The 87,073-nt window shown below is 64.7% G+C and carries 82 protein-coding genes (1 of these 82 only partly in view); 37 read left to right on the plus strand and 45 right to left on the minus strand.

Going from position 1 to position 87,073, the window contains the following annotated elements:
* The 7 genes from XI04_RS32585 to XI04_RS32615 all read right to left on the minus strand — a co-directional run.
* Nucleotides 1-144, minus strand: partial view of an SDR family NAD(P)-dependent oxidoreductase gene (locus XI04_RS32585; RefSeq protein WP_212429191.1) — the start only. The gene continues 615 nt to the left of window position 1, outside the view; the window shows 144 of its 759 coding nt (coding positions 1-144); it begins with the start codon at nt 142-144; its stop codon lies off the left edge, out of view.
* On the minus strand, nt 141-1,313 hold the full coding sequence (locus tag XI04_RS32590) for an ABC transporter substrate-binding protein (RefSeq protein ID WP_271623886.1): 1,173 nt from the start codon (nt 1,311-1,313) through the stop codon (nt 141-143). Before XI04_RS32590 ends, XI04_RS32585 begins: the two co-directional genes overlap by 4 nt.
* A 150-nt stretch (nt 1,314-1,463) precedes the next feature.
* Nucleotides 1,464-2,270 (minus strand): acetoacetate decarboxylase family protein, encoded by an 807-nt coding sequence (locus XI04_RS32595; RefSeq protein WP_197742267.1) that lies wholly within the window; start codon nt 2,268-2,270, stop codon nt 1,464-1,466.
* A gap of 163 nt (nt 2,271-2,433) precedes the next feature.
* A complete protein-coding gene (locus XI04_RS32600; RefSeq protein ID WP_028140120.1) occupies nt 2,434-2,733 on the minus strand; it encodes a winged helix-turn-helix domain-containing protein in 300 nt (99 codons plus the stop codon).
* Nucleotides 2,734-2,735: 2 nt separating this feature from the next.
* Nucleotides 2,736-3,326 carry a hypothetical protein gene (locus tag XI04_RS32605; RefSeq protein ID WP_212429189.1) on the minus strand — a complete coding sequence of 197 codons (591 nt, stop codon included), beginning with the start codon at nt 3,324-3,326 and terminating at the stop codon, nt 2,736-2,738.
* 65 nt (nt 3,327-3,391) lie between these two features.
* Entirely contained in the window at nt 3,392-3,946 is a 555-nt protein-coding gene (locus tag XI04_RS32610) for a hypothetical protein (protein ID WP_095424795.1), read from the minus strand.
* Complete coding sequence (locus tag XI04_RS32615; RefSeq protein ID WP_212429188.1) at nt 3,943-5,049, minus strand: alpha/beta hydrolase; 1,107 nt, start codon at nt 5,047-5,049, stop codon at nt 3,943-3,945. Before XI04_RS32615 ends, XI04_RS32610 begins: the two co-directional genes overlap by 4 nt.
* Before the next feature lie 137 nt (nt 5,050-5,186).
* Here XI04_RS32615 and xseA point away from each other — a divergent pair, with 137 nt between their 5' ends.
* A complete protein-coding gene (xseA, locus tag XI04_RS32620) occupies nt 5,187-6,809 on the plus strand; it encodes an exodeoxyribonuclease VII large subunit (RefSeq protein ID WP_028140116.1) in 1,623 nt (540 codons plus the stop codon).
* Between the two features lie 246 nt (nt 6,810-7,055).
* On the opposite strand, the gene XI04_RS32625 is transcribed toward xseA, so the two are convergent.
* Nucleotides 7,056-7,199, minus strand: coding sequence for a hypothetical protein (locus XI04_RS32625; protein WP_162832261.1), 144 nt, complete (start codon nt 7,197-7,199; stop codon nt 7,056-7,058).
* 212 nt (nt 7,200-7,411) lie between these two features.
* Entirely contained in the window at nt 7,412-8,236 is an 825-nt protein-coding gene (locus XI04_RS32630) for a dienelactone hydrolase family protein (RefSeq protein ID WP_271623884.1), read from the minus strand.
* Between the two features lie 190 nt (nt 8,237-8,426).
* Between XI04_RS32630 and XI04_RS32635 the strand changes: the two genes are divergently transcribed.
* Nucleotides 8,427-8,654: a DUF2093 domain-containing protein gene (locus XI04_RS32635; RefSeq protein ID WP_018321926.1), complete on the plus strand. Its 228-nt coding sequence runs from the start codon at nt 8,427-8,429 to the stop codon at nt 8,652-8,654.
* 130 nt (nt 8,655-8,784) lie between these two features.
* Here XI04_RS32635 and XI04_RS32640 read toward each other — a convergent pair whose 3' ends face one another.
* A complete protein-coding gene (locus XI04_RS32640) occupies nt 8,785-9,099 on the minus strand; it encodes a hypothetical protein (protein WP_271610000.1) in 315 nt (104 codons plus the stop codon).
* Between the two features lie 507 nt (nt 9,100-9,606).
* Here XI04_RS32640 and XI04_RS32645 point away from each other — a divergent pair.
* Complete coding sequence (locus XI04_RS32645; RefSeq protein ID WP_162832262.1) at nt 9,607-9,804, plus strand: hypothetical protein; 198 nt, start codon at nt 9,607-9,609, stop codon at nt 9,802-9,804.
* 362 nt (nt 9,805-10,166) lie between these two features.
* On the opposite strand, the gene XI04_RS32650 is transcribed toward XI04_RS32645, so the two are convergent.
* From XI04_RS32650 to XI04_RS32680, 7 genes are all read right to left on the minus strand, one after another.
* Nucleotides 10,167-10,502 (minus strand): GYD domain-containing protein, encoded by a 336-nt coding sequence (locus XI04_RS32650; RefSeq protein ID WP_018321923.1) that lies wholly within the window; start codon nt 10,500-10,502, stop codon nt 10,167-10,169.
* Nucleotides 10,503-10,815: 313 nt separating this feature from the next.
* A complete protein-coding gene (gene lpxK, locus XI04_RS32655) occupies nt 10,816-11,832 on the minus strand; it encodes a tetraacyldisaccharide 4'-kinase (protein ID WP_028140112.1) in 1,017 nt (338 codons plus the stop codon).
* The gene (locus tag XI04_RS32660; protein ID WP_271609999.1) at nt 11,825-13,171 is read right to left on the minus strand and encodes a 3-deoxy-D-manno-octulosonic acid transferase; all 1,347 of its coding nucleotides are present in this window, start codon (nt 13,169-13,171) and stop codon (nt 11,825-11,827) included. Before XI04_RS32660 ends, lpxK begins: the two co-directional genes overlap by 8 nt.
* Nucleotides 13,134-13,853: a lysophospholipid acyltransferase family protein gene (locus XI04_RS32665; protein ID WP_028140110.1), complete on the minus strand. Its 720-nt coding sequence runs from the start codon at nt 13,851-13,853 to the stop codon at nt 13,134-13,136. The genes XI04_RS32660 and XI04_RS32665 overlap by 38 nt, the downstream gene beginning before the upstream one ends.
* Nucleotides 13,850-14,092, minus strand: coding sequence for a DUF4170 domain-containing protein (locus tag XI04_RS32670; RefSeq protein WP_028134338.1), 243 nt, complete (start codon nt 14,090-14,092; stop codon nt 13,850-13,852). Before XI04_RS32670 ends, XI04_RS32665 begins: the two co-directional genes overlap by 4 nt.
* Nucleotides 14,093-14,155: 63 nt before the next feature.
* On the minus strand, nt 14,156-14,902 hold the full coding sequence (locus XI04_RS32675; protein ID WP_370126368.1) for a 3'(2'),5'-bisphosphate nucleotidase CysQ: 747 nt from the start codon (nt 14,900-14,902) through the stop codon (nt 14,156-14,158).
* A 58-nt stretch (nt 14,903-14,960) separates the two neighbouring features.
* On the minus strand, nt 14,961-16,379 hold the full coding sequence (locus tag XI04_RS32680; RefSeq protein ID WP_038947503.1) for a TldD/PmbA family protein: 1,419 nt from the start codon (nt 16,377-16,379) through the stop codon (nt 14,961-14,963).
* A 266-nt stretch (nt 16,380-16,645) separates the two neighbouring features.
* Between XI04_RS32680 and XI04_RS32685 the strand changes: the two genes are divergently transcribed.
* The gene (locus XI04_RS32685; protein ID WP_038947504.1) at nt 16,646-17,164 is read left to right on the plus strand and encodes a DUF6101 family protein; all 519 of its coding nucleotides are present in this window, start codon (nt 16,646-16,648) and stop codon (nt 17,162-17,164) included.
* A 110-nt stretch (nt 17,165-17,274) separates the two neighbouring features.
* Here the strand turns inward: XI04_RS32685 and ubiA are convergent, their stop codons facing one another.
* Both ubiA and XI04_RS32695 read right to left on the minus strand, forming a co-directional pair.
* Nucleotides 17,275-18,231, minus strand: a complete 957-nt coding sequence (ubiA, locus tag XI04_RS32690; RefSeq protein WP_271609998.1) for a 4-hydroxybenzoate octaprenyltransferase — start codon at nt 18,229-18,231, stop codon at nt 17,275-17,277.
* Between the two features lie 141 nt (nt 18,232-18,372).
* A complete protein-coding gene (locus XI04_RS32695; protein ID WP_028140105.1) occupies nt 18,373-19,035 on the minus strand; it encodes a hypothetical protein in 663 nt (220 codons plus the stop codon).
* A 210-nt stretch (nt 19,036-19,245) separates the two neighbouring features.
* On the opposite strand from XI04_RS32695, the gene XI04_RS32700 reads away from it, so the two are divergent.
* The 6 genes from XI04_RS32700 (at nt 19,246) to XI04_RS32725 (ending at nt 25,206) form a co-directional block, all read left to right on the plus strand.
* A complete protein-coding gene (locus tag XI04_RS32700; RefSeq protein ID WP_038971162.1) occupies nt 19,246-19,998 on the plus strand; it encodes a 16S rRNA (uracil(1498)-N(3))-methyltransferase in 753 nt (250 codons plus the stop codon).
* Between the two features lie 132 nt (nt 19,999-20,130).
* On the plus strand, nt 20,131-21,282 hold the full coding sequence (locus XI04_RS32705; RefSeq protein WP_028140103.1) for an ATP phosphoribosyltransferase regulatory subunit: 1,152 nt from the start codon (nt 20,131-20,133) through the stop codon (nt 21,280-21,282).
* A gap of 3 nt (nt 21,283-21,285) precedes the next feature.
* Nucleotides 21,286-22,263 (plus strand): ATP phosphoribosyltransferase, encoded by a 978-nt coding sequence (gene hisG, locus XI04_RS32710; RefSeq protein WP_028140102.1) that lies wholly within the window; start codon nt 21,286-21,288, stop codon nt 22,261-22,263.
* Nucleotides 22,264-22,361: 98 nt separating this feature from the next.
* Entirely contained in the window at nt 22,362-23,414 is a 1,053-nt protein-coding gene (locus tag XI04_RS32715; protein ID WP_028140101.1) for a glycosyltransferase family 2 protein, read from the plus strand.
* Nucleotides 23,411-24,256: a ChbG/HpnK family deacetylase gene (locus XI04_RS32720; RefSeq protein WP_028140100.1), complete on the plus strand. Its 846-nt coding sequence runs from the start codon at nt 23,411-23,413 to the stop codon at nt 24,254-24,256. Before XI04_RS32715 ends, XI04_RS32720 begins: the two co-directional genes overlap by 4 nt.
* Nucleotides 24,257-24,381: 125 nt before the next feature.
* Complete coding sequence (locus XI04_RS32725; protein ID WP_038971167.1) at nt 24,382-25,206, plus strand: DUF2076 domain-containing protein; 825 nt, start codon at nt 24,382-24,384, stop codon at nt 25,204-25,206.
* 747 nt (nt 25,207-25,953) lie between these two features.
* Here the strand turns inward: XI04_RS32725 and XI04_RS32730 are convergent.
* Nucleotides 25,954-26,766, minus strand: coding sequence for a L,D-transpeptidase (locus XI04_RS32730; protein WP_028140098.1), 813 nt, complete (start codon nt 26,764-26,766; stop codon nt 25,954-25,956).
* 315 nt (nt 26,767-27,081) lie between these two features.
* Here XI04_RS32730 and XI04_RS32735 point away from each other — a divergent pair, with 315 nt between their 5' ends.
* Nucleotides 27,082-27,867, plus strand: a complete 786-nt coding sequence (locus XI04_RS32735; RefSeq protein WP_028140097.1) for a protein phosphatase CheZ — start codon at nt 27,082-27,084, stop codon at nt 27,865-27,867.
* 207 nt (nt 27,868-28,074) lie between these two features.
* Here XI04_RS32735 and XI04_RS32740 read toward each other — a convergent pair whose 3' ends face one another.
* Nucleotides 28,075-28,596, minus strand: a complete 522-nt coding sequence (locus XI04_RS32740; protein WP_028140096.1) for a hypothetical protein — start codon at nt 28,594-28,596, stop codon at nt 28,075-28,077.
* A 317-nt stretch (nt 28,597-28,913) separates the two neighbouring features.
* Between XI04_RS32740 and XI04_RS32745 the strand changes: the two genes are divergently transcribed.
* From XI04_RS32745 to XI04_RS32755, 3 genes are all read left to right on the plus strand, one after another.
* On the plus strand, nt 28,914-29,210 hold the full coding sequence (locus XI04_RS32745) for a co-chaperone GroES (protein ID WP_018321905.1): 297 nt from the start codon (nt 28,914-28,916) through the stop codon (nt 29,208-29,210).
* A gap of 147 nt (nt 29,211-29,357) precedes the next feature.
* On the plus strand, nt 29,358-30,989 hold the full coding sequence (gene groL / locus XI04_RS32750) for a chaperonin GroEL (protein ID WP_038974643.1): 1,632 nt from the start codon (nt 29,358-29,360) through the stop codon (nt 30,987-30,989).
* A 199-nt stretch (nt 30,990-31,188) separates the two neighbouring features.
* Complete coding sequence (locus XI04_RS32755) at nt 31,189-32,397, plus strand: hypothetical protein (RefSeq protein ID WP_271609997.1); 1,209 nt, start codon at nt 31,189-31,191, stop codon at nt 32,395-32,397.
* Between the two features lie 186 nt (nt 32,398-32,583).
* Here the strand turns inward: XI04_RS32755 and XI04_RS32760 are convergent, their stop codons facing one another.
* Both XI04_RS32760 and XI04_RS32765 read right to left on the minus strand, forming a co-directional pair.
* Nucleotides 32,584-32,982 carry an META domain-containing protein gene (locus XI04_RS32760; RefSeq protein WP_028140091.1) on the minus strand — a complete coding sequence of 133 codons (399 nt, stop codon included), beginning with the start codon at nt 32,980-32,982 and terminating at the stop codon, nt 32,584-32,586.
* A gap of 159 nt (nt 32,983-33,141) precedes the next feature.
* Nucleotides 33,142-34,806, minus strand: a complete 1,665-nt coding sequence (locus XI04_RS32765) for an L-lactate permease (RefSeq protein WP_028140090.1) — start codon at nt 34,804-34,806, stop codon at nt 33,142-33,144.
* A gap of 315 nt (nt 34,807-35,121) precedes the next feature.
* Here XI04_RS32765 and XI04_RS32770 point away from each other — a divergent pair, with 315 nt between their 5' ends.
* The gene (locus XI04_RS32770) at nt 35,122-36,882 is read left to right on the plus strand and encodes an ABC transporter ATP-binding protein/permease (RefSeq protein WP_095424786.1); all 1,761 of its coding nucleotides are present in this window, start codon (nt 35,122-35,124) and stop codon (nt 36,880-36,882) included.
* Between the two features lie 106 nt (nt 36,883-36,988).
* Here XI04_RS32770 and XI04_RS32775 read toward each other — a convergent pair whose 3' ends face one another.
* The 5 genes from XI04_RS32775 to XI04_RS32795 all read right to left on the minus strand — a co-directional run bounded on the left by XI04_RS32775 (nt 36,989) and on the right by XI04_RS32795 (nt 42,993).
* Nucleotides 36,989-38,005, minus strand: coding sequence for a TorF family putative porin (locus XI04_RS32775; protein WP_038947510.1), 1,017 nt, complete (start codon nt 38,003-38,005; stop codon nt 36,989-36,991).
* Between the two features lie 394 nt (nt 38,006-38,399).
* Nucleotides 38,400-38,786 (minus strand): hypothetical protein, encoded by a 387-nt coding sequence (locus XI04_RS32780; RefSeq protein ID WP_028140087.1) that lies wholly within the window; start codon nt 38,784-38,786, stop codon nt 38,400-38,402.
* Between the two features lie 84 nt (nt 38,787-38,870).
* The gene (gene glcF, locus XI04_RS32785; protein WP_038947512.1) at nt 38,871-40,193 is read right to left on the minus strand and encodes a glycolate oxidase subunit GlcF; all 1,323 of its coding nucleotides are present in this window, start codon (nt 40,191-40,193) and stop codon (nt 38,871-38,873) included.
* Nucleotides 40,190-41,428 carry an FAD-binding protein gene (locus tag XI04_RS32790; RefSeq protein ID WP_271609996.1) on the minus strand — a complete coding sequence of 413 codons (1,239 nt, stop codon included), beginning with the start codon at nt 41,426-41,428 and terminating at the stop codon, nt 40,190-40,192. Before XI04_RS32790 ends, glcF begins: the two co-directional genes overlap by 4 nt.
* A gap of 71 nt (nt 41,429-41,499) precedes the next feature.
* On the minus strand, nt 41,500-42,993 hold the full coding sequence (locus tag XI04_RS32795; protein WP_271609995.1) for an FAD-linked oxidase C-terminal domain-containing protein: 1,494 nt from the start codon (nt 42,991-42,993) through the stop codon (nt 41,500-41,502).
* Nucleotides 42,994-43,273: 280 nt separating this feature from the next.
* Between XI04_RS32795 and cycA the strand changes: the two genes are divergently transcribed.
* Nucleotides 43,274-43,669, plus strand: coding sequence for a cytochrome c-550 CycA (cycA, locus tag XI04_RS32800; protein WP_028140083.1), 396 nt, complete (start codon nt 43,274-43,276; stop codon nt 43,667-43,669).
* 41 nt (nt 43,670-43,710) lie between these two features.
* Here the strand turns inward: cycA and XI04_RS32805 are convergent, their stop codons facing one another.
* From XI04_RS32805 to XI04_RS32815, 3 genes are all read right to left on the minus strand, one after another.
* On the minus strand, nt 43,711-43,956 hold the full coding sequence (locus XI04_RS32805) for a hypothetical protein (RefSeq protein ID WP_271623885.1): 246 nt from the start codon (nt 43,954-43,956) through the stop codon (nt 43,711-43,713).
* 50 nt (nt 43,957-44,006) lie between these two features.
* On the minus strand, nt 44,007-44,216 hold the full coding sequence (locus XI04_RS32810; RefSeq protein WP_212429181.1) for a hypothetical protein: 210 nt from the start codon (nt 44,214-44,216) through the stop codon (nt 44,007-44,009).
* Between the two features lie 556 nt (nt 44,217-44,772).
* Entirely contained in the window at nt 44,773-45,729 is a 957-nt protein-coding gene (locus XI04_RS32815; protein WP_038947515.1) for an alpha/beta fold hydrolase, read from the minus strand.
* 343 nt (nt 45,730-46,072) lie between these two features.
* On the opposite strand from XI04_RS32815, the gene XI04_RS32820 reads away from it, so the two are divergent.
* Complete coding sequence (locus tag XI04_RS32820; protein ID WP_152103589.1) at nt 46,073-46,255, plus strand: hypothetical protein; 183 nt, start codon at nt 46,073-46,075, stop codon at nt 46,253-46,255.
* A gap of 112 nt (nt 46,256-46,367) precedes the next feature.
* On the opposite strand, the gene XI04_RS32825 is transcribed toward XI04_RS32820, so the two are convergent.
* From XI04_RS32825 to ykgO, 3 genes are all read right to left on the minus strand, one after another.
* Entirely contained in the window at nt 46,368-46,628 is a 261-nt protein-coding gene (locus XI04_RS32825; RefSeq protein ID WP_028140081.1) for a hypothetical protein, read from the minus strand.
* Between the two features lie 169 nt (nt 46,629-46,797).
* Entirely contained in the window at nt 46,798-47,430 is a 633-nt protein-coding gene (locus XI04_RS32830) for a tetratricopeptide repeat protein (protein WP_038947517.1), read from the minus strand.
* 107 nt (nt 47,431-47,537) lie between these two features.
* A complete protein-coding gene (ykgO, locus tag XI04_RS32835) occupies nt 47,538-47,663 on the minus strand; it encodes a type B 50S ribosomal protein L36 (RefSeq protein ID WP_006611362.1) in 126 nt (41 codons plus the stop codon).
* Nucleotides 47,664-47,986: 323 nt separating this feature from the next.
* Here ykgO and XI04_RS32840 point away from each other — a divergent pair, with 323 nt between their 5' ends.
* The gene (locus tag XI04_RS32840; RefSeq protein ID WP_018321552.1) at nt 47,987-48,871 is read left to right on the plus strand and encodes a 4-hydroxyphenyl-beta-ketoacyl-CoA hydrolase; all 885 of its coding nucleotides are present in this window, start codon (nt 47,987-47,989) and stop codon (nt 48,869-48,871) included.
* A gap of 63 nt (nt 48,872-48,934) precedes the next feature.
* On the opposite strand, the gene XI04_RS32845 is transcribed toward XI04_RS32840, so the two are convergent.
* Nucleotides 48,935-49,669, minus strand: a complete 735-nt coding sequence (locus tag XI04_RS32845; protein WP_028140078.1) for an SDR family NAD(P)-dependent oxidoreductase — start codon at nt 49,667-49,669, stop codon at nt 48,935-48,937.
* 149 nt (nt 49,670-49,818) lie between these two features.
* Here XI04_RS32845 and XI04_RS32850 point away from each other — a divergent pair, with 149 nt between their 5' ends.
* Nucleotides 49,819-50,190 carry a winged helix-turn-helix transcriptional regulator gene (locus XI04_RS32850; protein WP_028140077.1) on the plus strand — a complete coding sequence of 124 codons (372 nt, stop codon included), beginning with the start codon at nt 49,819-49,821 and terminating at the stop codon, nt 50,188-50,190.
* A gap of 464 nt (nt 50,191-50,654) precedes the next feature.
* Here the strand turns inward: XI04_RS32850 and XI04_RS32855 are convergent, their stop codons facing one another.
* Nucleotides 50,655-52,418 (minus strand): caspase family protein, encoded by a 1,764-nt coding sequence (locus XI04_RS32855; protein WP_095424779.1) that lies wholly within the window; start codon nt 52,416-52,418, stop codon nt 50,655-50,657.
* A 195-nt stretch (nt 52,419-52,613) separates the two neighbouring features.
* On the opposite strand from XI04_RS32855, the gene XI04_RS32860 reads away from it, so the two are divergent.
* From XI04_RS32860 to XI04_RS32870, 3 genes are read left to right on the plus strand one after another with little or no spacing between them, the layout of a single operon-like run.
* Nucleotides 52,614-53,345 carry a haloacid dehalogenase type II gene (locus tag XI04_RS32860; RefSeq protein ID WP_028140076.1) on the plus strand — a complete coding sequence of 244 codons (732 nt, stop codon included), beginning with the start codon at nt 52,614-52,616 and terminating at the stop codon, nt 53,343-53,345.
* Between the two features lie 38 nt (nt 53,346-53,383).
* Nucleotides 53,384-53,851 carry a YbaK/EbsC family protein gene (locus XI04_RS32865; protein WP_028140075.1) on the plus strand — a complete coding sequence of 156 codons (468 nt, stop codon included), beginning with the start codon at nt 53,384-53,386 and terminating at the stop codon, nt 53,849-53,851.
* A gap of 59 nt (nt 53,852-53,910) precedes the next feature.
* The gene (locus XI04_RS32870) at nt 53,911-54,738 is read left to right on the plus strand and encodes an adenylate/guanylate cyclase domain-containing protein (RefSeq protein ID WP_152103768.1); all 828 of its coding nucleotides are present in this window, start codon (nt 53,911-53,913) and stop codon (nt 54,736-54,738) included.
* A gap of 68 nt (nt 54,739-54,806) precedes the next feature.
* On the opposite strand, the gene XI04_RS32875 is transcribed toward XI04_RS32870, so the two are convergent.
* Complete coding sequence (locus XI04_RS32875; protein ID WP_028140073.1) at nt 54,807-55,154, minus strand: hypothetical protein; 348 nt, start codon at nt 55,152-55,154, stop codon at nt 54,807-54,809.
* 314 nt (nt 55,155-55,468) lie between these two features.
* On the opposite strand from XI04_RS32875, the gene XI04_RS32880 reads away from it, so the two are divergent.
* Nucleotides 55,469-58,087 (plus strand): autotransporter outer membrane beta-barrel domain-containing protein, encoded by a 2,619-nt coding sequence (locus XI04_RS32880; protein ID WP_271609994.1) that lies wholly within the window; start codon nt 55,469-55,471, stop codon nt 58,085-58,087.
* 70 nt (nt 58,088-58,157) lie between these two features.
* Here the strand turns inward: XI04_RS32880 and XI04_RS32885 are convergent, their stop codons facing one another.
* A complete protein-coding gene (locus tag XI04_RS32885; RefSeq protein ID WP_028140072.1) occupies nt 58,158-59,144 on the minus strand; it encodes a tripartite tricarboxylate transporter substrate binding protein in 987 nt (328 codons plus the stop codon).
* A 148-nt stretch (nt 59,145-59,292) separates the two neighbouring features.
* Here XI04_RS32885 and XI04_RS32890 point away from each other — a divergent pair, with 148 nt between their 5' ends.
* Entirely contained in the window at nt 59,293-59,550 is a 258-nt protein-coding gene (locus tag XI04_RS32890; protein WP_028140071.1) for a hypothetical protein, read from the plus strand.
* Nucleotides 59,551-59,581: 31 nt separating this feature from the next.
* Here XI04_RS32890 and XI04_RS32895 read toward each other — a convergent pair whose 3' ends face one another.
* Nucleotides 59,582-60,517 carry a LysR family transcriptional regulator gene (locus XI04_RS32895; protein WP_028140070.1) on the minus strand — a complete coding sequence of 312 codons (936 nt, stop codon included), beginning with the start codon at nt 60,515-60,517 and terminating at the stop codon, nt 59,582-59,584.
* 118 nt (nt 60,518-60,635) lie between these two features.
* Between XI04_RS32895 and XI04_RS32900 the strand changes: the two genes are divergently transcribed.
* From XI04_RS32900 to wrbA, 3 genes are all read left to right on the plus strand, one after another.
* The gene (locus XI04_RS32900; RefSeq protein ID WP_038947526.1) at nt 60,636-61,388 is read left to right on the plus strand and encodes an SDR family NAD(P)-dependent oxidoreductase; all 753 of its coding nucleotides are present in this window, start codon (nt 60,636-60,638) and stop codon (nt 61,386-61,388) included.
* 35 nt (nt 61,389-61,423) lie between these two features.
* A complete protein-coding gene (locus XI04_RS32905; protein WP_271609993.1) occupies nt 61,424-62,122 on the plus strand; it encodes a pirin family protein in 699 nt (232 codons plus the stop codon).
* 130 nt (nt 62,123-62,252) lie between these two features.
* A complete protein-coding gene (wrbA, locus tag XI04_RS32910) occupies nt 62,253-62,852 on the plus strand; it encodes an NAD(P)H:quinone oxidoreductase (RefSeq protein WP_038947528.1) in 600 nt (199 codons plus the stop codon).
* 58 nt (nt 62,853-62,910) lie between these two features.
* Here wrbA and XI04_RS32915 read toward each other — a convergent pair whose 3' ends face one another.
* The 3 genes from XI04_RS32915 to XI04_RS32925 all read right to left on the minus strand — a co-directional run bounded on the left by XI04_RS32915 (nt 62,911) and on the right by XI04_RS32925 (nt 66,634).
* Nucleotides 62,911-64,056 carry a GNAT family N-acetyltransferase gene (locus XI04_RS32915; RefSeq protein ID WP_271609992.1) on the minus strand — a complete coding sequence of 382 codons (1,146 nt, stop codon included), beginning with the start codon at nt 64,054-64,056 and terminating at the stop codon, nt 62,911-62,913.
* 118 nt (nt 64,057-64,174) lie between these two features.
* Nucleotides 64,175-65,527, minus strand: coding sequence for an O-antigen ligase family protein (locus tag XI04_RS32920; RefSeq protein ID WP_271609991.1), 1,353 nt, complete (start codon nt 65,525-65,527; stop codon nt 64,175-64,177).
* Between the two features lie 3 nt (nt 65,528-65,530).
* Nucleotides 65,531-66,634 (minus strand): glycosyltransferase, encoded by a 1,104-nt coding sequence (locus XI04_RS32925; RefSeq protein WP_038947530.1) that lies wholly within the window; start codon nt 66,632-66,634, stop codon nt 65,531-65,533.
* 246 nt (nt 66,635-66,880) lie between these two features.
* Between XI04_RS32925 and XI04_RS32930 the strand changes: the two genes are divergently transcribed.
* The gene (locus XI04_RS32930) at nt 66,881-67,873 is read left to right on the plus strand and encodes a glycosyltransferase (protein WP_038947531.1); all 993 of its coding nucleotides are present in this window, start codon (nt 66,881-66,883) and stop codon (nt 67,871-67,873) included.
* Between the two features lie 3 nt (nt 67,874-67,876).
* On the opposite strand, the gene XI04_RS32935 is transcribed toward XI04_RS32930, so the two are convergent.
* Nucleotides 67,877-68,905, minus strand: a complete 1,029-nt coding sequence (locus XI04_RS32935; RefSeq protein WP_271609989.1) for a glycosyltransferase family 2 protein — start codon at nt 68,903-68,905, stop codon at nt 67,877-67,879.
* 384 nt (nt 68,906-69,289) lie between these two features.
* On the opposite strand from XI04_RS32935, the gene XI04_RS32940 reads away from it, so the two are divergent.
* From XI04_RS32940 to XI04_RS32960, 5 genes are all read left to right on the plus strand, one after another.
* Nucleotides 69,290-70,090, plus strand: a complete 801-nt coding sequence (locus tag XI04_RS32940) for a class I SAM-dependent methyltransferase (RefSeq protein ID WP_271609988.1) — start codon at nt 69,290-69,292, stop codon at nt 70,088-70,090.
* 291 nt (nt 70,091-70,381) lie between these two features.
* Nucleotides 70,382-72,751 (plus strand): exopolysaccharide transport family protein, encoded by a 2,370-nt coding sequence (locus XI04_RS32945; protein WP_271609987.1) that lies wholly within the window; start codon nt 70,382-70,384, stop codon nt 72,749-72,751.
* Nucleotides 72,744-73,547 carry a WecB/TagA/CpsF family glycosyltransferase gene (locus tag XI04_RS32950; RefSeq protein WP_028140059.1) on the plus strand — a complete coding sequence of 268 codons (804 nt, stop codon included), beginning with the start codon at nt 72,744-72,746 and terminating at the stop codon, nt 73,545-73,547. The genes XI04_RS32945 and XI04_RS32950 overlap by 8 nt, the downstream gene beginning before the upstream one ends.
* 19 nt (nt 73,548-73,566) lie before the next feature.
* Complete coding sequence (gene galE, locus XI04_RS32955) at nt 73,567-74,559, plus strand: UDP-glucose 4-epimerase GalE (protein WP_095424769.1); 993 nt, start codon at nt 73,567-73,569, stop codon at nt 74,557-74,559.
* 187 nt (nt 74,560-74,746) lie between these two features.
* Entirely contained in the window at nt 74,747-75,088 is a 342-nt protein-coding gene (locus XI04_RS32960; RefSeq protein WP_271609986.1) for a hypothetical protein, read from the plus strand.
* On the opposite strand, the gene XI04_RS32965 is transcribed toward XI04_RS32960, so the two are convergent.
* Nucleotides 75,062-79,177 (minus strand): bifunctional diguanylate cyclase/phosphodiesterase, encoded by a 4,116-nt coding sequence (locus XI04_RS32965; protein WP_271611060.1) that lies wholly within the window; start codon nt 79,175-79,177, stop codon nt 75,062-75,064. The genes XI04_RS32960 and XI04_RS32965 overlap by 27 nt on opposite strands.
* Nucleotides 79,178-79,475: 298 nt before the next feature.
* Between XI04_RS32965 and XI04_RS32970 the strand changes: the two genes are divergently transcribed.
* From XI04_RS32970 to XI04_RS32980, 3 genes are read left to right on the plus strand one after another with little or no spacing between them, the layout of a single operon-like run.
* On the plus strand, nt 79,476-80,528 hold the full coding sequence (locus tag XI04_RS32970) for an Ldh family oxidoreductase (protein ID WP_271609984.1): 1,053 nt from the start codon (nt 79,476-79,478) through the stop codon (nt 80,526-80,528).
* A gap of 21 nt (nt 80,529-80,549) precedes the next feature.
* On the plus strand, nt 80,550-81,917 hold the full coding sequence (locus XI04_RS32975) for an LLM class flavin-dependent oxidoreductase (RefSeq protein WP_271609983.1): 1,368 nt from the start codon (nt 80,550-80,552) through the stop codon (nt 81,915-81,917).
* Between the two features lie 15 nt (nt 81,918-81,932).
* Nucleotides 81,933-82,718 (plus strand): fumarylacetoacetate hydrolase family protein, encoded by a 786-nt coding sequence (locus XI04_RS32980; RefSeq protein ID WP_271609982.1) that lies wholly within the window; start codon nt 81,933-81,935, stop codon nt 82,716-82,718.
* 158 nt (nt 82,719-82,876) lie between these two features.
* Here the strand turns inward: XI04_RS32980 and XI04_RS32985 are convergent, their stop codons facing one another.
* Nucleotides 82,877-83,332 (minus strand): Lrp/AsnC family transcriptional regulator, encoded by a 456-nt coding sequence (locus XI04_RS32985; protein ID WP_271609981.1) that lies wholly within the window; start codon nt 83,330-83,332, stop codon nt 82,877-82,879.
* A gap of 151 nt (nt 83,333-83,483) precedes the next feature.
* Here XI04_RS32985 and XI04_RS32990 point away from each other — a divergent pair, with 151 nt between their 5' ends.
* Nucleotides 83,484-86,933 carry an indolepyruvate ferredoxin oxidoreductase family protein gene (locus XI04_RS32990; protein ID WP_271611059.1) on the plus strand — a complete coding sequence of 1,150 codons (3,450 nt, stop codon included), beginning with the start codon at nt 83,484-83,486 and terminating at the stop codon, nt 86,931-86,933.
* The last annotated feature ends 140 nt before the right edge of the window (nt 86,934-87,073 follow it).

Raw genomic sequence — 87,073 nt, forward strand, 5'->3', positions numbered from 1 at the left:
CGCACTGGCGTTTGCCGCCACTTCATCGCGGTCGACGATCGCGACCGCAGCGCTCATCTGCGTCAACCTCAGCGCAATGGCCCGACCAATATCGCCCCCGCCGCCGGTGACGAGCGCCACCGGCCGCCGGTCATTTGCGGTCATGATTTCAGGAACTCGCAGCCGCCCTCCTCCAGAGGCCGCCAGGCCTCGGACGGTGCAATGGTCTTGACCAGCTTGTAGTAATCCCAGGGCTGCTTGGATTCCGCGGGCGTCTTCACCTCGAACAGATACATGTTGTGCAGCTTGCGACCGTCAGCCCGCACGCTGCCCTTGCCGAACAGGGGATCATCGGTCGGCAGCTTCTTCATTTGTTCGACGACGGCCTTGCCGTCGCTGGAAGCGCCGAGCGCATCGACCGCCTTCAGGTAATGCAGGGTCGTCGCGTAGGCACCGGCATGCAAAGCGGTCGGGTAGCGGCCGTTGTTGCGCGGTGCAAACCGTTTGGTCCAGGCGCGGGTATCCTCGTTCAGGTCCCAGTAGAAGGATTCGGTGAACTGCAGCCCCTGCGCGATCTTGAGGCCGAGCGAATGCACATCGCTCAGATAGAGCACCGTCGCAACCACGCGCTCGCCCTGCGGAATACCGAACTCCACCGCCTGCTTGATGGAATTGATGGTGTCGCCGCCGGCATTGACCAACGCGATGATTTCCGCCTTCGAAGCCTGGGCCTGCAGCAGGAAGGAGGAGAAGTCCTGTGTATTGATCGGCGTACGCACCCCGCCGAGGATCTTTCCGCCGAATTTCTGCACGACATTCTTGATGTCGCCTTCCATGGCGTGGCCGAACGCGTAGTCCGCAGTCAGCAGGAACCAGCTCTTGCCGCCACTCTCGACCACCGCGCGCGCAACGCCCGACGAGAGCGCATAGGTATCGTACGTCCAGTGCACGAGATTGGGCGAGCAGGACTTGCCGGTCAGATCGGACGAGGAGGCGCCCGATACCAGGAGCGTCTTGTTGTTCTGCTGCACGACGCTGCGCACCGCGAGTGCGACGGCTGAATTCGGCGCATCGACAATGACGTCGACACTCTGGCGATCGATCCACTCGCGCGCGATGTTGGCGCCGAGATCGGCCTTGTTCATGTGGTCGCCGCTGATGACTTCGATCGGTCGGGCCATCTTGTGAGCCGAGGCCTGAAAATCCTCGACCGCCATTTTGGCTGCCAGCAGCGAGCCCGGGCCGGTGACATCGGCATAGAGGCTGGACATGTCCGTCAACACGCCGATCCGAAGCGGCTTTGCCTCCTGCGCCTGCGCACCGAGGCCCGTCATGCCCAACGCAAGGCCGCCGGCGCCGGCCAACAGTCGGCGGCGGCTTACACGATATTGTCCTGCCATGTCCGAACCCTCCCTTGCTTTGCCCGCGCTTTCCGCGCGCTATTAGCCGCCCGCACGTACATCGCGCGCAGGCTGATCTTTTGTTTACGGGGTAAGCCGCTCGATGAGCCGCCGGTCCTCGACCTCGAACCCGCCGCCATAGACGTCCGACACCATGAAATGCGCGCCGAGGATTTCCGGATTCAGTTCGGCGATGGGATCGTACGCGCTGGCGTGCAGGGTCATGGAGGCGCGGCCCGGCACCGGCTTGGAGTATTTCAATGGCGTGCGGCGATAGACGATGTCGGCATAGGCCGTGCCGAGCCGCTCGGGATGCGGCAAGCGGCGCACGTGGATTTCACCGGCCGGCAGCTCATCGCCGTCGACGATCCTGACGACCGGTGCGGACGCGTCAGGCGTGAAGGAGAAATCGGCAAGTGAAATGCCGCGACGACGGACCCACCCGGTGATTGATCCGTCCGGATGCTCATCGAAGGCGTAGTGGGTATCCTTCTTGGTGTAGCCGAACACCTCGCGCCCCGCGCAGATCCCCATGGGATCGCTGCAATACATGAAGATATGCGTCTCGGTGAACAGCCCGTTGTAGCGCACCGGCACCGAGATCATCAGATCGAACATCTCTCCGGCGTGCACGGCCAGGGAATGGCCGGGCGAGCGCATGAAGCGGAAAGCGACGCGATCGCTCGCGATCTCGAACGGCGTGTCGGCAAGCAGTGTTGAGACCTTGCCCGGGGCGACGCGGGTCATGATCTCGACGGTGCGCAAGGTGCAGCCCCACTCCACCGGATAGGCCGGCGAATAGGGCGGATTGACCCCGCTGTTCGGCTTGAGCCGGTATTCGCCAAACACGCGCCGACGCGGATCGTCGGGATCGGTGATCACATCGCTCATCGGCTCGGCTCGCTTTGTTTTTATATATGATTTTATAATTGCATATATGAAATTAAGGCTGAGTCAAGCCGCGGCTTTCCGACCGCATGCGAGGCTCGCACGGTCGCGCGAGCATGGCGGTCTCCGGCAAGGCTTCGGCTGGCAGACTCTATCGGCTGACGGCCTAAACCTGCCTCCCCGCAATAATCTCCTGCAGCGTCGCCACGTGCCTTGCGAACGCCCCACGGCCCGCAGCGGTGGCGGTGACCGTGGTCTGCGGCTTCTTGCCCACGAACGCCTTGTCCACCTGGACGTATCCCGCCTTCGCCAAGGTCTCGATATGCGCGCCGAGATTGCCGTCGGTGGCGCCGGTCAGCTTCTTCAGCCGCGAGAACTCCAGCCCGGCTGTCGCAGGCAGCGCGTTCAGCGCCGCCATGATCTTCAGCCGCAGCGGCTGGTGGATGATGTCGTCGAGCTCCGCCACGGCTAGCCCCGCCGCATCCAGAGGGTACCCGCGATCAGCGCGCCGCCATTGACGGCTGCCATCCACGGCAACAGCGGTACACCCGGGATAGTGAAATATCCGATCAGCGTCAGCGCGATGATGGCCACGCCGAGCGGTGCAAAGGCGTAGCCGAACCGAAGCCCCGCCGTCAGGTAGACCAGCGTGATGTAGACCTGCCAAAACACCGTTTGCTGGCGCGGCGAGAACCTGCCGAAAGTGCAGCAGACGAGGCCGAAGGCGGCGATCAGCACAAGCGCCAGCAGACTGCGCCCGTCGAACAGACGGATTCCGTTTCGCGAAAGATGACAGGCGCCGAGAGCAACGAGGCCGAGGGCCGAGACGACGTAGAGCGCAAACCAGAAATACAGCCCGTCATTCGCCACGAACCAGCTGTTCCAATAATAGGCCCCGTAGCGCGGCCAGAACCAGATCAGGGCATCGTCGGCAAACGGCAGCACGGCCCACAGCAGCAGGACGAGGCCAGAGACCAGATAGATCTGCGACCGCCGCACAGGACGAATGGTATTCTCGCGCTCGTTCAGCGCATCGGAAGCCCGCTTGCTGTCGGTCACGGGAGCGCTCCTTCCTGGGTCTTGGCTGCAGGCCGGTGGATGATGTCGTCGAGCTCGGGCATGCGCTAGATCCGCCGCATCCAGAGGCCGCCGAGGACGAGGCCACCGCCGTTGACGAAGGCCATCCAGAGCGGGAACGCCTCGCCGATGTAGAAGAAGCCGAACAGCGTCAGCGCCGTGATGCCGAGGCCGATCGCAACGAACGCGTAGCCGAACCAGAGCCCGGCGAGTGTGTAGAACAGCATGAAATAGATCGGCCAGAACGTTCCCAACTGGCGCGGACCAAAATGACCGACGACGCTGGTGACGAGATAGCCGAACGCGAAGAACAGTGCGAATACCAGGAACAGCCTGATGCCAACGCCGGCGCCAAAGGGGTGGCTTTTCGGATCGAACACGCGAAGTGCAATCAGGCCGCCGACGCCCAGAACGTCTACAGCAACCCAGGCGTAGGCCGCGTAGATCGGCCAAAGCCAAGTCACGAGATTGGCTGCGAACACCAGCACGCCCCACCAGACCGCAGCGAGGCTCGCCAGCTCATAGAGCTGCGATTGCTTCACGCGCTGGACGATATCGTCGATATCGGCCAGCGCTGCGGACGCCTCCCTGCTGTCGATCATGACTGCCCTGCCCCGCGCGTTGCCACGTCCTCGGCGATCACCGAGATCGCCTTCGGATGGGTGACGATGCCCATATGATTGATGCCGTCAATGACCTTGACGTCGACCGACGGCTTCACCGCCTGCACCACTTCAGCATATTTGTCCGAGATCATCATCTCGTCCTCGGCGCCGCCGAAGATGGTGATCGGACGTGTGGTTGCCGGAAGATCGACGCGATAGCCGCGCGTCGCGAAATTGCGCATCAGGCGGTCGGAATAGGTCGAGGTGAGATACTTCGCCGAACTTGCCGGCACCGCGAAGGCGAGCACCGGAAGCTGCGCACAGCAGTCGATGCCGAGCTTGCGCAGGGCCGTCAGTCCCAGGAAACGTGGAATGTCGGCACTGACCCAGCCACCATTGCTCGGCCGGTTGGTCGGTGCGTCATAGCCGAGATAGGGCGCGAGCAGCACGGTGCGCACGAACATGTCCTGTATGATCGGCGTCGCGGCGACGCGCAATGAGAAGCCGGCGCCGGCAGAATGGCCGATCAGAGTGAGCGGCAGATCCGGCGCGGTCTTGCGCAAATGGGCGACGAAATCGACGAGGTCGTCCTCGAGCTGGCCGACATAGCCGATATCGCCGCGGGTGCCGGAGCCGCCATGGCCGCGGATGTCGAGCGCCCAGGTCTCCACGCCGCGCGCGGCGATCGCGTGGGTCAGCGCATGGTTGACGGTGCCGCTGGAGCCGGACGAGCCATGGATGAAGATCGCGCCCCGGCCCGCCGCCGGGCCCCCGGAGCCATTTCCGTTCCGATGGGATCGGGCTCCGGATTCCTGTTTTGACGCGTTTTCTTCACGCGAACCGGCTTCCACTTCGCTTGAAAACGCTTTGGGCGCGTAGTGGCGATAGCCGATCCAGGTGCCGTCGCGGGCCTGGAAGCGCTCCAACGCAGGCAGGGTGGACCAGTCGATCCCCTTGGTGGAGTCGGAGACCGACCGCATCTCGGGCGGCCGCGCCAGCGGCGTTGCGATCATCACAGTCAGCATCAGCGCCACGCCGCCGACCGCACACAGGGCCCATTTCAGACCGCTCAAAACGCCGCGCAGCAACCGGATCGCCATGGCCTACTCCCTCAAATGCACCAATCAATAGAGAACTCTATAATACCGAGTACTCTTCAAAACAATCCCTGGATTGGCGCCGCGCGGCGAAAATCCTTAACGTCGGGTCTGACCCCAAAATGCCGAATCGTTTGCCGATGCCGCCTGCGGAACAACTGAACAACGCGTTTGAATTCACCGTCTCCGAGCTCTCCCAATCCCTGAAGCGGACGGTGGAGGATACCTACGGCCATGTCCGGGTCCGCGGTGAGATCTCGGGGTTCCGCGGCGCCCACTCCTCCGGCCATTGCTATTTCGCGCTCAAGGACGAGAGCGCCAAGATCGAGGCGGTGATCTGGAAGGGCGTGCACGGCCGGATGCGCTTCAAGCCCCAGGAAGGGCTCGAGGTCATCGCCACCGGCAAGCTGACGACCTATCCGGGCTCCTCGAAGTACCAGATCGTGATCGAGGCGCTGGAGCCGGCCGGCATCGGCGCGCTAATGGCGCTGATGGAGGAGCGCAAGAAGAAGCTCGCCGCGGAAGGGTTGTTCGACGAAGCGCGCAAGCAGCTGCTGCCGTGGCTGCCGGAGGTGATCGGCGTCGTGACCTCGCCGACCGGCGCCGTGATCCGCGACATCCTGCACCGGCTGGAGGACCGCTTCCCCCGCCGCGTGCTGGTGTGGCCGGTGAAAGTTCAGGGCGACGGCTCGGCCGAGCAGGTCGCGGCCGCGATCCGCGGCTTCAACGCGATTGCCCCGGGCGGCAAGATTCCGCGGCCCGATGTGCTGATCGTCGCGCGCGGCGGCGGCTCGCTGGAAGACCTCTGGTCGTTCAACGAGGAGATCGTGGTGCGGGCGGCAGCCGAGAGCATGATCCCGCTGATCTCGGCGGTGGGGCACGAGACCGACATCACGCTGATCGACTTCGTCGCCGACAAGCGCGCGCCGACGCCGACGGCGGCGGCCGAGATGGCGGTCCCCGTGCGCAGCGAATTGTTCGTCGAGGTCGCCGATCTCGGACGCCGCACCCGCGCCTATTGGCAACGCAGCCAGGAGAGCCGCCGCAGCGAGCTGCGCGCCGCCGCACGCGCGCTGCCAGCGGCGGGCGATCTGCTGGCGATTCCGCGGCAGCGGCTGGATTCGGCAGGAAGCGCCCTGCCGCGCTGTCTCAAGGCCAACACGCACGCGCATTTCCGCCGGTTTACCGCCGCAAGTTCAAAGCTGACGCTGCGGGTGCTGCACGGCCAGATCACGCAGGCCGACCACCGCCTCACCGTGTGCGGCGAACGGCTGGGTCTGTCCGCGCGCTCGCTGCTGCGGCGGCGGCGCGACCGCTTTGCCGGACTCGAGGTTCGCTTGCGCGCGTCGAAGCTCTCCAATGCGCAGGCGCAGCGCAACGCCATCGCCCGGCAGCGCGAGCGCACGCATCGCCTCAGCGAGCGCGCCGGCCGCGCACTCGTCACGTTGCTGCAGCGGCTGGAGGCCCGCGTCGAGAACAGCGGCAAGTTGCTGTCGGCTTTGTCGTATCGCAGCGTGCTCGCGCGCGGCTTTGCGCTGGTGCGGGACGAGGCGGGACATCCGCTGCATGCGGCGGACAGCATCGGGCCGAATGCGCGGCTCGAGATCGAGTTTGCCGATGGCCGTGTCGGAGCAACGGCGGACGCGGATCGGCCGGCGCCAACGGCAAAGCGCGCGCCAGCGCAGCCAAAGTCGGCTGCGGCGGACGCAAAGCCCGCGCCGAAGCGCGTGGCCAAGCCGGTGGATCAGGGCAGCCTGTTCTGAGGTGTGAGAACGGCGCTCCACTCTCGGTGTCATTCCCCGCGAAAGCCGGGAATCCAGTACGCCTCAGCTTCTCGATGACTCACAGCCGCCTCGGCGTACTGGATCGCCCGGTCAAGCCGGGCGATCGATTGTGTGGGACGCGCGTGTATTCCCAAGCGTCATTGCGAGGAGCTCGCGACAAGATAGCGTAGCAATTTTGCGCTGAAGCGACCAAGCAATGACGGAGCATGTCGGGACAGCATGCCCCTACTTACACGACAATCCCGCATCGATCGTGGTCCAGAAGCCGCAATGTTCCGGCGCGCGCTGTGGCGCGCCGGCGTGGGCCTCGTACAGGAAGATCGCGACGGTGAAGACGGCCAGTGCGGAGGCGAAGAGGACGATGCGCATGAGGACTGCGTTTAATCGACATCGTGGTCGAACTAAGGCGCCGTCACGTGCTGAAACCGGTGCGCATGCGATCCGTAGATTCCCGGTCGGCCATCAAGTCCGTGCAGGGCGGTGGTCGATGCGGGGCTGTCCGCCTGAATTTGTTCCTCGGGCGGCCCCGCTTCCGCCTTCGCTTCGACCGAGCTACGGCTCGACAAGTCCGCTCATCCGAACTAGCGCGCCAGCCATTGCGCGACGTCCTTCTGCGACTCCGCGCACGCCTCGGCATCCGTGCCGAGATGGCCGCGCTCGGGCACGGCGGCATCGTTGCTGCCGCCGGCTGCGTACAGCGGCGTGTTGGCGCGGTCGAAATCGTGATAGGCGCCGGGATAGACCACGATGCGTGCAAGCGCGCTGCGGCCATGCGCGCCCTCGACCATCTGGCGGCAGGCCGGCGGCGAGGAGACATCGTCATTGGCGCCGATCAGCACCAGGGTCGGCACCCGCGTGCTCCAGCCGAGACCGGCGGAGATCCGGCAGTCCGGATAGAACGCGATCGCGGCGCGGAAATCCGGCTCCAGGTCACGCGCCGCGCCCTGCGGCCGCACGGCCCACAGCAGCGCGCTCGCGCCGTTGGCCCAGCCCATCAGGCTGACGCGATCGCGCGCCACCCAGGACTGCTTCATCAGCCAGGCGCGCGATGCTGCGACGTCGGTGACGCGCTCACGCCGCGCCTTGACGTGCATCTCCTTGACGCGGCATTGCGGCCCGAGCTCGCGCGAGCCGTAGCTGTCGGGCAGCAGCACGGCATTGCCTGCCCTGAGCAGGCGCTCGGCCCACTCGCGATAGCGCGGCAGCACGGGATCGGAATGGCTGCCGAGGCCGCCGCAGCCGTGCAGCGCGACCACGGCCGGAAACGGCCCCGCACCTTCTGGCTTGTAGAGCTGCGCGTGCAGCACGCCGGACGCCAGCGGAATGTCGACCGGCTGCGGCGCCGGCGCGGCACGCGCGGCCGACATCAGCAGCATCAGGAACAGGGTGGTCAGTCGAAGGCGCATCGGACTCTGCCAAAGGAGATGCCGGAACCAGCGATCCTTCGCCCAAGCACTATCACGTGGAAACGGCGGCAAAACATCACAAACCGGTGGGTTTACCGGGCGGACAAGCCACCCTATCTATGCTACATCCCGTCCAACACATCGTGCCCTCCAGTTTCCACGGAGCGGCCTTCCACGGAGACTTTCGACCGTGCTGAACAAGTTCGGCCCCTCGGGCCATGGCGAAGCGCAAGTGCAATATCTCGACGGCGACTTCCGCGTGATCTCGCCGGGGACCTTCGTGCGCTGTGCCATCACCGACACGCGGATTCCGCTCGACGAGCTGAAGTACTGGAGCGTGGATTTGCAGGAGGCCTACGCCACACCCGCCGCCGTGCTGCAGCGGCATTTCCCCGGCGCGCCGAAACCGCAGCAATGAGCTTTCCGCTCTCCTAGGGTGGGCAAAGGCGCAAAGCGCCGTGCCTACCATCTCTCGATGACCGCGATGGACAAGGTGGGCACGCGTTGCTTTGCCCACCCTGCGAGAGCGAGTTCGTGGCGTCGTTCTGCTATTGCTGCTCGTGACCATCCGCACCCACACAAGTCTTGATCGCGCTCTTCCTGGCTTCGCCGACGACCTTCTGATCAATCGCCTGCTTCAGGCAATCGAGCCGCGCCTGCGCCATGCAGAGCTGCAGCTGGTCGCGCTTGTCCTGCCCCTTCAGGCTCGCCGTCGTGGCAAGGCACGTCACGCGCTTGGTCGCGGGAACCGGCACCGTCCTGGTTGGCGCAGCGGGAGAAGCCGCAGGCGGCGTTTGTGCGAACACGGGCAAAACGATCAGACACACAAGGCTGGCGGCAACGGTCGCAGACGGCAGTTTCATCGAATTCTCCTGATCGTCGGGAACCGATAGGCGTTTTGCGATGAATGTCGCCTGAATGGCGGGCTGCTGCAGGTTGGGCAAAGCGCAGCAGTGCGGCATGGCACGAGCGGTGCAGCTTTTGCACATCATCGGGATGAGACGATGTTCGCATGGCACCTGAACTGCGAGTCTCACAGAGGAAAAAATCTCCATCGTGCCGATCCGCGTTGCATCGAAGAATACTTGCACTCCGTAGTTAGTCATTTCGCGTTGTGGTTGGATTCTTTGTCGCGATCCGGCGCCCTTAAGTTGTTTGACGAAGTCTTGTTGAAACAGAGAGCTGCTACAGTGTTCGTTAGGTAATTGGCCCTGTTCCTTTTATCGCACAGACAATCAGGTCAACCAAACGGCCCTCGAGCTTTGGAATTGGCGCAGTCTGTGAACGGGCTCATATCGAAAGAGCCATCTGACGGGCTACGATCACCTCGAAAATTTGCGGTGGAATATCTGTAAATCGAGAGTCAAACGATGGGGGTGATCATGCCCACCATATTGGACCTGCTCTATCGTGAATATTGTCGCGCCCGTCTCGCTGAAATGCGCAAACAGCTTCTGATCGCGGCTGAACGCGCCGAAGCTCTCGAAGCGCATCATCATCCTGCGGATCAGGTTGACGATGAGAGGACGGACGCACATCGCAAGACCGGTCTCGGCCTGCCGCATTGAAGTGGCCCGCAACCGGCGATCTCTCCCGCGTAGCAGTGACCAAGCAATTGGCAACAGTTTGGGAGTGAACAATGAATACGCCCGAATGCTATACCGTCGTGGTGGCCTGCGTCTCGTGCCTGACCATTATTGGATTAATGGCCGTTGGGGCGTGGTGAGCATGACTGATTGCCGAGCCGCGATTCGCGTGAAGAAGACGCGTCAAGAACGGGAATTCAGAGCTCCGGTTCTGCTCATCAGAACCGAAGCTCCAAAGCGCGATGCGATTAGGATGAATCGTCATCGCGCTTTGGGTTGGTTCAAGCATGATCTTTTCGGAAAACCGCTGCGCACTTTTCCGGATTATGCTCCAGGTCCGGATGTCAGCTTCCGGGCGGGGTATACGAAGAACGCAGCTTCGCCGCGTTCTGGCGAACCTGCTTGATCTCGTCCTGCGTGAACAACCTGGTCAGTTTCACATTCTGCAGGGTGCCGGCGGTGACGGTCAGGCCGGAAATGGCCGGCGCCGCACCCGGATCAGGCACATCGAAAATCACCAAAACGCCTGGGCCGTCGGCCGCAACGCTGTACATCGAAAGCAGCTTTCCGCCGGCCGCTTCGATGAGCTTTCGTGCCGCCTCCTGGCGATCGGTCGTGGGATTCTCCAAAATGGCATTGAGAGCGCGTGGGGTGTACTGTCCGGTGAGGCAAAAATGCATGGCATGTTCTCCTCTGGTTTTTTGGCAATGATTCTCCCTGCCGTTCCGAACTGATCGTTACGGCCGCTGCATCTGAAGTGATGAAGGTACTGCCCGCCGTGGGCATAAACGCCGCCGATGATTTCCGGGAGGTCGGCACGTCCCGGTGACGGCTCTGATGGAAGGCTACATCAACTCCCGAACGTGCGGAAGAGAATTCATCAGCCGCGACATGTCGCCCGATCAGTTGTCGAATACCGCATGGCGATGGATGAATTGTTTTTCCATCCTTTGCTCTTTGGCTACGGCGGACTAGCTTGCCCACCCAACGAGATCATCGCCTGCTGAACCGCCGCTCGCGCGCCTTGTAGAGATGATCGCTGATCAATTGCCGGAGCGCTGCCGGATCATCGAATTCGAGCTGCACGGCGAACGGCACGATGCTGTCAGGCACGCCTTCACGGCCGCGGAGGCGCGCGAGATCCTTTTCCGTCGTCACCAGTGTGTGCTGCTCGCGCTGCGCCTCCGCTGCGAGAGCTGCGATCTCGTCGTTTGAAAACATGTGGTGATCGGCGAAGGCGCGCGTGCGCGCGACCTCGATGCCGCAGGCGCGCAAGCTGCGGAAAAATCGTTCGGGATCGCCAATGCCCGCGAATGCGAACACCGGCTTGCCCAAAAGTCTTGCGACCGACCCGGCGTCCGGCTTCAGGCGCGCACGCAGCTCCGGCTTGTCGCGCTTGGCAAGCTCGGTCGCGACATCGTTGGCGGCGCGGCCGTCGCCGATCAACACCAGCGCGTCGGTGCGCGCAAGCTGCGCCTTCAGCGGCGCGCGCAGCGGGCCGGCGGGAAATACCTTGCCGTTGCCGAGGCCACGTTCGCTATCGATCACGATCAGCGAGGTGTCCTTGACCAGGCGCGGGTTCTGAAAGCCATCGTCCATCAGGATGACGGTGGCGCCTTGCGATTTGGCGAGCGCGACACCCTCGAGGCGGTCCCGCGCGACAGCGACCGGGACGTCGCGCGCCATCATCAAGGGCTCGTCGCCGACGTCGGAAGCGGTGTGGCGCGCGCGGTCGACCATGACCGGGCCCTTCAGCCGTCCGCCATAGCCGCGACTGAGCACCACCGGCGTCTCGCCGAGCTCGCGCAAAAGCTTCGTCAGCGCCAGCACGGTCGGCGTCTTGCCGGCGCCGCCGACGTGATAATTGCCGACGCAGATCACGGGGATGCCGGTATCCACGCCTTTGCGCAGCATGCGCCGTTCGGTGATCGCGCCGTAGAGCGCTCCGAGCGGCCATAACGCGTACGACTGGAGGGAACGTGGCCGGTACCAGAAGGCCGGCTCACGCATTGGCGGCTCCCATCTCGATCCGCAGCTGCAGCAGATACGGCTCGAGTGCGATCATGGTGCGATCGAGCGCGCCGCCGAGCTCCTCGACCACGCCGCTGCCTGCGCGCTGCATCTTGTCGCGCAAGGTGGGATCGGCCAGCAGCTGGCCGAGCTGCTTGACCAGCGCCTCCTGCGTGTCGGCCTGGCGCGCACCGCCGCTGCCGTCGAGCGCCTCATAGACATCGGCGAAGTTGAAGACGTGTGGGCCATGCACGATCGCGGCCCCGAGCTTGATCGCCTCGATCGGGTTCTGCCCGCCATGACGGATCAGCGATCCGCCCATGAACACGATCGGCGACAGCCGGTAGAACAGGCCGAGCTCGCCCATGGTGTCGGCGACATAGATATCGGTGGTCGCGGTCGGAAGCTCCTCGCGCGAGCGCAATGCCGGCTTCAGGCCTGAGGCCGTGATCAGGCCGGCGATCGAGGAGCCGCGATCGGGATGCCGCGGCACGATCACGGTGAGGAGCTGCGGGAAGAAGCCGGAGAGGCTGCGATGCGCGGCGACCAGCAACTCGTCCTCGCCCGGGTGGGTCGAGGCCGCGACGATGATGGGGCGCCCGCGCGTCATCGCCATCAGCCGTTCGAGCTTGGCGGGATCGGCCGGCGGCGCCGACACGTCGAGCTTGAGGTTGCCCGTGGTGACGACGTCGCGGCCGCCGAGCGTGGAGAAGCGCTCGGCATCGGTCTTCGACTGCGCAAGGCAGATGTCGAAACGCGACAGCAGCGCCGAGATGGTGCCCTGCATGCGCCGCCAGCGCGGGAAGGAGCGCGGCGACATCCGCCCATTGATCAGCACCATCGGCACCCGGCGCGTCGCGCCCGCCAGGATCAGGTTCGGCCACAGATCGGATTCGATGAACAGCGCCAGCGACGGCTTCCAATGATCGAGGAAGCGCGCGACATAGCGCGGCGAATCATACGGCACGTATTGATGGATGACGTCGGGCGGAAAGCGCTTTGCGACCACGGCGGCCGAGGTGACGGTGCCCGAGGTGAGCAGGATGCGTAAGTTGAGATCGCGCAGGCGCTCGATCAGCCCCGCCGCGGCCAGCACCTCGCCGACACTGGCGCCGTGGATCCAGACCAGCGGACCATGCGGCCGCACGTCCCGGGACAGGCCGCGCCGCTCGCCGACGCGCGCGGGATCCTCCTTGCCCTGCTTCAGCCGCCGCTTGATCAGCGCCGGCGCAAGCGGCACCAGGCCGGAGGCCAGGCGCCGGTACATCCGCAGCGTGATCGGCAGCGCAATGGGCAGCGATTTAGGCATCTTCCGGTCCCGGGCGGCCGAGTTGCGCATAGGCGCGGCGGGTCGCCTCGTTCAACGTGTCTTCCAGCTCCTGCCGCAGCGCTTCCATCATGGCGGCGTCGGCGTCCGGCGGAACGTGGATTTCCTTGATGCCGACCAATGCGCCCCGCCCGAATGGCAAATTGATGGTGGTGCGGTCCCAGTTCTTGAGCCGGACGAAGCGGCTGGTCGCCATCGCGAAAGGCATGATCGGCCGCCCCGATTCCCGTGCCAGCATGATGATGCCGAGCCCGGCCACGCGCGAGCGCTTGGGGACATCGGCGGTCAGCGCGACATTACAACCGGTCTGGAGCGTGCGCACCATTTCCTTGAAGGCGCCGACCCCGCCCTTGCGGTGGAAGGCGCCGCCATGATCGCCGGAACCGCGGATGGTGCCGATGCCGAGCCGCTCGGCGGCGATCGCATTGAACTCGCCGTCGCGGTGGCGGGAGATCAGGACCTTGGCGCGATAGGAAGCCTTGTTCTGGTTCTTGATGAAGGGCGTGAGGAAATGCTGGCCGTGCCAGAACGCGAAGATCGCAGGGAGCTGCGGCTCAACCTGCGCATAGACGTCGGGCGGATCCAACGTGAATTTGTTGGTCCGCCAGACCAGACGCAGATATTCGGCCGCCAGGACCCCGACGGCACGCTGAACGAAGCTGCTTCGCAGCGTATTGCGAAGCAGTTTTTTCAACGCGCCGGTTCTTGATTCGGGTCGAGCAACCGGTGGAGATGGACGATGAAATAGCGCATCTGCGCGTTGTCGACCGTGCTCTGCGCCTTGGCCCGCCAGGCGGCATGCGCGGTCGCATAATTCGGATAGAGGCCGACGATCTCGACGTCGTCGAGATTCTTGAAGACGTTCTGCTCGAGATCGACGAGCTCCCCGCCGATGACGAGGTGAAGCAGTTGTTGCGGGGCACTATCTGGCATGAGTTCTGTTCCTAGCGGGCTGCCCGGCAAAAGCAGTGTTCGACGAGCACGACGAAAAGCGCTTTAGGCCAAGGGACGGTTTCGAAAATGCGCGACAATGCCCGCATGACGATCGCGTCCCGCTGCCACCAGCACCCCGTGCGCCACTTCCCGGCGGTTATAGAGGATGGGTTCTCCGGAGAGGTCGCTCATCCTACCATCGGCTTCCTGCACGATCAAATCGGCCGCCGCAAGGTCCCAATCATGGCTGTTGCCCCCCGCAAAAGCCGCATCCAGCGCGCCGTGGGCGACCCGGCACAGGCGTAGCGCGAGCGAGCCGATTCGCGGATGCAGCTTGATCTCGCGGCCGGAGCTGTTGAGCCGTTCGACCATGGGTTTCGGGCCGGCGACACGGGAGAAGTCGAGCGCCGATCCGGGCGAAGCCTGCACGGCTGCGCCGTTGAGCGTGGTGCCCTGGCCGCGTGCGGCGAAGAAGAACTCATCGGTCGTCGGCGCGAACACCGCGGCCAGCACGGGCGCGGCATCCTCGACCAGCGCGACGCTGACGCACCAATCGTCGTGGCCGTTGAGGTAGTTGCGCGTGCCATCGATGGGATCGACGATCCAGGTCAGCCGCCGCGACAGCCGGGCCGCATCGTCGGCGCTCTCCTCCGAGAGCCAGCCATAATCCGGCGTCGCACTGCGCAAGCGCGTTTCGAGCAGGTCGTTGACGGCGATGTCGGCTTCCGAGACCGGCGAGGACGCACCCTTGGTCCACTTCTTCAGCTCGGTGCGGAACATCGAGTGCGCCAGCGCGCCCGCTTCCCGCACCGTGTCCTGCAGCAGCGCCGCATCGCGCGTCAGGATGGTTTCGCCCGGGGCGTTCGCCTCAACGTCCGCCAAGCGTCAATCCCTCGATGCGCACCGTCGGCGCATTGATGCCGTAGCGGAACTCGAGATTGTTCGCGGGCTGCATCGACTTGAAGATCTCGAACAGATGGCCGGCGATCGTCACCTCGCTGACGGGATAGGTGATCTCGCCGTTCTCGATCCAGAAGCCGGAAGCGCCGCGGCTGTAATCGCCGGTGACGCCGTTCACGCCGGAGCCGATCAGATCGGTGACGTAGAAGCCCTGCTTGATATCGGAGATCAGCTCGGCCGGCGTCGGCGTGCCGGGCTCGAGATGCAGATTGTACGGCCCGGGCGACGGCGAGGAAGAAACGCCGCGGTGGGCATGGCCGGTGGTGGCAAGGCCGAGCTCGCGCGCAGTGGCGCAGTCGAGCAGCCAGGTCGTCAGCACGCCCTCGTCGATCAGCGCGATCTTCTTCACGGCAACGCCTTCGGCGTCGAACGTCTGCGAGCGCAGGCCGCGCTTGCGCAGGGGATCGTCGATGATGCGGATGTTCTTCGCAAACAGCTGCTGGCCGAGCTTGTCCTTGAGGAAGCTGGTCTTGCGCGCGATCGAGGCGCCGTTGATGGCGCCGACGACATGACCGACCAGGGAGCCGGCGACGCGCGGATCGAACACGACGGGCACCTTGCAGGTCTCGACCTTGCGCGGATTGGAGCGCGCCACGGTGCGCTCGCCGGCGGAACGGCCGACGATCTCCGGCGACAACAGGTCGGCGCCATGCGGCGCCGAGGTGAAGTCGTAATCACGCTCCATGCCGGTGCCTTCGCCAGAGATCGCGGTGGCCGAGATGCCCTGGCTGGAGCGCAAATAGGAGCCGTGGAAGCCAGTCGAGGTGACCAGCACCATGCCGCCCATGCCCGCGGACGCCGAGGCGCCGCCGGATTTGGTGACGCCCTTCACGGCGAGGGCCGCAGCCTCGGCTGCGAGTGCGCGGCGCTCGAGCTCGCTGGTGGCAGGCACATCGGGATCGAGCAGATCGAGGTCGGGGAAGTCGCGTGCGAGCAGCGCGGGATCGGCGAGCCCGACATATTTGTCGTCGGGCGCAACGCGCGCCATCGCGACCGCGCGTTCGGCAAGCTTGGTCACGGCATCGCCGCTGACGTCGTTGGTCGAGACCACCGCCTGGCGCTGGCCAACCAGCACGCGCAAGCCGACGTCGTCACCCTCGGAGCGCTCGGATTCCTCGACGCGTCCGTCGCGCACCTCGACGCCTTGGGAGACGCCGCGCACCGCGACCGCGTCGGCCGCATCCGCGCCGGCGCGCTTGGCCGCCTCCACCAGCCGCTGCGCCAGATCCGACAAGGCGGACTGGTCGAACAGGTCACGGCTGGCCTTTGACCCCTTGGCGGAATCCTTGGACGAAAGCGTCGAGCTTGCGGATGGTGAAGAGTTCACGAACGAAATCCTGTTGGGGCGGGGGTTCGGGACCGGAACCCACAGATGTGCCCTGATTGCGCGGACTTCAAGCATTTTCAGCCCGCCAAAAGCTCAGATTCGCACCTTTGGCGCAACGTCTCGTCAATCATGCGCGCCAAGGTCTTGTCAATCATGAGCAGCAGTGACGGTGGGTTAACCAGCCTTTTTAAGCGGTTTCGGAAAGACCGCGCGCTAAGGTCCTCGCATCGACCGGGAACATAATCCCGGCGGGGAGAACTAAAGCCGTGAGGCGTCAAACAGCAACATGCGGGGTCGCTCCCGCCGGGTCGAGCCGCTCTCTGCGGCTCGACCCCCTTTCCCTTCCGGTCCGCTTCGATGCGCACGATCCGCGCGCCGACGGACATGTCAGGCAGATCGAGCTTCATCGCGAACGCGTCGTGCTTCGCCGTGCCGTTCGCGGCATGCAGATGGCGATCAACGTCCGCGTCAGCGACTTCACGGGCGTCGCACTGCGCGGCAATGACGAAGCGCAGGCCATCGTCCTGGTGCATCGCGATCCCTCGCTCTCCGTTCCGCTGCTCGTCGGCGCGGAAGGCGACGAGCTCGTCGAGGCCTTGGCGATTTGGAGCGAGCTGTTCGCGCTTCCGCAGCTCGACGAAGGTGCGCGCAAGCCCGCAGCCCGCCGCCGCCGCGCCAATGCGATCCGCGCCCGCCGTCCGAAATTCCTGATGCGCCGCCGCGTTGCGATGGCGCGCGAGCTGTCGGTTCATCGCGAAGAACGCGAGATCATCGCGAGGAATTAGACGGCATTCACAGGTGCCGTAGGGTGGGCAAAGCGAAGCGTGCCCACCTTTTTCAATCATTGAGAGATCGTGGGCACGGCGCAAGGGCGCCTTTGCCCACCCTACGGCAGCTACGCCGCCCGCATCACCGCGTCCACCAGCAACCCCGCAAACAGCAGCGCTCCCGCATATTTGTTCGACTTGAACAGGCGCAGGCACAGCTCAGGATCGTCGATCCGCAAGCGCACGATCTGCGACGCCAGGTGCACGGCGAAGGCGATCAGCCCGAGCCAGGCCGGCCAGCGAGCATCGCCTGAGGCCAGCGCGACGCCGATCAACATCACAGCGAGCCCGTAGAACAGGATCAGCGCCTGGTGCGTGTGCGCGCCGAACAGGCGCGCGGTGGACTTGATGCCGATCAGCGCGTCGTCGTCGGCGTCCTGATGCGCGTAGATCGTGTCATAGCCGATCACCCATGAAATCGCGCCGGCATAGAGCACCATCGCGGTGACGTCGATGCGGCCGAAGGTGACGGCAAATCCCATCAGGGCGCCCCAGGAGAAGGCAAGCCCGAGCACGATCTGCGGCCACCAGGTGATGCGCTTCATGAAGGGGTAGATCGCGACGATCAGGAGCGAAGCGATGCCGGTCGCAATCGCGAAGCGGTTGAACTGCAGCAGCACGATAAGGCCGATCAGCGCCTGCACGACCATCCAAGCCAGCGCCTGCTTCGTGCTGACCTGGCCCGAGGGCAGCGGCCGCGAGCGGGTGCGCTCGACCCTGGCGTCGAGGTCGCGGTCGGTGATGTCGTTCCAGGTGCAGCCCGCCCCACGCATCACGAAGGCGCCGATGAAGAACAGCACGATGGTGAGCGGCAGTCCGCGGACGTCATGCGCCATGCCGCTCGCGAGCGCGGCCGACCACCAGCACGGCATCAACAGCAGCCATGAGCCGATCGGACGATCGAAGCGGGACAATCGCAAATAAGGCCGCGCCCATGGCGGCGCCAGCGTATCGACCCAGTTGCCGGTGGAATCGGCAACGCGGGCGGATGTGCTAGTGCCCAGTTTTCGAAGTTCGTATTCCATCGCGGCGTATTCCGGTACGAACTTCGAAAACTACAAGGGCACTAGCAAGAAATTATAATTCACGTGCCGCTTGTCGATTTGAAGTTCCCATGAGGATCTCGCGGCAAGCACCGTAGGAACTTCAAATCGGCGGCACGTGTATCATCGGGTCAGGACGTTGCCGTTGAGCGTGTCGAAGGTGCTGCCGCCCTTCTTGCCGGCATTGGCCTCAGGCGCCGAGCCTGAACCGAGCACCTCGCTCAGCGACGGGCCGGCCGGACCGCGCGGCTGGTTCTGCATCTGCTGCGCGACGTTGCAGACCTTCGTCGCCATGGCCTCGGTATTCTTGTGACCGTCCTTCATCTGCGCGCCGATCTGCGCCGGGATTCCGCATTTGGCGGCGTGGGACTCGATGTACTTGATCATCTTGGTCTCAGCCTGGCTGAAATTGCGGATCAGCTTGCAGGCTTCGTCCGGCGGCGCATGACGGTCGCTCGCGGCCTTGATCAGCTTGCCGCGCTTCTCGGCTTCCTCGCGCAGAGGAATGAAAGCCTTCATGCAGTCCTCGCCGGGGCCGCCCTGGGTCGGCGGGGCCGCGCTGAACGCGCCAGCGCCGCCGACGGGCGCGGCGCCATTCACGGGAAAGGACGATTGCGGTGCCGTGCCGACCGAAGCGGTCGGCGCCGAGCCGTTCACCGGGGGAAACGCGGAACTGGTGGCGGCCTGGTTCGGCAGCGGCGCCGGGAAGGCGCTTTGCGCATAGGCGCCCGCGGTGCTCAGGGTGACCATGGCGGCAGTGATCGGAACCATCAAATGACGGATCATCAGGAGAATCTCTCCGGCAGGAGCTACGGGGTTCAGCGTCTTCCCAATTGAAGCGCAACCAGCGTGTTCGCGTTTTTACGATTCCCGCCGGCGCTTAACAACCCGTTGAATAGGGCAAGAGCGCGGCGCGGGGACGCACCATTTCGGCAATATTTACCCCCGGAATGGCTGCTTTCGGTTAAGAACGGCCCCAAATCGGACCCCTGAACGATGCCCTCCCACGATTTTCGCGCTCCCCGCCTGTTCGTCGACGCTCCTCTTGCCCAGGACGCCAGGGTCCCGCTCGACCGCGACCAGAGCAATTATCTCGGCAATGTGCTGCGACTTGCCGCCGGGGCCGAGGTTCTGGCCTTCAACGGCCGGGACGGCGAGTGGCAGGCCGCCATCGAGGGTCGCAAGCGGCCGGACGGTCTCGTGATCCTGCAGCAGACCCGGCCCCAGGACGGACTGCCCGACGTCGCCTACGTTTTCGCCCCGCTCAAGCATGCCCGGCTGGATTACATGGTCCAGAAGGCCATCGAGATGGGCGCAGCCGCCCTGCAGCCGGTCCTGACCCGGTTCACCCAGGCCTCCCGGGTCAACACCGAGCGGATGCGCGCGAATGTCGTCGAGGCGGCCGAGCAATGCGGCATTTTGAGCATCGCCATGGTCGCCGAGCCGGTGCCGCTGGAGCGGTATCTCAGTCAGCGCCCTGCGGGCCGCCTGCTGATCTTCTGCGACGAGGCGGCGGAGGTGCAAAACCCGGTGCAAAGCCTGCAAGACGCCCGCGAGGCCGGACAGGGGATCGACGTGCTGATCGGCCCGGAGGGCGGCTTTGCAGAGGAAGAGCGGGCCCTGCTGCTGCGGCAGCCCAGGATCCTCCGGCTGGCGCTCGGCCCGCGGATCATGCGGGCCGATACCGCCGCCGTGGCCGCTCTGGCGCTGGTGCAGGCGGTGCTGGGCGATTGGGGCAATGCCAGCTGATCCCGGCGTTGCCCGCCTGTTAAGCGATTGATCCTTTGGAGGTCGAAACCGCTTTCGGGCCATGCTAAGGGCTGCGCAATTCGCCTGCCTCCCCTTGCCCTGCCCGGTTCCACCGGGACGATGGACCCAGTTATGACCGCGACTGCCACCTCAAATGCTGCCGGCTCCGCCGCCTGGGCGGATACGCTGCTGTTGTCGTTCGCGCAGGCCGGTTACGTCAGGGCCGAGCCCGCCATCCTGCAGCCGGCCGAGCCGTTCCTAGACCTCTCCGGCGAGGACATCCGCAAGAGCCTGTACCTGACGAGTGACCTCTCCGGCGAGGAACTGTGCCTGCGCCCGGACCTGACCATTCCGGTGGCGCGCGATTACCTGACCTCCGGTCGTGCCGGCCAGCCGGCCGGGTTCAGCTATCTCGGCCCGGTGTTTCGCTACCGCAGCGGTCAAGCCAGCGAATTCCTGCAGGCCGGCATCGAATCGTTCGGCCGCCAGGACCGCGCCGCGGCCGACGCCGAGACGTTGGCGCTCGGGCTCGAAGCGACCGCGGCCTTCGGTGTCCGCGACGTCGAGATCCGCACCGGCGACGTGGCGCTGTTCAACGCGCTGCTCGACGCGCTCGACCTCTATCCGGTCTGGCGCCGCCGCCTGGTCAAGGATTTCAACCGCAAGATCAGCCTGGAAAAGGATCTGGAACGGCTGGCGGCCGCGACCACCGCCACCCGCAGCGAATATGAGGGCGTGCTCGCCGCCCTCGCCGGCTCCGACCGCAAGGCGGCGCTCGCCTTCGTCACCGATCTGATGTCGATCGCCGGCACCACCAATGTCGGGGGACGCACCACGGCCGAGATCGCCGACCGCTTCCTCGAGCAATCGACGCTGAAGGGCGGTGCGCTGCCGCGCGAGGCGATTGCCGTGCTCAAGCGCTTCCTGACGATTGCAGGCAATCCCGACGATGCCATCGCCGAGCTGCGCGCGCTCACTGCCGACGCCAGGCTCGACCTCACGGCTGCGATCGACCAGTTCGAGAGCCGGGTCGGCTTCATGGCGGCGCGGGGCATCGACGTGAAGCAGACGCGCTTCTCGACCGCGTTCGGGCGCGGGCTCGACTATTACACCGGCTTCGAATTCGAACTGCATCACCGGGGCAACGGCGCCGAGCCGCTGGTCGCCGGCGGCCGCTATGACGGGCTGATGACCCAGCTTGGATCGACTGAACCGATCCCTGCGGTCGGCTTCTCGGTCTGGGTGGATGCGCTGACGAAGATCGGCCGCAAGGTGGGAGCTTAAGTCATGAGCGCGCCATTCGTTCTGGCCGTTCCCTCCAAGGGCCGCCTGCAGGAAAACACCGAGGCCTTCTTCGCCCGTGCCGGGCTCAAGCTGTCGAAGGCCGGCGGCGCCCGCGACTATCGCGGCACGCTTGCAGGCCTCGACAATGTCGAGGTCGCCTATCTCTCGGCGAGCGAGATCGCCTCGCAACTGTCGCGCGGCCTCGCGCATCTCGGCGTCACCGGGGAAGACCTGGTGCGCGAGAACATCGCGGACGCCGACAAGCGCGTGTCGCTGATCGACGGGCTCGGCTTCGGCTACGCCGACGTCGTCGTCGCGGTGCCGCAGGCCTGGATCGACGTTCGCACCATGGCCGACCTCGACGACGTCACCACCGGCTTCCGCGAGCAGCATCACATGCGGATGCGGGTCGCGACCAAGTTCATCAACCTCACCCGCACCTTCTTCCAGAGCCACGGCATCACCGATTACCGCATCGTTGAAAGTAGCGGCGCGACCGAAGGCGCGCCGGCGGCCGGCAGCGCCGAGCTGATCGTCGACATCACCACGACGGGCGCGACGCTCGCCGCCAACGGCTTGCGGGTGCTCGACGACGGCGTGATCCTGCGCAGCCAGGCCAATCTGGTCGCCTCGAAAGAGGCCGACTGGACGCCGCAGGCGCGGGAGACCGCGCGCGTCATCCTCGATCACATCGCAGCAAGGGCGCGAGCCAACAAGTATCGCGAGGTCCGCACCCGCTTCCGGCAATGCGACGCCGCGCTGCTCGGCGAAGCCCATGGCCGGTTCGGCGTCGAGGCCCCGTTCGGCGGGCCGACCTCGTCGGGCATGTTGACGTTGCACTGCCCGCCGGGACAGCTCTATGCGCTGGCAAGCTTCCTGCGCGAGCATGGCGCCGAGACCGTCTCGGTGGTTTCGCTCGACTACGTGTTCGACCGGGAGAACCCGCTGTTCGCCAAGCTGGAGGCGTTCCTGCGGCAGTGAGCCTCAGGCCGTTCGGCTTTTCCGTTCAGCTTTGCGACAGCAAACGGCAGCTACCATATGCTGTTAAGATGACTTTGAACGCTTCTGGAACTTGATCGATGACGCTGGGCTCCGACGTTTCCGGCATGACGACGACCGCAGGCACCGCCGCGGCGAAGGGACTGTCGATCGTCGTCCCCGTCTACAACGAGGCGGCGGGCCTCGCCGCCCTGCACCAGCGCATCTGCGATCTGGCAAAAACCTTGCGGGAGCGCTATCGGCTGGCTTGCGAGGTCGTCTATGTCGACGACGGCAGCAAGGATGCGACGCTGGCGATCGCCCGCGCGCTGCCGGCCGACGCGATCGACGTCCAGGTGGTGTCGCTGTCGCGCAATTTCGGCAAGGAAGCGGCGCTGATGGCCGGCCTCGACCATGCCCGGCTGGGCGCCGTCATGTTCATGGACGGCGACGGCCAGCATCCGCCGGCCCTGATCGAGCAGCTGGTGCGGCACTGGATCGATGACGGCTATGACGTCGTCTACACCGCCAAGGCGCATCGCGACAACGAGACCTTCCTGCGCCGGGTCGCCGTGCACGGTTTCTACGCGCTGATCAATTGGGGGGCACGGCAGAAGATTCCCGAGGACGCCGGCGACTTCCGCCTGCTGTCGCCGCGCGCGGTCACAGCGCTCAGGCAGCTGCCCGAGCGCAACCGGTTCTTCAAGGGCCTCGCCAGCTGGATCGGCTTCCGCCAGATCCGGGTCGACTACGAGCCGTCCGCGCGCGCCCATGGCGTCACCACCTTCAACGCCGCGAGCCTGCTCGGCCTGTCGATCGAGGGCCTGACCTCGTTTTCGGTGGCACCCCTGCGCTTCGCCAGCCTGCTCGGCGTCATTCTCGCCGGGGGCGCCTTCCTGTTCGGCCTTTCGATCCTCTGGGAGGTGTTCACGACCGGCAAGCAGGTGCCCGGCTATCCCTCGCTCGTGATCGGCCTGATGACGATCGGCGGCGTGCAGCTCATCATGATCGGCATCGTCGGCGAATATATCGGCAAGATCCTCTCCGAGCTGAAGGCGCGCCCGATCTACTTCGTCGCCGAGCATAGTGAAAAGCACTTCGAAGCGGCGCAGGACGCTTCGAGCGACGCCGCGAAGAGGACGGCGGCCGAATGAGCGCGGCCGCGGGTCTGCGGCGGATCTGGCTCTGTGCCGACGATTACGGCATCAGCCCGGGCGTCAACCGCGCCATCCGCGACCTGATCGAACGCGGCCGCCTCAACGCCACCTCGGTGATGATGGTGGGGCCCGCAATCGCGCGCAGCGAGGTCGAGGCGCTTCAGGCCTCGGCGAAGACGAGCCCGCGCTGCGCGATCGGATTGCACGTGACGCTGTCGGCGCCGTTCCGTCCCCTCACCATGCATTTCCGCCCGCTCGACGGCGACATGTTCATGCCGTTTCCGAAGCTGCTGCGCGCGGGCATTTTGCGGCGGCTCGACCGCGAATTCTTCCGCAACGAGGTGAAGGCGCAGCTCGCCGCCTTCGCCGAAGCGTTCGGGCGCGCGCCTGACTTCGTCGACGGCCATCAGCATGTGCAGCTCTATCCGCAGGTGCGCGACGGCTTCGTCGATGCGGTCCGCGAAGGCGCGCCGAACGCCTGGGTGCGCCAGGGCGGCCGCGACCTGCCGCTCAAGCAGCGGCTGGCCTCACCCAAGGCCATCGTGCTCGACGTCCTCAGCGCGCAATTCCGCCGCCGTGCCGGCAGCGCGGGGCTCAGCTTCAACCCGGGCTTTGCCGGCGCCTATGACTTCACGCGGGCGGCCGATTTTGGCGAGCTGATGCGGCAATTCCTGGAAGGCTTGCCGGATGGCGGCCTCGTGATGTGCCACCCCGGCTTCGTCGACGATGTCCTCGCCGGCCTCGATCCGATGACGGATGTCCGCGAACGCGAGCACGCCTATCTGGCGGGCGACGCCTTCGCGCGTCTGCTGGCGGACAGCGGCGCCACGCTGGGATGACACCGGCGGACAGCAAGCCGCGGGGCAGCTTGTCGCATACCGAAATTTAATCCGGCCGGCACTGTTGGGGCCACAATGGAACCCTACATCTGCTTCGCGCTTGTTTTGCGCGAGGGAGACTGATCATGACGCCGCAGGAACGCCAGCTCGTCGACGACCTTTTCGACCGGCTTTCGAAACTGGAAAACGCACCGCGCGATCCCGACGCGATCGCCGCGATCTCGGACGGGCTGCGCAAGGCACCCGGCGCGATCTATGCGCTGGTGCAGACCACGCTGCTGCAGGACGAAGCGCTGAAGCGCGCCCATAACCGCATCCAGGAGCTGGAAGCGGCCCATGCGCCCGAGCAGGCGCAGTCCGGCGGCTTCCTCGACACCATGCGCGATACCTTGTTCGGCGGAGGCCCCTCGCGCGGCTCGGTTCCGAACGTGCCGCCGCGTGACACGCGGCCGGTCTGGAACAGCGGCGGAGCGATGCAGCAGACACAGCCGGGCTACGGTCAGCCGCCTTACGGCCAAGGTCCAGGTCAGGCCCCGGGCCAGGGTTATGGCGCACCGCCGATGGGCGGTGGCGGCGGCTCGTTCCTCGGCACCGCGGCGGCAGCTGCGGCCGGCGTCGTCGGCGGCTCGCTGCTGCTCTCGAGCATCCGCGGCATGATGGGCGGATCGCATCAGCAGGCCTTTGGCGACACCAACGCCCTCGGCGACCGCAGCGCTGGTGGAAGTCCTTGGGGCGGCAGCGACCAGTCCGGCGGCTCGCTCGCGCGCGATGCCGGCCTCAACGACATCGGCTCGAACCGGGAGTCCCGCCAGAGCTTCTCCGACCAGGCGAACAACGATCGTAACGACAACGACCAGAACTACGGCGACAACAACGACGACGGCAATATGGACGTAGCCGACGACAGCGATTTCGGCGGCGACGACGATGGCGGCAGCGATTACGCGTGAGCAATTCGTCCGAAAGATGCGGACGGCCGCCTCTCGGCGGCCGTTTTCTTTAGAGCATGGGCTCGAGCGTCTTTTGTGCCACGGCAAGGAGAGAGGACGCTCGATATAATATGACTAATGCGCAGCGCCATTGGACTGAGCTGAACGTTACCCGACGCGCCTGAATTCACCATGACAAATCAAATCGCCGTCTGACGCGTGCGACCGTAGACTCCCGGATTTCCAAATTCGGACATGGGTGTTCAACTGGAAGAACACGTTGCTCATGCCACACACCAATGTGGTTGCCTCTCTTGGTTATAGTCGGGGTTTTAAAAATGAGTCCACTTCAGCAGCGCATCGCAACCCTGACCAACGTGACAACTCATCTCATCACCGAGTTGTCGGAGTTGGAGGGACTGCACGAGCGCCTCAAGAAGGCAGAGCTGTCGGCGCGGCGGTTGAAACGCTCCGTTCGCGCATCGCTTTCCCATTCATCAACTCGTCGTCGCTGCTCTGTTGCCCCTCGTCTCGGTTCGAGGCGGCATCGTCGGCCAGCCTAAAGCATGATCCGGAAAAAGTGCGCAGCGGTTTTCCGAAAAGATCATGCTTAAACAACAACCTGAAGCGCGATGACGATTCATCCTGATCGCATCGCGCTTTGGACCTTGGCCGGAGGACGTACGCCGGCGGCGCGCAACGCCTTCGATGCCGCGCGTCGCGAGCCGGCGCGACACGCGGAGTTGACGGCTCGCAGCGCGCGCTGGGCTACATCACCACGACCTTCGTGCCGACATTGACGCGGCCGTAGAGGTCGATGACGTCTTCGTTGCGCATGCGGATGCAGCCGGAGGAGACGTTGGTGCCGATGGTCCAGGGCTCGTTGGAGCCGTGGATGCGGTACAGCGTCGAGCCCAGATACATCGCGCGGGCGCCGAGCGGGTTCTCCGGACCGCCTTCCATGTGCCGGGGCAAATCGGGACGGCGCGCGATCATTTCGGCCGGCGGCGTCCAGTCCGGCCATTCGCGCTTGGCTGTGATCGCCTTCACGCCGGACCAGGTGAAGCCGGGACGCCCGACGCCAATGCCGTAGCGCATCGCCCTGCCGTTGCCCTCGACGAGATAGAGGAATTTGTTCGGGGTATCGACCACGATGGTGCCGGGACTTTCCTTGCCGCTATAGTCAACAGATTGCTTCTCGAACCTTGGATCAAACTGACGCTGCCGCGGGTCGGCCGTCTCCTGCTGAACCGCGCCTTGCTGATATCCACCCTGCATCTGCGGCTCGCCCATCGGCGGCAGGCGGCGCTGGTCGTAATAGCCGGGCTGCTGTTGATAGACCGGCTGCTGCGGCGCGTAGGCCGGACCGCGGCCGGGACCGTCGCCGAACAGGAACTCGATGAAGCCGCCGCCCATGTTCGCATTGGAGGCGACGCGCACCGGCGCCGGCGGCACCTGCGGCTGGTAGAGCACCGCGGGCGGATCGTTCGGCACCGAATTGTCGAAGGCGCTGGCACTGTTTGCGCCGGCAATGAAGGTGCAAGCGCTGCCGAGCAGCGCGACAGACATTTTCTTGAACATCGACGTACTCTGTACTGTTTCGTCTAGATCACATGCGCCGTGGAGAGCTGATGGCTGGTCCGCGCCCCCGACGTGGTCAATAAAAAGCAAAAGCCGTTTTGTTTGGTAAACAGAAGCGGCGTTTGGATTCACCACGTCGTCAGCAGCGGGGCAATTTGGCGATCAGCGTTTATTTTCGATGAACGCCGCGCGCCCATGGTTAATCGCTTCTTTGCGCGCCGTCGCGCGCAGCCGCACAACAGTTCCTGCCGTGAACTTCGTGTTAAATCGCTTCTGCCTACAAAGACGCGTGAGTGAGGTGGGGGGAGTATCCAGATGGCTGTTCACCGCAAACGTTTTCGCGTCGAGGATATCGCTGGTGGCGAGATGCCGATTTTGGACGTAACTGAAGAGGCAATCCCGATGCATAGCGAGATCATGGCCGAGCTACGTGCGATCCGTGCACAGATGGCGAAAGGCACCGCGCCCTTGCCCTTGTCCGGCAGCGCAGCCATGGCGGCGATCGACGCCTCCACCGCCCACGAGCTCTCCGAGGCTCGGACCATGCTCGAGACCTATCGGGCCCAGATCGAGCAGTGCGAAAAGCTGAAGGTCGAGCTCGACCTCATCCATGATGCCATCGACCGCACCAAGCGCGAAATCGCGACACTGCACGGCAAGAGCTTTGACGGCGGCGAAATGGCCAAGGTCAATGGCGAGCTCGGCGCGGTGGTCGGCGGCACCGAGCAGGCGACCCAGCAGATCCTCGAGGCCGCGGAGTCGATCGACCAGGCCGCCAGCGCAATGTCCAAGGTGGACTCGATCGACCAGCAGAAGCGGCTCGCCGACGACATCCAGGAACGCGTCATCTCGATCTTCGAGGCCTGCAACTTCCAGGACCTGACCGGCCAGCGCATCAGCAAGGTGATGGGCACGATGAAGTTCATCGAGCAGCACATCAATGCGATGATGGAGATCTGGGGCGGCGTCGACGCGATCAAGTCCCACGTCGTGCCGCAGGTCGACAATCGCAGCGAGGACGACAAGCTTCTCAACGGCCCCAAGCTCGCCGGCGACGTCGGCCACGCCTCGCAGGACGACATCGACGCGCTGTTCGACTGAGCGGACGCGGCATAGCGAAAAACAAAACGCCGGCGAGAGCCGGCGTTTTTGTTTTTGGCCCAGCCCGTCATTCCGGGGCGGCTCGACAGAGCCGGACCCGGAATCCGGAGATTTAAGGCAGGAAGCTCACCACATCGAGATTCTCAGGTGCGCGAGTGCGCACCATAGTTCGCGCTTCGCGCGCCCCGGCATGACGGAAGACGAACATCACGCCCGCGGCGCGCAGCGGACGTAGACCATGTTGCCGTAGCGGGTGGCGGCGTCCTTGTCGATGAAGCGGGTGATCAGGACGCGGCCGTCGAAGGAGATGATTTCGCGGTCCTGCTCGCCGGGGGTCGGACCCGCCGGTCCGATGTAGTTCTTGCCGCTCGGCGAGCCCTTAAGCCGCAGCTCCTGGGGCGTTGCCTGGTCGGCCAGATGCATGATCACGCCGCCGGAGGAGCCGGCGGTGATCACGTAGGGATTTTTGCACTGGGCCCGGGCGGCGGCCTCGGTGCGGGCGCGGTCGGCCGGGTTCTGGAACGAGGCGAGGCCCCAGCGGCCGACGATCTCGTCGCCGCGAATGGTCGCAGGCATTTCGGGCGCGACGCCCGGCTCGGCTTCGGGCGGCGGCGAGGACGACGAGAAGGACGGCAGGCTCATGCCGCCGCCGCAGGCGCCCAGCAGCAGCGCCAGACAAGAGGCGGCGGCCAGATTGGCAACCGTGCGCGCGTGAGCTGAACTGATCATGGCATTCCCCCGAACAAGACCATGGCCGCACCCCTCCTGCAGCCAAGCGCAAAACCGCTGCCGGAGCAATGACGTCCTTTAATACGTCGGCGCCCCGAACAAGTTTCCAGTGCCACCATCCTATATCCGCCTCACCAATCGCTTAACCACCTTTGCTTGACAGGATCGCGGCCAAGCCATATTTCCGGGCCCACTATTAGCACTCGGAAAGCCCGATTGCTAAGCACGCCGTTCGATCCTCGGGATAGGGGGATGGACGGAAGCGCCGCCCCACCCACTTCCATTACTTCCGAAGCGAGCCTCCAAAGGGAAACGTCATGGCTAAATCCAAATTTCGTCCGCTGCATGACCGTGTCGTGGTCAAACGTATCGACGCCGAGGAAAAGACCAAGGGCGGCATCATCATTCCGGACAGCGCCAAGGAAAAGCCCTCCCAGGGCGAGGTCGTCGCCGTCGGCCCCGGCGGCCGTGACGAGACCGGCAAGCTGACCCCGATCGACCTCAAGGTCGGCGACCGCGTGCTGTTCGGCAAATGGTCGGGCACCGAGGTCAAGATCGACAACGAAGAGCTCCTGATCATGAAGGAGTCGGACATCATGGGCGTACTGGCCTAAGGCCATCCGCCTGAACAGCCGCTGAATGTCATGCCCGGATCCAGGCGGTCCGGGCATCCATCATTCCGCCGGGTTCGGTCCACGAATCCCGGAATTGATGCGACGGGCGTGCGGCAGACACATCACCAAACACGAGGGATTGCTAAAATGGCTGCCAAAGACGTCAAGTTTTCCGGAGACGCGCGCGATCGCATGCTGCGCGGCGTCGACGTTCTCGCCAACGCCGTCAAGGTGACGCTCGGCCCGAAGGGCCGCAACGTCGTCATCGAGAAGAGCTTCGGCGCCCCCCGCATCACCAAGGACGGCGTCACCGTCGCCAAGGAGATCGAGCTCGAGGACAAGTTCGAGAACATGGGCGCCCAGATGGTGCGTGAGGTCGCCTCCAAGACCAACGACCTCGCCGGCGACGGCACCACCACCGCCACCGTGTTGGCCCAGGCCATCGTGCGCGAAGGCGCCAAGGCGGTTGCCGCCGGCATGAACCCCATGGACCTCAAGCGCGGCATCGACATCGCGGTCGCTTCCGTCATCAAGGACATCGAGAAGCGGGCCAAGCCCGTCGCCGCCTCCTCCGAGGTCGCCCAGGTCGGCACCATCTCGGCCAACGGCGATGCCGCCATCGGCAAGATGATCGCCCAGGCGATGCAGAAGGTCGGCAACGAAGGCGTCATCACCGTCGAAGAGAACAAGTCGCTCGACACCGAAGTCGACATCGTCGAGGGCATGAAGTTCGACCGCGGCTATCTCAGCCCCTACTTCGTCACCAACCCCGAGAAGATGACCGCCGAGCTCGAGGATGCCTACATCCTCCTGCACGAGAAGAAGCTTTCGGGCCTGCAGGCCATGCTTCCGGTGCTGGAAGCCGTGGTGCAGTCGGGCAAGCCGCTCGTCATCATCGCCGAAGACGTCGAGGGCGAGGCGCTGGCCACCCTGGTCGTCAACCGCCTCCGCGGCGGCCTCAAGGTCGCCGCCGTCAAGGCGCCGGGCTTCGGCGATCGCCGCAAGGCCATGCTCGAGGACCTCGCCATCCTCACCGGTGGCCAGCTCATTTCCGAAGACCTCGGCATGAAGCTCGAGAACGTCACGGTGAAGATGCTGGGCCGCGCCGGCAAGGTCGTGATCGACAAGGAGAACACCACGATCGTCAAGGGCGCCGGCAAGAAGCCGGACATCGAGGCCCGTGTCGGCCAGATCAAGGCGCAGATCGAGGAGACCACCTCGGACTACGACCGTGAGAAGCTCCAGGAGCGTCTCGCCAAGCTGGCCGGCGGCGTCGCGGTGATCCGCGTCGGCGGTGCTACCGAGATCGAGGTCAAGGAGAAGAAGGACCGCGTCGAGGACGCCCTCAACGCCACCCGCGCCGCGGTGCAGGAAGGCATCGTCCCCGGCGGCGGCGTCACGCTGCTGCGCGCCAAGAAGGCGGTCGGCCGTCTCACCAACGCCAATGCCGACGTCCAGGCCGGCATCAACATCGTGCTGAAGGCGCTCGAGGCTCCGATCCGCCAGATCTCGGAAAACGCCGGCGTGGAAGGCTCGATCGTGGTCGGCAAGATCCTGGAGAACAAGTCCGAGACCTTCGGCTTCGACGCCCAGACCGAGGACTATGTCGACATGATCGAGAAGGGCATCATCGATCCCGCCAAGGTGGTGCGCACCGCGCTCCAGGACGCCTCCTCCGTGGCCGGCCTGCTGGTCACCACCGAGGCCATGGTCGCCGAAACGCCGAAGAAGGAAGCCTCGCCCGCGATGCCCGGCGGCGGCGGCATGGGCGGCTTCTAAGCCTCCGTTCCGTTACAATGTTGCGAAGGCCGCCTCCGGGCGGCCTTCTTTTTTGCCGACCCTGCCCCTCCGCTTTCCGATTCAACCGACGGCCAAAACCCACTACGGTGACGCGCCGATTCGAATTGTTTGGGCATGATCCTCTCGGAAAACCGCTTCACACTTTCCGGATCATGCCCGTTGCGCGAGGATTTCATCGATGCGTGCGCTTCTGGTTTGTTCGACAGCCCTTTTGGCTCTGCTTGCAGCTTCTCCGCATTCCGCATCCGCCCAGATGAAGCTGTCGCCGAAGGCCACGACGCCCGGTGGCCCCGAGACACGCTATTTCACCTCGATCGACGGGCTGATGGACGGCAATGCCGACGTGATCCTGAAGGAGACGCGCCAGGGCAAGACGGTGACGGCGGCCGTGCTCGACGTCTGCTATCCCGTCGCAAAGAATTCCGACCGCAAGGACCGCTTCGTCGTCAATCTCCAGGTCGCGGGCCAGACCCTGACCGGCACCGCGCAGAGCATCAGCGAGAAGGCGCCCGTCAGCGTCAAGCTGCTGCGCAAGCAGAGCGGCGACACCTTCGAATTCCGCGGCCAGATCAGCATTGGCCAGGTCGTGACCGAGGTGACCTCGCCCGACAATTCCGATCTCAGCGAGAAGGAATTTCAGGACAACCAGACCTCCGACGACGGCATCACGCCGCAGCCGAAGGATTTCACCGACGTCTCGCCGGAGGCGATCGCGGTCAAGGTCAAGCTCGACGCTGCAACCGACTTCCTGAAGAGCCTGAAGGGCCAGGCGGTCGAGGTGACGCTGGCGAGCCTCACGGTCGGCTGCGATGCGCTGCGCGCAGGCGAGCAGACCATCAACATGTCGGTCGATCCCGAGCGCGCCGGCGCGCTGCTGGCGAAATTCAAGGCGACGCCGGGCGTCACCGCCGCGGGCTGGACCGCGGGCATGACCGAGATGGACCGCACCATCCGCTTCGCCGCAGCCGACTGGCGCGAGGGCGACAAGATCAGCAAGGACAAGCTCGCGGCCGCCGTCTCGAACGTTTTGAGCCGGACGCTCGCGGCAAAGCCGGTCTCGCAAAGCTTCAACCCCGTCACGGGCAAGCTCAAGCTGGTCTTCAAGCGGCCGAACCCGGATTTCCCCGCGCTCGATCTCACCGACACGATCGAGGTCGCAGGGCTCGTCTCGCCCGACAAGCCGGGCGCGACCGACAAGCTCATGCTGTGGATCGGCAGCCCCGCGACGACGACCGCCGACGAGAGCAGCGGCGCCAAGCTCAATCTCTCCGACGACACGTCGGTCGACGAGGAAGGCGAGCAGCCCGACGACAACGGTTCGGTCGAGGCGCTTGCCAAGGAGCTCAAGGGCCAGCGCTGGGATGCCGACAAGTCGGTGTGGAAGTAGGCGCGCTGAACTATCGTGCCCCGGACGACACAAGCGCGTTTACGCGCGTCTTCGACGCGCTATGGCGCGAAGCGCTACGAGCCGGGGCCCAGAGGCCACACACGAATTTGCCGATAGAAAATCTGGGTCCCGGCTCTGCGGCGCATCGCTTGCGCGACGCGCCTTGTCCGGGACACGAGAGCGGAGCTAATTCCCCGTCGTCCTGAAGCGCAGCGGCTTGGGGCCGATCAGCGTCAGCACGTCGCCCTGACGCTTCCAGGTCTCGACGCTGCTCAGTGCTGCGACCAGATCGTCGTCGGCCTGCGCCCTTGCCGGCGGGCAGGAGCGATCCTGGATCTGACCGGGGACGAAGATCACGGTGTTGCCGGCGACCGAGAACTGGCCCTTGCCGCCCTTGCACCAGAGCTCGAGCACGACCTCGCCATGGTCGCCGATTTCGATGTTCGGAATTCGCTTCGAGCCTGCTTGCGGCAGCGCTTCCAGCGTCATCTCGGTGCCGAACGGGAAACCGTCCTCGGCACGCGCGACAATGGACATCGCTAGCATTGCAACCGCAGCACACACCAATCGCCTGAGCGAAACCATGAGACCTCTCGTCCGACCTGATTTGCCGCACCTTCTATAAGACGGCGGCGCCAATGAGAAGGTTCGCTCAACCTGGAGCGCGATGAGATTTGATTGGGCGCAAAAATCCCCGCGGGGCGGAACCTCGCGGGGATTTGCGTTCGAGCCGGAGTTGGCCTGCTACTTCAGGACCATTGCCGTGAACGGCCAGACATAGGCCTGCAACGTCACGAGCACGCCGACGAGACAGGCCAGCACGATCGAGTGCCAGAACACGAAGCGCAGGATCGTGCCCTCGTGCCCGTACCAGTTGGTGGCAGTGGAGGCGACCACGATCGACTGCGCGTCGATCATCTTGCCCATCACGCCGCCGGACGAGTTCGCCGCGGCCATCAGGACCGGCGACAGGCCGAGCTGCTCGGAGGTGATCTTCTGCAGATTGCCGAACAGCACGTTGGAGGCGGTGTCAGATCCCGTCAGCGCCACGCCCAACCAGCCGAGCAGCGTTCCGAAGAAGGGATAGAGCACGCCGGTTGCGGCGAAGGCGAGGCCGAGCGTCGCGTCGACGCCGGAGAGCCGCGTCAAGGTGCCGATCGCCAGCATCGCCGAGATCGTAATCAGCGAGATCGCACAGAGCCGGATGGTACGACCGTACTCGGTCACGAGCTTGCCGGGACCGACGCCCATCAGGACACCGGAGATGATCGCCGCGATCAGCATGCCCGTGCCGGTGAAGGACAGGTAGGTGAAGCCGAACACGGCGCTCTCTTTCGTCGGCCCTGGCGCGACCGGCGGCATCTTGTTGATCATCTGGTGCAGCTCGGGCACGGGATAGTTCCAGACGAAGATCGAATTCGCCCAGGCCTTGAACGCCCCGTTACCCCAGATCAGCATCACGATGCAGACGATGATCCACGGCAGCAGCGCGCCGAACAGTTCGCTCTGCGTCAGCGGCGTCTTGTCGAGCGGTTTGGCCGCCGCCATGGTGGCTGCCGATTCATCGCGGCCGCGCAGCGCCGGCGACAGCCAGAGCTGCCTGGGCTGCCAGACTTTGAGGAACAGGATCAGCGCGCCCATCGAGATCAGCGACGCGCCGATGTCGACGATCCAGGGGTTGATGAAGTTCGAGATCACGAATTGCGGAATCGCGAACGACACGCCGGTGACCAGGATTGCCGGCCAGACATCCTTCATGCCCTTCCAGCCCGCGAACGCCCACACCACCCAGAACGGCACGATCAGCGAGAAGACCGGCAATTGCCGGCCGACCATCGCGCCGAGGATGTAGGGATCGAGCCCGGTGACCGAGGCAAGGCCCTGGATCGGCGTGCCCAGCGCGCCATAGGCGACCGGCGCGGTGTTGGCGATCAGCGACAGGCCGGACGCCGCGAGCGGCGAGAAGCCGAGGCCGATCAGCACGGCGCCGGTGATGGCGACCGGCGTGCCGAAGCCCGAGGCGCCCTCGAAGAACGCGCCGAAAGAGAAGGCGATCAGCAGCAATTGCAGCCGCCGGTCCTCGGTGACGCCGCCGATGGCGCGCTTGAGCAATTCGAAGCGTCCCGTGCTCACCGTCACCTGGTAGAGGAAGATGACATTGAGCACGATCCAGCCGATCGGGAAAAAGCCGGTCACGATGCCCAGCACCGAGGCACGGATCGACATGTTCGCCGGCATGGTGAAGACGAAGATCGTGATCAAATTGGCCACGATCACGGCGATGACCGCCGCGATATGCGCCTGGACGCGGCCGCTCGCGATCAGGACCAGCAGCGTGACGACGGGCACCGCCGCCGCAATCGTCGACAGCACCGGACTGTGCAGCGGATCATAGACTTGATTCCACATGGTCTTCCTCCCCCACGCATGTTTGCGGCAGACGGCCCGCGTGGAGAGCCGATCCTGCTTGACGCTGGAAGCGATAACCCCCGAGCTGGACGCGAATTCCTCGCGAATGCGGCGGTTCCCGTCCCGCTCACAAGCTCGCGAAATCCCAGAGCACCCCACCCCGCGCCGTCGAGCCCCATGCTAGGGTTGCAAGCTGCGACAAGCCAACGCAAATTGCAGCACTTGCGACTTTAGTCTAAGCGCGCCCATTTCCGCCATTACCTCAAGCCTTTGGCTCCGGGCCGTTGTGCACATCCCCCTAGGAGATTCTGCTCTGTGAAGAACCTCAGCGCCACGCTCGCGATCGTCTGGCGAATCGCCGTCCCCTATTTCCGGTCGGAGGACAAGTGGGCCGGCCGCGGCCTGCTCGCCGTCGTCGTCGCGATGGAGCTGGTGCTGGTCGCGATCAACGTGCTGCTCAATCAGTGGCAGAACCGGTTCTACAGCGCCCTGCAGGCCTACGATCTGCCCGAATTCGTCAAGGAGGTCTGGATCTTCCTTGGGCTTGCCTTCACCTTCGTCGCTTTGGCCGTCTACAAGCTCTACCTGAACCAGTGGCTCCAGATCCGCTGGCGGCAATGGCTGACGCAACACTATCTCGGCGAATGGCTCGAGGGCGCCACCCATTACCGCATGCAGCTCAGGGGCGATGCCGCCGACAATCCGGACCAGCGTATCACCGAGGACGTCAAGAATTTCGTCGAGCAAACGCTGACCATCGGCCTAGGCCTTTTGTCGTCGATCGTGACGCTCGCCTCGTTCGTCGTCATCCTCTGGGGCCTGTCCTACAAGGCACCCTTGTACATTTACGGCACCGATATCCTCGTGCCCGGTTTTCTGGTCTGGTGCGCACTGGCCTACGCGATCGTCGGTACCGCGCTGACCCACTGGATCGGCGCCCCGCTCATCAATCTCAATTTCGAGCAGCAGCGCTTTGAGGCCGACTTCCGCTTCAACCTGATCCGCGTGCGCGAAAATTCCGAGCAGATCGCCCTTCTGAAAGGCGAGAACGCGGAGCGGGGGCATCTCCTGCGGCGCTTCGGCTTCGTCATCGGCAATTGGTACGAGATCATGGGACGGACCAAGCGCCTGACCGCCTTCACGGCAAGCTACGGTCAGGCGGCGACGCTCTTTCCCTATGTGGTGGTGGCGCCTGCCTACTTCGCCAAGCGCATCCAGCTCGGCGACATGATGCAGACCGGCTCGGCGTTCGGCAGCGTGCAGGATGCGCTGTCGTTCTTCGTCACCGCCTATCGCTCGCTCGCAGAGTGGCGCGCGGTGATCGCCCGCCTCGATGGCTTCGAGATGTCGGTCAGCTCCGCCGCCCACGGCGCGGCGCTCGAACCGACCATCGACATCGCACCATCGAACGGCAAGGCAATCGCGCTCGAGCAATTGCTCGTCAAACTGCCGAACGGCGCGCCTCTGGTCGCAGCCGATGCCTTCACGATCCAGCCCTCGGAGCGGGTGCTGGTGACCGGCCCGTCGGGCTCCGGCAAGTCGACACTGTTCCGGGCCATTGCCGGCGTCTGGCCGTTCGGCACCGGCACGATCGCCATTCCCGAGACGGCGAAGCTGATGATGCTGCCGCAGCGGCCGTATTTCCCGATCGGCGCGCTTGGCGACGCCGTCATCTACCCGACCGAGCACGGCTCGGTCCCGCCCGAGAAGATCCGCGATGCCTTGATAGCCGTCGGCCTGCCGCGACTGGCGGACCGGCTCGACGAGCACGGCCACTGGAACCGGACATTGTCGCTCGGCGAACAGCAACGCCTTGGGCTTGCTCGTGCGCTGCTGCACATGCCGGACTATCTCTTCCTCGACGAAGCGACCGCCTCGCTGGACGAGCCGTCCGAGGACCGGCTCTATCGGCTGCTGACGGAGAAGCTGCCGCAGGCCACCATCGTCTCGATCGGCCATCGCTCGACGCTCGACGCCTTCCACACCCGGAAGGTGGCATTGGTGGAGGACGGCGAGATCCACGTCCTCGGTAAAGCCGTCGAGCCGGCCCGGGCGGAGCCGACCGCGGCGCGCTGAGAGGCCGGCCGGCGTCTCGGACGACCAAGGCTGGGCACCCGCACCCCATAAAGCAAAAGGGCGGCAGATTGCTCTGCCGCCCTCGCAAATGGTCTCGGGAAGAAACTTACTTCAGGTTGGTCATCGCCGTCAGGTCGAACGAGAGCTTGGCGATGCCGGCCGCGCCGCACCAGTTGGAGCCGACGCCGGTGGGATTGATGTTGCTGAAGCTGCCGTTGGCGGTCGCCGTATAGTCGCTGGTGAACGCGTTGCAGTTCGCCTTCGACAGGTCGGTGTCGGAGTAACGCAGGTCGAGCGTGAAGACCTTGTAGGTGAAGCCGACGCCGATATTCCAGGTGTTGTAGTCGGCGTACTTGATGCCGTTCGGGAACGGACCGGCGAAGCCCGGCGCGGCGAAGCCCGTGCCGTAGAACGAGTCGGACGTGCCGAGGAACTGGCGGCCGAACTCACCCGACACATACATGCCGACGCCACTGGAGCCGAAAATGGTGCTCGGAGCGGTGTACTTGGCGGTGATCGACACGTAGTCGCCCCACGCACCGGAGTTCAGGAAGCTCGGCGTGTAGTACTCGTTCAGGCCGACGCTCCAGTTGTCGTTGATGGTGTAGTTCACCTTGCCGTAGACTTCGAAGAAGCTGACGTCCTTCTTCATCACGTTGCCGTTGAGCAGGGCGTTCGCGGCGCACTGCGCGCTGAGCGCGTTGCCGGCGGTGTCGATCGGCGCGCCGTAATAGCAGGTCCCACCCGGATACAGGTAACCCCAGACGCCGATGTCGAAGGCGAACGCACCGAAGGTCGGGCGGATACCACCGTAGACGTCGATCTCGGCTGCGGCGCGGTTCGGGAAGGAGATGCTCTCACCGGCCACGCCGACATAGAGCTGGAGGTCCTTGGTGACGTTGTAGCGCGGCTCGAAATAGGCCGAGACCGACGGCTTGTGGTTCGACTGGGTGATACCGCGGAAGATGTAGTCGCTCATGACCGCACCGCCGAAGGCGATATCCCAGGGATCGAAGGCGGGCGGCGGGGGGGCCTTCAATGCCTTCACGCGCAAGTCTGCCGCGAAAGCCGAACCCGTCGTCACCATTGCCAGCGCCGTTGCCAACAAAGCCACTTTTTTCATTTCGATCCCCATCGCCAGTTCTTACCCAGTCGGATCCCGGAGGCCCCCCGGGGCAAACGACCTGTCTGCAAAATTGCGTTACTGCGACAATCTGGATTGAGGGATGGGGACCGTGAAGCAAAAATCACGGGCATCTGCCGACTTTTTGGGCGTTTTGACGATTCCGCGAAAGGTTGTCAGCCTGTGTGTCTTCTCGATCACATTATTTGGATTCCAAAGGGCACGGCAGGACCCGTGCAAGTACGGGGAAGGCGGCTAGCGTGGCATCCGGGCGACGAATCAAACAGGCGCCGTGAACGGAAGACTTCCGGAGGCCCTGCGGCGATGCAAAAAGGCCGCAGCGTCACCGCAGCGGCCTTCCCTGTTGTTGGCGATCGCGGTCGCTGGATGGGACCTAGCCTTGTCCCTCGGCCGGTGCCGCTTCCGCAGAAGACGAAGGCATCGCCCAGCTCGTCTCGGCGGCCGGCTCGGGAGCCGGAGCTGGCGACGGCGCTGACGGCTTCGGCGCGGGAGCTGCCTTCGCCTTCTTCGGTGCCGCTTTCTTCGCGGCCTTCTTCGGTGCAGCCGGCTTGGCTGCTTTCCTGGCTGCCTTCTTCACAGCCTTCTTGGCGGCCTTCTTTGGAGCGGCCTTCTTCGAAGCTTTCTTGCCAGCTTTCTTCGTGGATTTTTTGGCAGATTTCTTCGCGGACTTCTTGGCTGCCTTCTTCGCGGATTTCTTCGCCGCTACAGCCTTCTTCGCCTTTTTGGCCTTCTTGCTTTTTTTCTTCTTCGCTTTCGCCATCGTGGTCCTCCTGTTGTCGACGAACAATGGTCGATCGGGCGTCGTTCTACCGTCGCCTCCGGAGGAAAGCTCAGGCTTGAAAGCTCAAACTTGCGCGTTCAATGCCGGCCGCGACCCGCCCGTAGCCCAATCGAGAAGCTCAATCGTGTGTACGACCGGAACTGACGTGCCACTGGCAATCTGCACCATGCAGCCGATATTGCCCGCGGCAATCATGTCCGGCTTGACGCTCGCGATGTTGGCGACCTTGCGATCGCGCAACCGGCCCGCAAGCTCGGGCTGGAGAATGTTGTAGGTCCCCGCCGAACCGCAACACAAATGGCTCTCCGGTACATCTTTCACCACGAATCCATTCTTGGAAAGCAATTCTTTCGGAAGGCCCGTGATTTTCTGCCCATGCTGCAACGAACACGCCGAGTGATAGGCGACGACGATGTTGTCCTGTCGCGCAGTCGGCTCGAGTGCGAGGCCGGCGATGTATTCGGTGATGTCCTTGGCGAGCGCGGACACCTTCGCCGCATCGGCGGCGAACGCAGCATCCTCGCGCAGCAGATAGCCGTAGTCCTTGATCACTGTGCCGCAGCCGGACGCCGTCACCAGGATGGCGTCGAGCCCCTCACCGGCCGCTTCCTTCCGCCACGCCGCGACGTTGGCTCGCGCCCGCGCCAATGCATCCTGATCGTTGCCGAGGTGATGGGTCAGCGCGCCGCAGCACTGTTCGTCCCGGACCAGGACAACCTCGACGCCATGGCGGGTGAGAAGACTGATGGCCGCCTGGTTGATGCGCGGCGCCAGGACCTGCTGGGCGCAGCCCTGGAGCAGCGCGACCCGGCCGCGCTTCTTGCCGAGCGCCGCGAACACACTGCCGGCGGCGGGGCCCGGCGGCGGCAGCCGGTGCGGGGCCAGCGCCAGCATCGCCTTGATGCGCTGGATCAGGCCGGGCGTCGCCGAGGGCCGCGGCGTCGGCAGGAAAACGGCAAGCGGACGGGCCACCCGCGCCAGCACCATGCTCATGCGAAAGCGCTGCGGGTCGGGCAGGACGAAAGCCAGCACCTGACGCAGCAGCCGCTCAGCCAGAGGCCGCTCATAACGCTGCTCGATCCTGACCCGGGCCTGGTCGACGAGATGCATGTAGTTCACCCCCGAGGGGCAAGTCGTCATGCAGGCCAGGCACGACAGGCAGCGGTCGACATGCTTGACCACTTCCGCCGTCGGCGTCTGGTCCTTCTCCAGCATCTCCTTGATCAGATAGATGCGGCCGCGCGGGCTATCGAGCTCGTCGCCGAGCAGCACATAGGTCGGACAGGTTGCGGTGCAGAAGCCGCAATGGACGCAGGCACGCAGGATCTTGTCGGCTTCCGCGATGTCCGGATCGGCAAGCTGGGCGAGTGAGAATTCGGTCTTCATGCCACAGCGCCTCGGCTCAAGCGGCCCCGGTTGAGAACGGCCTTTGGATCGAAACTGGCGCGCACCCGCTCGCTCAGGGCGGTAATGCCCGGCGCCTGCGGATGAAAGACGTCGACATCGCGCCTGACATCCTCGGCCGCCCGGATCAGCGTTGCGTGGCCGCCGACGGCGTTGGCACGCATCCGCACCGCCGGAGCATGCGCGTCGCCCTGCGGCGGCAGTGCCGCCCAGATCAGCCCGCCGCCCCAATCATAGATCACATCGCCCCCCGTATCCCGCACCAATTGCGTGCCGAGCGCAGCGCCTGAGGCCGGCGGGCAGACGATCCGCCAGACCGGCCAGGCGCCGAGCGCGCCGCTGGCCGCGAACGGCAGCACGTCGCGGATGGTGGCCCACAGCGCGGCCGACGCCGCGTCCTCGATTAGAGTCGCGGTTCCGAACGGCGCCAGCAATTCGCGCAGTGAGCCAGCGCGATGGACGGCCGAGGCCGTGATACCCTCGAGCCGCAGCACGGTCAGGGCCTCGCCTTGGCCTGCGAGATCGCCAAGCCCGTCGGTCTTGGCCCGGAACGCCGATTTCGGCAGGTGCGCCGCACCGGAGACGTCGAAGGGCGAGCCGAGCGCCGCGGTCATCGCCTTGTTGGCGGCGGCATCGTCGAGGCCGCTTAGCAGCAGCGTCCGCTCGGCCTCGGGCTTGGGCATCACCTTCAGCGTAACCTCAGTCATGACAGACAGCGTGCCCCATGACCCCGCGAGCAACTTGCAGAGGTCGTAGCCGGTGACGTTCTTCACCACTTTGCCGCCGGTCTTGAAGCTGTCCCCGAAGCCCGAGACGGCGTGCGCCCCGAGCAAATGGTCGCGCGCCCCGCCCGCCCTGATCCGCCGCGGACCGGCGAGCCCGGCCGCGATCATGCCGCCGATGGTCCCTGATACGGGCGTGCCGAGCAGCGGCGCCGTGTTTATCGGCTCGAACGCGAATTGCTGGTTCTTGGCGTCGATCAGCGACAGCACGTCGCCCAGCGGCGCACCGGCCTGGAGTGTGATGATCAGCTCGTTCGGCTCGTAGGAAGTGACGGCGTTCAGCGCGGAGAGGTCGAGCACGGCGTTGGTCGCCATGGCATGGCCGATGCCGCGCTTGGAGCCATGACCGATGATCTCGAGCGGCTGCTCATTGGCAATCGCCGCGCGCACCACTTCTTCGACGTCTTTGGCGTCTCTGACCTTAAGCGTATCCACGACTCAGCCGGTATCCAAGTTTAGAACGGAAAGCAAATTTGGCGCGTTGCAGCGAGGCGCAGCGACCGACGCTAGAACCGCGGCAAATCAGGAAACGCCAGCTTGCCGGCATGCACATGCATGCGGCCGAGCTCGGCGCAGCGGTGCAGGGTCGGAAATACCTTTCCGGGATTGAGCAGGCCTTGCGAATCGAAGGCGCATTTCAGCCGTTGCTGCTGGTTGAGGTCGATCTCGCTGAACATGTCGGGCATCAGGTCGCGCTTCTCGATGCCGACGCCGTGCTCGCCGGTGAGCACGCCGCCGAACTCGACGCAGGCGCGCAGGATATCGGCGCCGAAGGCTTCGGCGCGCTCGATCTCGCCGGGCTTGTTGGCATCGTAGAGGATCAGTGGGTGCAGATTGCCGTCACCGGCGTGGAACACGTTGGCGCAGCCGAGCTGGTATTTTTCGCCGAGCTCGCGGATGCGCGCCAGCGCCTTCGGCAGCGCGCCGCGGGGAATTGTGCCGTCCATGCAGAGATAGTCGGGCGAGATGCGCCCCACCGCCGGGAACGCGGCCTTGCGGCCGGCCCAGAACAGATTGCGCTCGGCTTCCGAATTGGAGATCTGCAGCGTTACCGAGCCGCAGCCTCGTGCAATGGTCTCGACCCGCGTGATCAGCTCGTCGACCTCGATCTTGGGGCCGTCGAGCTCGATGATGAGCAGCGCTTCGACATCGAGCGGATAGCCGGCATGGACGAAGGCCTCGGCGGCGTGGATCGCCGGCTTGTCCATCATCTCCATGCCGCCGGGGATGATGCCGGCGCCGATGATCCGCGCCACGCATTCGCCGGCGGCCTCGACCTCGGCGAAGCCGACCATCAAGGCGCGCGCCGTCTCCGGCTTCTGCAGGATGCGCACCGTGACCTCGGTGATGACGCCGAGCAGCCCTTCCGAGCCGGTGATGACGCCCATCAAATCGTAGCCCGGGTTCTCGCACCCCTTGCCGCCGATGCGCAGGATCTCGCCGCTCATCAGCACGATCTCGCAACCGAGCACGTTGTTGGTGGTCATGCCGTATTTGAGGCAGTGCACGCCGCCGGAATTCTCCGCGACATTGCCGCCGATCGAGCAGGCGATCTGCGAGGACGGGTCGGGCGCGTAATAGAAGCCGGCATGGGCGACCGCCTGGCTGATGGCGAGGTTGGTGACGCCGGGCTCGGTGACGACGACGCGATTGTCGAAATCGATCTCGCGGATGCGCTTGAACTTGCCGAGCCCCAGCAGCACGCCGTCTTCGAGCGGCAGCGCCCCGCCTGATAGCGATGTGCCGGAGCCGCGCGGCACCACCTTGATACCTTGCCCTGCACAATATTTCAGGATCAGCGAGACCTGCTCGGTCGTATCGGGCAGCACCACGACCATCGGCGGCTGCCGATAGGCCGTCAGCCCGTCGGATTCATAGGCCCGCATCTCGGCAGGCGTATCGATCATGCCCTCGCCGGGCACGATCGCGCGCAATGCAGCAACGATCTCGGCGCGGCGCGCGAGCACCGCCTGGTCGCTCGCAGGCATCATGATGGCCATATCAAATCCTTCATGGCATATCTTTCCGGCTCACGCCGCACGATCAATTTGTCTCGGCAAATCAATCACGTCCGCGGGTGTTTGGGTAGGCCATCCGAAAGTCGGATCGGCCATCTTTCGCCAGTTCGCTCTGGGACAAGTCGGAAATCATGAAACCTGTCATGGTTTGGTGGCTTGTCCAAGCCGAGCAGGCCTGCCAAAACCGGCAGGTCGGGCGATTGCCGATCCGGCGAGAGACTGACCAGGCCAGACCCACCAGGGAAGAGACGAAGAGCATCCGATGACAAAACTGACTTTTGGCGCACTGACGATCCTCACCATGATTGCCACCGCACCCGCCGCGATGGCGCAGGATGTCGCGGCCGGCAAGACATCGTTCAACAAATGCCTGGCCTGCCACGCGATCGGCGAAGGCGCCAAGAACAAGGTCGGCCCCGAGCTCAACGGTCTCAACGGCCGCAAGTCGGGCACGGTCGAGGGCTACAGCTACACGGACGCGAACAAGAATTCCGGCATCACCTGGGACGAGGCCGTGTTCAAGGAATACATCAAGGACCCCAAGGCCAAGATCCCCGGCACCAAGATGGCGTTCGCCGGCATCAAGAACGAGACCGAGATCAACAATCTCTGGGCCTATGTCGCGCAGTTCGACAAGGACGGGAAGATCAAGCAGTAAGCACGGATCCGTCGACAGCTTCGGCTTCGGTTCTGACCGGGTCAGAACCGAAGCTGCGGCTTTTTGTTTGATGCGTTTTCTTCACGGCGTCGTTGCAAGCGCCGCGACTTGTCCGCCGAAGCCTCGGCGAAGGCGGAAGCAATCCAGAATCCCTCCTCGGAAAGACTCTGGATTGCTTCGTCGCAAGAGCCCCTCAATGCCGAGTATGAGGCGGCATCGCGATGCTCCAATGCACATCCCAGCTGCAGTGCCGTAGGGTGGGCAAAGGCGCGTAGCGCCGTGCCCACGATCTCCCTCCATGAGCAACAAGGCGTGGGCACGCTGCGCTTTGCCCACCCTACGAGATCGAGATTGTGGCACACAGCTCAAGTCGCGGACATGCCTTCTCGTCCTCGCGGCGGATTTCGCCCGAGCTTTGCTTGATCTCGCCACCCTCATAGCCAAGAGGGCGCAGGGAAGGCCGGGTGCCAGCTCGCACCCGCGGTCCGCTGCGCGAAAAGCGCACGCAGGAAGAACCGCACAGCAGCATACAGGTGGTGCCGATCACTCGGCCTTCCCTGCGCGGTGGTCGGACGGCTTATGCCGTGCTCTCCCGGGAGCCGAGTTCCCTCTGGCCTCCCTCGCCCCGCGAATTGGATGATGCAGCCTGCCCGGTTGGGCTCGCTCGCACCCTCGCAGGACTTGACCGTAGCAACGACGGCCAGGACCACACGGTTTTGCCGTACGCGTTCAGCGTCGCTCGTCTGCACGCGGTTTCGGGCTCACAGGGACGACCCGCCCTGCCCGCGCCTCTCGTGCCGACGCTGCCGCGTCCACCGCAACCCGGCTCGCGAAACGTGACGACGCGCGATCGCCCCTCAAGGTCGAGCCGGGATGGACGACACATACGCCGAAACCGAATTTCGGTAAAGTGGAATATTTTTAGCGGAGCGGATTGACAGGGGCCGACACAGGCACGGTCCCGTAGGGTGGGCAAAGGCGCGCTCTTGCGCGACGTGCCCACGAATCCTCCCCAGTCACACGCAGATCGTGGGCACGGCGCAAGTGCGCCTTGCCCACCCTACGAGAGCTCTACGGGAGCAGCCACTTCGCTCGAAGACGCCCTAATCGGCGGCCGCCTGCGCCGGGGCGATTTTCCCGATCATCGTTTCGATTTCCGTCTTCACGAGCTCCGGCACGGCGTTCTGCACCATGTGGCCGAGATCGGGCAGCACGATCAGCTTCGCATTCGGCACCATGGCTGCGAACGGGCGCGCGTGAATGTTGGTCTTCACCGTCTTGTCGGGCTCGCCGGCAATGATCGTGACTGGCGCCGATATCTCGCCATAGCGCGCGGCTTGCGCAGTCACCGCCTCCTTCAGCGTCACCAGATCATAGGCATTGGCGATGAACTCGCGCGGGCGCAGCAGCAGCGGCGTCGCGGAGTCCTGCACGAATCCATCCGGCATCATCTGCGGCAGGAACACGTTGCGCGCGCCGGCCTCAGCGACGAAATAGCCGAGCGGCAGGGTGATCGTGTAGGCGAGCAGCGGACCGATCACCGGCGTTGCGATGAACTCATTGTAACGGCCGACACCGCCGCGCCAGGGATGGGTGACGGGGGCGAGCATGACCAGGCCGGCGACGCGGCCGGGATGATCGAGCGCAATCCGCGCGCCGAGCGCGCCGCTCCAGGAATGCACGACGAAGATCGCGCGATCGATCCCGAGCTTGCCAAGCGCCTCGTCGATCATCCGGGCCTGGATCTGCGGCGTGGAATCCTGGCGCCGCGCGCGCGTGCTCCAGCCATGGCCGGGACGGTCGACCAGGATGACGCGATGATCTTTGGCGAGCAGGTCCCCGAGCGGGCGCCGCATCGCTTCGAGATTGGAGCTGGCGCCGTGCAGCATCACGATCGGCAGGCCTGCATCGCGCGGACCGATATCGACGACGTGAAGCGTCGCGCCGTCGACCTCGACCATCCCGCCCTGCGGCGGAAAGGCGCGCTGCACGGCGACGATTCCAGCCTGCGTGACCAGCGCCAGCAGAACCAGCGCCGTCACGACTGACATCACGATCATGGAGAGAATCCGGGTGATCCTGGGCACAGGGCAGTTACGGGCGTTACGGGTGGCAGTTTCGCTCCGCCGGCTTTCCGGATTTGCGCCGAAACTGCCGGGGCTGTGGATATGTGCATAATTGAAGAACGTGAAAACTCAATGGAATCAACAACATTCCAGGAGGCCGCGCAAGCCTCGGAACAGCTTCATGCAGCCGTCATCGCGGCTTCCTTATAATCGCCATGGTCGGTTCCGCCATCTAGGCGCGGGTGGGCGCCGATCCTCCTCGCAGGCCCCAGGGCAACCTCAGGGGATGCGGGAAAGACCGGCAGGATTTGTCCTGATTTGAACCGGAGGATTTTCGATGAGCTTCAGATCGAACGACACTGCGATCGACGAGATCGTGGCGAGCTGCAACGGCGATCTGCGCGGTGCCCTGCGGGCGCTGCTGCTGATCAACGAGCACCTGGAATCGGAGCTTGCAAAGGCTTACGCCGCAGCCGCCGATCGCGGCCTGGTCGAGCGCGGCGGCAACGCTCTGCACTAAAGTGCGGTGGACCGCACTTTAGGCTCTCTATCGAGCATGATCTCGTCGGAAAACCGCTGCACACTTTTCGCGAACGCGGCTCTTCGGGTCCGGATCATGCTTGGCACGCAGACTAGTTCGCTCCGTCCTCGTCCTTTTCCTCGTCCGGGGTAAGTGCGGGACAGGCGCGGATCGTCGAACGGGCAAGCTTGGCATCGGCCCTCGACTTGTAGGGACCGTCGCCGAACCAGATATCGCCGATGATGACCGGATTGCTGGTCACGATGTTGCATTTTCCGGTGGCGCGGTTGCCGACCACCCAGAAAAGTCCGTCGGCGAAGCTCACCGTCCCCGACGCGAGCAGCAAGCTACCCGCAAAGATCAAACGCTTCATGGCTTTTGCTCCTGCCATGCAGGTAGGCCCCTGGCGGCGCCGGCAATAGTCCTCACGATGCCGCGCTTCCAATCGTGGTTAATCCACGTAAGGCGCCATCGCTCGGAAGATGATCAAACTATCCGCTATTGCGCGAGCACGGTCCTCCCGAACTATTCCGGATCGAGCTCTAGATATCGCGGCCTTCGACCTTCTCGGTCAGCGCCTTGACCTGGTCGGGAATCTTTTCGAGGTGCGGATTGACGGCCAGCGCCTTGCGATAGGCCTCGAGCGCGCGCTTCTCGTCGCCGACCTCCTGCATGATCATGCCGAGGCCAGCGAGCGCGCCGAAATGGCGCGGCTCCCGGATCAGCACCTGCTGGATATCCGCGAGCGAACGGCCATAGTCATTCTGCATGTAGTAGAGCGTGGCGCGCCGGTTCCAGGCCTCGATGTAGTCGGGCCTCAGCTTGATGACCGAATCCAGCAGCTTGATCGCGACCTCGATCTTCTTGGCGTCGACCGCGGTCTTGGCGCGGGCCATCAACAGCGCGGCGGTGTCGCTCGGGGTCTGTAGCCAGATTGCCCAGATCCGCGCCTCGACATGCTTGGCGCTGGCCTCGTCGGGCGCCGCCTTCAACGCGCCGAACAGGAATTCGAGATTCTTGTTGCGATCGACCTTGGGCAGCTTGGCCGGCGCTTCCGGGAGCTTCTTCTGCTTGCCGGGTGGATCAACCTGCTGTGCCAGGGCCGGAGCAAGGCCGGAGGTTCCCAGCACAAGGGCCAGACACAAGGTGCGCGCGAAGAGGAATCTCACTGCCATGGTCGAAGTCTAAACGCGCAAAGCCGCCCTTGCAAAGCAAAGGCGGCGTCAAACTCGTGTGAGACCGTGGTCTTGCGGGGCGCGCGCGGGCGTCCGGCAGGGCAATATCAGCCCTGACGAGCCTTGAAGCGGCGCTGCACCTTGTTGATCACATAGACCCGGCCCTTGCGGCGGACCAGGCGGTTGGCGCGATGGCGACCGCGCAGCGATTTCAGCGAGTTACGGACCTTCATGGCGGAATCCTGAACGTTCGAAAGGCCGTGTTCGGCACTACCGTTTCGGCACGCGCGAATGTGGCAAAATGAGATTTTTCCCGCCGGCGGACGACCGCCCGGGACGGGGCGGTTCTTAAGGCATGGCGGGAGGTGATGTCAATGTTAACTGCCCGGTTCCGAACCGGCAAATTCGCGAAAACAACCCCATGCACAGTCGAAGCGGCCGAATCGGCCCGATTCAGCGCTGGGGAATCAGACCTTTCGACGACGCCTTGTCGACGACGCCTTGCCAAATTCGTTATATGATATAATCAATTCGGCAACCCGTCGGGAGGAAACCCATGCCGAAGCTGAAGCTGCCCAACATCGACGATGTCGTCGCCATCGACATCCACACCCACGCCGAGGAGCCCTGCGGCTGCCACCCCGACGACGGCTATGACGATTTCCAGGCGCAGATGGCGGAATACTTCAAGTCGCCGAACAAGCATCCGCCGACGGTGCCGGAGACCGCGGCCTATTACCGCTCCAAGAACATCGCCGCGGTGATCTTCCCGGTTGATGCCGAGCGCGAGACCGGCTTCCGCCGCTACAACAATTACGAGATGATCGAGGCCGCTTCCGACCATCTCGACGTCCTCATCCCCTTCGTCTCGATCGACCCGCACAAGGGCAAGCTCGGCGCGCGCGAGGCGCGCAAGCTGATCGAGGAATACGGGGTGCGCGGCTTCAAATTCCACCCGACCATGCAGGGCTTCTACGCCAACGACCGCATGGCCTATCCGCTCTACGAAGAGATCAACAATGGCGGCGCGGTCGCGCTGTTCCACACCGGCCAGACCGGCGTCGGCTCGGGCATGCCCGGCGGCATGGGGATGCGGCTGAAATATTCCAACCCGATGTACATGGACGACGTCGCGGCTGATTTCCCCGACCTCAAGATCATCCTCGCCCACCCCTCCTTCCCCTGGCAGGAAGAGGCGCTGTCGGTCGCGACCCACAAGCCGAACGTCTATATCGACCTGTCCGGCTGGTCGCCGAAGTACTTCCCGCCGATCCTGGTGCGCTACATCAACTCGATTCTGCAGGACAAGATGCTGTTCGGCTCGGACTGGCCGGTGATCACGCCCGACCGCTGGCTGTCGGACTTCGCCAAGATCGAGATCCGCGACGAGATCCGGCCGAAGGTGCTCAAGGCCAACGCGCGAAAACTGCTGGGGATCTGAAGCGCTTCTCATCAGCGCCGCGCATGAGGGCTTCGGGTGACCGAAGCCCTCATGCGAAAAACCTCAGATCTGAGCGAGGCCTCCGTCGACGAACACTTCGCTGCCGGTCATGAAGCTGCTGTCCGACGAAGCCAGGAACGCGGCGACCGCGCCCGTCTCCGACGGGGCTGCCACGCGGCCGAGCGGCGTCGTGCTTCCAAGCGCGTCGAAGGCTTCCTCTCCGACGATCTCCAGTGCCAGCTCCGTCTTGGTCGGCCCCGGCGACAGCACATTGACGCGGATGCCGGTGCCGCGCAGATCCTGCGCCCAACTCCGCGCCAGATTGCGAACCGCGGCCTTGGTCGCGCTGTAGATGCTGAACTGCGGCGTCCCCATCACGCCCGTGCTCGAACCGGTCAGGATGATCGACGATCCCTTCGTCATCAGGGGCAGGGCCTTCTGCACCGTGAAAACCAGTCCCTTCACATTGACGTCGAAGATGTGATCGTAATGCTCGACCGTGATCTCGCCGAGCGGGGCGAATAGTCCGGTGCCGGCATTGGCGAACAGAATGTCGAGCCCGCCGCGTTCTTTCTTCACCGTCTCATAGAGCCGGTCGAGGTCGGCCAGATCCGTCACCGAGCCCCTGACGGCGCGCGCCGAGGATCCGAGCTTCGCCACGGCGGCGTCGAGTTGCTCCTGCCGCCGCCCGAAGATGTAGACGAACGCGCCTTCGTCGATGAACCGTTTCGCCGCTCCAAATCCGATGCCGGTGCCGCCGCCGGTCACCACTGCCGTCTTGCCTTGTAGTCTGCTCATGATGTGCTCCTTCACTGAGGTTGCACTGAGCTGGCGGCATACCCACCTATCGACAAGTATGCACCTTTTGGTAAGTACCCAAAAAAATGTCAGACACGACTTTCCCGCCTGCGCAGTCTCCAACACCGGTCCAGAGCTGCACGCCGACTCTGCCCGGCTTCACCTGCGGCTTAGATGCAACCTTGCGGGTCGTCGCCGGCAAGTGGAAGCCGCTGATCCTGTACTTCGTCGCCCAGGACGGCCCGACCCGCTACGGCGAGCTCCGCCGCGCCATCCGCGACGTCAGCGACAAGGTACTGATCCAGCAGTTGAAGGAGCTGGAGGCTGACGGTCTCGTGAAGCGGACCGACTACAGGGAAGTGCCCCCGCGGGTCGACTACAGCCTCACTCCCTTGGGTCACAGCCTGGCCCAGGCTCTCGTGCCGCTCTGCACGTGGGGCACCGAGCACATGGCGGAGGTCAGCCAGGTCTTCGCCGAGCGCGCGACCTGGACGCGGCGAGGACGTCAGCCGACTGGCTAGCTTGAATGGTTGCATCGAACGCCATGCAACCTCTACCTCTGCGTCTGCTTCCTCTTAAAACGGTTGTTCAGACAGTTGGCTGGCGAACAATATTTGCGGTGTTTTGCAAAAGCCGAACCGTCCATGGCGCAACTGCCGGTGGGGCATTGTCCGTTGTCAGAGCTCATCTTGGCTGCTGGACTGTGCACCTGAGCCCTCGCTTCGACCGCAAACACCAGCGGAAACATTACAACAAAAAGAACTGCAAGAATCCTCGACATCACCCGGCCCCTCGTTTCAGTGTCAAGTCAGACTTTACCCAAGAATTTGACTGAGAAAGAAAGCAAATCGATCATTGAGAGCATGCGCCTTGCGCCTCGACCGTTGAACGACTCCATCCATTTGAGCCGATGCGAGTTCAAAACGCGACTGCGCCGACAACAGCCCAAACACAAGCAAATTTCATTTTTCTCCGCCTTGGTGATTCAGCACGTCGGCTGCCGACTGCACCAGATCTTGGCTCTCTGCGGGTCCATCTGCTGAATGGCCCTTGCATAGCATCCCGTGATGGGGCCCATGCATTTCTGGTAGGTGCCGTTAGATAGAGCCGCATCAGCGCGCGTGACGGCGGAGGACGAAGAGGGTCTTGCTTCGCGGTGCTGCAGCTCTGGCTTTTTCTTTGCTTCAGGCAACGCTCCCTTCTTCTCGCACTCATTCTCGTCGTTCAGGACGTAGCCCTTGCGGCAGGTGATTTTCGTGCAGCGGTCCCCCTCTGCGCGGTAGCCGTTCTCGCAAGTCAGCGGACAGATTCGCCCGCCCTTGTTTCTGACGGCGTCCAGCGCGTCGGTCGTGGCGACGCTCACATTCAGTTTCATGCCAGCGTGCTTGTTGAAGAGGTCGAGGGCTTTCTGCGAGGGCTCACCCCAAACGCCGTCGACAACGCCCACATTGCATCCCACGCGACGTAGCTCGGCTTGCAGCGCGCGAGCTGTGTCGGCACTGATCTGCTCCGTCTCGACGGGAGGCGGTAGAGCAGCGACTTGCTGGTTCTTTTCTCGCGAGGCATTTTCTCGAGTTGCGAGTTCCCGCGCCGCGTTCTCCTGGGCTGTCAGACGAGCTCTTTCAGCCGCAGCAGCCTTGTCCTGCTCGACCTGCTTGACCTTCTCGGCAGCGATGCGGGCCTCTTCAGCAGCCTTGGCAGCCGCAGCTGCTTTTTCTATCTCGAACTGTCTTGCACCTTCTGCGGCAAGTCGAACCCTCTCCTGCTCCGCTAGCCTCGCCTTTTCAGCGGCAGCTGCCCGCGCCTCTTCTGCAGCGATTTTTTTCGCGTGCGCTCTCGCAAGGTTGGCATAGAAACCATCCGGATATTGAGACAGAAAGGCTTCCCAGCCATCGCGGGTGCCGAGTTGCAGCGCCAGTTCGTAGTCCCTTCGGATTGCCGTCTGCGGATCCGCCTGCGGTCCTGTTGGTGACGGCGCCGCCACTGCCGGGACAAGCGATAGATCATCGCCTCCAAGTGAGCCGTAGAGGTATGGCTCTTGCCGGTTGGCGGTAGACTTCAAAACTTCGTCGCGGACGTAACCAAAAGCCTTTCGCAGATCCAGGCCCGGCTTGGTGACGTGGTGAACCATCGCCGCCGTGAACGGACTATTCTTGCCGTCACCATCCAGCGCTGTTGAACCTGCCTTCGATGCGAAGGCAATCAGGGTGTTGGGGCCTGACGGTTCTACCTTTGCGAGGCCGCGCCCAATCGCCCTGGAAGCGAGGGTCCGCTTCATCACCTTCGAGAACGGGCTGTCACGGCATGCGTCAAGAACCACCAGCCGCAGCTTTTTCGCAGGCTCGATAGCGACCAACACCCGATCCAGCGACATTGCCTCGTCATAAATGTCAGTGTCACGTTCGAGGACAGCATCGATCGGGACGAGATAATTGACCCCATCAACCTCGATGCCGTGACCTGCATAGTAAACGACCGCAACCTCGGCATCGCGGGACTGTTCGATAAAGTCCCGCAGCGCCCGCCTCATATCGGCTACTTTCAGGTCATGACGCAGGTCGACAAGATCGAAGCCGGCAGCCTTCAAGGTTTCCGCCACGAGCGCAGCGTCGCTGGAGGGATTGCCGAGCCGGGCGACCTTTTCATAAGCCGAGTTACCGATCACCAGCGCCACACGACGCTCGGCCTGCGCCGAACCGCAGGTCAGCCAGATGAAAAAGAATAATGAAAACCAGCGAAGAGCGCCCATCGTAGGCCCCGATCAAAGTGTGCGCAGCCTACGTCGAGCCTGATGAAAGGCAAGCATTGGCTCTGTGATGCTGATCACACTTCGATGCCGTGCCTGCAGTTTGGCAAACTTCCGCTGTGCCTTGGTAAGCTGACGACAACGCGTACTCCCCCAAGCGGAGTTCTTGTGCCCACAACGATCCCGGAAGGACAGCCGATGACCATCAAAGCCGTCGTCTTCGACGCCTACGGAACGCTCTACGACATCCAGTCGGTGGCTGAGGTCACCGAGGATGCGTTTCCCGGCTATGGCGAGATCATCACGCAGGTCTGGCGCATCAAGCAGCTCGAATACACCTGGTTGCGCTCGCTGATGCAGCGCTACCAGGATTTCACCGCGGTCACCCGCGACTCGCTGGCCTATACGCTGCGCGTGCTCGGGCTGGCCTATGAGAGCGAGGCGTTCGAGCGCGTCATCGAGAAATATCTGCATCTCGACCTCTATCCGGACGCGACAAGCGCGCTTGCAGCGCTCAAGCCGCGAAAGCTCGCTATCCTCTCCAACGGCAGCCCGGACATGCTGAATGCACTGGTGCGCAATTCCGGCCTCGATCGTCTGCTCGATGCCACCATCAGCGTCGATGCCAAGAAGATCTTCAAGCCGAGCCCGGAGGCCTACTTGCTGATCGGGGAAGTGCTCGGCACCGCACCGAGCGAGACTCTGTTCGTGTCCTCCAATCCATGGGACGTGGCGGGAGCAAAGTCGTTCGGCCTGAACGTCGCCTGGATCGAGCGGGTGACACCGGAAGCCATGGCGCTGGCTTGCGTCGAGAACGAACTCATGGCACCGCTCACCATGTTCAAGGCGATCCGCACCCAGATGGACGAGCTTGGCTTTGCGCCGGACCACCGCGTCCGCGCGCTCTCCGAGCTGCCAATGATTGCTTAGGCATCGCCGCCCGCAAAGTCTGAAATGAGCTGCCCGGAATGAGCTTGGAATCCGTTCGCGCCTTTTTCGCCGAGAAAGCGCCCGACATCACAGTGATGGAATCGCCGATCAGCTCGGCCACGGTGCCGCTGGCGGCCGAAGCCTACGGGGTCGAGCCCGGAATGATTGCCAAGACGCTGAGCTTGCGCGTCGGCGAACGCGTGATCCTGATCGTCGCCGCCGGCACCTCGCGCATGGACAACAAGAAGGTCAAGGCGCAGTTCGGCGGCAAGCCGAAGATGCTGGGGCTGGAGGAGGTCGCCGACATCACCGGCCATGAGGTCGGCGGCGTCTGCCCGTTCGGGCTGAAGTCGCCGCTGCCGATCTATTGCGACGTCTCCCTGAAGGCTTTCGACGTCGTGGTCCCGGCCGCCGGCTCGACCCACAGCGCGGTGCGCATCACGCCCGACCGGATGGCCGAGCTGACCGCCGCCGAATGGGTCGATGTCTGCGAGGTCAGGCCGTAAGGCGGCACCGGATACGATCCCTGATGCATTTGCCGATCAGGGAGGCTAGCATGGCGCCGATGACCGACGACAAGGTGAAACGACGACTGACCACCGTGCTGTGCGCTGACGTGTACGGCTATTCTCGTCTCATGGAAGCAGACGAGACCGGAACGCTGGAGACGCTCCGCCGCTACCGCACCGCCATCGCGCGATTGGTCGAGCGCCATGACGGCCGCATCGTGAATACCTGGGGCGATGCCGTGATCGCCGAGTTCGCCAGCGTCGTCGAGGCCGTGCAATGCGCGGTCGAGATTCAGCAGGAAATCTCCAGTCAGGCCGCGGACGCGCCGCAGGCGAGCCCGATGCAGTTTCGCATCGGCATCAACCTCGGCGACGTCATGGTGGACGGCTCCGACATCTATGGCGACGGGGTCAATATCGCATCGCGGCTGCAAGAGCTCGCTGAGCCCGGCGGCGTCGTGATCTCGAGCTCCGTCTACGACCAGGTGCACAACAAATTGTCGGTTGGCTTCGACTGTCTCGGCCAGCGTCCCCTGAAGAACATCGCGCCCCTGACCAGCTATCGGCTGACCCTGGGTAGCCAAACGGCGGTGCCGGGAAGCGTCCCGATCGAGGCAAGCGCAGCGCCCTCAGAGCGAGCGCGTGCTCCGCGAATGGACAACAGGCGCGAGCTGTCTTCGGCGACGAATGTCGTCTCGGATTGGCTCGCAAAGCTGCCCCGCCCGCTGGCAGCGGCCCTCACGGTGTCGGCCTTCCTGATTCTGATCAATCTTTTCACTGGCAACAAGATCTGGTTCCATTGGCCGGTCGCAGCCATTCTCTTCGGTGTCGTCCTGCGGATGGTGCTTGGACAACCTGAATCGGACAGCAAGACCGAGCGCTGACCCGGCGGCACGACCGCATCGTCGCGCCTAGCGCTGCGCAATTTTCCGGATCCTGCTCTCTTCAGAGCCTAATCGTCGTAATCGTCATAGGGACGCTGCGGAGGTGGCGGCGGCGCATTGTTATAGCGCGGCGGCGGTGCAGCACGATTGCGCGGGACCTGCTGCTGCGGCGGCATCTGGTTGTTGGACTGGAACACGGCGCGGCAGCCGCTCGACAGCTGCGGCGTGTTCTGCTGCAGGCAGGCGGTGATCCGGCTCACGTCCGGAATCTGGTCGCTGCACAGACGCCAGACGTCCGGCGTACATGCCATCTGCTGTTCCATGGTGCCGCGATATTCCTGGGCGAATGCAGCGCCCTGCGCGACGATGCCGCCGACCGCGAGCGCCACACCCAGCGCAATCCGCTCTGTTCGCATGTCCCGATCCTTCTCGATTCCCGTCGATTTTCATCAATCAATGAGGCAGGACCCGGTTCTGAACCAACAACAAAATGTGAAAATGACTTCGGAACCCAATTCACCCCAAATATTCGGGTTGCCCGCAACGTCATCCCCCTGCGCTGTTGTCCACTTGCCCCGGCGACATGCGGCGCCATGGTCCGTGGCACCGCCGCAACAGGGCCAGCGCAAACCGGCGGGCTTGCGCCTTTGGCCATAGGGCATTTCGCATAACGCCAAGAACCGCGGCGACGGCCCCGCTAGCAATTGCGCTGGAATGAGGGAATCCGTCGATGCCGACTGCAATACCGGCCTGTGCGCAAAACACCACAACGGCCGCCATCCTGCGTAACAGGCTGCTCGTGACTGCGGCGCTGGCGCCGCTGGTGCTTGCCGCGCTGCCCGTCCTTACAGCCGTCCCGGCGCTCGCGGCCTGCACTGTGGCCGGCACCGGCACGATTGGCGCGCTCAATTCGGGCGATGTCGCGACCTGCACCGGCCTCGGCAACACCGACCACATCAACGCCACCGGCGGCAGCAACGTCACGGTCAACGTCGGCGACGGTACCTTGACGTCGCTCCTGCCGGGCGCCGGGATTCCCGCGATCGTGTTCGACGGCACCATCGCTTCGCATGTCACCGTCAACGATCAGGCGACAGCTTCGACCTACAGCGGAGCCGTGCTGCTCTCCAACGGATCAAGCCACAACAATGTGACGATCGCGGCTGGCGGGATCGCGGAAGGTACGGGCAACGCCGAAGCGGCCATCGTCATCGACAATTCGAACAGCAATCTCGTCAACATTCGCGGGACGGTCGTCGGCACCGGAGGAAACACGACGGGACTGCGGATCAGCGGCACGTCCAGCGACAATGTCGTCCTTGTCTATCAGGGTGGATCGATCGGCGGCGGCCATACCGGCGTGCAGCTCATTGCCGGCGGCAATACCCTCATCAATGGCGGCACGATTTCGGGCGGCTTCTTCATCGCCATCCAGGGCTCTTCCGGCACCGACACTGTCCTCAATGCCGGAACCATCTCCGGCGGCGGCAGCGGAGCGATCGACCTGTCCGGAGGCGATGACCTGCTGGGCCTCGCCCCGGGCTCGACGATCACCGGAAATGTTCGCGGCGGGACCGGCACCGACACGCTGAACCTTGGCAGCAGCGGCATCGCCTCGTTCGATCTCGGCAATCTCGGAGCCGGCCTTCAATTCGACGAGTTCGAGCAACTGACAAAGACCGGCACCTCGGTCTGGACGCTGACCGGCACCACCGCCTTCAACGGAGCCACCACGGTGGACGCGGGCGGCCTGATCGTGAACGGCACGCTGCCATCGGTCGTCACCGTTAACGGCGGCTATCTCGGCGGCACCGGCACGGTCGGCGGCATCGTCGTCAACAATGGCGGCATGGTCGTTTCAGGCAATTCGATCGGGACCCTCAACGTCAGCGGCAACGTGACCTTCAACGCCGGCTCGACCTTTCAGGTCGAGATCAATCCCGGCGGCCAGTCCGACAAGATCGCGGCGACCGGGACGGCGACGCTCAATGGCGGCACGGTGCAGATCGTGCCGCTCGGCGCGGGCTTCCTCGCCAACACCCAATATACGATCCTGACCGCGACCGGCGGCGTCACCGGCACGTTCGCGACGCTCACGACCTCGGGCAGCCCGCTGGTCTCGGGGCAACTCAGCTACGATGCCAACAATGTCTACTTCCTTCTGCAACAGATCGGCGGCTTCGGAACGCTGTCGGGCCTGACCCCGAACCAGACGGCGGTGGCCGGCGCGCTGGATCAGGCGCAGTCCGGCGGCGCATCCGGTCCGCTCGGCACCGCGATCAATACGCTCGCCGCGCTCAATACATCAGGCATCAAGGCCGGCCTCGACGATCTCGCCGGGCAGATTCACGCCGACGGTCGCCGCTTCACCGCGGACCAGGCCGACATGTTCCAGAGCTTCATGTGGAACGCCGGCACGCAGTCGCGCGGCGAGAGCGTGCGGATGTCAGCCACAGCTTACGCCGAGGCGCCGGCGGACCCGATCGGCAAGGCGCTGCGGGGTCGCCGCGCTGCACCGGTGCAGAGCGTCTGGTTCGGCGGCTACGAAAATTGGGACAAGGTGGCGGCGAGCAACATTGCTTTCGGGACCAGCACGGCCGTTGGCGGCGCGGCCCTCGGCGCCGATCTCTGGAACCTGCCGGGCTTCACGGCCGGCCTTGCGATCGGCGCATCGACCGGTCAGTTGCGCATGGCGGGCCGGGCCGACCGCATCGACGCCAATGCCGGTCATGCCGGCTTCTACGCACGCGGTGAAGCGGGAGGATTCAATCTCGCATCCGCCATCAGCTATTCCTTCGCGGCGCTGGAATCCTCCCGCACGATCTCGTTCCTGGGACAGACTGCAACGGCTTCCTCGCGGGCGAATACCTTTGCCGCGTCGTTCGGCATCGCACGTCCCTTCGAGACCGGATGGGGTTTTGCGGCCGAGCCGTTCGCCAAGGCCGACTGGTATTCAACGCGCCAGGGCAGCTTCTCCGAGACCGGCGCGCCCGGCGTCAATCAGCTGGTGCGCGCCGGCAGCTTCGACGTCGGCTACGGCACGGCCGGCTTGCGCACCCATCACCGCATGATGATGCCGAACGGTCACGCGGCGCAGTTCGGCGCGACCCTTGCCGTACGCCATGAGTTTTCCGGCAACGCAGCAACCATTACCGCTGCGCTCGAAGGCGCGCCCGGCATTCCGTTCGCGATCACCGGCGTCGAGCGCGCGCGCACGGTGGCGCTCACCGGTGCCGAGATCCGATGGGACCTCACGGCCGCGACATCGTTCAAGGCATCCTACGAGGGCGCGTTCGCGCCGGGATATGACCGGCATACCCTTCGGGGCGTTGTCCGCAGCGAATTCTAAAGCATGATCCGGAAAGTGCGCAGCGGTTTTCCGAAAGATCATGCTTAAACAGACAACTTGAAGCGAAGCCCTACTCCACCTTGCCGATCTTCTTCACCGCCGCGATCAGCCGCTTGCTGTCGGTCGCGACGAATTCGGCGAAGGCCGGCGCATCCTGATAGGCGACGAGGCTGCCCGAGGTTTCGAAGGCCTTGAGCACCTCGGGACTCGCCATCACCTGTGCCATCGCCTCGCGCAGGCGGGTCGCGATCGGCGCGGGAAGAGAGCTCTGTGCGAACAGCCCGGCCCAGATATACATCTCGACGTCCTTGTAGCCGAGCTCCTGGAAGGTCGGCACATCGGGAAAGCTCGCGATGCGCTGGGCGCCGCAATTGCCGAGCACGCGGAGCTTGCCGTCGTCGACCTGCGGCTTCAGCGTCCCCGGCGCGGCGGCGATCGCCTGCACGGTCCCACCGAGGATTGCGGTGAGCGCGGGACCCGCGCCACGGAACGGCACGTGCAGCAGCTTGATGCCGGCACTGTTGGCGAACATCTCCATCGCCACATGCAGCGTCCCGTAAGGGCCTGACGAGCCGTAGGTGATCTGACCCGGCCGCTTCTTCGCGTCCTCGACGAAATCCTGCGCCGTTTTCCATGGCGCGGAGGCCGGCACCGCCAGCAGCGTGGGATCGGCGAGCACGCGCGCGATCGGCATGAACTGCGAGACCTCGTAGGCGGCGGGACGGTCGAACAGCCGGTCGGCCTCGGGGAGCACCGCGAGCGAGGACAGCGTCATCAGCAGCGTGTAGCCATCGGGCTCGGCGCGTGCCGCCGCGGCATTGCCGACCGAGCCGCCGCCGCCTCCGGCACGGTTGTCGACGATGACGGCCTTGCCGAGGATCCGCTCCAGCGCCATCGCCACCGGCCGCGCGGCGAGATCGGCCTGTCCGCCCGCGGGAAACGGCACGATCATGGTGATGTTGCGGGCGGGGTAGGTTTGCGCAGAGGCCGGTCCGGGTAACGCAGCGCGCAGCAACGGCAGTGCAGCAGCGGCGCGCAGGACGTCGCGTCGATCCATGGCAGGTCCCTCTCCCGAATTTTCTTGTTTCGCACCCAGCCTAGCGCCGCGATCGGCAAGAACAAGATTTTTACGAAGCGTTAGCCATGTTCGGCCGAGCCCGGAACGCATGCCTGGAGCCGCTGTTGCCCTCTTGAGGGAGTTCGTGATGCCAAACATTGGAACCATCGATGTCGCCCTGGACGAGATGCTGGTGAATCTCGCCGCGATCGTTCTGCGGCTTGCAAGGCCCGAAGTGACGCGTACGCCGGAAGCGCGCCGCGCATTGGCGCAATCGGTCCATCAATATGCGGTTTGTGCGAAGCGTTCGAGAGACCCTCGCGTTCACGTATTGAAGTCGCAGCTGGAAGAAACGCTGAAGCCAAGCCTGCGTATCGTCGCGATCGACGGCGTGAAGGTGGCGTAGGCGAACACCGTCATTGATGCCGCTCGCTTTCCTACGACGCCTTGACCTTCCCACGCGTCCGCCGCTTGCAGGTGCCCGGCAACTTGGCCGCGAGGAAATCGCCGAGGGCTTCGACGCGGGCGGGACGCGGGCCGCCGGGCGGCGTCACCAGGTGCACGGCGCCTTCGGCCTGCTTCCAATCCTTCAGGATCACTTCGACGGCGCCCGATGAGATCGCTTCGCCAACGATGAACTCGGGCAGCTCGGCGATGCCGAGACCCGCGATCAGCGCCGGCATCACGGCTTCGCCGTTGTTGACGCGGAGCTGTCCACCCGGGCGCACGCTGGCCTGCTCGCCGGCGGAATTGGTGTAGTGCCAGATGTTGGGCGTCGACATATAGGCGTAGCTGAAGCATTTGTGCTCGGCCAGGTGCATCGGATGCGTCGGCCGGCCGTGCTTCTTCAGATAGGACGGCGCGGCCACGGTGAAACGCGGCATGGTGAAGAGCCGCCGCGCGATCAGCGAGGAGTCCGGCAGCCGCGCGATCCGCACCGCCATGTCAAAACCCTCGCCGATCAGGTCGACGGTCGCATCGCTCAAATGCAGATCGACCGAGACTTCCGGATAGGCCTCGAAGAACTCAGGCAGCAGCGGCGCCACCGCCTTGATGCCGAACGTCATGGGCACGGCGAGCCGCACCAGACCTCGCGGCGCCACCGATTGCGCCAGCGCCTCGTTCTCCGCCGCTTCGCCGTCGGTCAGCAGCCGCGTCGCACGCTCGGCGAGCTTGTGCCCGGCATCGGTCAGCGCAAGCCGGCGTGAGGTGCGGTTGAACAGCCGGGCGCCGAGCCGCTCCTCCAGCCGTGTCACCGCCTTGGACACCGTGGCCTTGGACATGACGAGCTCGCTCGCGGCCCCCGCAAACGACCGTAACTCCACAACTTTCGCAAAGATCGCGAGCGCCTCGAAATCAGGGAGTTTTGCCATCAGGGCCATCCAATCGGGGCATCTATGGAAACAATGCGTTTCAACAGTTTCTATTTCTATACCACAAGCGGAGGCTTATCCAAGGGTCAATCGCAAACCTACGCAATGGAGAAATCCAATGACCAAGAAGCTCTCAGGCAAGGTCGCCCTCGTCACCGGCGGTTCGCGCGGCATCGGCGCGGCCTCTGCCCGCGCTCTCGCAGACCAAGGCGCGGATGTCGCCATCAGCTACGTGGCCTCGCCGGACAAGGCGGAAGCCGTCGTCACCGAGTTGAAGGCCAAGGGCGTCAGGGCCCGCGCTTTCAGGGCGGACCAGGCTTCCGCCAAGGACGTCACGCAGCTCGTCAACGACGTCGCCAAGGAATTCGGCCATCTCGACATCCTCGTCAACAATGCCGGCGTTGCCACTGGCGGTGCCATCGACGAGGCCAATGCCGACACGGATGCCCTCGCCCGCCAGGATCAAGTCAACGTGCACGGCGTGATCGCGGCGATCCGCGCCGCCTCGCAGCTGATGGGTGAAGGCGGCCGCATCGTCACCGTCGGCTCCATGCTCGCCGACCGCGCCTCGTTCCCTGGGCTTGCCGACTACGTCGCCACCAAAGCCGCCGTGGTTGGTTACACCAAGGGCGCGGCACGCGACCTCGGTCCGCGCGGCATCACCGTGAACGTGGTGCAGCCCGGCTCGATCGACACCGACATGAACCCGAAGGATGGCGGCGAGTTCGCCGAGACCCAGCGCAAGCAGCACGCATTGCAACGCTTCGGCCGTCCGGAGGAAGTCGCCGCCGGCATCGTCTTCCTCGCAAGCCCGGACGCCTCCTTCGTCACCGGCACGGTGCTCAACGTCGACGGCGGGTTCGGCGCCTGATCGAGGCGCCAACCACCCACACAGGAATTACGCAAATGATCGAACTCAGACCTTTCAATAAGCTCGGCGGCGCCGATCACGGCTGGCTCAAGGCCAAGCATCACTTCTCCTTCGCTGGCCATTACGACCCGAACAACATGGGTCACGGCGCATTGCGGGTGTGGAACGACGACGAGATCGCGCCCAACACCGGCTTTCCCGCTCATCCCCACGCCAACATGGAGATCATCACCTATGTGCGCGAGGGCGCGATCACGCACCAGGACAGCCTCGGCAACGAAGGCCGCACTGAAGCGGGCGACGTGCAGGTGATGAGCGCGGGCAGCGGCATCCGCCACTCCGAGTACAATCTGGAGCCGACCCAGACGCGGATCTTCCAGATCTGGATCGAGCCGACGACGCGCGGCGGACAGCCGACCTGGGGCTCGAAGCCGTTTCCGAAAGCGGATCGTTCCGGCAAGCTCGTCACCATCGCGAGCGGCTTCGATGACGATGCAGACGCGCTGCCGATCCGCGCCGATGCGCGGGTGCTCGCAACTACGCTGAGGGCCGGCGAGAGCGCGGAGTACGCGCCGCAGAAGGCGCGGCATCTCTACCTGGTGCCCGCAGCGGGTGCTGTCGAGATCAACGGCGTGCGCGTCAACGCCCGCGACGGCGCCGCGATCCGCGACGAGGACCGGCTGAAGATCACCGCGCTCGAGGACACCGAGCTCGTGCTCGTCGACGCGGCGTAAACGCTCTCGCCGTCATGGCCGGGCATAGCCGTCTGAAGGACGGCGTCGCTTCCGCCAGCCTATGTCCCGGCCATCCACGGCTTCGACGATCCCAACAATCATCCAACTCTTCCCCCCAACGGAGACCACCATGACCAAAGTTCTCGTCCTCTATTATTCCGCCTATGGCCATATCGAAGCGATGGCCAACGCCGTCGCCGAAGGCGCGCGCGAGGCCGGCGCCACCGTCGACGTCAAGCGCGTGCCGGAGCTGGTGCCGGCCGAGGTCGCGAAAGCCTCCTATTACAAGGTCGATCAGGCCGCCCCCGTCGCCAAGATTGAGGATCTCGCCAATTACGATGCGATCATCGTCGGCACCGGCACCCGCTTCGGCCGCATGGCCTCGCAGATGGCGAACTTCCTCGATCAGGCCGGCGGGCTCTGGGCCAAGGGCGCGCTGCACGGCAAGGTCGGCGGCGCCTTCACGTCCACCGCGACCCAGCATGGCGGCCAGGAGACGACGCTGTTCTCGATCATCACCAACCTCCTGCATTTCGGCATGGTCGTGGTCGGCATGAACTACGGCTTCGCCGGCCAGATGAAGCTCGACGAGGTCACCGGCGGCGCACCCTACGGCGCCACCACGATCACCGGCGGCGACGGCAGTCGCCAGCCCAGCGCCAACGAGCTCGCCGGCGCGCGCTATCAGGGACGCCAGATCGCGGAGACCGCCAGGAAGCTCCACGGCTGAGCTCCATGGCTGATCGGTAGCGCCGATGCGTCGCGGCATTCCCGTCGGGAGTGCCGCTTCAGCGTGTTCCCTTGCCCATGGCGCGCGCCGCAAGGGCGGCCGCCGCGGGATGGCGGCGCAGGCCCTGCGCGGCATGGTCGCGCCATGCGAAAGGAACGCCGCGCCAGGACAGCGCGATGCTGACGTCGGTCAGCGGCACCCTCTCGGCACCGAAGCGCCGCTTGTAATCCTGGTTGCCGATGCTGAGGTCGAAACGGCGCACGCCCTCTGCATGCAGCGCCGCCATCGTGCGCTCGGCGACGAGCAGCCCCGGCGAGCAGCTCGACCATGAATTGCCGGCGTGGCTGATGCGCAAGAGGTAGTAGGTCGCGCCGGATCTGACGCCGAACGCGGTGGCGACAATACCCTTATCGCAGACGAGCGCTGTGACGACCGCATAACCTTCCGCGACGCCCTGGCGGGCGACCTCGCGGTAAAACCGCGCATGGGCGTCGTCGTTGAGGACGAACCGCGAGCCGAGCTGACGCATGCGCGCCTGCTGCTGGACATCCGTCACGTCAAGGAGCTCATGCGCGCGCGCAACGTCCGCGGCGATCTCGAACCGCGCTCCTTCGTGCCGGCTGAAGACGCGCCAGCAACGCGGCATCTGCATGCGCTTGATCGAGGCCTGGTAGTCCTCATAGTCGTCGCCCAGCAGCACGACATTGCCGTTGAGCGATGAGGATCCGATCCGCCCGAGCGACACCAGCGGATTCGGCTTGCCGCCGACCTGGGCCGGCATCTTCCTCAGGCGAAGCAGGTCGAAGCGATCCGGCAAGGCGCGCAACGCCTCGACCAGGGCCCCGCTGATCGCATCCATCGTCGCCGCGTCCAACGCGGCATCGAGCGCCAGGATCGGCGCGTTGTTGTCGGAGACGCCGAGATCTGCGAATTCGACGATGCGGATGCCGCGCCTGATGTGGCTGACCATCGGCACGACCGCGATATCCTTGCCGGTGGCGGCATCCGAGATCATCGCGACCAGCGGCGCAAAATCGTGAAACGCCTCATACCATGCATCGAGCCAGTAACCATGCTGGAATGCGGTGCGATGCCCGGCGTTCAGACGCGACGCGGCCTGCCGCCAGTCACGCACGAAATCGACAGCGACGTTCGACGTGCTGGACACGAGGCCATCTGGTTGCTCGACGCTGAGGAACGTCATCTGCGGGGCATACGATTACTGAATGTTTCGAGATAGATTATGTTTGTCGCACATCACAAGAGACGTAGCCGCTCAATCGTTAAGCCGATGCCACCATCGCCCCGGCTGCGACAAGCTGTCAGCGCTCCGGTTCCATCGGCTCGACGCATTGGAACCTGGCGAGGAAATGCAGGCCCGCCACCGCGAGCGCGAACATGAACCAGATCGGATTTTGCCGTTCGAGCAGGAAGGTCTCCGTCGCGCCGTAGTACAGGCCGAACAGCCACACGGTCAGGAACAGCTTTGCCAGCGCCCCACTGCGGCTGTGAGCCTGGGCTGACTGGAAATTGCCGAGCGGTGCGAGCACGAACACGAGAATCACGAGCAGCAGCCCCGGCAGACCGATGGTGACCGCGAGGTCGAGATAGCTGTTGTGGCTGTGCGCCGCCGACGTCGCCCATTCGGCGCCCTGGGCGGTCTGCCGTGCGGTGACATCATCCCAGAAGGCCGCATAGCCGTGACCGATGATCGGCTTCTCGGCGACGGCCGCGAGCGCGAACTCCCAGATCGCGGAGCGGCCGGTGAAGGTCGGATCGAGCGGCAGCAAGCGCGTCATCGCTCCCAACGCCGGGCTCAAGACACTGCCGACCGTCAGCAGGTTCATCACGATCAGCGGCACGAAGCAGATGATCCGCTTCAGCCACAGGCTTGGCGTCACGTAGACCAGCGACGCGAGCGCGTAGATCGCAAGGCACAGCACCGTCGAGGTCTTGCCGCCGGTGAAGATCAGGAAGATGCCGGCCAGCGCGGCGATCGCCGGTCCCATCACGAACGAGCCGACGGCGGTCAGGTAGATGCCGACATAGACCAGGATGGTCATCACGGGCGAGGCGATGTTCTTATGGCCAAAACTGCCGCGCCAGTCGCCGGCAAGCTGCGGCTCGCCGATATCGAACGCGGTATGGATCGAATAGTGCGGCGCGAGGAAGACACCGAGATAGCAGAGCGCGAGCAGCACCAGCGCGGCAGCACCCAGGCACAGATTGAAGCTGCGCTGCGTCGGCGGCAGCAAGGGCAGCAGGACGGCGAGCGATGTCACGCTGGCGGCGAGCACGAAGCGCTGGATCGAAACGCCGCGGCTCTCAGAGAGGACGATGTTGATCACCAGCCAGCCCACGAGGCAGAGATGAAGCGGCGTCACCAGGGTCTTCAGCGCCGGCGCATCCGTGGTGGCGACGAGCAGCACCGCGACCGCAGCGAGCAGTCCCCAGGAAACATAGGCCAGCGCCATCCGTCCGCCGACGACGGTGGTGACATCGGGATTGCGCAGGTCCGGGAACGGATCGAGCGTCACCAGCACCAGCAGCAGCGAGGCGACGGCGACGAGGCAGCGCGCCGCCTGCACGGCATTCAGCTCCGCCAGGCCGTCGCGGAAGGCGCGACCCAACGATCGGGCCTCGAGGCCGGTGGTGTCGGCGGCGCTGCGGTCCATGGTTCAGGACACCTGGTGACGCCGGGGAAGCTCCAGGTCGTGGCTTAACCCCATCGAGCGTCCATCGACCGGGTTAGCGGGGGCCTGCGACGCCGCCGGCTGCCGCACGATGCTCCGCGCGATCTCGTAATATTGCAGCGCCCGTTGCTCCAGCGTGAGGCTGTCCAGGACATAGCCGCGCGGATCGAACACGCCCGCAGCGCACCCTTCCCAGAAGTCGTCCCACCCCGCCTCGAACCCGGCGACGTCGACGAATTTGGCACCGCAGCGCTCATCCCAATACGGCACCGACGACACCGGCGCGAACTGCACGCGGTGCGGATAGTAATCGGGGTCTCGCCACGGGCCGCCCGGATCCCAGGCGAATACCGGCACGCCGCAAGACAAGGCCTGCTGATAGGCGATGCCCTGGCTCTCGTTCTGACACAGGAAGATCATCGCGCGCGAGGCCGCCAGCGCCGCCTGATAATCTTCCTCCTTGTAGCTGCCATAGCGCAGCTCCGCGAAGGAGCGCCCCTCTTTTCGCAGGCGGGCGCGGACGGGTTCGATCAACTCCGGCGCAAAACGCTCGCGATCCCAGTGGACCTTGTCGTAGATCAGCACGTCGACGGCCTTCTGCGAGGCCTGCGACGGCGCCCATAGATCGGTGTCGATACCGACCGGCCAGGCCTCCGTCTCGGGCCAGTACGGCCGGTACATGTCCACGTACCAGGGGCCGGGTACCACGACTTTCTTCACCGGCAGCCGCTTGAACAAATCAGGATCGTCGAGCGGATGATTGTGGGCGGCGACGCCGAGCAGGATCGGGTTCTTCCACGCGAACTTGTCGAGCAGGAAGGTGCGGCCGACGATGCAGGCCAGCTCTTCAGGATGCCGCGCGATGTAGCCGTAGTCGTTGACGCGGTAGCGGATGCCGAGCCGGTCGAGCCCCGCACAGAGATTGAGGAACACGCGAAGTTGGCCGCTCATGCGCGGCTCGCCGAGCAGCAAGCGGCGCGCCATGCGCCGCAGATGCCGGTCGCCGGGAAACCAGCGATCGTCCTTGTCCTCATAGAAGAGGTTGAGGATCATCGCATCTGGGTCGTGTTCGAATGTCTTTGCGGGCACTGGATTCCATCCGCGGCAACCGGATGCGCATTCTCGCATGGGACCGGCTGTCACTCTCTTCCAAATTTGCCACAGGCTTAATGCCAGCGGCTTAACGCTAATTGACGAAACCGGCGCCGCGCAGGCCTTCCCGGCAAGGATCAGGCTGTAATGCGAGTATCATTCGCTGGGCCTGCCCATGCTGCGATCGATCGCATCATCCATTCAGCGCATGCGTCCTGGTTAACAGACTCTTAAAGGCGAGCCGTGGCTCAGATCACCGCCGAAGACGTTCTCGATTTGCCGGCCACCACGCGCCTCGTTCCGGCGGGACGCCAGCCCCTGCCGTCGAGCTCGACCTCGTCGGTGTCCGTCGTCATTCCCGCCAAGAACGTTGCGGCCTATGTCGGCGAAACCCTGGCCAGCGCACTGGCGCAGGGCGAGGTGGGCGAAGTGATCGTCGTGGACGACGGCTCGACCGACGACACCACCGCCATCGTCCGCGGCATTCGCGATCCGCGGCTGCGCCTGATGACGAATGATTCCGCCGGCGTGTCGGCAGCGCGCAATCTCGGTGCGCGATATGCCCGCGGCGAATGGCTGCTGTTCCTCGATGCCGACGACCGCCTTCGCCCCGGCGCAGTGGCGGCACTGCTGGAGGCGGCACGCGGGGCTCCGCGGGCGGTGCTCGTCTATGGCGATTACAACACGATCGACAGCGAGGGACACCAGATCGGCCGGCGCGGCCTGCTGAAAGGGCGCCGGAAGCCGTCCGGCGACGTGCTGACGCGGCTCGCCGCCGGCAATTTCATCGTCAATGGCGGTATTGCGCTGGCACGCGCGGAAGCTTTCCGGGCCATCGGCGGTTTCGACACATCGCTGCGCTATTGTGAGGACTGGCACTGCTGGTGTCGCCTCGCCGCAATCGGCGAGTTCGAGTTCGCGCCAAAACTGCTGCTCGATTATCGCCTGCACACCGCCAACACCATGAACGCGGCGGTGCGGACGCCGAAGGACTTCTTCCCTGCCATCGCGAGGGTATTCGACGACGGACTGATCCTGGCACGCCTGCCCGAGGGCATGGCGGCCGGACTGCGCCTCGCCGCCGAACTTCATCTCATCACCTACTCGGCGATGCAGGCGGTTCGCTTCGGCCGATATCGCCAGGCTTTTGGCTATCTCGGAATGGTCGGCCGGCGCTCGCTCAAGGCGTTGCCGCGCGCCGCGGCCAGGACCGCCCTCGCCCGCTTCGGCATCTAATCGTCACGACACGATCTTCGAGGCCTCATAGGGCTTCGGCTCGATCCCGAATGCCGCGAGCATCGAGCCGAGCGCGACCATTACCGGATGCATCGCGACGACGGCCTTCGACGACGTCAACAGACCTGCGGACCGAACCAGCGAGAGCGGCAATCGCCCGAGCATCTGCGCGAACACCCGCGCTCGCGCCGCCGCGCCCTGCGCGGCCTTGTACTGCACGCGGTAATTGATCGCGCCGATGCGCAGGCCACGCTTGGCGATCCAGCCGAGGCTGGTGCGGCTTTGCGGCACGGTCTCGGTGATGACCGCCTCCGCGGTCCAGTAAAATATCATGCCGGCATCACGGCACCGCACGAAGAAATCACAATCGCCGCCGCCGAGGAAATTGAAGCGCAGGTCGAACGCGGGACGGTCGAACCGCTCGAAGGCGGCGCGCGTGATCAGACAATTGCCGCAGCCATAGATCAGCGGCACAGCGCCGGAATAGTCGTAGGCGGGACAAAAGGCGGGATGACGCGAAAGCCACGGCTTGCTGTCATCGTCGAACATCGGCAGCACCGGCCCGCCGACCACGTCGGCGCCGGTCGCCTCCGCGGTACGGACCATCAGCTCGAGCCAGTCGCTTGATGCGATCTCGTCGTCGTCGATCATCAGGAAGCGGGTTGCGGCAGGAAACAACGCCTGCGCCGTCTCGAACGCAGCGTTGATGGCCTGGCAATTGCCCTGCCGCTTCTCGACGAGGCAGACGCCCTGCAACCTGCCGGCGGCCAGAAACTCCGCGGCAACCGGCGCGCTCTCGCGCTGCGTGGCATCGTTCTCGACCATAACGACGGCAAAGGACCGCGGGGTCCGCTGGTTCGCCAGCGACTCCAGCGTCAGCCGCAGGTGCTGCGGCCGGCGAAAGCAGGGAATGCAGACGACGATACCGACCGACAGGTCGATGACCCCGGAGCTCGCGGCGATCTCCCGGTTGGGATCGCGCACGGCATCCGTGATACGCGTGGCAGACAGGTCTGTCGGGATCAATGTCATGACGTTCTAGATGTCCGAGATATATTGAAAAAGCCCTGCTTCATTCGTACGTCCCCCGACGGCACATCGTCGCGGGACAGATGCGTCCCAAAACGAACGGCCAGTTCATGGCGCCTCACGCGGGTCTCCCGGCGGTCCCAAGACAACATCATGCGTTTAACCGCTTTCGTCTGTTTCTCCCGCGAAATCATGCGCACCTGGTACTGCAATTCGCGGTCCATGCGCCGACGAAGACCCAACATGAACAATGCCGTAGTTAATGCGCATGCGCATTAACCCGACCGTAAGCACTGCGACCGGTGAGACGGCGCGGCATCGGATTTGCTCTTCGGGCTCGCGATATTTTTCCTGTAAATTTGAATAGAACAAGCGCGGTCAGAAAATATGAACAAGCCAGCCACGATCGATTTTGCGACAGCCACGGCGATCCAGATTCCCGCGGCCGCGACCCCCGTCCAGGCGCTTCACGATCTCGTCCCCGGCGAAGCCCGCGACAGCCTGCTCGCAGTTCACGACGTGCTGCGCCGTGAACTGCCGCAGGGCCAGCTCGCCATCTATGAAGCCGGCGGCGGCTCGTGCAGCGTCCTGCCGCCGGAATTGCCTGGACGCAGCAAGGTCACGGTCGTCGACATCGACGAGGACCAGGTCCGCAACAACACCTACGCGGATGAGGCGATCCTCGGCGACGTGCAGACCTATCGCTTCGGACGCGAGACCTTCGATCTCGTGATCTGCTACAACGTGATCGAGCATCTGCCCCATGTCGACGCCGCGCTCCTGAACTTCCGCGATGCGCTCAAGCGCGGCGGGCTGATCCTGATCGGCGCGCCCAATCCCCGCTCGCTCTCCGGAATCGTCACCAAATACTCGCCGCACTGGTTTCACGTCTGGTTCTACCGGCACATCCGCGGCATCAAGGATGCCGGCATGCCCGGTGAGCCGCCATTCCCGACCTTCTTCCATCCGCTGGTGACGCTGCCCCGGCTCGAAGCCTTCGCGGCTGCCAACGGCCTTGAGATGATCTACCGCCGCGAGGTCGAAAGTCCGCGCTATCCCGAGATGCGCCGGCGCAAGCCGCTGTTCGCGGCGCTCGTGGACGCCGGCGCGGCCGTGCTGAATACCATGCTCTCGCGTGGGACCGACGTCCGTCGCGGCGACTATCACGTCATCCTGCGGAAGAGCTGACGGTCATGGCGCGCGCGCGGCTCATTGCAGAACAAGCCGAGCCTCGCGGCCAAGCCGTGCGCGGTAACGAACTGTTAATCTCAAGGGAGCCCCGGCGTCGCTGGCGTCACGAGGACGCACTGCGGAGTGGCATGCGCTTAAACGCTTTGTTTGCCATTTCGGTGAATAGTCCCTCAATGAGTATGGTTAATTTTCCCTGTTGCGTTGATTGGGCACCTATATCCCGGGTGCATGGCGTAGAGCGAAGAGTAGCCCCTCAGCCTGCGGCAGTTGGAATGAAAGCTGGGGATCATGCTTGACTATAACCAGCCGATAGATCGGGCCGGACCGGAGTCGCCGCAACAACGGCCCCAGGCCGGCTTCAACGTGCTGGAGCTCGCCAATCTGCTCTGGCGGCGCAAGGTCGCGATTGCCGCGGCTGCCCTGCTCGGCGCAACTCTTGCCGTTACCGTGGGCAAGAGCCTGACGCCCCGCTACACCGCCACCGCCCAGCTCTATGTCGATCCGCGCGAGCTTCAGCTCGTCGATCGTGAGCTCACGCCGCGCGCGCAGGACGTCTCCGGCATGTCCATGGTGGTGGAGAGCCAGGCGCGGCTGATCACCTCCAACAGCGTGCTGCTCAAGGTGATCCAGCAGGCGGGTCTCGACAAGGACGCGGAATTCGGCGGCGGCAGCGACGGCCAGAGCCTGATGTCGCCGCTGCTCGGCCTGATCGGCCTGCAGCCCCGCGCTCCCTCCGCGGCGGACAACCAGGAAGTGCAGCTTGCGGCGCTCGAGGCGCTGAACCGGCACATCACGATCCGCAAGACCGAGAAGAGCTTCATCGTCGACATCGAGGTCTGGTCGACGGATCCGGCGAAAGCGGCGATGCTCGCCAACACGCTGACCAATGCCTACCTCACCGAATCCCGCAACTCACAGGCTTCGGCCGCACGGCGCGCCACCAACGATCTCTCCGGCCGCCTCAAGGAGCTGCGCGAGCGGCTGCGCAACGCCGAGACCGCGCTCGCGACCTACAAGGCCCAGAACAATTTCGTCGGCACTCAGGATGCACTGATCAGCGATCAGCAGCTTTCCGCCAGCAACCAGCGGCTTTCCGCAGCCCGCGCGGCGACGATGGATGCGCAGGCGCGGCTCGATCAGATCGAGGCGAGCCGCCGTACCGCTGCCGATGCCGGCGCGATCCCGGAAGCGCTGCAATCGCCGACGATCGCGAATTTGCGCGCGCAATATGCCGATGCCCGCAAGAAATATGCTGAGCAGGCCGGCGAGCTCGGGCCGCGCCATCCGGCGCTGCGCCAGACCGAGAAGCAGGTCGAGGATCTCAAGCGCACCATCAGCGAGGAGATCGATCGCTTCGCCCAGTCGGCCAAGAACGATCTGACGCGCGCCCGCGACTATGAGGCCTCGCTGAACCGGGCCATGGAAGCGCAGAAGCGGCAGAGCGTGCAGCTCAGCCAAGCCGCCGTCCGCCTGCGCGAACTCGAGCGCGAGGCCGATGCCAGCCGCGACGTCTATCAATCCTTCCTCAAGCGCTCGCGCGAGACCGAGGAGCAGGAGACGCTGAACACCTCGGCGGCCCGCGTCATCGGCGAAGCGACGGTGCCGCAGCGGCGCTCGTTCCCGCCCGCCATGAGCCTGTTCGCCATGATCGGCTTCGTCTTCGGCGCGCTCGCGGCGTCAAGCTGGTTCGCCGCGGTCGAACTCCTGCTCGTCGGCGCACCGGCGCCCGCACCGGCCCGCCGTGAGCGCAAGCCGGCACCGGAGAGAACGCGCACTCCCGAGGCTTTGCCGGCTCCGGAAGCTCCGCAGCCTCCGCAGGTCTCGCGACCTCAGGAAGTGGCGCAGGCCCTGCCCGAACTTGCCGCGCCATCGCTGCAGCCTGCGATGGTCGAAAAGCCCCTGATCGAAAAGCCGCTGATCGCGCGCCTCCAGGAGGCCGACGTCATCCACACGCTCGGAGCCATTCTCGCCACCGGCGGCGGCGTCGACCTCACCCGGCTGGGCTGGCCGACGTTGCGGCCCGGCTTTCCCCTGACGAAACTGCTCAACGCCTGGCGCGATATGCGAGCTGCCGTGGCCCGGCGCGCCGGCGACAAGACGATGCCGGTCATCGCGCTGGTCGGCGCCGGCGACACCACCGGACGCAGCGTGATCGCGCTGAATTTCGCGCTCGCGGCGGCGCGCGACGGCGCCCGCGTGCTGATGATCGATGCCGACCATCAGGCCCGCGCGCTCTCGAACAAGGTCAGCCGCCCCGGCAAGAGCGAGCCGAGCAGGCTCGGCTGGCTCTCGATCGGCAGCAAGGCCGCACGCGAGATCAAGACGGTCAACGGCATTTCGGTGCTGCCGGCCGGCGAGGGTGATGCCGGCAAGGCTGCCGACGCGATCCGCAAGGCGATTGCGCAGGCGCGTGCCGCAGGCGGCTATGACCTCGTGATCCTCGACGGCCCCGCGATGCCGCTCTCGGCCGGCGGCCGCAAGCTGCTCGACGACACCGACGCGCTGGTGGCGGTGCTGCCAACCAGCCTCGACATCAACGACAGCCTGGAAGAGATCCTGACCGCGCTGGGCCGCGCCGAGCGCAAGCTCGTCGGCGTCGTGCTGGACGAGCTCACCCCTGCAATCCAAACGCGCCAGCGAGGCAGACAATATGCTTGAGCGTCGCGTCAACCTCGACGGACGGGCAGCAACGGCCGACGTGCCGCGAATCACCGTCGGCGGGCTCCGCATGGCCGCGATCGATCTGGAAGCGACCGCCGATTTCATGATCGAGGCGACCGATCCCGACAATCGCATCGGCCGCCCGTTATTCCTGACCTCGGCCAATGGCGAGGTGCTGGCGCGCTGCTCGACGGAACCGCAGACCGAGCGCCTGTTCCGCGCCGCCGACCTGATCAATGCCGACGGCCAGCCGCTGGTGGCGGCCTCGAGGCTGCAATCCTGGTTTCCCCTGCCCGAGCGCGTCGCGACCACGGACCTGTTCCACGTCGTCGCGCGCAAGGCGGAGGCGGTCGGCCGCACCTTCTACATGTTCGGCGCCAGCGAGGCCGAAAACATCGTGGCCGTCGAGAACGTCCAGAAGCTGTATCCGGACCTCAAGATCATCGGGCGCAGCCATGGCTATCTGCGAGGCGAGGCGCTGCGCGCCAAGGTCGAGGAGATCAATGCGCTTGCGCCGGACTATCTGTGGGTCGCGCTCGGCGTGCCCAACGAGCAGGCATTCGTGGAAGAGTTCACGCCGTACCTCACCAATGTTGGCGTTATCAAGACATCGGGCGGCCTGTTCAACTTTTTGTCGGGCAGCCGTTCCCGCGCGCCGCAATGGATGCAGAAGGTCGGACTCGAATGGGCGTGGCGTACCTTGCTCGAGCCGCGCCGCCTGTTCTGGCGCTATTTGACCACCAACCCCCGCGCGCTCTATCTTCTCTTCAGCCGCAACCGACCACTCCGCTAAGAGAAGAGCATAAGACGATATGACCGACCGACCGACTGTCCTCGTCACTGGGGGCGCGGGCTACATTGGCTCGCATGCCTGCCGCGCATTGACCGCCGCCGGCTATCAGCCCGTCGTTTATGACAATCTCTCGACAGGTCATCGCAGCTTCGTTGCCGGCCCCCTGGTGACGGGCGATCTGCTCGACGGCACGGCGCTGGCACGCGCCTTCGCCGACCACAAAATCACGGCGGTGATGCATTTCGCGGCGGCCAGCCTGGTCGGCGAGTCCATGACCGATCCGCAGAAATACTACATCAACAACGTTCAGGGCACGCTGTCGCTGCTGCAGGCGATGCGCAACGCAGGCTGCCATCGCATCGTGTTCTCCTCGACCGGCGCCGTCTACGGCAATGCCGATTCCAAGGAGCTGCCGGAAGACTTTCCCTGCGTTCCGATCAACCCCTATGGCGCGTCAAAATGGATGATCGAGCGGATGCTCGCCGATTACCGCTCGGCCTACGGCTTCGGCGCGTTCTGCCTGCGCTATTTCAACGCCAGCGGCGCCGATCCGGCCGGCGGCATCGGCGAGCTGCGCGACAATGAAACCCATCTCATTCCCCGGGCCATGATGGCGCTGCAGGGCCATGTCGACTTCGCGGTGTTCGGCGACGACTACGACACGCCCGACGGGACCGCGATCCGCGACTACATCCACGTCACCGACCTCGCCGCGGCGCATGTCGCGGCCCTGAAGCTCCTGGAAGAGGGGCATGCCGGCGGCAGCTTCAATCTCGGCACCGGCTCCGGCTTTTCCGTGCGCGAGATCCTGAACGCGATCAGGCAGGAGACCGGCCGCGAGGTGCCGCATACCATCAAGCCGCGCCGCGCCGGCGATCCGACCTATCTGGTTGCGGATCCCTCCGCTGCGCGAAAGGTGCTGAACTTTGTGCCTGGCCATTCCGACCTGGCTACGGTCATCCGCACCGCCTGGGCCTGGCACCAGAAGGCGCATCCGTTCAGACAGCGTTAGGCAATCGGGGCGCCCGCGCCTTGCTCAGCGGTGGCGTGAACGGCTAGACTGGGCCTTCGCTGCCGGCGACGATGCCGGCATGCCTGGCTCGTCCGAATGCGCGAGCCGATTTTTCCGAGCGTCAGGTCACGATCATTTCGGCGCGAAGGCCCGTCATCGGTCGCGGATCCCTGGGAGCATGGAACGAATGCATCAGGCCGCACGCCTGGAGTTCGAGCGCGTGATGGAGGAGTTTTCCCGCTGGCACATTGTGCCCGCGGATGAGCGCTCGCCTGCGCCCGCCTGGTGGTGGGGACCCGCGATGGCAGTGTTCGATGACCGGGAGCCGATGAGCTGCGCATGGTGCGCCGAACTCGGTTTGAACGAGGGCGCGAGCTTCGCCGATGGCGCGCACACGATTCTCGCGCTGTTCGTCGAACAGACATCGCTGACGGGACCGCAGGATTTTCCGAGCAAGGCCGAGGGCGGGGAACACGACGCCCGCGCGCTGCACCCGCAGCCGTCAGACGACAGCGCGTTTCAGCCGTGACGCTGCAGCTTCCATGGCCGCAACGTCCGGCTCCGGCTGGAGCGGCGGCGCGATAGGCAGGACCATCGGCCGCAGCAGCTCGGCCATCTGCTTGGCTGGCAGCGGCTTCGAGATCAGGAAGCCCTGCATCTCGTCGCAGCCATGGGTGCGCAGGAACGCCTCCTGCTCGGCGTTCTCGACGCCTTCGGCGACGACGGTCATGCCGAGCGCCTTGCCCATGCTGATGATGGCCTGTGCGATCGCCTGGTCTTCCGAATCCTGCGGCAGGTCCCGTACGAAGGAGCGGTCGATCTTGATCGTGTCGATCGGGAAGTGCTTCATCAGTGACATCGACGAATAGCCGGTGCCGAAATCGTCGATGGCGAGGCGGATGCCGCGGCTCTGGATGGCATCGAGCACCTTGAGCGCGCGGCCGACATTGCGCATCATCATGCTCTCGGTGACCTCGAGCTGGAGCAGCACCGGCGACATGCCGCTGGCCGCCAGCGCCTCGTCGACGTCCTGCAACAGATGCTCGTCGGCGAACTGCCGCGGCGACAGATTGACCGCCATCGACAACGGCAACAGGCCGCGGCGCTGCCAGGCCATGGCCTGCGCGCAGGCTTCCCTCAGCACCCAGCGGCCGATCGGCACGATCAGGCCGGTCTCCTCCGCAAGCGGGATGAACTGAGCCGGCGAGATGTTGCCGAGATCGGGATGCGCCCAGCGCAGCAGCGCTTCCACGCCGGTGATCTGGCCGGTCGCCATGTCGACCTTGGGCTGGTAATTCAGCGAGAACTGCTCGCGCTCCAGCGCGCGGCGCAGCGAGCTCTCCAGCGACAGCCGCTCGATCGACTGCGTCGTCACTTCCTTGGAGAAGAAGCGGTAGCCGTTCTTGCCGTCCTCCTTGGCGAGATACATCGCCATGTCGGCGTTCTTGGTCAGGGTCTGCGCATCGGAGCCGTTGGCCGGATACATCGCGATACCGATCGAGGCCGTGGTGTGGCACTCGTGTCCGGCCAGCTCCATTGGCTCGGCGAGTGCCGCGAGCAGCCCGGTCGCGATGCGCTGGACGTCGTCGATCTCGCCGCACTGGTCGAGGATCACCACGAACTCGTCGCCGCCGAGGCGCGCCACGACGTCGCTCTCCCGCAGCGCGCCGCGCAGGCGATTTGCCACTTCGAGCAGGAGCAGGTCGCCGGCCTCATGGCCGAGCGAATCGTTGATGACCTTGAAGCGGTCGAGATCGATGAACAGCACCGCGAAACGGTGATCGTGGCGCTCCGCCGTTTCGATCGCCTCGCGCAAGAGCCCGTTGAAGGTCTCGCGATTCGGAAGGTCGGTCAGGCTGTCATGCGAGGCGAGGTACTCGATCCGCTCGTCCGCCTCGTTCTTCTCGTCGGCGCGATCGAAATTCTCCATCGCAAATGATACGTTGTCGGCCAGACGCTGCAACAGCTCGACGAACTCGGCCGTGAAGGTAGCCGGCTCGGTCGACATGTAGATCATGACGCCGACGGCCTGGTCGTGCACGATGAGCGGAAATGCCGCGCCCGATCGCGCCCCGTCGCCGCGGACAACGGCGTGGAATGCGCTGACGCGATCGTCGTTGAGATAATCGTTGCTGATGCAGGGCTGGCGCGTGCGGAACGCCGTGCCGCTCATCCCGCGTCCTTCGGGACGCTCGGGGTCGATGGAGAGGCGAACGTTGCGCGTGGTGTCGGAAGACGGCCCGGCGCTCGCCACGATCTCCAGCTGGTCGCTGTCGGCCCTGGCCAGCGCGATCGTGGTCGAGGTGAACTTGGCGCCGTTCGACGCGGCAAGGCAGACGAGCTCGAACAGCTCGGCGCGCGACTTCGCCCGCATGATCGCTTCGTTGGTCGCGCTCAGAGCCGCGAACATGCGCGTCAGGCGCTCCTTCTGGGCATCGGTCCGGACCTTCTCCTCGGCGCGGTCGAAATTGTCGAGCGCGAAGGACACGTTTTCGGCAAGGCGCCCGAGCAGTTCGACCAGATCGGGCGTGAATGTGTCCTCCTCGGGCGCGAGGAAAAGCAGGATGCCGATCGGCTCCTGGCCGGCCTTTAGAAGCGGGAAGCTGGCGGCGGCCCGCGTTCCGTCCTCGATCGCCTTCGCCCGCCAGTATGCCGACCGCGGCTCGTTCAGATAGTCGTTCATAACGCTGGGCCGGCGAGTCCGGAGCGAGGTGCCGATGATCCCCTCGCCTTCGGGATGGTCGACGGAAATGCTGCAGGTCCGTCCAACCATTTGCTGCTGCAGTCGCCCCTTCACCGCGACGACGCGAACGAGCTCGTTTTCCGCGTCGATGATCCCGATCGTTGCCGACGCGAACACGTCGCCGAGAATAGCTGCCTGGCACGCGGCCTCGAACAGGTCCTCGCGCGTCTTGGCGCGCATGATCGCTTCATTGGTTGCGCTGAGCGCTTCGAACATTCCGCTCAGGCGATTGCGCTGCTTGTCCACCTGCGCCTTCTCCTCGGCGCGATCGAAGCCTTCCAGTGCGAAGGCGACGTTGGCCTGGAGCTTGCGCAGCAATTCGACGAATTCGGGTGTAAACGTGCCGCACTCCGGAGAGTTGAACAGGAACACGCCTTCGACACGGTCGCCGTTGAAGAGCGGCAACGCCGCGGAGGACGCGATCCCGTTGCGGCGGGCGCTGGCGTGCCACGGCGCGATGCGCTCGTCGGCGAGCACGTCGTTGCTGACGGCGGGCTGGCGCGTGCGGAACGCGATGCCGGTCAATCCGCGCCCTTCCGGCACCTCCTCGGAGATCGAGAATTTGAAGTTGCGAACCTGATCGGCGTTAGGTCCGTAACAGGCGACGACGCGCAGCAGCCCGGCGTGAGGGTCGACCAGTGCGATGTTGGCCGAAGTGAACTTGGCGCCCTTCGCCGTCGCCTCGCAAACGAGGTCGAACAGATCGGCGCGCGACCGCGCCCGCAGGATCGCCTCGTTGGTGGCGCTTAGCGCCGCATACATGCGTGCCAGCCGTTCCTCTTCGGCGGCGATTTTGGCCTTCTCGGACTCGCGGCCAAAATTATCGATCGCGAACGAGACGTTCTCCGCCATACGCAGCAGGAGCGCGACGATCTCCTCGTCCTTGGCCCAGGAGCGGCTGATGAAGAACAAGAGCACGCCGACACTTTCACCGTGCCTGATCAGCGGCGCGACCACGCAGGCGGCAACGCCAGTGTTGACGTTGGCCTGCTCCCACGGCGAGCCTCTGGTGCGGCTGGCGAGATCGTCCTCGACGATGGCCTTCTGCGTCCGGAACACCTCGCCGGATATTCCCTTGCCGTAGGGATTCTCCGGATCGATCGAATAGCGCGCCTGGGTGATCAGTGCGAGGTTCTGGCCGGTGGACGCGACCGGACTCATCCAATGCGAATCCGGTTCGCGGAGCAACACGATGGTCGCCAGCGATTTGCCCCCGTGAACCGAGGCGTCACACACGAGCTGATAAAGCTCCTGCTCGGTTTTGGCGCGCAGGATGGCTTCGTTGGTGGCGCTGATGGCGCCGAACATGCGGTTGAGTCGCCGCGTCGCCCGTTCGCTGGTCTGCCGCGCGGTTTCGCGCGCGAAATTGTCCAGCGCATAGGAAATGTTGGCCGACATGCGCCCGAACAGCGACACCATCTGCTCGTTCAGCGAGCCGGCTTCGCGGCGGGTCACGTAGAGCACGCCGACACTCTTGCCGTTGCAGAGCAGCGGCAGCGCCGCAGCCGCGCCAATGGCGGCCGAAGCGGCACCCGCGCGCCACGCCAGCGAACGGGGGTCGTTCAGATAATCGTTGCTGACACACAGCTTCTGATCTCGAAATGCCTCGCCGCCGACGCCCGAGCCTTCGGGTGTGCCGGCAACCGTCGTGATCTCGATCGAGCGCAGCCGCGCAACGTCGTCGCCACAGCCGGCCGCAAAATGGAGTCGCCGGTCGTCCGGTCCGACCAGAAACACGGCGACAGCCAAGAAATCCCCGCTCGAAAACCCGGCGTCGCAGACCTTCTGGTACAGCTCGTCCGGCGATTTCGCATAGAGAATCGCTTCGTTGATGGCGCTCAACGCCGCAAAGGTGCGCGCGAGTGTCGTCGGCACGATCTCAGCTCCCGGGCATTTCTGCCTATTTCTCCCGGGTACCTTTATGAGGGGCCATCGCCTAAGTGGTCGTTATTGCGCGCTGCAAACAATCGATCAAAGTGAACGAGCTGCGAACGACCGGGGGTAAACTATCGAAAATACCGCCGCACGGGACGAATCCTCAGCAAGAGGCGCGACCTCTTTACGAATTTGCAGCCCTGTATTGGTTTACGGGAGATTGATATCACAGCCGCGCTTTGAGACGATGGCCTCCAACAATCAGTGCCCGCCAAGGGCAAAGACCCCGGGGAACGCCATGCCGATCGTCACGGCCGATCGCCTCACGCGCGTCAGCGCTGCCCTGCTCCGCGCCGCCGGAGCCTCCGAGGAAGAAGCCGACGCCGTCACGATCGGCTGCGTCAACGCCAATCTCGCCGGCCATGATTCCCACGGCGTGATCGCCGTTCCCACCTATATCGACCGCATCAAGGCCGGCCACATCGTTCCCGGCGCCAAATGGACCGTGGTCCAGGAATCGCCGACCACGACCGTGATCGACGGCCATTGGGGCTTTGGCTTCCACGTCAACGCCAAGGCGATGGCGCTGACGATCGAGAAAGGCAGGACGGCGAATGTCGCTGCCTGCACCGTGTTCCGGCAAAGCCATGTCGGCCGCCTCGCCGCCTACCCCCTGATGGCGATGCGCGCAGGCATGATCGGGATTGCCACGGCGGATTCCGGCCGCTCGCCGAAACACGTCGCCCCGTTTGGAGGCAAGGAGGCGCGGCTCGGCACCAACCCGATCTCGATCGCGGTGCCGTCCGATCTCGATGCGCCGTTCTATCTGGATATGGCGACTTCAGCTGTCGCAGCCGGCAAGATCCAGCTCGCGGTCGCGCGCGGCGAGGAGATTCCGACGGGCTGGATCATCGATGCCGAGGGACGGCACACCACCGATCCGACCCAATACCGCAAGGGCGGCGCGCTGCTGCCGCTCGGCGGCACCGAGGGCTACAAAGGCAGCGGCCTCGCCGCCATGGTCGAGGTGCTGTGCGGCCTGCTCACCGGCCTCGGCTTCGGCGTCGAGCCTACGGGGCGGCACAATGACGGATGCTTCATGGCGGTGTTCAATGTCGCCGCATTCCGCCCGCTGCAGGAGTTCAAACGCGAGGTCGCCGAGTTCGCGCGCTATCTGAAATCGACGCCGCCGTCCGAGGGCAGCAATGGCGTCTACTATCCCGGCGAGATCGAGGGCCTGCGCGAGCAGCAGCGTCTGCGCGACGGCATCGAGATCGAGGATGCCACCTGGGAAAAGCTGCGCGCGCTGGCGCGGGAATACCGGCTCGACACCGTCCTCGATCTGGCCTGACGGCATCGGGAGAACAGCAGCATGAATCGACAGATGGTCCTGGTCGGCTTCCTCCAGGCGCAGAACTGCACCAACCTGCCGAGCTCCTGGCGGCATCCGGATTCGCGCGACGATTCGATGTCGGCGGACTACTATCAGGAGATCGGCAGGATTCTCGAAGCCGGCAAGTTCCAAATGGCCTTCTTCGACGACCGCCTGGCGATGCCGGACCGCTACGGCAACGACCACGCCCATACCGTCGAATACGGCATCCGCTGCGTGAAGATGGATCCGCTGATCGTGCTGACCACGATGGGCATGGTCACTGAGAGGCTCGGGCTGGGAGCAACCTGCTCGACCACCTATTACGAGCCGTTCGACGTCGCCCGCCGCTTCGCAACGCTCGACCTCATGTCGGGCGGACGCGCCGGCTGGAACGTCGTGACCTCGCTCAATGACGGCGAGGCCCTCAACATGGGGCGCGACTCCCATCCCGAACATGATTCCCGCTACGACAAGGCCGACGAATTCATGGAGGTGGTGCTTGGCCATTGGGACACCTGGGAAGACGGCGCGCTGATCATGGACAAGAAGACCGGCCGCTTTGCTGATCCGGCCAAGGTGAAGCGGCTCGACCACACGGGCGCGGCGTTCAGGTCCCGCGGGCCGTTCACCGTACCGCGCTCGCAGCAGGGCCACCCCGTGATCATCCAGGCCGGCGCATCCGGCCGTGGTCAGCGCTTTGCCGGGCGATGGGGCGAGGTGATCTTCACCGCCGCGCGCAATCTTCAGGGCGCCAAGGACGGCTACGCGGCCGTGCGCAACGAGGCCGCCAAGGCCGGCCGCGATCCCGACCAGATGTTCCTCTGCAATCTGACGACGCCGGTCTGCGCGGCGACCAAGGCCGAGGCCGAGGACAAGATGGCGCTGATCAACAAGCTGCCGCTCCAGATCGACGCGCTGTCGCTGCTTGCCGAAGCACTCAACTACGACTTCGCCTCCAAGGATCTCGATGAGCCGCTGACCACTGACGAGCTGAAGAGCATGCAGGGCATTCTGGGCATCCGCGACGGCGTGCTGAAGAATTCCGGCAAGAGCAATCCGAGCGCGCGCGACTTCGTCACCTTCTCCGGCCGCGGCCAGGTGCAGGACGCCATGGTCGGCGGCCCCAAGGAGATCGCGGACAGGCTCGAGGAAATGTTTGTCGAGCGCGGCTGCGACGGCTTTGTCATCGCGGCGACCTATGTGCCCGGCTCCTACGCCGATTTCGTGCAGCATGTCGTCCCGGAGCTGCAACGCCGGGGCCTGTTCCAGAAAGACTATCGCGGCAAGACGCTGCGCGAAAATCTCGGGCTGAAGCGGCCCGCCGCCGGCGCCTGGAAGATGCCGCCGCGCGATGCCGCGGAATAGCAACGAGGACTTAGCATGCGCTGGCTGAAGTTTACTGAGACCGGCAAGACCTCGTGGGGGATCGTCGAGGGCGACAAGGTCGTCGCGGTCAACGGCGATCCTTTCGGTGAATGGCAGCGCACCTCGCGCACGCATTCGCTGTCGCAGGTCAGGATCGAGCTGCCGCTGATCCCGCGCACCTTCTATTGCGTCGGCCTCAACTATCTGAAGCATCTGAAGGAGGCCGCCGACAAGCGTGGCGAAGTGCCGGCCGTGCCTGAGCGCCCCGAGATCGGCTATCGCGCCCAGAACGCGCTGATCGCACATGACGAGGAGGTCGTGATCCCGTCCTTCGCGACGGAGAAAATCCATTACGAGGGCGAGCTCGTCGTCGTCATCGGCAAGAAAGTGAAACATCTCACCGAAGACACCGCGATGGATTGCGTGTTCGGCTACACCATCGGCAACGACGTCAGCGAGCGCAGCTGGCAGAAGGCCGACCGCAGCCTGTGGCGCTCGAAGAACGCCGACACGTTCAAGCCGATGGGACCGTGGATCGAGACCGAGGCCGATCTCCAACAGATGGAAACGATCGTCCGGGTCAACGGCAAGGAGACCAACCGCTTCGCGACCGGCGACATGATCTTCGGCGTGGTGCCGTTCCTGGTCGAGCTGACCAAGTATTTTACCTTGTGGCCCGGCGACGTGATCTGGATGGGCACGGACGGTGCCTCGCCGGACATCAAGCACGGCGACGTCGTGGAGATCGACATCACCGGTGTCGGGACGTTGCGGAACAGGTTTGTGCGGGAGGGGCAATAGCAGCCCCGTAGCACCGGTGCCGTAGGGTGGGCAAAGCGACTTGTCCGCCATAGCTCGAAGAGCGACGGCGGAAGCGTGCCCACCACCTCTCTCGATCATGGAGAGATCGTGGGCACGGCGCTATGCGCCTTTGCCCACCCTCCGGCACCTCCCGCATGTCAAAACGGCAGCGCCACGCTCGACTTGATCTCCTTCAACACCACGTTGCTGCGGACATAGCGGATGCCGGGAATGCGGAACATGAACTCGTCGAGGAATCTGTTGTAGGCGGCCATGTCCTGCACGACGACGCGCAAATGATAATCGGCATCGCCCGTGGTCGCAAAGCACTCCAGCACCTCGCGGCGTTTGGTTACCCGCGCGACGAACTCGTCGACGAACTTCGCGTCGTGCCGTTCCAGCGAGACGTGAAGAATGGCCGACATCGCAAAGCCCGCCGGCTCGCGCGCGACCAGCGCCGCGTAACTCTGGATGATGCCGGCCTCCTCCAGCGCGCGCACCCGGCGCCAGCAGGCCGACGTGGACATGCCGACCTCGTCCGCCAGTTGCTGGTTGGTGGCACGGCCATCCTTCTGGAGATGAGCGAGAATCCGCGCGTCCTGGTCTTCCATCATCGATCGGCCCAATTCGGTTTATTCTACCGCATGATAGCCTAATTCGGGATAACTTACCAGAATCTGGTTACAGACAGGAAAGATAGGTAAGACCTACCAACCATCAGGGCCTACCCTCCGCTCATTCGCAAGGATGCCGCGGGAGGTCCGCATGGACGCCTTTCCGTCACTCGACCCCTACGAACTCTCCGATCGCTACGATCGCGAACACGGCCGCGTCTTCCTCACGGGCACACAGGCCATCGTCCGCATCGCGCTCGATCAAGTCAGGCGCGACCGGGCCAGCGGCCTCAACACGGCCGGCTTCATCTCGGGCTATCGCGGCTCGCCGCTCGGCGGCATCGACCTCGAGCTCTGGCGCATCCAGGAGCGGTTGAAGCGGGACCGTGTCGAATTCCTCCCCGCCGTCAACGAGGACCTCGCCGCGACCGCGGTGCTCGGCTCGCAGCAGGTCGAGACGCAAGGAGATCGCGAGGTCGATGGCGTGTTCGGCCTCTGGTACGGCAAGGGCCCGGGCGTCGATCGCTCCGGCGATGCGCTGAAGCACGGCAACGCCTACGGCTCCTCGCCGCATGGCGGCGTGCTGGTAGTCGCCGGCGACGACCATGGCTGCGTCTCCTCCTCGATGCCGCACCAGTCCGACGTCGCCTTCATGAGCTGGTTCATGCCGACGCTGCATCCCGCGAGCGTCAGCGAATATCTCGCGTTCGGCGAATATGGCTTTGCGCTGAGCCGTTTCTCCGGCATGTGGGTCGGCTTCAAGGCGATCTCGGAGATCGTCGAGTCGGGTGCGTCCGTCGCGCTACAGCCGCCCCGCCACTTCCGCACGCCCGACTTCACGCCGCCGCCTGATGGACTGCACTACCGCTGGCCCGATTTGCCGGGCCCGCAGATCGAGGAGCGGCTGGAGGCGAAGAAGCACGCGGTCTACGCCTTCGCCAAGGCCAATCCGATCGACCGTCACATCTACGACATCCCCAGCGCCACCTACGGCATCGTCACCACGGGCAAGGCCCATCTCGACCTGATGGAGGCGCTGCGGCTAATGGGGCTCAATGAGGCCGCCTGCCGCAGCATCGGCATCGACGTCTACAAGGTCGGCATGGTCTGGCCGCTGGCGCTGCATGACGCCATGGACTTCGTGAAAGGCAAGCGCGAGATCCTCGTGGTCGAGGAGAAGCGCGGCATCATCGAGAGCCAGTTCAAGGAATATTTTTACGACTATCCTGGCAGCAAGCCGGAGCGCATGGTCGGCAAGCACGATGAAACCGGGGCAAGGCTGATCTCCTGGATCGGCGAATTGTCGCCTCGCGCGCTCGCAGGCGTGCTGGCGCGCCGGCTCGATCCGATGTTTCCAGGCCTCAATCTCGCCGCACGCGCGGCCGCCCTGATGCCAGAGGCCGCACGCACCATCAACGTCGCTGGCGCAACGCGCACGCCGTATTTCTGCTCGGGTTGCCCGCACAACACATCAACAAAGGTACCTGAAGGCTCCAAGGCGCTGGCCGGCATCGGTTGTCACTTCATGGCAAGCTGGATGGACCGCGAGACCTCGTCGCTGATCCAGATGGGCGGTGAAGGCGTTAACTGGGCGGCTTCGTCACGCTTCACTGGCCACAAGCACATCTTTCAGAACCTCGGCGAAGGCACCTATTACCACTCCGGCTCGATGGCGATCCGGCAGGCGATCGCCGCCAAGGCCAATATCACCTACAAGATCCTGTTCAACGATGCCGTCGCAATGACCGGCGGCCAGCCGGTCGACGGTCCCATCAGCGTTCATGCCATTGCCCACAGCGTCCGCGCCGAAGGTGTGGCGCGCATCGCGCTGGTGTCGGATGATCCCGCACAGTTCTCGCCTGCCGACCTGCCGGCCGGCGTCACCCTTCATCCGCGCGAGGAGATGGATGCCGTGCAGCGCGAGCTGCGCAATATCTCCGGCGTCTCGGTCCTGATCTATCAACAGACCTGCGCCACGGAGAAGCGACGCCGGCGCAAGCGCGGGCAGATGGCCGACCCCAAGCGTTTCGCCTATATCAACGATCTCGTCTGCGAGGGCTGCGGCGACTGCTCGGTGGAATCCAACTGCCTCAGCGTCGAGCCGAAGGAGACGCCGTTCGGCCGCAAGCGCCAGATCAATCTGTCAGCCTGCAACAAGGATTTTTCCTGCCTCAACGGTTTCTGCCCGAGTTTTGTGACCGTCGAAGGCGCGACGCGCCGGAAGAAGGGCGCGAGCCAGATCGACGCGGTTGGTCGGGCCGCCCCACTTCCGTTGCCCGCGACGGCAACGCTCGACCGTCCCTACGATCTGCTCATCACCGGCGTCGGCGGCACCGGCGTGATTACTGTCGGCGCGCTGATCGGCATGGCCGCGCACCTCGAACGCCGCGGCGTCTCGGTGCTGGACTTCACCGGCTTTGCGCAGAAGTTCGGGCCCGTGCTGAGCTACATCCGCCTCGCCGCGAGCCCCGCGGCTCTGCATCAGGTCCGTATCGACCAGGGCGCAGCCGATGCGCTGATCGGCTGCGACCTCGTGGTGAGCTCCTCGCCAAAAGCCTCAGGCACCTACCACCGCGGCACGCGCGCCGCGGTCAACACCGCGGAGATGCCGACCGGTGACGTGGTCCGCTTTCGCGACGCCGATCTCGCCTCCCCCGCGCGCCTGCGTGCCATTGGCCAAGTCATCGGCGAGAGCGATCTCAGTACCATCAACGCCAACGCACTGGCGGAACGGCTGCTTGGCGATGCCGTCTATGCCAACATCATCATGCTGGGCTTTGCCTGGCAGCGCGGACTGGTGCCGATTTCGCTGCAAGCGCTGCTGCGCGCAATCGAGCTCAACGGCGTCGCCGTCGAACGCAACAAGCAGGCCTTTGCCTGGGGCCGGATTGCGGCCGCCGATTCGGACTTCTTGCCGAGGGTGGACGATGCGCCCAGGGCCGAGACGCTCGACCAGATGATCGACCGTCGCGCCGATTTCCTCACCGCCTATCAGGACGACGCCTATGCGGCGCGCTACCGGGCGACCGTCGCAAGGGTCCGCCACGCCGAAGCGGTCCTGAACAGCGAGACCCTGACCGAGGCCGTCGCCCGGGCCCTGTTCAAGCTGATGGCCTACAAGGACGAGTATGAGGTGGCGCGCCTGCACATGCAGGGCGGATTCCTCGATGAGCTGAAGCGCGAATTCGAGGATGGCTTCAGAGTCCAATATCACCTCGCCCCGCCCTTCCTGCCGTCGCGGCGCGACGCACGTGGGCGTCCGCGCAAGCGCGCCTTCGGCCAATGGATCCAGATTCCGCTGGCCATGCTCGCGCGCTTGAAGGGACTACGCGGCACGCCGTTCGATCCATTCGGCTACACCTGGGAAAGGCGCACCGAGCGCGAACTGATCGCCTGGTACGAAGGCTTGATCGAGCGGATGCTCGGCGGGCTCGATGCGGCGCATCTGCCAGGTCTCGTCGCAATCGCAACAGCGCCGATGGACATCCGCGGCTACGGTCCAGTCAAGGACGCTGCGATCGGGAAGGCGAAGGCCGACGTCGAGCGACTGCTCACCGAACTCGACACACCTTCGCCGGCGAGGATGCACGCCACCGGTTGACGCCGGCTGCTCCCAATCGGCATGGTTCTGGACAACGCGTTCAGACGATTGCCGCCGCCACGCTGATGGAATCGTAGGGTGGGCAAAGCGAAGCGTGCCCACCTCTTCTCGAATTCATGGAGATGGTGGGCACGGCGCGT

It is taken from the genome of Bradyrhizobium sp. CCBAU 11430, from assembly GCF_028128855.1.
Taxonomy (GTDB): Bacteria; Pseudomonadota; Alphaproteobacteria; order Rhizobiales; family Xanthobacteraceae; genus Bradyrhizobium; species Bradyrhizobium ottawaense.

Coding starts and splice junctions, on each gene's coding strand:
- cycA (WP_028140083.1), top strand. CDS start 43,274: ATGACAAAACTGACTTTTGGCGCACTGACGATCCTCACCATGATTGCC.
- XI04_RS32695 (WP_028140105.1), bottom strand. CDS start 19,035: ATGATCCGTCATTTGATGGTTCCGATCACTGCCGCCATGGTCACCCTG.
- ykgO (WP_006611362.1), bottom strand. CDS start 47,663: ATGAAGGTCCGTAACTCGCTGAAATCGCTGCGCGGTCGCCATCGCGCC.
- XI04_RS32725 (WP_038971167.1), top strand. CDS start 24,382: ATGACGCCGCAGGAACGCCAGCTCGTCGACGACCTTTTCGACCGGCTT.
- XI04_RS32640 (WP_271610000.1), bottom strand. CDS start 9,099: ATGAAACTGCCGTCTGCGACCGTTGCCGCCAGCCTTGTGTGTCTGATC.
- XI04_RS32610 (WP_095424795.1), bottom strand. CDS start 3,946: ATGATCGACAGCAGGGAGGCGTCCGCAGCGCTGGCCGATATCGACGAT.
- XI04_RS32825 (WP_028140081.1), bottom strand. CDS start 46,628: ATGAAGCGTTTGATCTTTGCGGGTAGCTTGCTGCTCGCGTCGGGGACG.
- XI04_RS32660 (WP_271609999.1), bottom strand. CDS start 13,171: ATGCGCAACTCGGCCGCCCGGGACCGGAAGATGCCTAAATCGCTGCCC.
- XI04_RS32880 (WP_271609994.1), top strand. CDS start 55,469: ATGCCGACTGCAATACCGGCCTGTGCGCAAAACACCACAACGGCCGCC.
- xseA (WP_028140116.1), top strand. CDS start 5,187: ATGCCGCCTGCGGAACAACTGAACAACGCGTTTGAATTCACCGTCTCC.
- XI04_RS32625 (WP_162832261.1), bottom strand. CDS start 7,199: ATGCGCATCGTCCTCTTCGCCTCCGCACTGGCCGTCTTCACCGTCGCG.
- lpxK (WP_028140112.1), bottom strand. CDS start 11,832: ATGCGTGAGCCGGCCTTCTGGTACCGGCCACGTTCCCTCCAGTCGTAC.
- XI04_RS32840 (WP_018321552.1), top strand. CDS start 47,987: ATGCCGAAGCTGAAGCTGCCCAACATCGACGATGTCGTCGCCATCGAC.
- XI04_RS32735 (WP_028140097.1), top strand. CDS start 27,082: ATGGCTGTTCACCGCAAACGTTTTCGCGTCGAGGATATCGCTGGTGGC.
- XI04_RS32885 (WP_028140072.1), bottom strand. CDS start 59,144: ATGGATCGACGCGACGTCCTGCGCGCCGCTGCTGCACTGCCGTTGCTG.
- XI04_RS32830 (WP_038947517.1), bottom strand. CDS start 47,430: ATGGCAGTGAGATTCCTCTTCGCGCGCACCTTGTGTCTGGCCCTTGTG.
- XI04_RS32775 (WP_038947510.1), bottom strand. CDS start 38,005: ATGAAAAAAGTGGCTTTGTTGGCAACGGCGCTGGCAATGGTGACGACG.
- XI04_RS32865 (WP_028140075.1), top strand. CDS start 53,384: ATGAGCTTGGAATCCGTTCGCGCCTTTTTCGCCGAGAAAGCGCCCGAC.
- XI04_RS32630 (WP_271623884.1), bottom strand. CDS start 8,236: ATGCGCCTTCGACTGACCACCCTGTTCCTGATGCTGCTGATGTCGGCC.
- XI04_RS32870 (WP_152103768.1), top strand. CDS start 53,911: ATGACCGACGACAAGGTGAAACGACGACTGACCACCGTGCTGTGCGCT.
- XI04_RS32990 (WP_271611059.1), top strand. CDS start 83,484: ATGGACGCCTTTCCGTCACTCGACCCCTACGAACTCTCCGATCGCTAC.
- XI04_RS32980 (WP_271609982.1), top strand. CDS start 81,933: ATGCGCTGGCTGAAGTTTACTGAGACCGGCAAGACCTCGTGGGGGATC.
- XI04_RS32845 (WP_028140078.1), bottom strand. CDS start 49,669: ATGAGCAGACTACAAGGCAAGACGGCAGTGGTGACCGGCGGCGGCACC.
- XI04_RS32935 (WP_271609989.1), bottom strand. CDS start 68,905: ATGACATTGATCCCGACAGACCTGTCTGCCACGCGTATCACGGATGCC.
- XI04_RS32915 (WP_271609992.1), bottom strand. CDS start 64,056: ATGACGTTCCTCAGCGTCGAGCAACCAGATGGCCTCGTGTCCAGCACG.
- ubiA (WP_271609998.1), bottom strand. CDS start 18,231: ATGGAATACGAACTTCGAAAACTGGGCACTAGCACATCCGCCCGCGTT.
- XI04_RS32730 (WP_028140098.1), bottom strand. CDS start 26,766: ATGTTCAAGAAAATGTCTGTCGCGCTGCTCGGCAGCGCTTGCACCTTC.
- XI04_RS32975 (WP_271609983.1), top strand. CDS start 80,550: ATGAATCGACAGATGGTCCTGGTCGGCTTCCTCCAGGCGCAGAACTGC.
- XI04_RS32745 (WP_018321905.1), top strand. CDS start 28,914: ATGGCTAAATCCAAATTTCGTCCGCTGCATGACCGTGTCGTGGTCAAA.
- XI04_RS32650 (WP_018321923.1), bottom strand. CDS start 10,502: ATGCATTTTTGCCTCACCGGACAGTACACCCCACGCGCTCTCAATGCC.
- XI04_RS32890 (WP_028140071.1), top strand. CDS start 59,293: ATGCCAAACATTGGAACCATCGATGTCGCCCTGGACGAGATGCTGGTG.
- XI04_RS32645 (WP_162832262.1), top strand. CDS start 9,607: ATGGGGGTGATCATGCCCACCATATTGGACCTGCTCTATCGTGAATAT.
- XI04_RS32740 (WP_028140096.1), bottom strand. CDS start 28,596: ATGATCAGTTCAGCTCACGCGCGCACGGTTGCCAATCTGGCCGCCGCC.
- XI04_RS32875 (WP_028140073.1), bottom strand. CDS start 55,154: ATGCGAACAGAGCGGATTGCGCTGGGTGTGGCGCTCGCGGTCGGCGGC.
- XI04_RS32755 (WP_271609997.1), top strand. CDS start 31,189: ATGCGTGCGCTTCTGGTTTGTTCGACAGCCCTTTTGGCTCTGCTTGCA.
- XI04_RS32780 (WP_028140087.1), bottom strand. CDS start 38,786: ATGGCGAAAGCGAAGAAGAAAAAAAGCAAGAAGGCCAAAAAGGCGAAG.
- XI04_RS32765 (WP_028140090.1), bottom strand. CDS start 34,806: ATGTGGAATCAAGTCTATGATCCGCTGCACAGTCCGGTGCTGTCGACG.
- XI04_RS32795 (WP_271609995.1), bottom strand. CDS start 42,993: ATGGCCATCATGATGCCTGCGAGCGACCAGGCGGTGCTCGCGCGCCGC.
- XI04_RS32970 (WP_271609984.1), top strand. CDS start 79,476: ATGCCGATCGTCACGGCCGATCGCCTCACGCGCGTCAGCGCTGCCCTG.
- wrbA (WP_038947528.1), top strand. CDS start 62,253: ATGACCAAAGTTCTCGTCCTCTATTATTCCGCCTATGGCCATATCGAA.
- XI04_RS32590 (WP_271623886.1), bottom strand. CDS start 1,313: ATGACGGGCCTCGGTGCGCAGGCGCAGGAGGCAAAGCCGCTTCGGATC.
- XI04_RS32985 (WP_271609981.1), bottom strand. CDS start 83,332: ATGATGGAAGACCAGGACGCGCGGATTCTCGCTCATCTCCAGAAGGAT.
- XI04_RS32815 (WP_038947515.1), bottom strand. CDS start 45,729: ATGATCGTGATGTCAGTCGTGACGGCGCTGGTTCTGCTGGCGCTGGTC.
- XI04_RS32595 (WP_197742267.1), bottom strand. CDS start 2,270: ATGAGCGATGTGATCACCGATCCCGACGATCCGCGTCGGCGCGTGTTT.
- XI04_RS32670 (WP_028134338.1), bottom strand. CDS start 14,092: ATGCCAGATAGTGCCCCGCAACAACTGCTTCACCTCGTCATCGGCGGG.
- XI04_RS32905 (WP_271609993.1), top strand. CDS start 61,424: ATGATCGAACTCAGACCTTTCAATAAGCTCGGCGGCGCCGATCACGGC.
- XI04_RS32895 (WP_028140070.1), bottom strand. CDS start 60,517: ATGGCAAAACTCCCTGATTTCGAGGCGCTCGCGATCTTTGCGAAAGTT.
- groL (WP_038974643.1), top strand. CDS start 29,358: ATGGCTGCCAAAGACGTCAAGTTTTCCGGAGACGCGCGCGATCGCATG.
- XI04_RS32945 (WP_271609987.1), top strand. CDS start 70,382: ATGCTTGACTATAACCAGCCGATAGATCGGGCCGGACCGGAGTCGCCG.
- XI04_RS32715 (WP_028140101.1), top strand. CDS start 22,362: ATGACGCTGGGCTCCGACGTTTCCGGCATGACGACGACCGCAGGCACC.
- XI04_RS32920 (WP_271609991.1), bottom strand. CDS start 65,527: ATGGACCGCAGCGCCGCCGACACCACCGGCCTCGAGGCCCGATCGTTG.
- XI04_RS32855 (WP_095424779.1), bottom strand. CDS start 52,418: ATGGGCGCTCTTCGCTGGTTTTCATTATTCTTTTTCATCTGGCTGACC.
- XI04_RS32615 (WP_212429188.1), bottom strand. CDS start 5,049: ATGGCGATCCGGTTGCTGCGCGGCGTTTTGAGCGGTCTGAAATGGGCC.
- XI04_RS32705 (WP_028140103.1), top strand. CDS start 20,131: ATGACCGCGACTGCCACCTCAAATGCTGCCGGCTCCGCCGCCTGGGCG.
- XI04_RS32940 (WP_271609988.1), top strand. CDS start 69,290: ATGAACAAGCCAGCCACGATCGATTTTGCGACAGCCACGGCGATCCAG.
- XI04_RS32900 (WP_038947526.1), top strand. CDS start 60,636: ATGACCAAGAAGCTCTCAGGCAAGGTCGCCCTCGTCACCGGCGGTTCG.
- XI04_RS32720 (WP_028140100.1), top strand. CDS start 23,411: ATGAGCGCGGCCGCGGGTCTGCGGCGGATCTGGCTCTGTGCCGACGAT.
- XI04_RS32960 (WP_271609986.1), top strand. CDS start 74,747: ATGCATCAGGCCGCACGCCTGGAGTTCGAGCGCGTGATGGAGGAGTTT.
- glcF (WP_038947512.1), bottom strand. CDS start 40,193: ATGAAGACCGAATTCTCACTCGCCCAGCTTGCCGATCCGGACATCGCG.
- XI04_RS32950 (WP_028140059.1), top strand. CDS start 72,744: ATGCTTGAGCGTCGCGTCAACCTCGACGGACGGGCAGCAACGGCCGAC.
- galE (WP_095424769.1), top strand. CDS start 73,567: ATGACCGACCGACCGACTGTCCTCGTCACTGGGGGCGCGGGCTACATT.
- XI04_RS32860 (WP_028140076.1), top strand. CDS start 52,614: ATGACCATCAAAGCCGTCGTCTTCGACGCCTACGGAACGCTCTACGAC.
- XI04_RS32820 (WP_152103589.1), top strand. CDS start 46,073: ATGAGCTTCAGATCGAACGACACTGCGATCGACGAGATCGTGGCGAGC.
- XI04_RS32700 (WP_038971162.1), top strand. CDS start 19,246: ATGCCCTCCCACGATTTTCGCGCTCCCCGCCTGTTCGTCGACGCTCCT.
- XI04_RS32760 (WP_028140091.1), bottom strand. CDS start 32,982: ATGGTTTCGCTCAGGCGATTGGTGTGTGCTGCGGTTGCAATGCTAGCG.
- hisG (WP_028140102.1), top strand. CDS start 21,286: ATGAGCGCGCCATTCGTTCTGGCCGTTCCCTCCAAGGGCCGCCTGCAG.